Below are 111008 nucleotides of genomic sequence, written 5' to 3' on the forward strand. Positions count from 1 at the left end.
CACTGTTCTGGGCGAGGTTCCAGGCGCTGTTGCGCGAGGAGGGCCTGATGACCTTCGACGCCGCGTTCCAGCAGCTCGGCGAGCGGATGGCCGGCGGGGCCCTGGCGGAAACGGCGCTGGCGCCGTTCACCCATCTGCTGATCGACGAGTTCCAGGATGTCTCGCCGCAGATCGTCCTCTGGCTACAGGCGTTGCACCGTCGCCTGGCAACCCAGGGCACCGCGCCGAGCCTGATGGCCATCGGCGACGACTGGCAATCGATCTACGGCTGGCGCGGCAGTTCGCCGGAGCTGTTCATCGACTTCGACCGGCATTTCCCTTCGCGTGGGCGGGGACGCAAGAGCGCGCTGCTGGTGCTGGAAACCAACTACCGCTCCGTCGAACCGATCATTCGCGACGGCGAGAAGGTGCTGGCCGGGGTGCGTTTCAAGCAGGACAAGACCTGCCGCGCGTTCCGCCCGATCCAGCCGGGCGACCATGGCGTGAAGCTGGTGCAGCGTTTCGACCTGCGTGCGCAACTGCCGAAGCTACTGGCGGAAATCCGCGCCCAGTGCGAGCACGCCGCCGCTCGCGAGAGCAGCGAGCGCACCGCGGTGCTGTTGCTGAGCCGGCGCAACGAGCCGTTGCAGGCGATCCAGGCGGAGTTGGATCGCGCGCTGCCGGTGAAGGGCATGACCATCCATCGCGCCAAGGGCCTCCAGGCCGAAGTGGCGATCGTCGTCGACGACTGCCTGCCGGGCGAGAAGCATCCGTTGCGCAACGCGCTGTACGCGGCTTCGGGTTTCTTCCGCAACAGCTACGACCAGGCCATGGAGGACGAAAGCCTGCGCCTGGCCTACGTGGCGATTACCCGTGGCGTCAGCCGGGTGCTCTGGTACACGCGCAAGGCCCAGGGCGCCACGGCCCTGTTGGCCCGACGCTGAGGACGACCGTCTCGGCGGGCTACGCCTGGCGCTGCATCCAGGCGCTGAATGCGCGCAGGCGCTCGATGAACACCGCCGGGTCGGTGACCTGGCCGTCCAGCACGGCCTTGAAATATTCCAGGGCTGGCGCCTGTCCGGGGTGCCGCGCGCGAAACAGCGCCAGGTAATGCTCCAGGGTCTCCGGCCAGACGCTTTCCGTCTCCCCGCGAAGGATGTCGCTGGAGCGGATCAGCTTCTTCGCCGCTTCTCGTTGCAGGCGGCGCTCCTCCTCCGAGGACGCGCTTTCCAGGCGTCGCGCATAGTCTTCCAGCACCTGCGCATAGTCGCCGTTGAGGGCCAGGGCGATGGCTTTCGCCGGACGCAAGGGCGGCAGGTCGCTGGCCAGGTCTTCGCCCCCACAGGCAGCGGCAGCGGTGCTTGAGCCAATAGCCCCAGCTATCGCGGTTGGCCGGATCGCGGGCCTGGTCCAGGTGGCCGATATCGAAATCGATCTTGCTGACTTCCGGGTGGCGCGCCTGCAATGCCAGGCGCGCGGTTTCCAGTTGCGCGGCCAGTTCGGGGCTGGGCGGGTCGCGCAGGACCAGGGTCAGGTCGAGGTCGGAGCGCCCCGTGATGGCCTCGCCGCGGGCGACGCTGCCGTACAGGTAGATGCTGTGCACGGCCCGCTCGAACGGAGGCCGGGCCAGGGTTCGGCGCAGGTCGTCGAGCAGGGGGCGAAAGGCCGCCTGCGGTTCGACGCGTGGCGGCAGGGGGATGAAGCCATCGGGCATGTCCATGCCGACAGCCTAGCGACACGCCGCCCGCGCGTCGATCAGCCTGCGTTGCGGAACAGCAGCGCCTTGAGGCCCGCCGCGGGGTCGACATCGGGGAACTCCGGCGGATTCTCCAGGCGTTCGACGAAGTGCAGCGACGGCGCCTCGCGGGCGGTTTCCTCGAGGAGGAAGTCGGGGCCGATGGCCGGGTCATTGATACAGGCCAGCAGGGTGCCGCCGGGCACCAGCAGTTCCGGCAGGCGGCGGAGGATCCTGCGGTAGTCCTGGGTCAGGACGAAGCTGCCTTTCTGGAAGCTCGGCGGATCGACGATCACCAGGTCGTACGGGCCGAGCTTGCGCAGCTTGCCCCAGGACTTGAACAGTTCGTGGCCGAGGAAGCTCACCCGGCCGAGGTCGTGGCCGTTCAGGCGGTGATTGTCGCGGCCGCGGTTGAGCGGGCCGCGGGCCATGTCCAGGTTGACCACCTGGCTGGCGCCGCCGGCAATGGCCGCCACCGAGAAGCCGCAGGTGTAGGCGAACAGGTTGAGCACGCGGCGGCCGGCGGCCTGCTCCTGCACCCAGCGGCGGCCCAGGCGCATGTCGAGGAACAGCCCGGTGTTCTGGTTGCGCCCCAGGTCGAGGCGGAAGCGCAGTCCGTTTTCCACGATGTCCCAGGTTTCCAGCGGCTCGCCCGACAGCCATTCGCAGGCGCTGTCTGGGCGGTAGCGGTGCTGCAGGACCAGGTGTCGGCCCTGGCTCGCAGCCCAGGCCGGCGCCGTGGTCAGTTGCCCCAGGGTCCGGCGCAAGGCCTGCAGTTCCTCCGGCTGCGGCTCCTTGAACAGAGTCACCAGCAGGACGCCCTGCAGCCAGTCCGCGGTCAATTGTTCCAGGCCCGGCCAGCAGCGGCCGCGACCATGGAACAGACGGCGGGTCTCCGCCGGCGCCGGGGACAGCGCGGCGAGCAGGTGCTGGAGGAGGGTATCGAGGGCTTCGCGATTCATGGCGGTTCGGCGTTGAAAAAGGGGCGGATTCTACCCGTTGCGTGACGGCCAGTCCGCCCCTTCGCTTCAATCGGGCGTCGCGGGCGCAGGCGCGGCGTTGGCCGGGCCGCCATCCTGGATCATCAGCAGGCTCTGCGGCGAGGACAGCGCGATGCCTTCGCTGCGCAAGCGGTCGAGGATGGTGAAGAGCAGGTCGCTGCGCGCGCCGGCCACCGAACGCGGGCTGTTGACGAAGCCGCTGGCGTTGAGCACCAGGCCGTTGCTGGCGAGATCCTTGAACGTCACCGAGGGCGCCGGTGCGTCGAGGATCGCCGGGTGTTCGGCGAAGGCCTGCAGGAGCAGTTCGCGGACCTTCATCGCGTCGGTGTCCAGCGGCAGGGTCAGGTTCACCCCGACCACCCCGAGGGCATTGCCCATGGTCACGTTGCGCACGGTCTGGGAGATGAACTGCGAGTTCGGCACGATCACCGTGGAGCGGTCGCCCATCTGGATCTCGGTGGCGCGCACGTTGATCCGCCGGATATCGCCCTCCACCCCGCCCAGGCTGACCCAGTCGCCGACCTTCACCGGCCGCTCGGTCAGCAGGATCAGGCCGGAAATGAAGTTCTGCACGATGGCCTGCAGGCCGAAGCCGATGCCTACCGAGAGGGCGCTGACCACCCAGGTCAGGCTGGTCAGGTTGATGCGCAGGGTGGACATCACCAGCATCGCCAGGAGCACGAAGCCGAGGTAGCCGACCAGGGTCACCAGCGAGGCGCGCATGCCGGCGTCCATGTTGGTTTCCGGCAGCAACCGCTCGCTCAGCCAGCGCTTGACGATGCGCAGGGCGAACAGGCCGCCGACGAACAGCAGCAGGGCGACCAGGATGTCCTGCGGGACGATGTTCAGGTTGCCCAGGGTCTTGCTGCTTTCGCCCAGTTGGGCGAAGCCCTGCAGCAGTTCGCTGGGGCTCGAGCCGACCGGAAGGAAGGCCAGCAGCAGCGCGGTGAGCAGCAGCAGGGTGCGGCCGACCCCGGCCAGCACCGTGCTGGCCTGGGCCTGGTGGCGCGGCGACAGGCCGAGCGCATTGGCCAGCGCCAGGCCGCTGGGATGCTTGGGCGAGAGCAGGGTTTCGCAGATGTCGCCGAAGAAAGCGATCAGCAGGTAGGTGGTGGCCGCGATCACGCTGATCCACAGCAGCTTGCCGGTGAGGAAGTAGGCCAGCGAGAGGTAGCCGGTGAACAGGGCGAGGAGGATCGCCGCGATCCATACCGAGGCGACGAAGGGGATCAGCCCGGCGATCCCGCCTGGCCGCTCCAGGTCGTGCTTGCGCCGCACATGGTGGTAGCGCAGCAGGGCGGCGGCGAAGATCAGCGCGGTGACCAGCGCGGTCAGGCCGTTGAGGGCGACGGTCAGGGCCAGGCTGGTGCCGGTGACGCTGTTGATCCGTTCCTCGGTGGCCACCAGCATCAGCGCCACCGCGAGGATCGCCGGGAACGGGCCGAGGGCGCTGGCGATCCTGTCCGGGATCGCCGGCAGCCGCCAGGATGGTCGCGGCAGCATCAGCAGGGCGCGGCCGAGGCCGGCGATGAAGGCGCAGAAGGTCGCCAGGCTCACCAGTTGATCGGTCAGGCTGGCCATGTCGGGGCTCAGGCTGGCGTTGCTTTCCAGGCCCCAGCGCATCAGCGACACCGCGCCGACGATGGTCAGGATGGTCGCCAGCCCGACCGCCAGGGCCAGGGCGCTGCGCCGCAGGCGGCCTTCCGGCAGCCAGCGGATCATCGCCCAGGTAAGCATGCGCTCCAGCAGGCGGCGGCCGAAGCTCCAGACCAGCACGGTGGCCAGCAGGGTTCCGGCGAAGGCCCAGCGGTGTCCGGGCGCGATGGCGCTGTCGAAGGCGACCAGGGCCTCCGCCTTCAGCTTGTCCAGCCGGCGCAGGTCGTCGTCGGTGGGACGGATCAGGGTCGACCAGAAGCTCGGGCTGAACGGTGTCGCCGCGCGGCTGCTGATCTGCGAGTTGAACAGGCTGCGGCGCAGGTTGACGATCTGTGCCGCCAGGTCGCGGGACGACTGGCCGAGCTGGGTGGCCTGGCGTTCGTCATCGAGCAGGGCGTTCTTCTGCCGGGTCAGGGCCTGGCGCTGGGCGGCGAGGCTTTCCGCCTCGTCGGGCTGCGGCGGGCCGATCACTTTCAACTGATCGTCGAGCCGCTCGATGTCGGCCACCCGCAGCGCGAGTAGGGCGTCGGCCTGGCGCTGGACTTGCAGCGCGCTCTGGCGCAACTCGGCGAGGAGGTCGTCGCTGGCGTCGGCGGTAACGCGCTGGCGGATCAGGTCGAGTTGCGCGTTGAGCTGGTCGAGGCTGGCGTCCTCGGCCAGGGCGGGCGGCGCTTCCAGGTCGACGGCCGCCTGCGGAGCCGGCCTGGCGGCCCAGGCCTCGCTGCCCAGGCTCAGGAGCAGGCCCAGGGCCATGGCGAACTGGCAGAGCAACATATGCAGGCTGGCGCGCCTCATCGAATCCCCCTTTCGATCCTGACTGGCTCAAGCAGTATGGACCGGCGCGGGCGCCGAGTAATTCCCCGCGTCGATAATCGCCAGGCGGCGCTAAAGGGACATGGATTCTGGCCATATCGATCCCTTTTTGGCCGCCGCCGCCGTTTTGCCGCGACCGCGCGCTGGGCAGAATCCCTCCACCAAGAACAAGAAACCTGCGAGGTCTCTCCATGCTGAGCGTCTACAGCGACGATCATCGTCTGCACTTCGGCCAGTCGGAACTGGTCGACGGCAAGCTGCAACCCTGTTTCGAAATGCCCAGCCGGGCCGACACCGTGCTGGCCCGGGTGAAGTCGCAGAACCTTGGCGAGGTGATCGCGCCGAAGGATTTCGGCCGCGAGCCGCTGCTGCGCATCCACGACGCCGCCTACCTGGACTTCCTCCAGGGCGCCTGGGCCCGCTGGACCGCCGAAGGCCACAGCGGCGACCTGGTGTCCACCACCTTCCCCGGCCGCCGCCTGCGCCGCGACGGGCCGATCCCCACGGCGCTGATGGGCGAGCTGGGCTACTACAGCTTCGACACCGAGGCGCCGATCACCGCCGGCACCTGGCAGGCCATCTACAGCTCCGCCCAGGTCGCGCTGACCGCCCAGGAGCATATGCGCCAGGGCGCCCGCAGCGCCTTCGCCCTCTGCCGTCCGCCGGGCCATCACGCCGGTGGCGACTTCATGGGCGGCTACTGCTTCCTCAACAATGCCGCCATCGCCACCCAGGCGTTCCTCGACCAGGGTGCCCGGCGCGTGGCGATCCTTGATGTCGACTATCACCATGGCAACGGCACCCAGGACATTTTCTACCGCCGCGACGATGTTCTGTTCGCCTCGATCCATGGCGATCCGCGGGTCGAATACCCGTACTTCCTCGGCTACGCAGACGAGCGCGGCGAAGGCGCCGGCGAGGGCTGCAACCACAACTATCCGCTGGCCCATGGCAGCGGCTGGGACCTCTGGTCGGCGGCGCTCGACGACGCATGCGTGCGGATCGCCGGCTACGCCCCGGATGCCCTGGTGATTTCCCTTGGCGTGGACACCTACAAGGAGGACCCGATCTCCCAGTTCAGGCTGGATTCGCCGGACTACCTGCGGATGGGCGAGCGCATCGCCCGGCTGGGCCTGCCGACCCTGTTCATCATGGAAGGCGGCTATGCGGTGGAAGCCATCGGCATCAACGCGGTCAACGTGCTGCAGGGCTACGAAGGCGCGGCCCGCTGAGGAGCGAAGCATGCAATCGACTCGCAAGCTGCTGGCCGGCCTCGCGCTGGCCGTTTCCGCCGGGCTGGTCCAGGCCGCGCCGGAAGTACGGATCTACAACTGGTTCGACTACATCGCCCCGGACACCCTGAAGAACTTCCAGGCGCAGACCGGCATCGCGCCGAAGTACGACGTCTACGACAGCAACGAGGTGCTGGAGGCCAAGCTGCTGTCCGGGCATTCCGGCTACGACCTGGTGGTGCCCAGCGACAGCTTCCTGCCTAACTACCTGAAGGCCGAGGTGTTCCAGCCGCTGGACAAGAGCAAGCTGCCGAACTGGAAGAACCTCAATCCGGCCCTGCTCAAGGTGCTCGCCGGCAAGGACCCCGGCAACCGCTACGTGATGCCCTACATGTGGGGCACCAACGGCATCGCCTACAACCTCGACAAGGTCCGCGCGGTGCTCGGCGACGATGCGCCGCTGGACTCCTGGGACCTGGTGTTCAAGCCGGAGAACCTGGCGAAGCTGCAACAGTGCGGCGTGGCCTTCCTCGACTCGCCCACCGAGGTGATCCCCGAGGTGCTGCACTATCTCGGCCTGTCGCCCAACAGCCACCAACCGGAAGACTACCGCCGAGCCGAGGAGCACCTGGCGAAGCTGCGCCCGTACATCACCTACTTCAGTTCCTCGAAGTTCGTCAGCGACCTGGCCAACGGCAACGTCTGCGTGGCCATCGCCTGGTCCGGCGGAGCGATGCAGGCGGCCAACCGGGCCAGGGAAGCGAAGAACGGCATACGCATCGAGTACCGCATCCCGAAGGAGGGCGCCGCGGCCTGGTTCGACGTGCTGGCGATCCCGCGCGACGCGAAGAACGTCGAGCAGGCGCACGCCTTCCTCGACTATCTGCTGCGCCCGGAGGTGGTGGCGCCGATCTCCGACTACGTGGCCTACGCCAACCCGAACAAGGCGGCGGACGGCTTGATCTCGGCGGAGTTGCGCGACAACCCGAACGTCTACCCGCCGGAAGAAGTGCAGGCCAGGCTGTATTCGGTGGAGATGCTGCCGCCGAAGCTGGAGCGACTGCGCACGCGGACCTGGAGCAAGATCAAGACCGGCAAATGAGCGGCCGCGGCCAGATGGCGGGTTCGCAGGACGCATAGCGCCACAGGCGCTATGCGTCACGCCCCGCAGGCCAGGCGAGCGGGCCGGAACCGCCGCCCACGGCCCGCTGGAGGTCGCTTCCAGGCTTCGACCGGGCGCGCCGGCTTGTCCATAATGGCGCTGCCCGACGGTCGCCGCTGGCGGCCGCTTCCTTCCATGCCTGCCTGTGAGTCCGCCATGCGTAAGTCCGCCGATGCCTTCGCCTTCCAGACGATGCTGTTGCTCTGCGTGATCTGGGGCATCCAGCAGGTGACCATCAAGTGGGCGGCGACGGACATCGCGCCGGTGATGCAGGCGGCCATCCGTTCCGGCATCGCCGCCGCCCTGGTCGGCCTGCTGATGTGCTGGCGCGGCGGCTGGGAGGGCTTGCGCCAGGGCACCCTGGGCGCCGGCCTGCTGACCGGCACGCTGTTCGCCCTGGAGTTCCTGTTCATCGCCCTCGGCCTGCAATACACCACGGCTTCGCACATGTCGGTGTTCCTCTATACCGCGCCGATCTTCTCTGCCCTCGGGCTGCACTTCCTGCTTCCCAGCGAACGCCTGCGGCCCTTGCAGTGGCTGGGCGTGGCGGTGTGCTTCAGCGGCATCGCGGTGGCCTTCGGCGGAGGCCTGTCGTGGGCGGAAATGGATGGGCGGATGCTGCTCGGTGACGCCTTCGGCCTGCTCGCCGGGATGTCCTGGGGCGCGACCACGGTGGCAGTGCGCGGCACCCGGCTGTCCGAGGCACCGCCAAGCCTGACGCTGTTCTACCAATTGTTCGTGGCATGCGCCGGGTTATTGCTGATCGCTCTTTTCAGCGGCCAGCTCGGCGAGGTCCGCTGGACCCCGGTGAGCACCGCCAGCGTGCTGTTCCAGGGCGTGGTGGTGTCGTTCGCCAGCTACTTCTGCTGGTTCTGGTTGCTGCGTCGCTACCTGGCGAACAACCTGGCGATCTTCTCCTTCATGACCCCCCTGTTCGGCGTCACCTTCGGCGTATTGCTGCTGGGCGAGCCGCTCAGCCTGAACTTCGTCGCCGGCGCGGCGCTGGTCCTCGCCGGCATCACCCTGGTCAGCGGCGAGCAGTGGCTGCGACGCCTGCTGCGACGCTGAGCGAGTGCGGCCGGCGCAACAGCAGGCCGGCGAAGACCAGGCCGAGCCCGGCGAGCGCCAGCGCCGGTTGCAGGCCGCCGGCGAAATGCGTGCTGAGCGCCGCCAGCAGCGGGCCGAGCAACTGGCCGAGGGCGAAACCGGTGGTCAGTTGGCCGGCGTTGCGCTGCGGCGTATGCGGCGCCAGTTCGCGGGCGTATTGCATCACCAGTTGCATGCCGGCGAGGAACGGCAGGCCGGTCAGCACTACCCCCAGGGCCAGCCCGCCGATCCCCGGCAGCAGGCAGGCGAGCACGCCGAGGGCCTGTAGCCAGAGCGCGCCGACCAGCCAGCGGCGGGTGCCGTCCGGGCGCTGCCGGCGCAGGCTGATCAGCACTACCCCGGTGGCCGAGGCCAGGCCGAAGCAGGGCCAGAACAGGTCGGCCTGCCATTGCCCGTGGAAACGCGCCGCGGCCATCTGCGAGAGAAAGGTGGCCGGGATGATGTAGCCGAGGCCGACCAGTCCGTAGGCCCAGGTCAGGCGGCCGAGGCCGGCGTTCTCGCTTGCCGTGGCAGGCGCGTCGTGGCCGGCGCTGCGTGCGGCCGGGCGCGGCAGCAGCGGCAGGAGCATGAGGATCAGGACCAGCGCGAGGTCGGCGAAGAGCTTCCAGATGAACACCGAGTCCTGGCCCAGGGCGTTGCCCAATGCCGCCAGCAGGCCGGTGACCATCACCCCGATGCCGGGGCCGGCGAACACCAGCGCGCCCAGCCGGGCCCGACCGCTTTCCGCGGCGAGGCGCTGGCTGAGGGCGGTGACCATGATCAGTACCCAGGCGCTGGCCACGCCAAGACCGAAGCGCAGCAGCGCGTGCGGCCAGAAGCCCTCGGCCCAGACCGAGGCCAGGGTCAGGCCGAAGCAGGCCCATAGCCCGACCAGCAGGCGTAAGCGCGCCTGCCGCGCTTCGCGGGCGAACAGCGCGTCCAGCGCGCCGACCAGGTAGCCGAGGTAGTTGGCGGCGGCCAGCAGGCCGGCGCCGGTCAGGTCGAGCTGGCCTTCGCGGATCAGGTGCGGCAGTTGCGGGGTCAGGGAGAAGCGCCCGACCCCCATGGCGACCACCAGTGCCAGCAGGCAGGCGAGCAGGCCGACCAGCGGCGAACGAAGAAAATCACGGGACATGTGCGGATTCCTGCCGGGGGATGAATGGCAGCAGGTTAGGTCTTGCGGCAATTCTGTAAAAATGAATAATCGTGAATTACTTGTTCTGTTTTGGAGAATTAGTCGTGGAGTTCGGCCAGTTGAGGATTTTCCAGGCGGTCGCCGAGGAAGGCTCCATCGCCCGCGCCGCCGAACGCCTGCACCGGGTGCCGTCGAACCTGTCGACGCGCCTGCGGCAACTGGAGGAACAGCTTGGCGTCGACCTGTTCCTCCGCGAACGCCAGCGCCTGCAACTGTCGCCGGCCGGCAAGGTCCTGCTGGACTACGCCGCGCGGCTGTTCGCCCTGCAGGAGGAGGCGCGCGCGGCGGTGCAGGGGGGCGAACCGGTGGGCGACTTCGCCCTCGGCTCGATGTACAGCACCGCGGCGATCCACCTGCCGCCGCGCCTGGCGGAATACCACCGGCGCTATCCGGCGGTGAACCTGCAATTGCAGACCGCGCCCAGCGGCGAGCTGGTCGAGTCGCTGCTGGGCGGGCGCCTGGATGCCGTGCTGGTGGACGGCCCGCTGGACTTCGACGGTCTGGAGGGCCTGCCGATGTTCGAGGAGCGCATGGTGCTGGTCACCGAGAATGGCCACCCGCCGGTGCGCGGTCCCGAGGATGTGGCCGGCAGCGCGGTGATCGCCTTCCGCCCGCGCTGCTCCTATCGCCTGCTGCTGGAGTCCTGGTTCGCCAGCGCGCGGGTGAGCATGGGCCGGGTGATGGAGATCGAGTCCTACCACAGCATGCTGGCCTGCGTGGTGGCCGGCGGCGGGGTGGCGCTGATGCCGGTGTCGATGCTGCAAAGCCTGCCGGGGCGGGAGTCGGTGGCGGTGCATGCGCTGGCCGAACCGTTCGCCCGGGCGAATACCTGGCTGGTCTGGCGCAAGGGCATGGTCGGCGCCAACCTGAAGGCCTGGATCGGTCTCCTGCAAGGGCGGGAATCGGCGTTGGCTTGATTCAGGTCAGGGTCCGGGGCCGGTTTCCCGCAGTAAAGTTGTTTCCAAGGACGGAGTGGAACGTGCGGAGAGTGGGACGCCGGTCTACTCTTTCCTAGGGCGACCTGACTTGTCAGGTCGCCCGATTCTCCTTCCCTTGGACAAGGGGCCTGTCATGAAACTCTGGCTGCAAAACCTGGCGTGGCAACTCGGTGTCGCCCTTGGCCTGATCGAGCCCCCGCGCATGCAACCCATCCCGGTGGAAAACGACGAGCAACGCCGGCGCCTCGCCGCGCGGCAACGTCGCTGAGCCGGTTCCCCGACGCTCTGGCCTCCGCCTGCGGCGCTGGCCAGAGTCCCGGTTTTGGTCTATCGATCGTGGTTCCTGAACCAGGCGACGATCATTTCCCTCAAACGCTCCCCGGAAAAGCTCGCGAAATGCCCGCCATGCACGGTGCGCACCGGTAGCTCGCGCAGGCGCGCGAGGCTGGAGGCATAGTCGTCGAGGTTGGAATGATAGGCGTCCTCAACCAGCGGACCGTCGTAGACGATGTCGCCGGAAAACAGCGTCTGTGTCGCCGCTTCCCACAGGCTGATGCCGCCCGGCGAGTGCCCGGGCGTGTGCAGCACCTGCAGCACGCGGTCGCCGAGATCGAGCACGTCGCCTTCGTCGATCAGTCGGGTCGCCGGCGCTGCTCGCACCCGGTATTCGGCGTAGCACAGCGGGCACTCCGGATGCGCCTCGAACATCTCGTCGCCGACATAGGCGCGCGCCAGGGTGTTGTCGCCGTCCGGCGCGGCGAGGATCTCCGCCTCGGCCGGATGCGCCAGGCGCTCGGCGAATTCGTGGTGGCCGGCGATATGGTCGAAGTGGGTGTGGCTGGCCACCGCCAGCAGCGGTCGTTCGGTGAGCCAGGGCAGTTGCTCGCGCAGGCTGACCAGACCGGAGCCGCTGTCCACCAGCACGTCGCGCTCGCGGCCCTGGACATGCCACATGTTGCAGCGATAGAAGGGGCGCACGTAGGGCTCGTGGATCAGGCTGATACCGTTGTAGAAGTGCCGGGTTTCGAACCAGCGGTCGCGGCTGACGATTCTCATCGCGGTCTCTGTCGGTGGAAAGGCTATCCCAGAAGGATAGGCGTTCAGGGTATGACCTTGCCCGGGTTGAACAGCCCGCTGGGGTCGAGCAGTTCCTTGATCTGCGCCATCAGCGCGAGCTTCAGCGGATCGGCGTAGCGTCCCAGGGCTTCCTTCTTCTCCAGGCCGATGCCGTGCTCGGCGGAGATCACGCCAGCGCATTCGCCCAACTCGCCGTAGAGGATTTCCTCCACCGCCTGGTGCAGCGGCAGCAGCGGGACGTCGGCGGCGAGCATGACGTGCAGGTTGCCGTCGAGGAAATGGCCGAAGAGGAAGACCTGCATGCCCTTCACCAGGTCGTCCAGGCGCCGCCGGATGCGCTCGACGTAGCCGGCCAGGGCCGGCACCGGCAGCGATACGTCGAAGGACAGGCTGTCGACGCCGGCGTGGATGGCTGCGTCGGAGTCTTCGCGCAGGCGCCAGATGGCCAGGCGCTGGGTTTCGTTGGCGGCGAGCAGGGCGTCTTCCACCAGCCCGTCCTCGAAGCAGTCTTCCAGCAGGGCGGTGAGCGCCTCGCCGGCATCCAGGTGGCGGTCCTCGGCCAGTTCCACCAGCAGGTAGAGAGGGCAGGGCGCCAGGCTCGGCGCGCTGTCGCCCATGGGTGCGGCGGTGCATTGCAGGTAGTCGTGCCAGAGGATCTCGCAGGCGAACAGGCGTTCGGCGTGCTCGCGGCGCAGGCGCGCGGCGATGGTGATCGCCGCGTCGACGTCGGGCAGGCCGAGCAGGGCGGTGGCGCCGGGACGCTGCAACGGCTCCAGGCGCAGTACCGCACGGGTGACGATGCCGAGGGTGCCTTCGGCGCCGACGAACAACTGCTTGAGGTCGTAGCCGGTGGTGTTCTTCAGCAGCCCGCGCAGGTCGCTGTAGACGCTGCCGTCGGCGAGTACCGCTTCCAGGCCGAGCACGCGCTGGCGCATGGTGCCGAAGCGGAAGGCGCGGATGCCGCCGGCGTTGGTCGCGACCAGCCCGCCGATGCTGGCGCTGCCGCGCGCGGCGAGATCGATGCCGGGGTCGAGTCCGGCCTCGGCGGCCAGCGCCTGGGCCTGTTCGAGGGTGACGCCGGCGTCGAGGTCGAGGGTCTGGCTGGCCGCATCCAGCCGATGTATGCGGTTCAGCCTGCGCAGCGAGAGCAGCACGTCGCCGGCTTGCGCGGCGCCGCCGCCGACCAGGCCGGTGAGTCCGCCCTGGGGTACCAGGGCGCGTCCCGCCTGGCGGCACAGACGCACCACGGCGGCGACCTGGTCGGTGCTTTCCGGCAGGACCAGGAAGCTTCCGGCGAGGTTCTGCGGATGGTAGCCGGGGTCCTGCCCGGCGAGCGCGGCACTGTCGCGCACGCCACGGGCGCCGAGGATCTCGCAGAGGGAGCGGTAGAGTTCGGAATCGTCCATGGCGGGCTCCGGGTCAGGGATGGAAGGGCGCGGCTTGCAGCACCTCGACGATCAGCGGACGGTCCGCCGGGGCGCCGCGCAGCAGTTCGCGCAGGTGTTCGAGATCGCGCGCGCGTTCGGCGGCGCAGCCGAAGCCGCGGGCGATGGCGAGGAAGTCCGGGGTGTAGATATCGACCCCGAGCGGAGTGATCTCGCGCCGCTCCATGTAGCGCTTGATCTCGCCATAGCCGTGGTTGTTCCACAGCAGCACGACGATGCCGACCTTGGCTTCCACCGCGCTGGCCAGTTCCGGCAGGGTGAACTGCAGGCCGCCATCGCCCATCAGGCTGACCACCGGGCGTCCCGGCTCACCGAGCTTGGCGCCGATGGCGGCGGGCAGGCCATAGCCGAGGGTGCCGTAGCCGGTGGAGGCGTTGAACCAGCGGCGCGGCTCGTCGAGATCGACCAGGTGGTTGCCGCTGTAGACGGTCTGGGTCGAGTCGCCGACGAAGCGGGCGTCCGGCCACTCGGCGAGGATCGCGGCGAACAGCTGGCGATAGTGCGACCAGCCGGCGAAGTCTTCGGCCAGGCGCTGGCGCACGGCGGCGGCGCGCCGGGCCCCGGGGCTGTCCGGCGAGGCCTCGCCGCCCGGCAGTTCGGCCAGCAGCACGCGCATGGCCAGCCGGGCGTCGCTGTGGATGGCCAGGCTCGGCGTGTAGTTGCGCATCAGTTGCTGCGGGTCGATGTCGATGCGGATCAACTCGCCATCGAGGGCGAAGCCGCCGTCGAACACCACGTCGTAGTCGGTTTCGCCCAGCTCGGTGCCGATGGCCAGCACCACGTCGGCCTCGGCGGCCAGCTCGCGTACCGGCACGCAGGACTGGTTGCTGCCCAGCAGCAGCGGGTGGTCGGCCGGTAGCAGGCCCTTGGCGTTGATCGTCAGGGCGGTCGGCGCGTCCAGCGCGGCGGCCAGGGCACGCGCTTCGGCGGCGGCCTCGACGCAGCCGCCGCCGAGCAGCAGCAGTGGCTTCTTCGCGTTGCGCAGGCGCGCCGCGGCCTCGCGCAAGGGCGCGAGGGCCGGCGCCGGGCGGCTGGCGACGGTGCGTGGGCGCAGGGCCAGGTGTTCGGCGGGCGCGGTGATGACGTCGAGCGGCAGCTCGATGTGCACCGGCCGCGGCCGCTCGCTGTCGAACACGGCGAAGGCGCGGGCGAGCACCGCCGGCAGCTCCTCGGCGCTCATCAGGGTATGGCTGAAGGCGCAGACGTTGCCTACCAGGTTGCGCTGGTTCGGCAGCTCGTGCAGGTAGCCGTTGCCGTGGGCCAGGCGCGCGCGTTCGTTGACGCTGGAGATCACCAGCATCGGAATCGAGTCGGCGTAGGCCTGGGCCATGGCGGTGAGGATGTTGGTCATCCCCGGGCCGGTGATGATGAAGCACACGCCGGGCTTGCCGGTGACCCGTGCGTAGCCGTCCGCCATGAAGCCGGCGCCCTGCTCGTGGCGCGGGGTGACATGGCGGATACGGCTGCCGGGCAGGCCGCGATAGAGCTCTACGGTATGCACGCCGGGGATGCCGAAGACGGTCTCGACGCCCCAGGCTTCGAGTTGCTTGACGAGGAATTCGCCGCAGGTGGTCATGGCCGTTCCTTTTTCATGTTCTCGGGAATGGAAAAGGCGAGGGAAAGTCCCTCGCCTGTCGGGGTTGTGCCTGGTTCAGGCGGCGCTGGCGACACCCGTCGGGCGCCGCGAGAACAGGCTGACCAGGACGAAGCTGAGCAGGCCGACCGCCAGGCTGTAGTAGATCGGCGTATTGGCGTCGAGGCCGTCCTTGATCATGAACACCAGCACGGTAAGGAAGCCCAGGGTCATGCTGGTGATGGCGCCGGCGGTGGTGGCGCGCTTCCAGTAGATCGCGCCGATCAGCGGGATCAGCATGCCGCCTACCAGCAGGTTGTAGGCCACGGTCAGGGCGCTGATCACGTCGCTGACCACCAGGGCGATGCCGAGCACTACCAGGCCCAGCAGCAGGGTCGCGATGCGGTTCTCGTGCACGTCGCCGTTGTCGGACTGGCCGCGGCCGCGGCGCAGGCGCGGCAGCAGGTCCTGGGTGACGGTGGTGGACGCCGCCAGCAGGCCGGCGCTGGCGGTGGACATCAGCGCCGCCAGGGCGGCGGCGATGACCAGGCCGCGGATGCCGTTCGGCAGGCTGTGCTCGACCACACTGGCGAAGGCGTTGTTGACGTTCTCCAGGTCCGGCAGCAGGACCTTGGCGGCCATCCCGATCAGCGCCCCGGCCATGCCGTAGAGCACGCAGTAGATACCGGCGGCGGAGCCGGCGACCTTGGCCACGGTCTCGCTGCGGGCGGTGAACACCCGCTGCCAGATGTCCTGGCCGATGAAGATGCCGAAGAAGTAGATCAGGAAGTAGGTGACGATGGTGTCCCAGCCGATCGCGGTGAAGTCGAAGTAGCTGGCCGGCAGCTTGGCTACCAGGGCGTCCCAGCCGCCGGCGTCGTTGATCGACAGCGGCATCAGCAGGAACACCAGGCCGACGGTCATGATCAGGAACTGCACGATGTCGGTCAGGGTCAGCGACCACATGCCGCCGATGGTGGAGTAGAGCACCACGACGCCGCCGCCGATCAGGATCGAGACCCAGAACGGCAGGCCGAACAGGACCTGCATGACGGTGCCGATGGCGATGGTCGAGGTGGCGCCGATCATCAGTGCGTAGACCAGCATGATCAGGGCGCTGGCGTGGCGCGCGGCGGGGTTGTAGCGACGCTCCAGGACCTGGGTGACGGTGTAGATCTTCAGCTTCAGCAGCGGCTTGGCCAGGAACAGGCTGAGGCCGACGATGCCGAGGCCGATCGCGCCGCACAGCCAGAAGCCGGAGATGCCATGGACGTAGCCCAGGCGCACGGTGCCGATGGTGGAGGCGCCGCCGAGGACGGTGGCGGCCATGGTTCCCAGGTAGAAGCCGGGGCCGAGGTTGCGGCCGGCCACCAGGTAGTCGTCGCGGGTCTTGGCGCGGCGCATGCCGTACCAGCCCAGCGCGATCATGCCCGCGGCGTAGATCAGAACGACGAATATGTCGAGGGCCATATCAGGTCTCCCAAGTTTCTCATTGTCATTGTTGTATCCGGCGAGGCGCCGGAAGCGCGGGACGCTGGCGTCCCGCCGTGTGTGTCCCCCACCTCAGGCGGTGGCTATCGCCGGTGCCCTCCGCGTGCCGTGCGCGCGCACCCAGCGCGGTCCTCGCGGGCCATAGACGCAAGGCGGTTCCGGGAACAGGCGCAGCAGTGCCAGGTAGAGCAGGGCGGCCAGGCCGAGGGCGACCGGCAGGCTGAGGTCGATGCCGCCGGCCAGTTCGCCGAGCGGACCGACGAATTGCCCCGGCAGGTTGACGAAGGCCAGGCCGGCTGCCGCGCTGGGAATCCAGGCACCCATTCCGCGCCAGTTCCAGCCGTGCTCGAACCAGTAGGCGCCGCCGCGCTGGCCGCGGGTGAACACCTGCAGGTCGTCCGGGCGGTAGAAGCCGCGACGGGTCAGCAGGCCGATCAGCATGATCACCATCCACGGGGTGGTGCAGGTGACGATCAGCACGGCGAAGGTAGAGACGCTCTGCACCAGGTTGAAGGCGAAGCGGCCGACGAAGATGAAGCCGATCGAGGCGACCCCGATCAGCACCGTGGCCTGCACCCGCGAGAGCAGGCGCGGGAACACGCTGGACATGTCCAGCCCGGTGCCGTACAGCGAAGTGGTGCCGGTGGACATGCCGCCGATCACCGCGATCAGGCATACCGGCAGGAAGAACCAGCCGGGAGCGATGGCCAGCAGGCCGCCGACGTAGTTGTTGGCAGCGATGTAGTCCGGCGCGCGGACGGCGACGATGGTCGCGGTGGCGAGGCCGAACAGGAAGGGAACCAGGGTCGCCAGCTGCGCGCCGATCACCGCCAGCATGATCCGTGCCTGCGAGGTCTGGCGCGGGATGTAGCGGGCCCAGTCGCCCAGGAAGGCGCCGAAGGAGATCGGGTTGCTCATGGCCAGCAGGGTGGCGCCGATGAAGGCGGCCCAGAAGCCCGGCTGGCCGAGTTGCACGCTGCCGGCGTAGGCGGCGTCGAAGGGGCCGGCGAAGGCGAACAGGCCGAGCAGGAACAGCAGGCTGGCGGCCCACACGGCGATCCTGTTGACCAGCAGCATGAAGCGGAAGCCGTAGATGCATACGGTCAGCACCAGCACGGCGAACAGGCCGTAGGCCAGGCCCAGGTTCAGTTCGCTCTCTTCCAGGCCGACCAGGCGCCGGGCGCCGCCGACCAGGGCATCGCCGGAACTCCACACCGAGAGCGAGAAGAAGGCGATGGCGGTCAGCAGCGAGAGGAAGGAGCCGACGATGCGCCCGTGCACGCCGAAGTGCGCGCCGGAGGAGACCGCGTTGTTGGTGCCGTTGAGCGGGCCGAACAGGCCCATCGGGGCGAGGATCAGCGCGCCCAGCGTGACGCCCAGCAGGATCGCCCACAGCCCGGCCTGGAAGGACAGCCCGAAGAGCACCGGAAAGCTGCCGAGCACGGCGGTGGCGAAGGTATTGGCGCCGCCGAAGATCATGCGGAACAGATCGACCGGCGTGGCGTTGCGTTCGTGGTCGGGAATCTGTTCGACCCCGAAGGTTTCGATGCGTGTGATTGCGTGTTGGTTATTGTTGTTATCCATGACGTTCTCCCGGGAGAGCTAGCTAGTCGATGGCAGGTACTCCGGCATCGCCGACAAGTGCTCATGGCAGGCCAGCCAACGGCCTTCTTGTTGTTCTAGGCGGAACAGGATGGTTTCCCGTTCCCGGTTCAGGCTTTCCGTTCCCTGGAGGCGCAGCCGGGTGGCGACATCGTGGCTGAAGATCGCCAGGTCGCCTTGCAGGCTGACGCAGGTATTGCTGGATTCGCACGCCAGCACTTCGAAGCCGTCCTCGCGTCGCCAGCGCTCCCACAACTCGCGGTAGGCCGCGCGCGAGCGCAGCGGCTGAGGCCAGTTGTGGAAGATGAAGCTGGCGTCCTCGCTGAAGGCGGCGAAATAGGCCTCGGCATCGTTGCGGGCGAAGGCCGCCACCAGTCGGCGGGCGGCCTCCAGCACCTGTTCGACGCGGTCGTCGGTCATGGTCGCGCTACGGCTCAGCGACGCACCACGCCCGGGAGGACGCAGAGCATTTCATAGAGCAGGTTGGCGCCCAGCAACGAAGTGTTGCCGGTGGTGTCGTAGGGCGGCGAGACTTCGACCAGGTCGCAGCCGATCAGGTCCAGGCCCTGGCAGCCGCGGATGATTTCCATCGCCTGGATGGTGGTCAGGCCGCCGATTTCCGGGGTGCCGGTGCCGGGCGCCCAGGCCGGGTCGATGCCGTCGATGTCGAAGCTCAGGTAGACGGGGCCGCCGCCGACCTTCTCGCGGACCTCGGCCATCAGCGGCTCCAGCGACTTGTGCCAGCACTCCTCGGCCTGCACCACGCGGAAGCCCTGCTTGCGGCTCCAGTTGAAGTCCTCGGCGGTGTAGCCCTGGGCGCGCAGGCCGATCTGCACAACACGGTCGCAATCCAGCAGGTCTTCTTCCACCGCGCGGCGGAAGGTGGTGCCGTGGGCGATCTTCTCGCCGAACATGTGGTCGTTGACGTCGGCGTGGGCGTCGACGTGGACCAGGCCGACCTTGCCGTGCTTCTTCTTGATCGCGCGGAGGATCGGCAGGGTGATGGTGTGGTCGCCGCCGAGGGTCAGCGGGAGGATGCCGTGACCGAGGATGCGGTCGTATTCCTGCTCGATGATGCGCACGGCTTCCAGCAGGTTGAAGGTGTTGATCGCGACGTCGCCGATGTCCGCCACGTTCAGCGAGTCGAAGGGGGCGGCGCCGGTGGCCATGTTGTAGGGACGGATCATCACCGATTCGGCGCGGATCTCGCGGGGGCCGAAGCGGGTACCGGAGCGCAGGGAGGTGCCGATGTCGAGGGGCACGCCGACGAAGGCGGCATCGAGGGCGTCGAGTTCGGCGGGGGACTGGACATGGGGCAGGCGCATCATGGTGGCGATGCCGCCGAAGCGGGGCATTTCATTGCCGCCCAGGGGCTGGTGGAGATTCTTGTCCACGGGGTGGCCTCACGGTCGTTGTGGTTGTTTTAGGGGTCGGATGGATTCTCTTCACAGCCGGTAGCGAGTCAAATCGCTGGCTACAAATAATCAGTTCAGAGATTTCTAAACTAACGGCGAAGCGGCTAGACTTCGCCGCCGAGCCTGGACGGCGGCCTTTGCCTCGGCCCGCAGTCCGAAATCCTCGCCCGCAAACCGGAGTCGCCGTGTCCAACGCCTTGCCCGACCTGCGCCTGTTGCGCATCTTCGCCGCGGTGGTGCGCCACCAGGGCTTCGCCGCCGCCCAGCAGGAGTTGAACCTGTCGACCTCGGCGATCAGCACCTACATGAGCCAACTGGAGAACCAGCTCGGCATCGTGCTCTGCCACCGTGGCCGCGGTGGCTTCAGCCTGACCAGCAAGGGCGAGCTGTTCCACCAAGAAACCTTGCGCATCCTCGGCGAACTGGAAGGCTTCGAACGCTACGCGCTGGCGTTGAAGGGCGAGCTGCGCGGCACCCTGAACCTCGGCGTGCTCGATTCCACGGTGAGCGACCCGGCGCTGCCGCTGGCCGAGGTGATCGGCGCCTTCAGCCGCGAACACCCGGCGGTTCACCTGCACCTGCTGGTGCAGAGCCCCTACGAACTGCAACTGAGCGTGCTGGAGAACCGCCAGGACCTGGCTATCGGCGCCTTTTCCAGTCGCATGAACGGACTGGTCTACCAGCCGCTGTACCGCGAACAGCACTGGCTGTACTGCAGCGACCGGCATCCGCTGTTCGACGGGCGGAGAATTCCCGCCGATCTGATCACCCAGCAACGCATGGTCGGCCGCGGCTACTGGAGCCAGGCCGAGCTGGCCCGGCACGGATTCAAGCACAGCGCGGGAACGGTGGAGAGCATGGAGGCGCAACTGATCCTGATCCTTTCCGGCGGCTACATCGGTTACCTGCCGGAGCACTACGCCCACCCGTGGGTCGAGCAGGGGCGCCTGCGCGCCCTGCTGCCGGCGACCTTCGGCTACCAGGCGCCATTCTCCCTGATCCTCCGTCGCGGCCGCTCGCGCGAGCCGCTGATCCAGGCCTTCCGCGACCAGTTGCGGACGCAGATGAGCCTGGCCTGAGCCCTAGAGATCGGCGTTGAGGGTGCGCGAGAACTGCTGCACCGCTTCTACCACCTTGTGCGTGCTCTCGCGGATGCCGAGGATCGCCGCGCCGGCCTCGTTGGCCAGCTCCACGCCGCGCCGCGCCTGTTCCTGGCTGTGCTGCATGTCGTCGATGACGCTGCGGGTGCCGGTCTGGATGCGACCGATCATGTCGGCGATCTCCTTGGTCGACTTGCTGGTGCGTTCCGCCAGTTGCCGCACCTCGTCGGCCACCACGGCGAAGCCGCGACCCTGGTCGCCGGCGCGGGCGGCCTCGATGGCGGCATTGAGGGCGAGCAGGTTGGTCTGCTCGGCGATCTCGCGGATGGTGTTGACGATCGAGGTGATCTGTTGCGAGTGCTGTGACAGTTCGCCGATGTTCAGCGAGGAAGCATCCAGGGTATTCGCGATCTTGAGCATTTCCTCCACCGCGCTCTGGATGATCAGCGCGCCGTGTTCGGCGACCGTGCGGGTCTCGGTGGACAGGGTATGGGCCTGGTGGGCGTTGTCCGCCTCGGCCTGGTAGCGGCGCATGCGGTCGCTGACATCGCTGGCGAACTTGACCACCTTGTAGAGCTTGCCGTCGGCGTCGTAGACCGGGTTGTAGCTGGCTTCCAGCCAGACCGGCTGGCCGTTGCGGTGGACCCGGCGGAACTGCCCGGTGACGTACTCGCCGCGGTTCAGGCGGCGCCAGAGGTCGGCGTACTGCGGGCCGTCGCGGTAGCCCGGTTCGCAGAACTGACGGTGGTTGGCGCTGGCCAGCTCGGCTCGGCCATAGCCCATGGTGGCGAGGAAGTTGTCGTTGGCCGCGAGGACATTGCCGTCGAGGTCGAACTCGATCATCGCCATCGAGCGGGACAGGGCATCCAGCTTGCTCTGCATCTCGTGTTCCTGGTGGACGATGGCATCGATGTCGCTGGCGTACTTGACCACCTTGAGCAGTCGACCCTGCCCGTCGCGTACGGGGTTGTAGGTGGCTTCCAGCCAGAGTGGCCGGCCCTCGCGGGTAATGCGCTTGCAGCGGCCGGAAAAGTGTTCGCCGCGCCGCAGGCGTTCCCAGAAGCGCCGGTAGTCTTCCGATTGCGCGTAGGCGCCGTCGCAAAGCTGGCGATGCGGTTTGCCGAGGATCTCGTCGCGGCGGTAGCCCAGCAGGGTCAGGAAATTCTCATTGGCATCGGTGATGTTGCCGTCGGGGTCGAACTCCACGCGCGCCATGGAGCGGTCCAGCGCTGCCATGTGCAGGCGCTCGGCGGCGAGTTGCTGTTGCAAGTCGGCGTTCATCTGTCGGTACTTGCGAGTGAACATGAGAAACATCCTTGGATAGAGAGGGGCTCATCCCAGTCTTCGGCGCGGACGGACGGGAGTTGAGAGGGCGGGACGATTGTATTTTTTCATCGAACGACAAAAATTCGTCGTTATTCTTAATGGGTGAAGAAAGTTGCTGCCATTCGTCGGAAATATGACGTTTTTGCGAGCGAGAGAATGCCTCTCCGCCTGTGGCACACTGGGCCCCTTCCAGGAGTCGTCCCATGTCACGTATCCGCTGCGAGCGTTGCGCTCGCCCCGCCAGCCACTGCCTCTGCGCATTGATTCCCTCCTTGCCGTCGCGTACGCGGGTGCTGGTCCTGCAGCACCCCAGCGAGGCCGGGCACGCGCTGAATACCGCAGGGTTGGCCGTGCTCGGCTTGCGCAATGCGGAATTGCGGGTCGGCGAGCGTTTCGCCGAGGAGACCTGGCGAGTGCCGGGCTACCGGGCCTGCCTGCTGTTTCCCGGCGAGCAGGCGCGAGCGCTGGCGGGGATGGCCGCCGAGGCCGCCGGCGAGCCCCTCCTGCTGGTGGTGCCGGACGGCACCTGGCGCAAGGCGCGCAAGCTCCTGCACCTGAACCCGGCCCTGGCGGCCCTGCCGCGGGTGAGCCTGGCCGAAGGCACGGCGTCGCGTTATCGCCTGCGCAAGGCGCCGGGAGAGGGCGCGCTGTCGACCATCGAGGCAATCGCCGCGGCGCTCGACGAACTGGAGGCGCCGCGTACCCACGAAGCCCTGCTGAAGCCATTCGATGCCCTGATCGAGGGGCAGATCGCGGCGATGGGGGAGGATACCTACCGGCGCAACCATCTCAACCAGGAGCGCCGCCGCCGATAGCGGTCGAGCAGTTCCGGGATCGCCGTTTCGCGCCAGAACTCTGGGCTGACCATGCCGCTGGACATGCCGCCGTGGGCGTGGCGCGCGAGGTAGATCAGGGCATCGTATTCCAGCGGATGGCCGCTGAGGCGCTCGAAGGTCTCGCCGAGCAGGCGTTCCAGGGCCGCGGCGGAGGCCGGCCAGGGCGCGTCCGCCAGTTGCCCGGCCATTTCCTGCCAGAGGTAGGGGTCGCCACGGCCGCCCCAGCGCGAGGGTTCCCGTTCGAAGAGTTCGGCGATGCGCAGTCTGGCCATGTCGGTCGGTCGTGTCTGTCGAAAGCGAAAAGTATGCCCGATTGGCGGGACCGCATGGGCGGAGTAGACTGCCGCGGTCTTTCCTTCCTTACGAGGTGTTCGTCCGATGCGCACTTGATGCTGCCGTGTCCGCACGGCCGGTTTTCCGTCCCTGGCCCGAGGGCCCGGGGGAATGCATGGCATCAAGGGGGTATCCATGACGAATACGTCGACCCTGACGCTCGATGGCGTCTCTTTCCAGCTGCCGGACGGCAGCCTTCTGTTTTCCGATCTCGACGAAACCTTCGACACCCGGCACACCGGGCTGGTGGGACGCAACGGCGTCGGCAAGTCGCTGCTCGCGCGCCTGCTCGCCGGACACTTGCAGCCGTCCAGCGGCAGCGTCCGGCGCCAGGGGCGCGTGCGCTACCTGGCGCAGCAGCTCGATCCGGCCGAGTATCCGACCGTCGCCGACCTGGCTGGCGTCCGCCCATGGCTGGAGGCGCTGGCGCGGATCGAGGCGGGTAGCCTCGACGCCGCCGACTACGAATGCCTGGGCGAGCGCTGGGACATCCGCCAACGCCTGGCCGACGCCCTGCTCGGCCATCTCCGCGCGGATACCCCGAGCGAACGCCTGAGCGGCGGCGAATGCATGCGCGTAGCGCTGCTCGGCGCATTCCTCGACGACGCCGACTTTCTCATCCTCGACGAACCGAGCAACCCTCTCGACGGGCCGGCACGCGCTTTGCTGCGGGCGCGCCTGGCGGCATGGGACGGCGGCCTGCTGCTGGTCAGCCATGACCGCGAACTGCTGGAGGGCATGCAGCGGATCGTCGAGCTGTCGACCCTCGGCCTGCGCAGCTATGGCGGCGGCTATTCCTTCTACGCGCAGAGCCGGGAGGAGGCGCGCGAGGCCGCCGAACGTCGCCTGGACCAGCGTCGTCTGGAGCGCAAGCGGCAGACCCTGGCCATGCGCGAACAGCAGCAGCGCCAGGAGCGGCGCCAGGCCAGCGGCCGGCGCGAAGGCAAGACGGCGAACCAGGCGAAGATCCTGCTCGGTGGGTTCAGGGAACGTAGCGAGGTCAGCGCCGGCAAGCTGCGCAACGCCCACCAGGCGGAGCGCGAGCGTCTCGACCGCGAGGTGCGCGAGGCTGCCCGGGAGGTCGAGGAGGCGTCGCCGCTGCTGCTCGATTCGCCCGATGCCGAACTGGCGGCACAGCGCCGGATCGTAGAGTTGAAGGGCGCGGTCCTGCCGCATCTGCGCGGGCCGTTGCGCGAAATCGACCTGCTCCTGAGCGGTCCGCGACGGCTGGCACTGGTCGGCCCGAACGGCAGCGGCAAGTCGACCCTGCTGCGGCTGCTGGCCGGGCAACGGGCGCCGCTGGCGGGGACCTGCGCGGTGACGGTGGGCGCCGCCTATCTCGACCAGCGGCTGAGCGTGCTGGACCACGGGCGAGGCGTGCTGGAGCAGTTGCTGGAGGTCAATCGCAGTCGCGGCGAAAGCTGGCTGCGCACGCGCCTGGCGCAACTCGGTTTGCCGGCTGAACGGCTCGCCCAGCCGTGCGCGACGCTGAGCGGAGGCGAACGCCTGAAGGCGGCCCTGGCCCTGGTGCTCTACGCCGACCGGCCGGCGCAGCTGCTACTGCTCGACGAACCGGACAACCACCTCGACCTGGCTGCGCGGCAGGCCCTGGAAAGCATGCTCGGGCAGTACCGTGGGGCCTTGCTGGTGGTGTCCCACGACCCGGTGTTTCTCCGCCACCTGGCGCTGGACGGCGAACTGCGGGCTACTGCCGCGGGTTGGCGCCTGGAGGACCGATGAGCTGGCCATCCGCCGCGACCTGCAGGAGGCTGACTCCGCCGTGGCTGAAACCGATGGCGAGGAGTTTGTCGCTGACTGCCAGGCACAGCGGTATGGCGTCTGCCGTGCGGTAGCGCCAGCGACATTCGCCGCTGGCGAGGTCGCGTACCTCGACCTGACCATCGACCAGCGCCAGTGCGATCCATTGTCCGCCGGGCAACGGCGCGAAGGCGCTGACCTGGGCGGACAGGGTCGCGCCCCAGAGCGTGCCGCGGCTCTCCAGGTCGTAGCAGGTCAGGCGCTGGGTACCGTAGGCGTGATGCGGCGAGTTGTAGACCTTGGCGTTGAGCAGCAGGCGATTGCCCAGCAGGCAGCCGTGCAGGTTGTTGAAGTGCTCCGGGTGGCGCTCCAGGCGTAGCACTTCGCAGGTCTTGAAGGTCTGCGGGTCGAGGCGGAACAGGCCCTTGTCCTGGTGCTGCTCCGGCGGATTGCCGGCCAGGTAGAAGAAGGCTTCGCCACGGTCGATGCGCAGATGGTGGTTGAACAGGTCGTAGTGTCCGAGACGGCGCCTGTGGATGATCCGGCCGGCCGGGTCGAGCACGAGGTCTTCCAGGTCTTTGCCCTCGAGGGCGATCTGGCGGGCGAGAAAACCGCCTTGGGCGGATTGCGCCAGCAGATGGCGGCAGTCGCTCAGGAGCAGCGGTTGTCCCGGTGTCAGCGGCACCTTGAACAGTCGCTGGGCGGCATACCCGAGTTGCAGATTGACCAGCAGGCTGTCGTCCGTGGCGTTATGGAAGACCTGCAGGCACTGGCCCCGTTCGGCCAGTTCGAAGCTGCGCAGGCTGTCGTCGGCCAGATTCCAGAGCTCGAGCCGGGGGTTGGCGCGGGCGATGGCCAGGCGTTGTCCGTCGAGAAAGCACAGGTCCCACACCGGTGGACGATGCAGGAACCGCCGATCTTTGCCCAGGGCGAGGTTTTCCAGGATCGGCAGCGCTGCTTCGCGTTGTGTCGAGGCAGGGTAGAGGGCCCAGTCGAAGGGCAGGCGGGTGCCGGGCAGGTCGTCCAGCACCAGTGGGGCGTCGACCGGAAAGGCTAGCGAATGGCGCTGGCGGAACAACGGTCGGTCCTCCAGGTCGTCGCTGGGGGCGACGGTGAAGGTCAGGCGCCGGCCGTCGTCCTCGAAGTCGCAGGCGAGCACTTCGCGGTTGTCGGCGAGCAGCGATTGGGTCTTGCCGCTCGCGTAGTCCCAGGCCAGCAGACCGCCTTCGAAGAAGGCGCCGCCGTCGTAGCGTCCGCCGCCGATCACCAGTACGGGCCGGCTCGGGTGCCAGGCGATGGCGTTGAGCGGAAAGCCCAGGTCCGGCAGGACGGCGATGCATTCGAGGTCGCCGCCGCGGTACAGGCGCAGGCTCTGTTCGTAGACGTCGAGCTGTCGGCCCGGGTGTTGCCCATGAAAGGCGCTGGCCACCGCAAGGAGCGCGCCGCCGGGAGCCTGGAACACGGCGTAGGGCTCGCCGATGTCGGCGAAGGCGCAAGCGGGCAGCCTGCGGCCGGAAGGAAGCGGGGAGTTGGGCATGGGCGATACCGGGAAAAAGAGTCGGGCGCAGTGTCGTTCATTCGTCGTTTCGGGAAAAGCATGGGAAGAGCGGCTGTTCCGACCGGTCGTTTTCTTCTAGGATGGCGCTCCCTTCCTCCCTCGTCGCCGCCGCTGTGCACCGTCCATGCGTTGATTCGCGCCACGGGCATCCAGGCGACGAACCTCAGCGTGGCGCCCGGCCTGGCGGTCGCGGCTGCCTTTCGTTCTACCTGGAATCTTTCGGATAAAGGAATCCAGCATGCACATTCGCAAGCGCGTCGACGCCGACAACACGGCATTGGTCGACCTGTGGGAACGTTCCGTCCGCGCGACCCACGACTTTCTCAGTGAAGCGGACATCGTCGAGCTTTACCCACAGGTCCGCGACCTGTACCTGCCGGCCGTCGAGGTCTGGGTGCTGGTCGACGACGACGGCGTGGCCCAGGGCTTCATCGGCCTGAACCAGGCGCATGTCGAGATGCTCTTCGTCGAACCCGGGCTGCGCGGCCGGGGTATCGGCCGACGCCTGCTCGATCATGCGCGGGCGACCTGGCCGCGCCTGAGCGTCGATGTCAACGAGCAGAACCCGCAGGCCTGCGGCTTCTATCGACACTATGGGTTCCGCCAGACCGGCCGCTCCGCGACCGACTCGGCGGGGCGGCCGTTCCCGCTGCTGCACATGAGCCTGTAGGAGGACGCGGCACCTCGCCCTGTGGAGCGAGGTGCCGCGCAACATCCGGAAAAGTTTTCCCCGGCCAGATGCTTTCAACTGCAAGCATCCGTTTGAGACAGGTCAAACGTTGCGGCGCAGGCCTGCCCGATAGTTCTGTTCATCAGAACGAGGCGCAGGAATCCCATGAACGGCATCCCACCCCTGTCTTCCCGCGACGCCCATGCCAGCCCGCCGCAACGGGTGCTGGAACGATTGCACAGCTCCGCCGCCGGCCTGGACGCGGACGAAGCCGCCCGCCGCCTGGCGGCGCACGGCTACAACCGATTGCCCGCGCCGAAACGCCAGGGGCCGCTGCTGCGCTTGCTGCGGCAGTTCCACAACGTCCTGCTGTACATGATGCTGTTCGCCTCGCTGGTCACCGCGCTGCTCGGCTTCTGGGTGGACAGTGCGGTAATCCTCCTGGCGGTGGTGGTCAACGCGCTGATCGGTTTCGTCCAGGAGGGCAAGGCGGCCAACGCGCTGGACGCCATCCGCGACATGCTTTCGCTGCATGCCCTGGTCCTGCGCGACGGCCAGCGCCAGGCGCTGGACGCCGAACGCCTGGTACCGGGCGACGTGGTGCTGCTGGCCTCCGGCGACCGGGTGCCGGCCGACCTGCGGCTGTTCGAAACGAAGAACTTCCATGTCGACGAGTCGGCCCTGACCGGCGAGTCGGTGCCGGTGGAGAAGGGCTGCGTCGCGGTGGCCATCGACGCGCTGCTCGGCGACCGCCGTTGCATGGCCTATTCCGGCACCCTGGTGACCAGCGGCCAGGCGCGCGGAGTGGTGGTCGCCACCGCCGGGGATACCGAACTGGGCCGGATCGGTACGCTGTTGCGCGAAGTCCGCACCCTGGCCACTCCGCTGCTGCGACAGATCGCCAGCTTCAGTCGCTGGCTGGCCCTGGCGATCCTGCTGCTGGCCGGCGCCACTTTCGTCCTCGGCACCCTCTGGCAGGGCCAGCCGATGGTGGACATGTTCATGCTGGTGGTGGCGCTGACCGCCTCGGCGATTCCCGAGGGACTGCCGGCGATCATGACGGTGATCCTCGCCCTCGGCGTACAGCGCATGGCCCGGCGCAACGCCATCGTCAGCCGCCTGCCGGCGGTGGAGACGCTGGGTTCGGTGACGGTGATCTGCTCGGACAAGACCGGCACCCTGACCCGCAACGAGATGACCGTGCAGCGTATCGTCACCGCCGACCAGGTAATCGAGGTCAGCGGCGCCGGTTACGCCCCCCTGGGTGGTTTCAGCCACAACGGCGAAGGCCTCGATCCCGCCGGACGCGACGATCTGCAGGAGATCGGTCGCGCGGCGCTGTTGTGCAACGAGGCGCGCCTGCACCAGGAGGGCGAGGCATGGCAACTGGAGGGCGACCCCACCGAAGGCGCGCTGCTCAGCCTCGGCCTCAAGCTGGGCCTCGATCCGCAGGCGCTGGCGGCGGAACGGCCACGCAGCGATGCGATTCCGTTCGAGTCCGAGCATCGCTTCATGGCCACCCTGCACCACGACCACGCGGGCCAGGCGATGGTCTACCTGAAGGGCGCGCCGGAGCGCATCCTCGACATGTGCGAGGCTGAACGGGTGGGCGACTCGGTGCGGCCGTTGGACCCGGACTACTGGCGGCGCCTGGCCACCGACACCGCCGCTCGCGGCCTGCGCCTGCTGGCCATCGCCCGACGGGCGATGCCGGCGGAGCAGCGCACGCTGGATTTCGCCGACGTGGAACATGGCTTCACCCTGCTGGCCCTGGTGGGCATCATCGACCCTCCGCGCGAGGAAGCCGTGGCCGCGGTCGCCGAATGCCAGGCGGCGGGTATCGCGGTGAAGATGATCACCGGCGACCACGTCGACACCGCGCGGGCGATCGGCGCCATGCTCGGGATCGGCATCGACCGGCCGGCGCTGACCGGCGCGGAGATCGAGTTGCTCGACGACCAGCGCCTGCGCGAAGTGCTGCCGGGCGTCGATGTGTTCGCCCGCGCCAGCCCTGAGCACAAGCTGCGCCTGGTGCAGGCCCTGCAGGCCAGCGGCGAGGTGGTGGCGATGACCGGCGACGGGGTCAACGATGCGCCGGCGCTGAAGCGCGCCGACGTCGGCGTAGCGATGGGCAACAAGGGCACCGAGGCGGCCAAGGAGGCGGCCGAGGTGGTCCTCGCCGACGACAATTTCGCCACCATCGCCAATGCCGTGCGCGAGGGAAGGGCGGTCTACGACAACCTGAAGAAATTCATCCTCTTCATGCTGCCGACCAACGGTGGCGAGGCGCTGATCGTGATCGCCGCGATCCTGTTCCAGTTGACCCTGCCGATGACGCCGGCGCAGATCCTCTGGATCAACATGGTCACCTCCAGCACCCTGGGCCTGGCGCTGGCCTTCGATCCGGCCGAGCGCGGCCTGATGCAGCGTCCGCCGCGTCCGCCGGCGGAGCCCCTGTTGTCGCTGTTCTTCGTCTGGCGGGTGCTGCTGGTCTCGCTGCTGATGATGGCGGGCGCCCTGGGCCTGTTCCTCTGGGAGCTGGAGCATGGCACCGGGCTGGAGAGCGCGCGGACCATGGCGGTGAACAGCGTGGTGGTGTGCGAGATGTTCTACCTGCTCAACAGCCGGCATATCTACGATTCGGTGCTCAGCCGCGAGGGCCTGTTCGGCAACCGCCAGGTCTTGCTGGCGATCGCCGCCTGCGTGGTGCTGCAACTGCTCTATACCTACGCGCCGCCGTTGCAGGCGCTGTTCGGCTCGGTCGGCCTGGCCCTGGGCGAGTGGGCGCGGGTGCTGCTGGCCGGGCTTGGCCTGTTCTGCGTCGCCGAACTGGAAAAGTGGCTATGTCGCCGGGTTCGTGCCCGGCAGGCCTGATGCCGCGAGGTCGCCCCTTTGGCCACGGCGCTGTGCCTTTGCGCGTGCGCCGCGCACCGACGACTGCGCCTCGGATCGCCCGGCCGAGAGCGGTCGCACGCGTGGCGATGGGCCGACAGTGAACCCGGGGACCAGGCGTGACTGGGTATTCAGTTCGCATAAAATGTGATCTAGATCACATTTAAACGTTTGCTTACCCTCTAGGACGGGTATCGTACTAGGTGCATCAAACGCCGCGGTCTATTGTTAAGTGGGACTGAAATGTGCCTTTCCGGCACAACGCCAACTCTATAGAGTGGGCTGACTGGACATCTTCAGGGGTCGTCGGGCACGGGCGCATGCGCCTCGGCAGGAAGCCGGGATTCTCGGACTGCCGTACAACGTGCCGGATATCGGGTGCCGAATCCATATTTGGCTGATTGGTTAATAGTTTAAGAAGAACGTAGCGCTATGGCCTTGGTTGACGGTTTTCTTGAGCTGGAACGCTCAAGTGGAAAATTGGAGTGGAGCGCCATCCTGCAGAAGATGGCGAGCGACCTTGGATTCTCGAAGATCCTCTTCGGCCTGTTGCCTAAGGACAGCCAGGACTACGAGAACGCCTTCATCGTCGGCAACTACCCGGCCGCCTGGCGCGAGCATTACGACCGGGCTGGCTACGCGCGGGTCGACCCGACGGTCAGTCACTGTACCCAGAGCGTACTGCCGATTTTCTGGGAACCGTCCATCTACCAGACGCGAAAGCAGCACGAGTTCTTCGAGGAAGCCTCGGCCGCCGGCCTGGTGTATGGGCTGACCATGCCGCTGCATGGTGCTCGCGGCGAACTCGGCGCGCTGAGCCTCAGCGTGGAAGCGGAAAACCGGGCCGAGGCCAACCGTTTCATGGAGTCGGTCCTGCCGACCCTGTGGATGCTCAAGGACTACGCACTGCAGAGCGGTGCCGGACTGGCCTTCGAACATCCGGTCAGCAAACCGGTGGTTCTGACCAGCCGGGAGAAGGAAGTGTTGCAGTGGTGCGCCATCGGCAAGACCAGTTGGGAGATATCGGTTATCTGCAACTGCTCGGAAGCCAATGTGAACTTCCATATGGGAAATATTCGGCGGAAGTTCGGTGTGACCTCCCGCCGCGTAGCGGCCATTATGGCCGTTAATTTGGGTCTTATTACTCTCTGATCTTGCCTCTCAGGTCGGCGAGCTGGCGATCGGTAATTTGCCCTTCTATATAGAAATGCAAAAGCAGATATATAGGGAAGGGCAGGTTCTCGCCATTCTCGAAACGACTGCCGCAGGATTGGCTTATCCCGAAGCGGCTCCAGAAAGTTTCCTGGCTTTCCCGTCGGGCGGTGCGGGTGGCCTTTGCCCGGAAGGCCATGTTTTGGGGCTGTGTTCTCTCGTGTGAAGCCATTGCTCTGATCTTTTCGGACGTTTCTTCGAGCCTAGCAAGGGTCCGGGTTCACCGAAATCTATCTCATTTGCTAGTTATAAAATTATGAAATTTGCATAAATTCTTCAGCTTCCTATTTGGAGGAAGTGAAGATGATCGTACAAATTGGTCGGCGCGAAGAGTTCGATAAAAAACTGCTGGGCGAGATGCACAAGTTGCGTGCTCAAGTGTTCAAGGAGCGCAAAGGCTGGGACGTTAGTGTCATCGACGAGATGGAAATCGATGGTTATGACGCACTCAGTCCTTATTACATGTTGATCCAGGAAGATACTCCTGAAGCCCAGGTTTTCGGTTGCTGGCGAATTCTCGATACCACTGGCCCCTACATGCTGAAGAACACCTTCCCGGAGCTTCTGCACGGCAAGGAAGCGCCTTGCTCGCCGCACATCTGGGAACTCAGCCGTTTCGCCATCAACTCTGGACAGAAAGGCTCGCTGGGCTTTTCCGACTGTACGCTGGAGGCGATGCGCGCGCTGGCCCGCTACAGCCTGCAGAACGACATCCAGACGCTGGTGACGGTAACCACCGTAGGCGTGGAGAAGATGATGATCCGTGCCGGCCTGGACGTATCGCGCTTCGGTCCGCACCTGAAGATCGGCATCGAGCGCGCGGTGGCCTTGCGCATCGAACTCAATGCCAAGACCCAGATCGCGCTTTACGGGGGAGTGCTGGTGGAACAGCGACTGGCGGTTTCATGACGGGGACCTGTCGGCTCGCGCCGGCGCGTTCTCTGTCGGAGAGGGAGCGCCTGGCGTCGATGCCGAATCCGCTGTAAAGCGAGTCCGACCCGCTCCGGACTCGCTATCAGGCATCCCCGGACCAGGGCGCCGGGCTGCCGAACAGGCGTCCCATGGCGCCACGCAAACCCATTTCCCGCAGTACTTCGAGTTCACCGAGGGTTTCCACCTGTTCCGCGATCAACGGTAGATCGATGCTGTGGGTGGTGCGATAGACCGCTTCGATGAACAACCGCTTGTCGCCTTCCCGGTCGACGGCGTGCAGGTAGCAGCCGTCCAGCTTGAGGTAGGCCAGCCCCAGATGGGTAAGGTTGCCGATCAGGCTGAAGCGGCCGCCGAAATGCTGCAGGCCGAGACCGCAGCCCAGTTCGCGCAGGACCTGGCTGAGGCGTTCCAGTTCGGCCGCGGCTGGCAGGTGCCGCTCGTCCAGTTCCAGGGTCAGCTGGCGCGCCTCCTGCGGATGCGCCTTGAGCAGGGCCAGTAGCGGGGCAAACGTCTGCGCATTGCGGACACTGGCGGCCGACAGGCTCAGCGCCAGCGGCCGTGGATGGCGCCGCAGGTGCTCCAGGCTCTGTTCGAGCATCGCCAGGTCCAGGCGCGCGGCCCAGCCGAAACGTTCTATCCAGGGCAGGAAGCGCCCGGCGGCGATGGCCGTGGCCTGCGGGTCGAGCAGACGCGCGAGGACCTTGTGGTGGAGGACGCGCTGGGTGTCCAGGCAGTCCACCACCGGCTGGAAATAGAGCAGCAGGCAGCGCTCCGTCAGGGCCTGGTCGATCCAGTCGTGCCAGTCCTGGCTATCGTTGAGCGCCGCGAGCGCGGTGCCGTCCTGGCTCGCCCAGGGCTGGGCGGGCTGGCTTTCGGCCTGGGCCAGGGCCTGGTCGGCACGGGCCAGGAGATCCGCGGGCGAGTCGCCTTCGGCGAACGCGCTGATACCGAGATAGGCGACCGGCGTGAGATCGCTGGCACCGGTGCGAGCAAGGTTCTCCAGGCCTTCGCAGAGTTCCTCGGCCAGGCGTTCGGCCTGCTCGCGGGAGCAACCGGGAGCCAGCACGGCGAACTCGCCGCCGCGGCTGCGGGCCAGCAGCCAGTCGGTGCGCCCTTGCTGGCCGCAGGAGTCGACCAGCAAGCGGGCGACCGCCTGGATCAATTCATCCGTGCGTTGCCCGCCGAGACGCTGGTTGAGCCCGTTCAGGTCGTTCAGGCGCAGCAGCAGGAGCTGCCCGGCATGCTCGTGCTCGCCGGCACCCAGCTGTTCGTTGAGGCGGGCGTCGAACAGGCGCCGGTTGGGCAGGCCGGTGAGACTGTCCTGGTAGGCCTGGGCGCGTAGCTTGTCGCTACGCGCAGCCTCCTCGGCGAACAGCGTGCGAAGTTTCTCCACCATCTGGTTCATCGCCTGCACCACGCGGCGCAGCTCCGGCGTGCGCGGCAGCCTGGGCAGGCTGAGGAATTCCCGCCGGCTGATGGCATGGGCCTGGCGCACCATCTGGTCGAGCGGGCGCAGTTGGCGGCGCAGCAGCCAGCCGCCAAGCAGCAGGCTCGCCGCGCCGCAGGCCAGCAACCAGTAGAGGCTGCCCAGGGCGCTGTCCCACAGGCGCGCCAGGGCGAATTGCGGATGGCTGACCACCTCGACCCGCGCCGCCTGTTCCCAGCCGCGCATGATCAGCGCGTCGCCACCCTGGGGCTGGAGATCCACCAGGCGTTCGAACCAGCCGGGCACCGTACGCTCGGCATGCGCCTGCACGCGCTCGACCAGCGGCTTGCCGCTCTTGATGTCGATCACCCGGATGCTGGCGAAGTAGCCGCTGTCGAAGATCGAGCTGACCATCAGTTGCACCATCGCCGGGTCGTCCACGTGTGGCGTCAGGGACAGGCCGAGGGCGGTGGCGGCGTCCTGGGCGTGGGAGCGCAACTGGCCGCGCAACTGCTCGCGGGAGTTCTCCACGCTGCTGACGAAGCTGCCGCTGAAGGCGACGACGAGGAACAGGCAGATGGCGAGGAACAATTGCTTGAGCAGTGACATTCAATCCTCCTTGGGTGCGTCGAGGTCGAGGCCTTCGGCGCGCATCTTGGTCAGCAGGTCCTGCCAGCGCGACAGCTTCTTGCTGTCGCCGGTCCGGCGTCCGCCGTCGGCGCCGGGCAGCCAGAGGCCCTCGGCATTGAAGGCGTACACCGGCAACAGGTCGTCACGTTGCGAAGCGGGGCGGATCTCGCCGATCAGGTTGTCCAGCACCAGTGGGTCGGCGCCCGGGCTGGCGTACCAGGTCAGCACCATGTGCGCCTGGTTCAGGCGCAGGGCCTTGACGTAGGTGATGCGCAGCTTGTCGCTGGCGACGCCGAGGCGACGCAGGGTCACGTACTTGGCGATGGCGTAGTCCTCGCAGTCGGCGGCGCCCTTGACCAGCGCCTCGACCGGAGTCGCCCAATAGTCTTCCTGTTGCCAGATCTCGATGTCGTCGGTGAAACGCAGCGACCGGTTGAAGAAGTCGTTGACCGCGCGCAGCTTGGCCGCTTCGTCGAGCGTGCCGCCCTGTTCGAGCAGGCGGCCCCAGTCGCCCAGGCGTGATTTCGCCGCGCCCAGCTCGCCGTAGCGCTGCTCGGCACGGCTCAGTATCGACTCCAGGTCCCACTGCGCCAGCGCCGCGCCGACTGCCAGCAGCAATGTCGCCGCCAGCGACAGCAGCCAGGGGGCGTAGGCCCTGGGGCAGGGCCGGCGGGCGCCGGGGGTTGGGGACATCGAGCGGGCTCCGGAAGGACTCAGCGAAGTCTACGAGAGCGCCGGGCGGCCTGCCAGCGCGGGGTGTCCGGCGAAACTGACAGGATTGTCATTCAGGGGTCAGGGTGGGGTCCCGCTGCGCTGCTTATAAAGAAGAACGAAGTCGGCCGCGCGAGGCCGGCTACTGGGAAAGGTGGACAGATGCAGGCGTTGCGCAGTGGTGGGGGACGGGTCCTGGTGGGCGTGCTGGCGGCGGGCCTGGTCGCCTTCGGCGGTTGGGCATGGCTCGGCGGCGACGCCGGGGCGAAGGCGGCGCCCGCGCCGGCCAGGGTCCCGGTGAACGTGGCGCGGGTGGAGCGGCGCGACGTCGAGCAACAGGTCAGCGGCATCGGCACGGTGACTTCGTTGCACAACGTGGTGATCCGCACCCAGATCGACGGCCAGTTGACCCGCCTGCTGGTGAGCGAAGGGCAGATGGTCGAGGCGGGCGAGTTGCTGGCGACCATCGATGACCGCGCCGTCGTCGCCGCGCTGGAGCAGGCGCAGGCCTCCAGGGCGAGCAACCAGGCCCAGCTGAAATCCGCCGAGCAGGACCTGCAACGCTACCGCAGCCTGTATGCCGAGCGTGCGGTGTCACGCCAACTGCTGGACCAGCAGCAGGCGACGGTCGACCAGTTGCGCGCGACCCTGAAGGCCAACGATGCCACCATCAACGCCGAGCGGGTGCGCCTGTCCTACACCCGGATCACCTCGCCGGTATCCGGCAAGGTCGGTATCCGCAACGTCGATGTCGGCAACCTGGTGCGGGTCGGCGACAGTCTCGGCCTGTTCAGCGTGACCCAGATCGCACCGATCTCCGTAGTCTTCTCCCTGCAACAGGAACAGTTGCCCCAGTTGCAGGCGCTGCTCGGCGGCGAGGCGGCGGTGCGCGCCTACAGCCGCGACGGCGGGAGCGCGCTGGGCGAGGGCCGGTTGCTGACCATCGACAACCAGATCGACAGTTCCACCGGTACCATCCGCGTGCGCGCCTCCTTCGATAACCGCCAGGCCCGGCTCTGGCCCGGGCAGTTCGTCGCGGTGAGCCTGCACACCGGGGTCCGGCGCGACCAGTTGGTGCTGTCGAGCAAGGCGGTGCGCCGCGGCCTGGAGGGTAATTTCGTCTACCGGGTCGCCGCCGACCGGGTCGAGGCGGTGCCGGTGCGGGTGCTCCAGGACATCGACGGCCTCAGTGTGGTGGAAGGCCTGGCCAGCGGTGACCAGGTGGTGGTGGACGGCCACTCGCGGCTGATGCCCGGCGCCCTGGTCGATATCCAGGAGCCGCGCCCGAGCCTGGCCCAGGCCACGGAGCGGCGGCCGTGACGCCGCGCGCCGGGATTTCCGGCTGGTGCGTACGGCACCCGATCGCCACCGCGCTGCTGACCCTGGCCTCGCTGCTGCTGGGGCTGCTGGCGTTCCTCCGGCTCGGTGTGGCGCCGTTGCCGGAGGCGGACTTCCCGACCATCCAGATCAACGCCTTGCTGCCCGGCGGTAGCCCGGAGACCATGGCCTCGTCGGTGGCCACCCCCTTGGAAGTGCAGTTCAGCGCGATTCCCGGGATCACCGAGATGACTTCCAGCAGCGCCCTGGGCACCACCACCCTGACCCTGCAGTTCAGCCTCGACAAGAGCATCGACGTCGCCGCCCAGGAGGTCCAGGCGGCGATCAACGCCGCGGCCGGGCGGCTGCCGGTGGACATGCCGAACCTGCCGACCTGGCGCAAGGTCAACCCGGCGGACAGCCCGATCATGATCCTGCGGGTCAACTCGGAGATGATGCCGCTGATCGAACTCAGCGATTACGCCGAGACCATCCTCGCCCGCCAGCTCAGCCAGGTGAACGGCGTGGGGCAGATCTTCGTGGTCGGCCAGCAGCGCCCGGCGATCCGCATCCAGGCCCAGCCGGAGAAGCTCGCCGCCTACCAGCTGACCCTGGCCGACCTGCGCCAGTCGTTGCAGTCGGCCAGCGTCAACCTGGCCAAGGGCGCGCTCTACGGCGAGGGGCGGGTGTCGACCCTCGCGGCCAACGACCAGTTGTTCAACGCCAGCGACTATGACGACCTGGTGGTCGCCTACCGCCAGGGCGCGCCGGTGTTCCTCAAGGACGTGGCGCGGATCGTCTCGGCGCCCGAGGACGACTACGTGCAGGCCTGGCCGAACGGCGTGCCCGGGGTGGCGCTGGTGATCCTGCGCCAGCCTGGGGCGAACATCGTCGATACCGCCGACGCGATCCAGGCCGCGCTGCCACGCCTGCGCGAGATGCTCCCGGCGACCATCGAGGTAGACGTGCTCAACGACCGCACCCGGACCATCCGCTCGTCGTTGCACGAGGTCGAACTGACCCTGCTGCTGACCATTGGCCTGGTGGTGCTGGTGATGGGCCTGTTCCTCCGCCAGCTGTCGGCGACCCTGATCGTCGCCACGGTGCTGGCGGTGTCCCTGAGCGCCAGCTTCGCGGCGATGTACGTGCTCGGCTTCACCCTCAACAACCTGACCCTGGTGGCGCTGATCATCGCTGTCGGCTTCATCGTCGACGACGCCATCGTGGTCGTGGAGAACATCCACCGACACCTGGAAGCGGGCGCCTCGAAGGTCGAGGCGGCGCTCAAGGGCGCGGCGGAGATCGGCTTTACCGTGATTTCCATCAGCTTCTCGCTGATCGCCGCGTTCATTCCCCTGCTGTTCATGGGCGGGATCGTCGGCCGGCTGTTCCGCGAATTCGCGGTCAGCGTGACGGTGGCGATCCTGATCTCGGTGGTCGCTTCGCTGACCCTGGCGCCGATGCTGGCTTCGCGCTTCATGCCGGCATTGCGGCATGCCGAAGCGCCGAGAAAGGGCTTCGCCGAATGGCTGACCGGCGGCTACGAACGCGGCCTGCGCTGGGCGCTCGGGCACCAGCGGCTGATGCTGGTCGGCTTCGCCTTTACCGTGCTGGTGGCGGTGGCCGGCTACGTCGGGATTCCCAAGGGTTTCTTCCCCTTGCAGGACACCGCCTTCGTCTTCGGCACGAGCCAGGCTGCCGAGGATATCTCCTACGACGACATGGTCGCCAAGCACCGGCAACTGGCCGAGATCATCGCCAGCGACCCGGCGGTGCAGAGCTACAACCATGCGGTGGGCGTCACCGGCGGTAGCCAGAGCCTGGCCAACGGACGTTTCTGGATCGTCCTCAAGGACCGTGGCGAGCGCGATGTCTCGGTCGGCGAGTTCATCGACCGGCTGCGCCCGCAACTGGCCAAGGTGCCGGGAATCATGCTCTACCTGCGCGCGGCGCAGGACATCAACCTCAGTTCCGGACCCTCGCGGACCCAGTACCAGTACGCCCTGCGCAGCAGCGACAGCACCCAGCTGGCGCTCTGGGCGCAACGCCTCACCGAGCGCCTGAAGCAGGTGCCGGGGCTGATGGATGTGTCCAACGACCTGCAGGTCGGCGCCAGCGTCACCGCGCTGGACATCGACCGGGTGGCCGCGGCGCGTTTCGGCCTCAGCGCCGAGGATGTCAGCCAGACCCTCTACGACGCCTTCGGCCAGCGCCAGGTCGGCGAGTACCAGACCGAGGTCAACCAGTACAAGGTGGTCCTCGAACTCGATGCGCGCCAGCGCGGCCGCGCGGAAAGCCTGGACTGGTTCTACCTGCGCTCGCCGCTGAGCGGCGAGATGGTCCCGCTGTCGGCCATCGCCAAGGTCGCGGCGCCGCGCTCCGGGCCGCTGCAGATCAACCACAACGGCATGTTCCCGGCGGTCAACCTGTCCTTCAACCTGGCTGCCGGGGTGTCCCTCGGCGAGGCGGTGCAGGCGGTGCAGCGCGCCCAGGAGGAGATCGGCATGCCCTCGACCATTATCGGCGTGTTCCAGGGCGCGGCGCAGGCCTTCCAGAGCTCGCTGGCCTCGCAACCGCTGCTGATCCTCGCCGCGCTGATCGCGGTGTACATCATCCTCGGCGTGCTCTACGAGAGTTTCGTACATCCGCTGACGATCCTCTCGACCCTGCCCTCGGCGGGGATCGGCGCGGTGTTCCTGCTCTGGGCCTGGGGCCAGGACTTCTCGATCATGGCGCTGATCGGCATCGTGCTGCTGATCGGCATCGTCAAGAAGAACGGCATCCTCATGGTCGACTTCGCCATCGTCGCCCAGCGCGAGCAGGGCATGAGCGCGGAGCAGGCGATCTACCAGGCCTGCCTGACCCGTTTCCGGCCGATCATGATGACCACCCTGGCCGCGCTGCTGGGCGCGATACCCCTGATGATCGGCTTCGGCACCGGTTCCGAGCTGCGCCAGCCTCTGGGCATCGCGGTGGTCGGCGGGCTGCTGGTGAGCCAGGTGCTGACCCTGTTCAGCACGCCGGTGGTATACCTGGCCCTGGAGCGGCTGTTCCACCGGCGCGGGACGACGACCTCGGACGGCGGAACCGCTGGGGCGACGGCGACATGAGGCGTAACGGACGCGGCTTTCCTGGACTGCGGCGAGTGGCTAGGATGCAGGCAGGCATGCGTCCCGCCCGGGATGCGAAGGCGAACAGAGGATCGGGCGATAGATGCGGGTACTGATTGTCGAGGACGAGGCGAAGACGGCGGACTACCTGAACCGTGGCCTCAGCGAACAGGGGTTCACCGTGGACCTGGCGGACAACGGCATCGACGGTCGCCACCTGGCGCTCCATGGCGAGTACGACGTGATCGTGCTCGACGTGATGCTGCCGGGCGTCGACGGCTACGGCGTTCTGCGGGCGTTGCGCGAGCGGCGGCAGACCCCGGTGATCATGCTCACCGCGCGCGAGCGCGTGGAAGACCGGGTGCGCGGGCTGCGCGAGGGCGCCGACGACTACCTGATCAAGCCGTTCTCCTTCCTCGAACTGGTCGCCCGCCTGCAGGCCCTGACCCGGCGCGGCGGCAACCATGAAAGCCATTCGCAGATGCGCATCGCCGACCTGTCCATCGACCTGCTCAGCCGCAAGGTCTTCCGTGGCAACACCCGTCTGGAGCTGACTGCCAAGGAGTACGCGCTGCTCTGCGTGCTGGCCCAGCGCAGCGGCGAGATCCTGTCGAAGACGGCGATCGCCGAACTGGTCTGGGACATCAACTTCGATACCGACACCAATGTCGTGGAGGTGGCGATCAAGCGCCTGCGCGCCAAGCTCGACGGTCCGTTCGAGAACAAGCTGCTGCATACCATCCGGGGCATGGGCTACGTCCTGGAGAACCGTGCGCTGGCGGAGTCGGGCTGAGGTGGGCATGTCCTTGTCGACCCGCCTGGCGGGAATGTTCGCCGGCGCCGCGGTGGTGATCTTCGCCCTCATCGGCACCATGCTCTATTGCATCCTCGACCGCCAGACCGAGCGCCTGCAGCAGGGCGAGGTGGACGTGCGCTTCAACATGGTCTCGCGGATGCTCGACCATCCCGACCTGGCCGAGCGCTGGCCGCACCTGCAGGGCAAGCTGGACAACCTGAGCCAGGAGTACGAGCTGATCCGTTTCTGGATCGACAGCGACGACCCGCGCTATCACTACGGGCGCTTCAGCGAACCGGTGCAGCGGCTGATCGCCGATGGCGCCGGCCGCTACGAACTGGAGTTGCCGGAGCACCGGTACGCGCTGACTGCGCGGGTCGGCGTGTTGCCGGCGCGCGAGGGGCGGCCGCGGCTGACCTACGTCACCGCCATCGATAGCGCGGCGTTCCATGAGGCGCGGACCTCCACCCTGAAATGGCTGCTCGGCCTGTCCGCCCTCGGTGTGCTGCTGGCCTCGTTGCTTGGCCACTGGATCGCCCGCCTGGGCCTGTGGCCGGTGCATCGGCTGTCCGAGGAGGCCCGGCGGATCAGCCCGCGGCAGTTGTCGCAGCGCTTGCAGCTCTCGCCGCTGCCGGCCGAGCTGCGCGAGCTGGTGGGAGCGTTCAACGGCGCCCTGGACCGCCTGGAGCAGGCCTACGTGCGCCTGGAGTCGTTCAATGCCGACGTCGCCCACGAGCTGCGCACGCCATTGACCAACCTGATCGGCCAGACCCAGGTGGCGTTGTCCCGCGAACGCAGCGGCGAACATTACGAAGAGGTCCTGCAATCCAACCTGGAGGAGCTGGAGCGGCTGCGGGCGATCGTCAACGACATGCTGTTCCTCGCCCGCGCCGACCAGGGACGCCTGGCCTGCGAGCGCGAGGAAACCTCGCTGGCCGGCGAGATCGCCACCACGGTGGATTTCCTCGAGGTGATCTTCGACGAGGCCGGGGTCGGCATCGAGGTGCGTGGCGAGGCTCGCGCGCTGGTCGAGCGCGCCCTGTTCCAGCGGGCGGTGACCAACCTGCTGTACAACGCCGCCCAGCACACCGCCGCCGGCGGCACGCTGCGGGTCGGCGTCGAGCGGCGCGGCGACGAAGTGCGGGTGGCGGTGAGCAACCCCGGCGTGCCGATCGCCGACGAGCACCGCAGGCACCTGTTCGAACGCTTCTATCGGGTCGACGCGGCGCGCAGCAACAGCGAGGCCAACCACGGCCTCGGCCTGTCCATCGTCAAGGCGGTGGCGAGCATGCACGGCGGTTCGGTGTTCGTCGACAGCGCGGACGGCTGGAACACCTTCGGCTTCACCGTGCTGAGCCCCGAGCGGCGCGGGTCCGGCGACCGCTTGCCGCTGGGCGAGGGCGATCCGGCGCTGTCCTGAGCGGGCCATCAGGCGTCGTGCGGCGGGCGGGTCTTCTGGCGGAGGATATAGATGCTGACCAGTACCGCGCTGGTCAGCATGAAGCCCTGGGCCCAGGGGCGTCGGACCAGGTAGCAGGAAAGGGCGATGCTGGCCCACATCAGGCCGATGGCGTAGACCTTGCCCTTGAGCGGGATGCCTTCGCCGTCGAGATAGTCGCGGATCCACGGGCCGAGCCGTGGATGGCCGACCAGCCAGTGGTAGAAGCGCGGCGAGCTGCGCATGAAGCAGGCCGCCGCGAGGAGCAGGAAAGGCGTGGTCGGCAGCACCGGCAGGAAGATGCCGATCACGCCCAGGGCTACGCTTAGGAAACCCACGGCCTGGAGGCTATAGCGCACCCAGGCGCGAGCGCTCGGGCGAATTTCCCGCTGCGCCACCGCGGCGCTCCTTAGTGCGTGCGCGGCTTGAGCAGGGCGGGCTTTTCTTCCGGCGCCTGGCAGAGCAGGAACAGGTTGGTCAGCAGGTCGGGAATCTGCGCGACCATGTCGTCCACCAGGTGGCGGTCGCGGGCGATCTCGTCGAACTCGGGCTGCTCGTCGAACAGGCCGGAGCCGACCATGATAGGCAGCAGCAGCTCGCTGACTTCCTCCTCGGCCTGCTCGAACCAGACTTCCTCGCGAAGGAACACGCCTTCCATGAAGCCGATGCACCAGCCGCGCAGGTCGGAGTCGTCCGGCTCGTCGCCGAGGTCGAGGTCGCAGGGCAGCTCGAGGTCTTCGTCGCTGGCCAGCACGCGGGTGATGTGCGCCTTGAGCTGCTCGAGGGAAGTCTCGATCTCCTGGCGCTCCTCATCGCTGCGGTAGTGCGGCGGTTCGGCGAACAGGGCGTCGATCCACTCCCGCTCCGGCACCTGCTCCGGGCAGATGGAGAGGGCGGTCAGGTAGCCGTGGGTCGCCACGTAGTCCAGCGCTTCTTCGTGCAGGTCATCGGCATCGAGGAAGGCTTGCAGACGGGACAGTTTTTCGGCGAAGGACATCAGGGTACTACCTCGGGAGGGATGCGGCTCTGGATTGTAGTCCAGACGGGACCTGCGGGCAAAGCGAGCGTGCCTGCTGCGGCGCCCTGGCGAGCGTTTCGCGGACGCTCTCGGCGAAGTTGGCCCGGACCTTGCTCCATCCCTTGCGCAAGCCACGATGCAATCCCTTCGCAAATGGAGAATTCCCATGGCCGTCGCCCCTGGTGTGTTGTTGCCGCCGACGCCTGATGTAAAGCCCAAGGCCGCTGCGCCGAAGAGCCAGCAGAAAACGCCTGAGCCCAGTAACGACAAGACTTCCAGCTTCTCCGACATGTATGCCAAGGAGACCGCGAAGAAGCCCGCCGAGCGCGCTGACGGTCCCGCGAAGGGTTCGCGGGACAAGCCACGGGACGCCGGCAAGGACGCCGTCGAAGCGCAGCCGACGGATGCCGCCAGGCAGCCGGCCGTTGCCGAAGACGGCAAGCCTTTGCCGGCCGACGGCCAGGCCAAGGCCGACGGCGAAGATAAAGTCGAAACGCCGGTCGATCCGCTGCAATTGCTCGGCCTCGGCGGTGCCGTACCGTTGCTCGACGAGAATACCCAGGCGACTTTGCTGCCACCGGCCGTGCCGACGGCCAGCAGTGCTCCGGCCAGCCTTACCGAAGCCAGCAGCGACCCGACCCTGGTCAAGCTCAACGGCGTGCCGGCGGTGAACATGGCCCTGGAGCAGGGCGCCCAGGACGCCGCGCAGACGGCGAAAGGCGGGCCGGCGAAGAGCGCCGATCCCCGCCAGGCGAACCTCGGCGATGCCCTTGCCGGCCTGACCTCGGATTCCTTGACCAAGGCCGTCGACGGCAAGGCGCTCGAGGCCCAGTTGCAGCAGACCGCCGAGCCGGCCGTCGCCAGCGCCGCCTCCGAGAGCCTGCTGGAGAGCAAGGCGGAACCCCGCGGTGAACCTTTCGCGGCCAAGCTCAACGGGCTGACTCAGGCCATGGCGCAACAGGCCCTGACCAACCGTCCGGTGAACGGCACGGTGCCCGGCCAGCCGGTGGCGATGCAGCAGAACGGCTGGAGCGAGGCGGTGGTGGACCGGGTGATGTGGATGTCCAGCCAGAACCTGAAGTCGGCGGAGATCCAGCTCGACCCCGCCGAGCTGGGACGCCTGGACGTGCGCATCCACATGACCGCCGACCAGACCCAGGTGACCTTCGCCAGTCCCAACGCCGGCGTTCGCGACGCCCTGGAAAGCCAGATGCACCGGCTGCGCGACATGTTCAGCCAGCAGGGCATGAACCAGCTCGACGTGAACGTCTCCGATCAGTCGCTGGCGCGGGGCTGGCAGGGCCAGCAGCAGGGCGAGGGCGGATCGGCGCGCGGACGCGGCTTGGCCGGCGAGGCCTCGGGCGATGAGGAAACCCTCGCCGGATTCAGCGAGATCCGCAGCCGGCCGGGTGCGTCGGCGGCGCGCGGTCTGGTCGACTACTACGCCTGAGGCGAACGACTGCATTTCCCCTTTGGGCCTCCTGCGGGAGGCCTTTCTTTTTCCGGAGCGGGCAATTTCGCAAAAGACGGGGATGATTTCCTGTGGCCAGGCTGTAATATCCGCGCCGTCTATCATCTCGGACAGCCCTCCGGGGCTGGTCCCAGGAGGCGGGGCGGCGTTGCAGAAATGGCACAACCCTTGCTCTGCCCCTGTGAAACCCTTCATTTGACGCTATAGCGACGGATTTTTGGCATGGCTAAGAAAGAGGCGACACCCGCCGACGCGGGGGCTCCGAGCGGCGGCAAGAGCAAGCTGAAGCTGATCCTGCTGATCGTGGTCGGCCTGCTGCTGGCGATCGGCCTGTCGGTGGGCGGCACCTGGTTCTTCCTCAGCAAGTCGCTGAAGGCCGAGAAGACCGAGGAAGTCGCCAGCGAGGCGGCGAAGCCGGGCAAGCAGCCGGCGCTCTACGAGATCCTGGCGCCGGCCTTCGTCGTCAACTTCAACCAGAACGGCCGGCAGCGCTACATGCAGGTCGGCGTCGCGTTGATGGGGCGCGACAAGGCGCAGATGGACGCATTGCGCGAGCACATGCCGCTGGTTCGCAATAAACTGGTGATGCTGTTCTCGAGTCAGAGTTTCGACTCGCTGGTGACTCCGGTGGGCAAGGAAATGCTCCGCCAGCAGGCGACCGCCGGATTGCAGGAACTGGCCAAGAAGGAAACCGGCCAACTGGCTATCGAACAAGTGTTGTTCACCAATTTCGTGCTGCAGTAGGTATCCCATGGCCGTGCAAGATCTGCTTTCCCAGGATGAAATCGACGCGCTGTTGCACGGCGTCGACGATGGCCTGGTGGAAACCGAAGTCGAGGCGACGCCGGGATCGGTCAAGTCCTATGACCTGACCAGCCAGGACCGCATCGTCCGGGGCCGCATGCCGACCCTGGAGATGATCAACGAGCGTTTCGCCCGCTACACCCGCATCAGCATGTTCAACCTGCTGCGCCGTTCGGCCGACGTCGCGGTCGGCGGCGTGCAGGTGATGAAGTTCGGCGAGTACGTGCACTCGCTGTACGTTCCCACCAGCCTCAACCTGGTGAAGATGAAGCCGCTGCGCGGCACCGCGCTGTTCATCCTCGACGCCAAGCTGGTGTTCAAGCTGGTGGACAACTTCTTCGGCGGCGACGGCCGCCACGCCAAGATCGAGGGCCGCGAGTTCACCCCGACCGAACTGCGGGTGGTGCGGATGGTGCTGGAGCAGGCCTTCGTCGATCTGAAGGAAGCCTGGCAGGCGGTGCTGGAGATGAACTTCGAGTACGTCAACTCGGAGGTCAACCCGGCCATGGCCAACATCGTCAGTCCCAGCGAGGTGGTGGTGGTCTCCACCTTCCACATCGAACTGGACGGCGGTGGCGGCGACCTGCACATCACCATGCCCTATTCGATGATCGAGCCGATCCGCGAGATGCTCGACGCCGGTTTCCAGTCCGACCACGACGACCAGGACGAGCGCTGGATCAAGGCCCTGCGCGAGGACGTGCTGGACGTCCAGGTACCGCTCGGCGCCACCGTGGTCCGCCGCCAGCTCAAGCTGCGCGACATCCTGCACATGCAGCCGGGCGACGTGATCCCGGTGGAGATGCCGGAACACATGGTGATGCGCGCCAACGGCGTGCCCGCCTTCAAGGTCAAGCTGGGCGCCCACAAGGGCAACCTGGCGCTACAGATTCTCGAAGCGGTCGAGCGCTCGCGCTGACCGCTTCCCCCGGAGGAAAGACGAACCATGGCAGACGAAGAAAAAGTGACCACCGAGGAACAGGCACTGGCCGACGAATGGGCGGCGGCGCTGGCCGAGGCGGGCGACGCCAGCCAGGACGACATCGATGCGCTGATGGCCCAGGGCGGCGCGACTCCCGTGGCGGAGTCGAGTACCCCGCGGGCGCCGATGGAAGAGTTCGGCGCTTCGCCGAAGGCACCGACCATTTCCGGCCTGGAGGGGCCCAACCTGGATGTGATCCTGGACATCCCGGTGACCATTTCCATGGAGGTCGGGCATACCGACATCAGCATCCGCAACCTGCTGCAGCTCAACCAGGGGTCGGTGATCGAACTCGATCGCCTGGCCGGCGAGCCGCTGGACGTACTGGTCAACGGCACCCTGATCGCCCACGGCGAGGTGGTGGTAGTGAACGAGAAGTTCGGCATCCGCCTGACCGACGTGATCAGTCCCAGCGAACGCATCAAGAAGCTGCGCTGACATGCGTCGCTACCTGTTCGCCGGCTTCCTGCCGGCACTCGCCTCGCTGAGCGCGCCGCTGTGCGCCGCCGAGGGGACGACGGGTGCCGCCGCGCCGACGGTGGGCGCCGCTTCCGGCGCCGCCGCGCAACTGGCCCAACTGGTGCTCGGCCTGGGCCTGGTGATCGGCCTGATCTTCCTGCTCGCCTGGCTGGTGCGCCGGGTGCAACAGGCCGGTCCGCGCGGCAACCGCTTGATCCGCACCCTTGCCAGCCAGCCGCTGGGTCCGCGCGACCGGCTGGTGCTGGTGCAGGTCGGTGAGGAGCAGATCCTGCTCGGCCTGACGCCCGGCCGGATCACGCCGTTGCACGTGCTCAAGGAGCCGGTACACCTGCCGGACGGCGAGCCGGCCACGCCGGAATTCGCCCAGCGCCTGCTGGAGCTGCTGAACAAGGACCCCAAGGGCAAGCCATGACTCCGCGCATCTCCCTGGCCGGCGCGCTCGCCGCGCTCTGCCTTCTGCTGCTGGCGCCGTGGCCGGCGCTGGCCGCCGACCCGACATCGATCTCGGCGATCACCGTGACCACCAACGGCCAGGGCCAGCAGGAGTATTCGGTCAGCCTGCAGATCCTGCTGATCATGACCGCGCTGAGCTTCATCCCGGCGTTCGTCATGCTGATGACCAGCTTCACCCGGATCATCATCGTCTTCTCCATCCTGCGCCAGGCGCTGGGCCTGCAATCGACGCCGTCGAACCAGGTGCTGGTGGGGCTGGCGCTGTTCCTGACCATGTTCGTCATGGCCCCGGTGTTCGACAAGATCAACAGCCAGGCCCTGCAGCCCTACCTGAACGAGCAGATTCCCGCCCAGGAAGCCCTGCAAAAGGCCGAGGTACCGCTGAAGGCGTTCATGCTGGCGCAGACTCGCACCTCCGACCTGGAGCTGTTCGTCCGCCTGTCCAAGCGCACCGACATCGGCAGCCCGGAGGCGACGCCGCTGACCATCCTGGTCCCGGCCTTCGTCACGTCCGAGCTGAAGACGGCGTTCCAGATCGGCTTCATGATCTTCATCCCGTTCCTGATCATCGACCTGGTGGTGTCCAGCGTGCTGATGGCGATGGGCATGATGATGCTGTCGCCGCTGATCATTTCCCTGCCGTTCAAGATCATGCTGTTCGTCCTGGTGGATGGCTGGGCGCTGATCATCGGGACGCTGGCGGGCAGTTTCGGCACCGTCTAGCGGTGGTGCCGCCGGCTTGACGCGCCGCTGGCGCACTGGAGAGAGACATGACCCCTGAGGTGGCACTCGACCTGTTCCGCGAGGCGTTGTGGCTGACGGCGATGATCGTCGGCGTGCTGGTGGTTCCGAGCCTGCTGGTCGGTCTCGTGGTGGCGATGTTCCAGGCCGCCACCCAGATCAACGAACAGACCCTGAGCTTCCTGCCGCGCCTGATGGTGATCCTGCTCACCCTGATCGTGCTGGGCCCCTGGCTGCTGCGGCAGCTGATGGAATACACCCAGACGCTGATCGGCAACATCCCGCTGCTGATCGGCTGATGCTGGAGCTGACCAACGCGCAGATCGGCGGCTGGATCGCCAGCTTCGTGCTGCCGCTGTTCCGGGTCGCGGCGCTGCTGATGACCATGCCGGTGATCGGCACCCAGCTGGTGCCGGTGCGGGTGCGACTGTACCTGGCGCTGGGCGTCTGCGTGGTGCTGGTGCCGAACCTGCCGTCGATGCCGCAGGTGGACGCGCTGAGCATGAAGGCCATGCTGCTGATCGGCGAGCAGATCCTGGTCGGCGCCTTGCTCGGCTTTTCCCTGCAGTTGTTGTTCCACGCCTTCGTGATCGCCGGGCAGATCATCTCGATGCAGATGGGCCTGGGCTTCGCTTCCATGGTTGACCCGGCCAACGGCGTCTCGGTGCCGGTGCTCGGCCAGTTCTTCACCATGCTGGTGACGCTGCTGTTCCTGGCGATGAACGGACACCTGGTAGTGTTCGAGGTAATCGCCGAGAGCTTCGTCACCCTGCCGGTGGGCGAGGGCCTGAGCGGCAACCATTTCTGGATCATCGCCGGCAAGCTCGGCTGGGTGATGGGCGCGGCACTGCTGCTGGCGCTGCCGGCGATCACCGCGCTGCTGGTGGTGAACCTCGCCTTCGGCGCCATGACCCGCGCGGCGCCGCAACTGAACATCTTCTCCATCGGCTTTCCGTTGACCCTGGTGCTGGGCCTGGTGATCCTCTGGATCGGCACCGCCGACCTGCTCAGCCAGTACCAGGTGCTGGCCGGCGAGGCCCTGCAATTCCTCCGTGAACTGGTGCGGGCGAAATAGCCATGGCCGAGAGCGAGAGCGGGCAGGACAAGACAGAGGAACCCACGGAGAAACGCCGCCGCGAGGCGCGCGAGAAAGGGCAGTTGCCGCGTTCGCGGGAGCTGAACACCCTGGCCATCCTCATGGCCGGCGCCGGCGGCCTGCTGATCTACGGCGCCGACCTGGCGGGCGCCCTGTTGCGCCTGATGCGCAGCAATTTCGAGCTGTCCCGGGAAACCGCGATGAATACCGAGAGCATGCTGCAATTGCTCGGCGCTTCGGCCTACCTGGCTGCCCAGGGGCTCTGGCCGATCCTGCTGATGCTGCTGGTGGCGGCGATCGTCGGGCCGATCGCCCTCGGCGGCTGGCTGTTCTCGATGGACGCCCTGCAACCCAAGTTCAGCCGGCTCAACCCGCTGTCGGGGCTGAAGCGGATGTTTTCCGCCAAGTCGCTGCTCGAACTGAGCAAGGCGCTGATCAAGTTCCTGGTGGTGCTGGCGGTGGCCCTGCTGGTGCTCTCCGCCGACCGCGACGCCCTCCTGGCGCTGGCGCACCAGCCGCTCGAGCAGGCGATCCTGCACAGCGTGCGGGTGGTCGGCTGGAGCGCCTTCTGGATGGCCTGCAGCCTGCTGCTGATCGCCGCGGTGGACGTGCCCTACCAGATCTGGGACAACCGCCAGAAGCTGCTGATGACCAAGCAGGAAGTCCGCGACGAATACAAGGACTCCGAGGGCAAGCCCGAGGTCAAGTCGAAGATCCGCCAGATGCAGCGCGAGATGGCGCAGAGACGGATGATGGCGGCGGTGCCGGAGGCCGACGTGGTGATCACCAACCCGACCCACTTCGCCGTAGCCCTGAAGTACGACCCGGCGGGCGGCGGGGCGCCGCTGCTGCTGGCCAAAGGCAACGATTTCCTGGCCCTGAAGATCCGCGAGGTGGCCCAGGAGCACAAGGTGATGGTCATGGAGTCGCCGGCGCTGGCGCGAGCGGTGTACTACTCCACCGAGCTGGACCAGGAGATTCCCGCCGGGCTCTATCTCGCCGTGGCCCAGGTGCTGGCCTATGTCTACCAGCTCAAGCAGTACCAGGCCGGCAAGGGCAAGCGGCCGAGCCCGTTGAAGGACCTGCCGATCCCGCCGGACCTGCGTCGCGACGAGTGACCTGGCTGGAGCTACGCGCCGCGCTGTGGCAGCCTTGGCCGATACCCGCTTGGGATGAGAGCTTTGCCGTTCATGGATCGAACCTTGTCTGATCGTATTTTCCCGCCTGTCCTCCTGTTGCTCGCCCTGGCCTGGCTGCTGCCCTGGATGCCTGCGCACGCCGAAGTGCCGGCGGAATGGGTCGCCTTGCCCCTGTCGGAGCGGGTGGTGGATGCCACCCACACGCTGGACGAGGCGACGCGCCAACGCCTGGTGGAGAAGCTCGAGGCGCTGGAGCGGCGACGCGGTGCGCAGATCGCGGTGGTGATGCTGCCGACTACCGGTACCCTCGATATCGAAGCCTTCTCCGACAAGTTGTTCCAGGCCTGGAAGCTCGGCCGCAAGGCGGTCGACGACGGTCTGCTGCTGGTGGTGGCCAAGGATGACCGGCGCATGCGCATCGAGGTCGGCTACGGCCTGGAGGGTGCGGTGCCCGATGTGGTCGCCGGACGGATCATTCGCGAGCGGATGGCCCCGGCATTTCGCGAGGGCGACTACGCCGGCGGGATCGAGGCCGCGGTGGACGAGCTGATCCGCCTGGTCGACGGCGAAACGCTGCCGGCGGCCGCGTCGTCGGGTGCGCCGAAAGTCTCGCTGGGGCAATTGCCGGCGGAAGCCTGGGCGCTGCTGGTCGCCTTCATCTACGGATCGTTGGCCGGAGTGCTGTTGAGTGCCCGGGCGCTGCGCTGGCCCTGGCTGCTCGGCGGGGCGCTGCTCTGCTGGCTGTTGGGCACGCTGGCCGGCGCTTCCGGCGAATGGATGAGCGTGCTGCTGGTCGCTCCGCTGTGCATGCTGGTCGGCGGCGCGACCTTCGGCGCGCTGTGGACGGTGCGCCCGGCCTTCTACCTGGTGATCGGCGTACTGGTCTATGTAGCCCTGCTCGGGCTGGCGGCGCATTGGTTCAGCGCGGTGTCCTTCATCTACGGCCTGCTGTGGCCGGCCGGGGTGCTGATGCTGGCGGTTCTCTGCTGGTCGAACTACCGCCTGATGCGCTCGCTGTGGCGCGAGCGGCGGAAAAGTTTCCACCGCCGACTATGGGCGTTGCTGGCGGCCTACCTGCTGCTCGGATTGCTGTCCGGTGGCCTGGACGCACCGCTGGTCTGGCTGGCCCTGCTACCGTTCCAGCTCATGCTCGGGCTGCTGGTGTTCGGCCAGGTACGCCTGAGTGGGGGTGGTGGAGGCTCGTCGGGAAGCTCCGGCGGCGGTTCCTCCTCCTCTTCCTCCTCGTCGTCCGGCGGCTTTTCCGGGGGCGGTGGTTCCAGCGGCGGAGGCGGTGCCTCGGGCAGTTGGTAATGGGTTCCCGTTCATTTCATTCGGAGACAAGGATGTCTGCAATCACGCGTTATCTCGCCATGCTTCGCCTGTTCGGCATGCTGCTCTGCGCCGCCGCGATTCCCTCCGTTGCCACCGCGACGGTGCCGGTCACCGTCGCGGTGGCAGCGTCCGATGTCGAGGAGGAGGCCGTGGAGGCATCGGCGGTCGGCGCCGAGGCCGAGGCAGCGCGCGATGCGGGCTACGAGTCCGCGGAGGTTCCGGCGCTGGCGCGGCGGGTGACCGACCTTACCGCGACCCTCGACGCCGCCGAGCGTGCCCGCCTGGAAGCTTCGCTGGCCGCGCTGGAGGCCCGGAAGGGTGCCCAGGTAGCGATCCTGATGGTGCCCAGCACCTATCCGGACAGCATCGAGGCCTATGCGACGCGGGTCTTCGAGGCGTGGAAGCTGGGGCGCAAGGGGATCGATGACGGCGTCCTGGTGCTGGTGGCGAAGGACGACCGGCGCATGCGCATCGAAGTCGGCTATGGCCTGGAAGGAACGATCACCGACATCGATGCCGGGCGGATCATCCGCGAATACATGACCCCTGCGTTCCGTCAGCAAGACTACGCCGGCGGCCTGGAAGCGGCGGCGCAGCGCCTGGTACGACTGATCGACGGCGAGGCGTTGCCGCCGCCGCCGCGCGACCCGCTGGAGCCCGGCGCGGTACGGCAGACCCTGGCTATCGCATTCCTGCTCGGCGCTCTCGGCGGGGTGGCGCTGCTGGTACGTCCGCGCGCCTGGTACTGGACCCTGGGGGCGGTAGTGGCGCTCGCTGCGGCGCTGGCACTGGGGCGGCACTGGCCGGCAGGGGCGATGGTGGCGCTGGCGGAGATGGTGGCGGTCCTGGGCGTCGGCTTCGGCGCGTTGCTCAAGTATTCGCGCGGTGCCCGCTGGTTCTTCGCCATTCTTGTGCTCTATGCGCTGGGGCTGTTCTGGGCCTACCGCCGTTATGGCCTGCCGGTGCTCCATTACGGATTGGCCGTGCCGCTTTCGCTGGGACTGACCCTGCTGATGCTGGCCGGTGCCTGGCAGGGGCTGCGCAGAGGACGGCGCTGGGCCTACCTGCCGGGCCTGCTCGGCCTGCTGCTGACCCTGGCCCTGGAGTGCCTGCTGTTGCTGGTGGACGACCCGCTGAACAGCATCGAGGCGCTGATCATCCTGCCCGCCGCTTGCCTGCCGCTGCTCATCGGTTGCAATTTCAGCGCCGGCGGCTCGGGGGGAGGGCGTCGACGCGGCGGCGATTACGCTAGCTCATCGGGTTCCTCGTCGTCGAGTTCGTCCAGTTCGTCTTCGGACTCGTTCTCCGGCGGCGGAGGCTCGAGTGGCGGCGGTGGCGCCTCCGGTAGTTGGTGATTGGCGAAAACCCTTTTCAATCAATGAATTGAAAAGTTGGAACGGTTCCTGCAATGACCCGCCCGACGCGCATTCCGGCGTCAAAAGTTTGTTCGGCGCCCACCCACGGGCGCCATACGCAGGGCAGGGGAGTCGAGAGTGGATCGCACGCAACTGATCAGCAATGTGCGCAGCAACCTGGCGGGACTGGGGCGCGGCAGCCTCGGCGTGCCGGTCCTGCTGCTGGCCATGCTGGCGATGATGACCCTGCCGATCCCGCCATTCCTGCTGGACGTGCTGTTCACCTTCAACATCGCCCTGTCCATCGTCGTCCTGCTGGTCTGCGTGTACGCCCTGCGGCCGCTGGACTTCGCCGTGTTCCCGACCATCCTGCTGGTGGCGACCCTGTTGCGCCTGGCGCTGAACGTTGCCTCGACCCGCGTGGTGCTGCTCCACGGCCACGACGGCCATGGCGCCGCAGGCAAGGTGATCCAGGCCTTCGGCGAAGTGGTGATCGGCGGCAACTACGTGGTCGGGGTGGTGGTGTTCGCGATCCTCATGATCATCAACTTCGTGGTGGTGACCAAGGGCGCCGGGCGGATTTCCGAAGTCAGCGCGCGCTTCACCCTGGATGCCATGCCCGGCAAGCAGATGGCCATCGACGCCGACCTCAACGCCGGCCTGATCGAGCAGGAGGAAGCCAAGAAGCGCCGCAGCGAGGTGGCCCAGGAGGCCGACTTCTACGGTTCGATGGACGGTGCCAGCAAGTTCGTCCGCGGCGACGCCATCGCCGGCCTGCTGATTCTCTTCATCAACCTGATCGGCGGCGTCGCCATCGGCATGATCCAGCATTCGATGTCCTTCGGCGATGCCGGCAAGGTCTACGCCCTGCTGACCATCGGTGACGGCCTGGTGGCACAACTGCCGTCGCTGCTGCTGTCGACCGCGGCGGCGATCATGGTGACGCGGGTCTCCAGTTCCGAGGACATGGGCCAGCAGGTCAACCGGCAGATGTTCGCCTCGCCCAAGGCGCTGGCGATTTCCGCGGCGATCCTGATCGCCATGGGCGCCGTGCCGGGCATGCCGCATGTTTCCTTCATCGGCCTCGGCGCCCTGGCCGGCGCTGCCGCCTACTGGATCTGGCACCGGCAGAACAAGGCCAAGCAGGTCGCCGAGCAGGAGGTGCAGCGCCAGCAGGAGCTGCTGCCGGCGCAGCGCGCCCAGGAGGTCAAGGAACTGGGTTGGGACGACGTCACCCCGGTGGACATGGTCGGCCTGGAAGTCGGCTACCGGCTGATCCCGCTGGTCGACCGCAACCAGGGCGGGCAACTGCTGGCGCGGATCAAGGGCGTACGCAAGAAGCTGTCCCAGGAGCTGGGCTTCCTGATGCCCTCGGTGCACATCCGCGACAACCTCGACCTGCTGCCCAACGCCTACCGTCTGACCCTGATGGGGGTCAGCGTGGCCGAAGCGGAGATCTATCCCGATCGCGAGCTGGCGATCAACCCCGGCCAGGTATTCGGCAGCCTCAACGGCATCGCCGGCAAGGACCCGGCCTTCGGCCTGGAGGCGGTATGGATCGAGCCCGGCCAGCGCGACCAGGCGCAGTCGCTGGGCTACACCGTGGTGGATGCGAGCACCGTGGTCGCCACTCACCTGAACCAGGTGCTGCACAAGCACGCCCACGAGCTGCTGGGCCATGAAGAAGTGCAGCAGCTCCTGCAATTGCTCGCGCGCAGCTCGCCGAAGCTGGCGGAAGAGCTGGTGCCGGGGCTGATTTCCCTGTCCACCCTGCTCAAGGTCCTGCAGGCGCTGCTCCAGGAGCAGGTGCCGGTGCGCGACATCCGTACCATCGCCGAGGCCATCGCCAACGTCGCTCCACGGAGTCAAGATCCCGGCGCGATGGTCGCCGCGGTTCGCGTCGCGTTGTCCCGCGCAATCGTGCAAAGCATTGTCGGGCTTGAGCCGGAGCTGCCTGTGATCACGCTCGAGCCGAGGTTGGAACAGATTTTGCTGAACAGCATGCAGAAGGCCGGACAAGGCTCCGAGGACGGCATGTTGCTGGAGCCGGGGATGGCCGAGAAGCTGCAACGCTCGCTGATCGAGAGCGCGCAACGCCAGGAGATGCTCGGTAAGCCGGCGATCCTGCTGGTTGCCGGACCGATCCGCTCGATGATGTCGCGCTTCGCGCGGATGGCGGTGCCCAGCATGCATGTGCTGGCCTACCAGGAAATCCCGGACAACAAGCAAGTCACCATCGTCGCGACAGTGGGACAGAACTGAACGAGGGCTGCGCCGGCTCCAGGGCCGGCACACCGGGCAACCTGAGGTTGCCGGCAAGACTACTGAACTGAGGGGTTCGGGCAATGCAAGTCAAACGCTTCTTCGCCGCCGATATGCGCCAGGCCATGAAACTGGTCCGCGACGAACTGGGTCCGGACGCCGCGATTCTCGGCAACCGCCGGGTCGCCGGCGGCATCGAGCTGACCGCGGCGCTGGATTACCAGGCCCCGCCGGCGCCGAGCAAGCCCAACCCGGCGCTGGAAGTGGAGCTGCGCAAGACCCAGGCGCGGATCGCCGAGGCGCGCGCCGAGTTGACGGCGCGTCCGGCGGAAAACCAGCGCAAGGACCGTCAATTGTTCGCCGAGGAGAAGCCGGCGCGTCCGACCCTGGCCGAGTCCATGACGGCGGCGCAGGCCAAGCCCCAGGCGGGCGGCCAGACCCTCGAGGCAATGCGTTTCGAACTGAACGGCCTGCGCGAGCTGATCGAGGTACAACTGGGTTCCATCGCCTGGGGCCAGTTGCAGCACCAGCGTCCGCAGCAGGCCAATCTCTGGCGGCGCCTGCAGCGCATGGGCTTGCCGGCGGAGCTGAGCAAGCCGTTGCTGGAGCGGGTCGCCGCGGTGGGCGATACGCGCCAGGCCTGGCGCATGCTGTTGGCGCACCTGTCGCGTGCCGTGCAGACCCCCGAGCAGGACCCGCTCGACGCGGGCGGCGTACTGGCCCTGGTCGGCCCGGCAGGCGCCGGCAAGACCACCACCCTGGCGAAGATGGCCGCGCGCTACGTCCTCAAGTACGGCGCCCAGAGCCTGGCGCTGGTGAGCATGGACAGCTACCGGATCGGCGCCCAGGAGCAGATCAAGACCCTCGGTCGGATCCTCAACGTACCGGTGACCCTGGTCGATCCCGGCCAGTCGCTGATCCAGGCCCTGGCGCCGCTGGCGCGCAAGCGCATGGTGCTGATCGATACCGCCGGCCTGCCGGCCAGCGACCCGGCATTGCGCATGCAGCTCGAGGCACTGGCGTCGCCGAGCCTGAACGTGAAGAATTACCTGGTGATGGCCACCACCAGCCAGAGCCAGGTGCTCAAGTCGGCCTACCAGACCTATCGGCACTGCGGGCTGGCGGGTTGCATCCTGACTAAGCTGGACGAGGCGGGCAGCCTCGGTGAATCGATGGCGCTGGCTATCGCCCAGCGTCTCCCGGTAGCCTATCTGGCGGATGGGCCGCGGATTCCGGACGACCTGCAGGTGGCGCGCAGTCACCAACTGGTCAGCCGGGCGGTGAGCCTGCAGGCACCGGAAGAGCCCAGCGAGGACGCCATGGCCGAGATGTTCGCCGGGCTCTACCAGCAACCGGCGCGGCGTGCCGGCTGAGGACGTGGGAAGAACCGCGCGTGGCGCGGGTGACGGAAGCGAAGGTGGCTTCCGCCGGGCCGGGAGCGATGGCGCATCGTTCCCGCCAATACCGGAGAGCGCTGGAAGGGGCGTTCCGGGAAGACGACAACACAAGGTATGAAGCAGATGGGTAGCATGCATCCCGTACAGGTGATCGCAGTAACTGGCGGCAAGGGCGGCGTCGGCAAGACCAATGTGTCGGTGAACCTGGCACTGGCTCTGGCCGATCTCGGCCGTCGCGTCATGCTGCTGGATGCCGACCTCGGCCTGGCCAACGTCGACGTCCTGCTGGGACTCACGCCCAAGCGCACCCTGGCCGACGTGATCGAGGGACGCTGCGAACTGCGCGATGTCCTCCTCCTCGGTCCCGGTGGCGTGCGCATCGTTCCCGCGGCCTCCGGCACGCAGAGCATGGTGCACCTCTCGCCGATGCAGCATGCGGGGCTGATCCAGGCGTTCAGCGATATCAGCGACAACCTCGATGTCCTGGTCGTCGACACTGCCGCCGGGATCGGCGATTCGGTGGTCAGTTTCGTCCGCGCCGCGCAGGAGGTGCTGCTGGTCGTCTGCGACGAGCCGACCTCGATCACCGATGCCTACGCCCTGATCAAACTGCTCAACCGCGACCACGGCATGACCCGCTTCCGGGTCCTGGCCAACATGGCCCACAGCCCGCAGGAAGGACGCAACCTGTTCGCCAAACTGACCAAGGTCACTGACCGTTTCCTCGACGTCGCACTACAGTATGTAGGTGTCATCCCTTACGACGAGTCGGTACGCAAGGCCGTGCAGAAACAGCGAGCCGTATACGAGGCATTCCCCCGCTCGAAGGCGTCCCTGGCCTTCAAGGCGGTCGCGCAGAAGGTCGATAGCTGGCCGCTGCCGGCCAACCCGCGCGGGCACCTGGAGTTCTTCGTCGAACGACTGGTCCAACACCCCGCGACAGGTTCGGCCGTATGACAGCGGCCTCTGGAGTGCGTATGTATAGCAAGGCGCAAGCGCAGAACTCCCAGGAGCAACTGATCCAGCGTTACGCACCACTGGTCAAGCGCATCGCCTATCACCTGCTCGGCCGCCTGCCGGCCAGCGTGCAGGTGGAGGACCTGATGCAGGCCGGCATGATCGGCCTGCTCGAGGCCGCGAAGAAATACGACGCCGGCAAGGGCGCCAGCTTCGAGACCTATGCCGGCATCCGCATCCGCGGGGCCATGCTCGACGAGGTCCGCAAGGGCGACTGGGCGCCGCGTTCGGTGCACCGCAACACGCGCATGGTGACCGACGCGATCCGCGCGATCGAGGCGAGAACCGGGCGCGACGCTAAAGATCACGAAGTTGCTGCCGAACTCCAATTGAGCCTCGAAGATTACTACGGCATCCTCAGCGACACGCAGGGCAGCCGCCTGTACAGCTTCGACGACCTGTTGCAGGACGGCGAACATGGATTGCCGGAAGACACCAGCCTCAGTCACAACGAACCGATCCACGGCCTGCTCGACGAACGTTTCCAGGCGGCCCTGGCGGATGCCATCGCCAAGTTGCCGGAGCGCGAGCGCCTGGTGCTGGCGTTGTATTACGACGAGGAACTCAACCTCAAGGAGATCGGCGAGGTACTGGGCGTCAGCGAATCGCGGGTCAGCCAGTTGCACAGCCAGTGCGCCGCGCGTTTGCGCGCGCGCCTGGCCGATTGGCGGTCGGCCTGAACCGGCCTCGACCGCAGCTTGTAACCGTTAACGCAAAAGAATGTGTGGCGCGTCCCCTGGGGCGCGCTCTGGTCTGTACGGAGGTTTACTTGGACAAGAACATGAAAATTCTCATCGTGGACGACTTTTCCACGATGAGACGCATCATCAAGAACCTCTTGCGGGACTTGGGCTTCACCAATACCGCCGAGGCCGACGACGGCACCACGGCGCTGCCGATGCTGCACAGCGGCAATTTCGACTTTCTCGTCACCGACTGGAACATGCCGGGCATGACCGGCATCGATCTGCTGCGCGCGGTTCGCGCCGACGAGCGCCTCAAGCACCTGCCGGTGCTGATGGTCACCGCCGAGGCCAAGCGCGACCAGATCATCGAAGCGGCCCAGGCCGGGGTTAACGGCTATGTGGTCAAACCCTTCACCGCTCAGGTCCTGAAGGAAAAGATCGAGAAGATTTTCGAGCGGGTCAACGGCTGAAGCCGGCCAAGAGGGTGTCATGGTGCTTGGTAACGATTCCACGGGCGACGAATTCGAATCGACCCTGAAAAAACATGCGCGCGAACTGGTGGACTGTCTCGAACGGGGGCACTTCCAGCAGGCGGTGCAATTGATCCAGGAGCTCAGCCAGGCCAGGGACCGTGGCCTCTACCAGGAAGTGGGCAAGCTGACCCGCGAACTGCACAACGCCATCGTCGATTTCCAGATCGACCCGCATTCCCCCCACGCGCAGGAAATGTCGCAGATCGCCGATGCCACCGATCGTCTTTCCTACGTAGTGGAAATGACCGAGAAGGCCGCCAACCGGACCATGGACCTGGTGGAGCAGAGCGCCCCGCTGGTCAACCAGTTGGGCGACGATTCGCGGGAGCTGCACCAGGAGTGGCAACGCTTCATGCGCCGGGAAATCGACGCTGACGGCTTCCGCGAGCTGGCCAAGCGCATCGAACAGTTCCTCGTGCGCAGCGGCGAGAACGCCGGCCAGTTGTCCTCGCAGCTCAATGACATCCTGCTGGCGCAGGATTACCAGGACCTGACCGGCCAGGTGATCAAGCGTGTCACCAAGCTGGTCACCGAGGTCGAGAGCAACCTCGTGAAGCTGGTCTGGATGGCCGGCCAGGTGGACCGTTACGCCGGAATCGAGCACGACCACGTGAGCATGCGCCACCAGGCCGCGCTGGAGCGTTCGGCCAAGGGCGAGGGGCCGCAGGTCGCCGCGGAAAAACGAGAGGATGTGGTGTCCGGGCAGGATGACGTGGACGATCTGCTGTCCAGCCTGGGTTTCTGACCCGCCCGGCTCAAGACTGCGGCATCGCTGCCGTTAAGTAAGCATTGAACGCTGGCATCCGCGGGCTGCTGGCACAGCCTTCGTCATGCCGGTGATCCCGGCGGGCGGGCTGAAGTCGGTCCGGAAAGCCGGGCCGGTATTTCCGGCAGGACAGCGGTCCTGCCGATCCTTTCGAGTAACACGTCTCTGGGAGCAGCCGAATGAGCTTCGACGCCGATGAAGAAATCCTCCAGGACTTCCTGGTTGAGGCCGGCGAGATTCTCGAGCAATTGTCCGAGCAACTGGTCGAGCTGGAGAGCCGGCCGGACGATATGGACCTGCTCAATGCCATTTTCCGTGGGTTCCATACGGTCAAGGGCGGTGCCGGCTTCCTCCAGCTGAACGCGCTGGTGGAATGCTGCCACATTGCGGAAAACGTCTTCGATATCCTGCGCAAGGGCGAGCGGCGCGTCAGCTCCGAACTGATGGATGTGGTGCTGCAGGCGCTGGATACGGTCAACGCGATGTTCGACCAGGTGCGCGAGCAGTCCGAACCGACCCCGGCGACGCCCGAGCTGCTGGCGGCCCTTGCCCGCCTGGCCGAGCCCGAGGGCGCCGAGCCCGCGGAACCTGTGCAAGCGCCGCCGGCGGCCGTTCCGCCAGCCGAGCCTGCGGCGCCGCCGGAAGCGCCCGCGCAGAGTGCCTCCAGCGATATCACCGACGACGAGTTCGAGCAGTTGCTGGATGCTCTGCAGGGCGACGAAGCGCCGGCCTCCGCCGTTGCAGAAGCGCCCGCGGCTCCCGCTGGCGACGAGATCAGCGACGCCGAGTTCGAGGCGTTGCTCGACCAGTTGCACGGCAAGGGCAAGTTCGTCCCGCCGGCGGTCTCGGCCGAGCCTGCGCAAGTCCCCGCCGAGGCGGTCGAGCCGGCCGCGGCTGCCGCTGGTGACGATATCAGCGACGACGAGTTCGAGGCGCTGCTCGACGAACTGCACGGCAAGGGCAAGTTCGGCGATGTCCCGGAAGCCGCCGGCACACCCGCCGCACCGGCTGCCGCGGCTCCAGCGGCTGCGCCGGCGGAGCAGGGCAAGGCGCCGGCCGCCGCGGGCGGCGATGAGATCAGCGACGACGAGTTCGAGTCGCTGCTCGACGAACTGCACGGCAAGGGCAAGTTCAACGGCGCCTCCGAGGCCGTGGCGGCCGCCGCGGCGGTAGCCAAGAACATCGCGGCGAAGAGTCCCGCGGCGAAACCGGTCGCTCCGGCCAAGGCCGCCGCCGCGCGTCCGGCGGCGCCCGACAGGCCCGCGGCAAGCGAGGCGGAGACCACCGTGCGGGTGGATACGGCGCGTCTCGACGAGATCATGAACATGGTCGGCGAGCTGGTGCTGGTGCGTAACCGCCTGGTGCGCCTGGGCCTGAACAGTGGCGACGAGGCCATGGCCAAGGCCGTGGCCAACCTCGACGTGGTCACCGGCGACCTGCAGATGTCGGTGATGAAGACCCGCATGCAGCCGATCAAGAAGGTCTTCGGCCGCTTCCCGCGCCTGGTTCGCGACCTGGCGCGGAACATGAAGAAAGAGATCAACCTGGAGCTGGTGGGCGAAGAGACCGACCTCGACAAGAACCTGGTCGAGGCCCTCGCCGATCCGCTGGTGCACCTGGTGCGCAACGCCGTCGACCACGGCATCGAGAGTCCGGAGGAGCGCGAGGCCGCCGGCAAGCCGCGGGTCGGCCAGGTGGTGCTGTCAGCGGAGCAGGAGGGTGACCACATCCTCCTGATGATCACCGACGACGGCAAGGGCATGGACGCCGAGGTGCTGCGCAACAAGGCGGTGGAGAAGGGCCTGCTGGAGCGCGATGCGGCGGACCGCCTGACCGACCTGGAGTGCTACAACCTGATTTTCGCCCCGGGTTTCTCGACCAAGACCGAGATTTCCGACGTGTCCGGCCGCGGTGTCGGCATGGACGTGGTGAAGACCAAGATTTCCCAGCTCAACGGCACGGTCAACGTGTTTTCGCAGAAGGGGTCCGGCTCGAAGATCGTCATCAAGGTGCCGCTGACTTTGGCGATCATGCCTACCCTTATGGTGATGCTGGGCAGCCAGGCGTTCGCCTTCCCGCTGGTCAACGTCAACGAAATCTTCCATCTTGACCTGTCGCGCACCAATGTCGTGGATGGCCAGGAAGTGGTGATCGTCCGCGACAAGGCCTTGCCGCTGTTCTATCTCAAGCGCTGGCTGGTGCCGAGTGCGGCCCACGAAGAGCAGGGTGAGGGACACGTGGTGATCCTGTCGGTCGGCACCCAGCGCATCGGTTTCGTCGTCGACCAGTTGGTGGGACAAGAAGAAGTGGTGATCAAGCCACTCGGCAAGATGTTGCAGGGCACCCCCGGCATGGCGGGCGCCACCATCACCGGGGACGGGCGCATCGCCCTGATCCTCGATGTGCCGAGCATGCTCAAGCGTTACGCACGGCGCATCTGACGCCGCGTATGGGTTTCCGGCGGCGCAGGAGCGTCGCCCTCTGAGGAGTAGCTATGGCAGTCAAAGTCCTGGTGGTGGACGATTCGGGGTTCTTCCGCCGCCGTGTCTCGGAGATTCTCTCCGCCGATGGACAGATCCAGGTGGTCGGCACCGCCACCAATGGCCGCGAGGCCATCGAGCAGGCGCTGGCCCTGAGACCCGATGTGATCACCATGGATTACGAGATGCCGCTGATGGACGGCATCACCGCGGTACGCAACATCATGCAGCGTTGCCCGACCCCGGTCCTGATGTTCTCCTCGCTGACCCACGAGGGCGCGCGGGTGACCCTGGATGCACTGGACGCTGGAGCGGTCGACTACCTGCCGAAGAATTTCGAGGACATCTCGCGCAACCCGGACAAGGTCCGCCAGTTGCTCTGCGAGAAGGTCCTGACCATCGCCCGTAGCAATCGTCGCTCGATCAGCCTGCCGCCGCTGCCTTCGGCCACCTCGTCCAGCCATGCGCCGGCGTCGTCCTCCAGCGTCGGCGCGAGCGCGCGTGTTGGTGCCGGCGCGTCGCCGGCCCCGGCGTCGACCTCGGCGGCGCCGAAGCGCAAGGCCTACCGGCTGGTCGCGATCGGTACCTCCACCGGTGGACCGGTTGCCTTGCAGCGGGTGCTGACCCAGTTGCCGGCCAACTTCCCGGCGCCGCTGGTACTGATCCAGCACATGCCGGCGGCCTTCACCAAGGCCTTCGCCGAGCGCCTCGACAAGCTGTGCCGGATCAACGTCAAGGAGGCGGAGGACGGCGACATCCTGCGTCCCGGCCTGGCGCTGCTGGCGCCGGGCGGCAAGCAGATGATGGTCGACGGCCGCGGCACGGTGCGCATCCTCCCCGGCGACGAACGCCTGAACTACAAGCCCTGCGTCGACGTGACCTTCGGCTCGGCGGCCAAGGCCTACAACGACAAGGTCCTGGCGGTGGTCCTCACCGGCATGGGCGCCGACGGGCGCGAGGGTGCGCGCCTGCTCAAGCAGGGCGGCAGCCAAGTGTGGGCGCAGGACGAGGCCAGTTGCGTGATCTACGGGATGCCGATGGCCGTGGTCAAGGCCAACCTGGCGGACGCGGTGTACGGGCTCGACGACATCGGCCGGCACCTGGTCGAGGCGTGCCAGTAAGCGTGCGTGCAGGAATGAGGAGACTGCCTTCGATGGCCACCCACGTGACGAGCTGCGCGCGCCTTCGCCGAGCCGAGGGGACGCGCTGATGGATGTGCTCAGCCTGGTCGGGATCATCCTGGCGTTCGTCGCCATCGTCGGCGGCAACTTTCTCGAGGGCGGCCACGCCGGAGCCCTGCTCAACGGTCCGGCGGCGCTGATCGTGATCGGCGGCACCCTGGCCGCGGCGCTGTTGCAGACCCCGGTGAACGTGCTCAAGCGCGGCCTGGGCATGCTCGGCTGGGTGTTCTTCCCGCCGCGCGAGGATCTTTCCGGGGGAATCGACCGGATCGTCTCCTGGAGCATGACCGCGCGCAAGGAAGGCCTGCTCGGCCTGGAGAGCATCGCCGATGCGGAGCCCGATCCCTATGCGCGCAAGGGCCTGCAACTGCTGGTGGACGGCGCCGAGCCGGAAGTCATCCGCAGCATCCTCGAGGTCGACCTGTTCACCCAGGAAAGTCGCGACCTGCAGGCCGCCAAGGTGTTCGAGAGCATGGGCGGCTATGCGCCGACCATCGGCATCATCGGCGCGGTAATGGGCTTGATCCATGTGATGGGCAACCTGGCCAACCCGGCGCAGCTCGGCAGCGGCATCGCCGTGGCCTTCGTCGCCACCATCTATGGCGTCGGCTTCGCCAACCTGCTCCTGCTGCCGATCGGCAACAAGCTGAAAACCCTGGTACTGCGCCAGTCGCGCTACCGCGAGATGCTCCTGGAGGGCCTGCTGTCCATCGCCGAGGGCGAGAACCCGCGTTCCATCGAGTTGAAGCTGCAAGGCTTCATGGACTGACCGGAGCCGAGCATGCAGCGCCGCCGTCGCCACCAGGAGGAACACGAGAACCACGAACGCTGGCTGGTTTCCTATGCCGACTTCATCACCCTGCTGTTCGCCTTCTTCGTGGTGATGTATTCGATTTCCTCGATCAACGAGGGCAAGTACAAGATCCTCTCGGAGACCCTCACCGGCGTGTTCAACCAGCCCGACCGCTCGTTGAAGCCGATTCCCATCGGCGACGAGCGGCCGCGCACCACCGAGCCGGAGCGCACCAGCGTCGAGGAGCAGCCCAGCGACAACGCGGCCAGCGCCGACTCGCTGGAGCGGATCGCCGACAGCGTGCGCGATGCCTTCGGCGACTTGATCGCCTCCGACCAGTTGAGCGTGCGCGGTAACGAGCTGTGGATCGAGATCACTCTCAATTCCAGCCTGCTGTTTCCCAGCGGCGATGCGCTGCCCAACGATGCCGCCTTCGATATCGTCGAGAAGGTCGCCAAGATCCTGGCGCCCTACAAGAACCCGATCCATGTCGAGGGCTTCACCGACGACGTGCCGATCCATAGCCCGCGCTATCCCACCAACTGGGAACTGTCGGCGGCGCGGGCGGCGAGCATCGTCCGCCTGCTCGGCAACGATGGGGTCGAGCCGTCGCGGATGGCTGCGGTGGGCTATGGTGAATTTCAGCCGGTGGCGGACAATGCCAGCGCCGAGGGGCGGGCGAAGAATCGCCGGGTGGTGCTGGTGATCTCGCGCAACTTGGAGGTGCGACGCAGCGTCAGCGGGGTCGGCAGCGGCAAGGCGCAACCGGATTCGGCGCTCCGCCACGCAGGCTCGGCAGCTGGCACGCAAGCTGCAGATACTGGCGGTACGCCGGCGCCCGCGCCGGCAACCGTCAATTCCCCGTCGCCTTCGCCATGAGCGCGCGAACCATGGTTTGCGTACGGGCGCCGGGGCCGAACTGGCCATTAGCGCGGCCCCAACCGGGTAGACCCATGCCAGGAAGAGTAGAGCAATGAAAGTCTGGGCAGTCGCCAATCAGAAAGGAGGGGTCGGCAAGACCACCTCGTCCATCGCCCTGGCCGGCCTGTTGGCGGATGCCGGCAAGCGCGTGGTCGTGGTCGACCTGGACCCCCACGGCTCGATGACCAGCTATTTCGGCTATGACCCGGACACCCTCGAGCACAGCGCCTTCGACCTGTTCCTGCACCAGGGCAACGTCCCCGAGGGGCTGCCGGCCTCGCTGCTGCGCAGCACCAGCAACGAACGCATTTCCCTGCTGCCGTCGAGTACCGCGCTGGCCACCCTGGAGCGCCAGTCGCCGGGCAAGAGCGGTCTCGGCCTGGTGGTCTCGAAGAGCCTGGCGCAGCTCTGGCAGGATTTCGACCATGCGATCATCGACAGCCCGCCGCTGCTCGGCGTGCTGATGGTCAACGCCCTGGCCGCCAGCCAGCACCTGGTGATCCCGGTGCAGACCGAGTTCCTCGCGGTGAAAGGGCTGGAGCGGATGGTCAACACCCTGGCGATGATCAACCGGTCGCGCAAACAGGCGTTGCCCTATACCATCGTACCTACGCTGTTCGACCGGCGGACCCAGGCTTCGCTGAGCACGCTGCGGATTCTCAACGAGAACTACCCGGACAACCTGTGGCAGGCGTTCATTCCCATCGATACCCGCCTGCGCGATGCCAGCCGGGCCGGGGTCACGCCGTCGCAGCACGACGGCAAGAGTCGCGGGGTGATCGCCTACCGCGCCTTGCTCAAGCATCTGCTGGCGCAGCAGCCGGCCACCCGGGTGGCCTGATGGCGCGCCGGTCGCCGCGCCGACAGGCGCATTCAAGCCGCACCGGAGTGCGGCCGATAACCGTTGTAGACCCCTGTCGCGGAATACCCACATGAGCGCCGCCACCGCCACCCGTTCGCAACTGGCCTTGCAGTCCTACCTGGATGCGTTGCTCCAGGAGGCCACTTTCGAGGACCTGGAACCTCTCGTCGAGACGCCGCCAGCGCCTGCGCCCGCGCCGTTGAAGCCTGTCGCGCTGGCGGTCGCCGAAGTGGCGACACCGGCCCCGGCGCTGGAAACGCTGCCGGTCGACCCCGGGTTCGACGAGTTCGAGGCCGCGGTGCTCGAGGAGCAGGTCCGCGATGCGCGCCTGGTTCCGCCGGCGCCGGCGGCCCTGCTCGACGAACCGACGACGTTGCGCGAGCTGCCGGTCGAGCCACGGCCCCACGAAGTCATCGAGTTGCGCGTGCCGAGCGCCCCGGCGAGCGTCGGCGAGCCGCCGCTGCTCGACCTGCCGCTGCTCGACGACGGTCGTCCGGCCTGGGCGGCGGAGCCCTTCGAGTGCCTGCTGTTCGACGTCGCCGGGCTGACCCTGGCGGTGCCGCTGGTGTGCCTCGGCTCGATCTATCCGCTGGAGAACCAGGAACTGACCCCGTTGTTCGGCCAGCCCGACTGGTTCCTCGGCATCCTGCCGTCGCAGGCGGGCAACCTGAAGGTGTTGGACACCGCACGCTGGGTGATGCCCGAACGCTACCGCGACGACTATCGCGACGGCCTCAAGTACGTGATCTCGGTCCAGGGCTACGAGTGGGGGCTGGCGGTGCACCAGGTGAGCCGCTCGATCCGCCTCGACCCGGCCGAGGTGAAATGGCGCAGCCAGCGTAGCCAGCGGCCCTGGCTGGCCGGCACGGTCATCGAACACATGTGTGCGCTGCTGGATGTGGCGGCGCTCGCCGAACTGATCGCCAGCGGCGCCGTCAAGCGCCTGCACGGCGACCATTGATAGACAGCTTCCGCCACTTGCGGCGGTTTTCGAGAGGTTAGGGGAATGAGCAAAGCCACCGCGCAAAGCGCCGAAGATCCGATCCTGCAGTGGGTCACCTTCCGCCTGGACAACGAGAGCTACGGCATCAATGTGATGCAGGTCCAGGAGGTGCTGCGCTACACCGAGATCGCCCCGGTGCCGGGCGCGCCGAGCTACGTGCTGGGCATCATCAACCTGCGCGGTAACGTGGTCACGGTGATCGACACCCGCCAGCGCTTCGGCCTGGACCCTGCGCCGGTCAGCGACAACACGCGGATCGTCATTATCGAGGCGGACAAGCAGGTGGTCGGCATCCTGGTCGACAGCGTCGCCGAGGTGGTCTACCTGAAGCAGTCGGAAATCGAGACCGCGCCGAACGTCGGCAACGAAGAGTCGGCCAAGTTCATCCAGGGTGTCTGCAACAAGAACGGCGAGCTGCTGATCCTGGTCGAGCTGGACAAGATGATGACCGAGGAAGAATGGTCGGAGCTGGGCAGCATCTGATGCGTTCTACCGACACGAGGGCCTGCTGAGATGGAGGTCGTCGCGCTGGCACTGGCGCTCGCCGCCTGCCTCGGCCTGGCGGCGGCGTGCCTGTGGCTGCGCCGTGAATTGCGCCGCCTGCAAGCTGCGCTGGCGCAGCAGGCGGAGGAGGGCGCCGCGCGCGAGCGCCGGCTCAAGGAGCTGAGCAAGCGCATCGAGTCCTACCAGCAGGTCAACGTGCGCATGGGCGAGGCCTTGCAGGACCTCGGCAAGCAACTCGCGCCGCTTCCCGACCGGGTCGCGCGCCTGGAGCAGCGCGATCCGACCACGCTGTCGTTCAGCCAGGCCGCACGCCTGGTCGGGCTCGGCGCCAGCGCCGAAGACCTGACCCAGGCCTGCGGTCTGTCGCAGGCCGAGGCCGAGCTGGTGGCGCGCCTGCACGAAGCCAAGGGCAAGTGACGGTCGCCGGCCCGGCGCTGGCGCTGGCGCTGGCGCTTTTCAGGCGAGCAGGCGGCTCGCCACTTCTGCCAGTGTCACCTCTCCCCTGAACTCCCCGCAGCTCTGCGCCGGCAGGCGATCCTCGATGGCATGGGCGAAGCGCACCGCCGGGTCCTGCTCCAGCTTCTCCAGGTGTCGATGCAGGCGCGGAAAGTCGTGTTGCAGGTCGAAGTAGCCCAGCTCCCGTCCCCAGCGAGCGGTACCCGCGAGGTAGGCGTCGGCCACGCTCGGCCCTTCGCCGGCCAGCCACTTGCGGTCGCCGAGCAGCTTGTCGATCCGGCCATAGGCTCGCGCCGCGCGCGTCAGCGCCCTTGCCGTCGTGGTTGCGTCGGCGTCCTCCAGATAGAACAGGGCTCCCCAGGCCGAATGGCATTCGGTATGCAGGAGGGCGAGGGCGAAGTTCAGTTCGTCGAACTCGGCGCTGCCCTGCGGATAACCGAGCTTCCTGCACAGGTCGCGCGCCGCCAGGTGCTGGAGAATGGCCAGGCTTTCGCTGAGCGCGCGGCCGTCCTCCAGGAGCAGGGTGGGCGTCTGGCGAGCCGGGTTCAGGCGCACGTAGGTGCGCTCGCCGGTCTCCAGCGGCATCTCGATCCGACACAGGCGATAGGGGCGGCCAAGCCACTCGAGGGCCACGATCGAGCCGAAGGAACAGCCGTGGGGTACGCCATAAAACAGTACAGGTTCCATTTTCCATCTCCGTTCAGGTAACGCACGTTGCGCATCGCAACCGGGCTGAACGCAGGGTAGGGGTGATATAGGCTATATTCGGTCCTGATTTTTTCCGGTGGATCGAAAAATGTCCAAGCCCACGGTGCGCGTGCTCGCCCTGCTCGAACTGCTGCAGAGCAACGGCCAGCTCAGCGGTAGCGAGCTGGCCAGGCGCCTGGAGGTGGATGGACGGACGCTGCGTCGCTATATCGTCGCCCTCGAGGAGCTGGGCATACCCATCTCGGCGGAGCGCGGACGCCATGGCGGTTACCGCCTGGTGGCCGGTTTCAAGCTCCCGCCGCTGATGTTCAGCGCGGAGGAAACCCTGGCCGTGTCCCTCGGCCTGCTGGCGGTGCGCAGTCTCGGCCTGGGCGAAAGCGAGCTGGCCCTGGAAAGTGCGCAGGCCAAGCTGAGCAGGGTGATGCCCGTTGCGCTGCGGCGGCGCCTCGTGGCGCTCCGCGAGACCGCCAGCCTGGACCTGGCCCGCGCCCGGGCGGGAACCAGTGTGGCGGCGCTGGCGACCCTCGCCGAAGCCGCCCAGGTCCGTGCGCGGGTCGAGTTCCGCTATCGCGACCCGCAGGGCGCCGAAACCCTCCGCCAACTCGATCCCTACGGCCTGGTCTATCGCAACGGCTGCTGGTACGTCAGCGGTTTCTGCCACCTGCGCCAGGCGTTGCGCTCGTTCCGTCTCGATCGCCTGGACGCGCCGCGCATGCTGGCGGAGCGCTTCGAGCGACCGGCGGATTTCGATACCCTCCGCCACCTGCGGGAGAGCTTCGCCCGGATGCCGCGCGCCTACCCGGTGGAAATCCTGATGCGGGCTGCGAGGGAGCAGGTGGTCGCGGTGCTCGGCGAGCCCCTCGGTCTGCTCGCTGAGGTCGATGGCGGTACGCTGTTGCGCGCCAGCACCGACGACCTGGACTGGTTCGCCCGGCGCCTGTGCGGCCTGCCGTTCGACTTCGAGGTCAGGCAGCCGCTGGAGTTGCGCGAGCCGTTGAGGCGCCAGGCCGAGCGTGTCCTGCGTAACCTGGGCCAGGAGGAAGCTTCGGATCACAGGTAGGCATTTAGAGGAAAAGTCCTATTAATTGCGCGGCTGCCGCTTTCTAGAATCGGTCCTGGTCAACCCGCACGTTTCCAGGAGGCCACAAGGATGCCTGCAATACCCCTGCGCGCCATGGTGCTGTGCGCCAACCCCGGCCGTCTGCTCAGGTATGGAGCGCTGTTCAACCGCTGCGGCTACTTCCACTTGAGCCTGTGCCTGGACCGACGGGAGCTGCGGCGCTCCCTGGACCAGGGTTACCCGTACGACTATTGCCTCTACGACGGATTCCGCCTGGACCAGGGCTGCAAGGGCACGCTGGCGATGCTGGGACGCAGCGGCAGCATCCGGCGCTTCCTGCTGGTGGGCGAACTCGATTGCCGCGAGAAGCGCCTGTTGTTCGAGTGGAGCAGAGGCCATGGCCTGAGCATCGGCGCGGTGTCCGACCGGCCTTTGGGCCAGGTCGCCCTGGCCGCGTTGATCAAGCGTGATCGCGGCTGCCCCGACCTCCTGCGCGGCATCGCCTGAGGCGGCTTCCGGGAAGATGAGGTAAGGTCGTTTTCCAACCTTCCATGGCGAGACAGCGCATGACCGTCCAGGCCGACATCCTCAAGGCGATCGAAGGCATCGAGCATGGCTTCCAGCAAGCCGGCCAGGCACTCTCCGAGCGGATATTCCATTGCCGGCAGGTGCATGGCGCCGAGATCGTCGACGCGCGCTCGTTGTCGGAATCCGGACGGCATGCCGCCGACGGCGTTTTCAGCGAAGGGCCGCTGGCGGTCGCGGTGGTCACCGCGGACTGCCTGCCGATTCTCATGAGCAGTCGCGACGGTCGGGTGGTGGCCGCCCTGCACGGCGGCTGGCAGGGGCTCGTCGCCGGTATCGTCGGCGCGGCGGTGGCGCGCTTCAATGCGCGCGGCGTCGCCAGCGCGGACATCCGGGTCGCCATCGGTCCCGGGATCAAAGCCTGCTGCTACGAGGTGAGTGCCGGGTTCATCGAGGCGTTGCAGGTCGGCCACGGCCGCCTCTGGGAGGGCGCGGTGCCGCCCTGGAGCCAGCGTCGTCCGCTCCCCGAGCGGCCACCCCGGTTCGCTCCGCCCGAGCCAAGGCAGGCGGAGCAGGGCGCCTGGCTGGACCTGGTGGCCTTCTGTCGCCAGTTGTTCCAGGCCGCCGGCGTCGGGCCGGCGCAGATCGAAGCCAGCGCCGTCTGCACCTACTGTTCCGGCGATGCGTTCGCCAGTCATCGCCGACGCCAGCGCCTGGGCGAGGAGAAGCGTCAGCAGTACGCCTGGATCGCGCGCAAGCCGTGACCGCGTATCGGTATTGTCCGGAAATCCTGGATAGTCATGACGGTTGTCTGCTGTTTATCCGCCAATACCCGGCTTCTAGACTTTCCCTGTCGATGCGTGGCTGTCGCCACGCTCATTCCAGGAGAGTCCCAGCATGCCTGACATCACCCAAGCCGCCATCGTCACCGGCGCCTCCCGCGGCATCGGTCGCGCCATTGCCCGGCGGTTGGCCGCCGACGGTTTCGCGGTCGCGGTCAACTATGCCGGCAACCAGACCATGGCCGACGAGGTCGTGGCCGAAATCGTCGCCGCCGGCGGCACGGCCATCGCCGTGCAGGGCGACGTGGCCAGCCCGGAGGACATGGACAAGCTGTTCGAAGCCACCAGGGGCGCCTTCGGCCGCATCGACGTGGTGGTCAACAGCGCCGGCACGATGCCCTACCTGAAGATCGCCGACGGCGACCTGGAGGGCTTCGACCGGGTGATCCGCACCAACCTGCGCGGCGCCTTCATCGTGCTCGGCCTGGCTGCCCGGCATGTCGAGCGCGGCGGACGGATCATCGCCCTGTCCACCAGCGTGATCGCCCGGGCGCTGCCCAGCTACGGTCCGTACATCGCGTCCAAGTCCGGGGTCGAGGGGCTGGTGCACGTGCTGGCCAACGAGTTGCGCGGCCAGGACATCAGGGTCAACGCGGTGGCGCCCGGCCCGGTGGCCACCGAGCTGTTCTTCAACGGCAAGAGCGCCGAACAGATCGACCAGATCGCCAGGCTGGCGCCGCTGGAGCGTCTCGGCGAGCCGGACGAGATCGCCGCGGCGGTGTCCTTCCTCGCCGGGCCGGACGGGGCCTGGGTCAATTCCCAGGTGCTGCGGGTCAACGGCGGTTTCGCCTGAGCCGTGTGGGCGGGGCACGAAAAAGCCGGCGCGAAGGCCGGCTTTTTCGTGGTCGCCACTGGCGGTCAGCGGTCGTTCTTGGTCGAGGAGCCGATGGCGTTGCTCAAGCCCTTGCTGTTGTGATCGCCGGGGGTGGTGGCGGAGATCGCGCTGGCCTGCGACAGCCCGCGGCTGTCGCGGGAGCTGGCGATGCCGGAGGTGGCTGAACCATGGCCTTTGCTGGAGTGGCCGCCGAGGTTGCCGCCATGGCTGCCGCCCTTGCCGCCGCCATGACCGCCACCGTTGCCGCCGCCATTTCCGCCCTTGGCATAGGCGGAGCCGACAGGAGAAAGCTCGCCAGGCAGCAGGGTGCTGCCCGCGAACAGCAGGCCGAGAGCAGCTACGGCGAACAGGGTATGTTTTTTCATTTGAGGGATGCCTCCGCAGGCATGTGGTGTGCCGTCTAAAGACCGTTGCGCGAACGACAGGTTCTGTGGAAAGCGACGGATGGCGGGCCCTGCCGGTGGTTCCTCCTTCAGCGGTTGCGCCAGTGCTCGGCGAGCAATCCGTAGAGCGCCGAGTCGGAGACTTCTCCGGAAACGATCCAGCGTTGTGCGAGCAGGCCCTCCTGGCGGAAGCCCAGGCGCTCCAGGCTGGCGGCCGAAGGCCGGTTGCGCGGATCGATCTCCGCCTCCAGGCGGTTCAGGTCGATTTCATCGAAAGCGAACGCCAGCAGCCTGCGCAGCGCCTCGCGCATGTAACCCCGGCCCTGGGCTGCACGTGCCAGGCAGTAGCCGAGTTCGGCGCGGCGCGAGCCTTTCTCGAAATGGAAGAGGATACAACTGCCGAGCAATTGGCCGTCTTCTCGACGCTCGATGGCCAGGTTCAGGTATTCGCCGTCGACGAGCGCCTGGCTGTCCCGCAGGATCGCCTCGCGGGCCTGCGCAGGGGTCGTCCACGGCGGTGTGTTCCAGTAACGCATGACTTCCGGGTCGGACATCATGGCGAACAGCGGCGCGGCGTCTTCCTCTCGGAAAGTGCGTAGCCGCAGGCGCGGGGTGTCCAACGGGTGGGGAAAGACGAAGTTCATCGGGCGCTCCTTTGCCGAGGTCGGAGGCTGCGCAGCTTAGCGCGCAGCGGCGAGGTCCTGGAGCTGATGTGCGTGCGGATGTTTCGCCGTGCGGGCTGGCTCAGTCGCCGGGACCGCCGAGTAGCAGCATCTGGTTGCCATCCGCGGCGTCCGGCGCGAATCCCTCGGGACACTTGCCTTTCAGGTGCCAGGCGAAGGCGATGATCTCGGCGATGGTGCGATACAGCGCTTCCGGAATGGCGTCGCCGAGTTCCAGGCGGGCGAGCAGGCGGACCAGCTCGGCGTTCTCGTAGATCGGTACCTCGTAGTCGCGGGCGATGGCCAGGATCGCCTCGGCCAGTTCGGCGTCGCCCTTGGCGGAAAGGGTCGGCGCGGCCTGGCCGTCGTAGCTCAGGGCGATGGCCTGGCGCGGGGCGGGTGACTGCTTTCTGTTCATGCGGTTTCGTCTACCCAGCGTTGTTCGATGGTCGCTCGCGGGCCCTGGGGCGGGCGGCCGCGTTGGCAGGTGATCTCGCCAACGGTCAGGCCGGCGTCGCGCAGGCGTTGGCGCAGGTGGCCGAGTTCATGCTCGACCAGCCGCGCGGTCGCGTCGCGCTCGGCCCAAAGCTGGCTGGACAGGCTGCCGCGTAGCAGGGTCGCCTGGGCGTGCAGCGGTCCCAGCGGCTCCAGGTCGAAGGCCAGTTCGACGCGCCAGAGGCTTTCGCGGGCCTCTTCGCCGGTCTTGCGCTGTTCTTCCTGGAACTTCACCTGCAACGGTACCACCGAGTGCTGATGGCGCATGGGCACCTCCATCTGCCAGGTCGCCAGTTGGGTGCCATCCGGCAGGGTGCTGGTCTGCGCCAGGCTCGACAACTGATGGGTCTGCAGGCGGGAGATCGCTGCGGCGGCAAGGCGCAGCAGCGACTCCAGTTCCATGTCCTCGTCGAACAGTTGGAGAACCTTGCTCGGCAGGGGAAAGTTCAGTGCCTGGGTCTTGTTGGCGCTCTGTCCCAGGTTGCCCAGGGCGTTGCGGACAAAGGCCGGCAGCGCCTGGGCCAGGTTCGCCGTGTTGCCGGCGAACATGCCCGGCGCCTGGGCGCCGGTCGGCGGCAGCGGCGACAGCTGGGCGAACAGGCGCAACAGGTTGGCCTTCAGGTCCTGGCCGAGATGATCGGTGGCGCCCTGCATCAGGCGCGCCTCGAGGAACAGGCCGCTCTGCTGCAGGGCCTGGCCGAGCAGCTTGGAATCGCCCATCTTCTGCGCCTCCGGCAGGCCGGCGAAGAGGCGCTCCACGGCCTGGCGCAGGCTGTCCGGCAGGTCGTTGCGGCCGTTCAGCCCCTGCAGGGCGGCGAACAGGCCTTCCAGGGAAGCCTGGCGGGCGCTCTGCCCGGCCAGTTGCTGGCCCAGCGCAAGCTGGTCGAGGCGTCCGCTGAGCGGCAGGAAGTCGATCTGCTGGCTGTTTTTAACCAGCGCCGTGAGCAGGCTGCCGACCGGTAGCGCCTGGGGCGAGTCGAGGCTCAGCTTGCTGCCGGCGAGCGGCGTGTTGAGCAGGTTCAGCAGGACCCGGTAGACCACCTGCTGGGCCTTGTCCGCCGGCAGCGCGGTGCTGGACAGGACCTTGCCCTGGAGCAGGGTGCCGGGCGGCAGTTGCTCCAGGTCGAGGCTGCTCAGCGGGCCAGCGCCGGCCATGCTGTCGAGCAGGGTGGCAACCACGCTGGTGTTGCTGGTGGCGCTGACGTTGAGCAGGTTGCCCGGCACCAGCGGCCGATTGCTCTGCACTTCCACCAGGCTCTGCCCGCTGTTCGCCAGGGTCAGCTTGAGCAGGACCTGGAAATTGTTCGCCAGGCCTTCCTTGACCGCCAGCACCTCGGCCTTGCCCGACTCGCCTTCGCCCAGCAGGCCGGCCAGGGTCTGCACCAGCTTCAGGGTCATCTCGGCGTCGGCCTGGGCGTTGCCCTGCGATTGCGCCGGCGGCAGCGGGCGTGGGGCGGAGACCGGGGGTAGTGGCGGGGAAGCGCCTATCTCGGCTGGCATGGGTAACAACCTGTCTTAAACGACCCTGCGGAGGCTGGGGAAGGGCGTGTATAATGCCGCGCCTGTCAAACAGGCTGGCCGCGTCGTCACCAGTATAGCGGCCGTGTTTATCCCGACTTTAGGGTCTGTTCCGTGAAGGCCTCCGGCGCCGCGACGAGGAGAGACGCTTGGCGATGTTGTTCGATGTCCGATCCTGCTGAAGTCCCCACAGCCAGCCCCTTGCTGGAAACCGTCGGGCTCGCCTGCGAGCGCGACTGGCGCATGCTGTTCGAGCGCCTCGACCTGCGCCTGGCCGCCGGTGAGATGTTGCAGGTGGTGGGTCCCAACGGCAGCGGCAAGACCAGCCTGCTGCGCCTGCTGTCCGGACTGATGCAGCCGACCGCCGGGGAAGTCCGCCTGAACGGCCGGCCGCTCGCCGAACAGCGCGGCGAACTGGCCCGCAGCCTGCTGTGGATCGGCCACGCCGCGGGAATCAAGGGCCTGCTCAGCGCCGAGGAGAACCTCACCTGGCTCTGCGCGCTGCACCAGCCGGCCAGCCGCGAGGCGATCTGGCAGGCCCTGGCCGACGTCGGCCTGCGTGGCTTCGAGGACGTTCCCTGCCACACCCTTTCCGCCGGCCAGCAACGCCGCGTGGCGCTGGCCCGCCTGTACCTGGACGCACCGCCCTTGTGGATCCTCGATGAACCCTTCACCGCCCTCGACAAACAGGGGGTGGCGCAACTGGAAACGCACCTGGCCGGGCATTGCCAGCGCGGCGGGATGGTGGTGCTGACCACCCACCACAGCCTGCAGCAGATGCCCGCCGGCTACCGCGAGCTGGACCTCGGTGCGCTCAAGGCGGCCAGCGGCGCGACGGTCGAGCCGGCGCTGGGCGACCCGGCATGAGCAACGTCTTCAGCCTGCTCCTGGCGCGCGAGGCGCGCCTGCTGTTCCGCCGACCGGCGGAGCTGGCCAATCCGCTGGTGTTCTTCGCCATCGTCATCGCCCTGTTCCCCCTGGCGGTCGGGCCGGAGAGCCAATTGCTACAAACCTTGTCGCCCGGCCTGGTCTGGGTGGCGGCGCTATTGGCCGTGCTGCTCTCGCTGGAAGGGCTGTTCCGCAGCGATTTCGAGGACGGTTCTCTGGAGCAGTGGGTCCTTTCGCCGCACCCCCTGGCTCTTCTGGTGCTGGCCAAGGTGCTGGCACACTGGCTGTTTTCCGGGCTGGCCCTGGTCCTGATGTCGCCGCTGTTCGCGCTGATGCTGGGCCTGCCGGCCCGTTGCATACCGGTGCTGCTGCTTTCCCTGTTGCTCGGTACGCCGGTGCTGAGCCTGCTCGGCGCCGTCGGCGCGGCCTTGACCGTGGGCCTCAAGCGCGGCGGCCTGTTGCTGGCGCTGCTGATCCTGCCGCTGTACATCCCGGTGCTGATTCTCGGTAGCGGGGCGCTGCAGGCTTCGCTGCAGGGACTGCCCAGCAGCGGACATTTATTGTGGCTGGCGAGCCTGACGGCGCTAGCATTGACACTCACGCCATTCGCCATCGCTGCCGGCCTGAAGATCAGCGTAGGCGAGTGAGTCCGCCCGCCGAAGGCATCGGCGGGCGTGCGGTACCGGGCGGCTGTGCCGCCCACGCTTGACCCGGGCTGGCAGCGGAAGGTCTGCCCGGTATTTCCAAAGAGCCCTGTAAACAGAGCCTGATGATGAATTGGACATGGTTTCACAAGCTTGGGTCGCCCAAGTGGTTCTACGAGATCAGCGGCCGCTGGCTGCCCTGGTTCGCCGTGGCGGCGGCGCTGCTGATCGTCACCGGCTGCGTCTGGGGGCTGGCCTTCGCGCCGCCGGACTACCAGCAGGGCAATAGCTTCCGCATCATCTATATCCATGTGCCGGCGGCCTTCCTCGCCCAGTCCTGCTACGTCATGCTGGCCGTGGCCGGTGCCGTCGGGCTGATCTGGAAGATGAAGATCGCCGACGTGGCGGTGCAGTGCGCCGCTCCCATCGGCGCCTGGATGACCTTCGTCGCGCTGCTTACCGGGGCCGTATGGGGCAAGCCGACCTGGGGCGCCTGGTGGGTCTGGGACGCGCGCCTGACGGCGATGCTGATCCTGCTTTTCCTCTATTTCGGCATCATCGCCCTCGGCCAGGCGATCAGTAACCGCGACAGCGCGGCCAAGGCCTGTGCCGTACTGGCCATCGTCGGCGTGGTGAACATCCCGATCATCAAGTACTCGGTGGAGTGGTGGAACACCCTGCACCAGCCGGCCACCTTCACCATCACCGAGAAACCGGCGATGCCGGTGGAGATGTGGTTGCCGTTGCTGATCATGGTCCTCGGCTTCTATTGCTTCTTCGCGGCCATGCTGCTGGTGCGCATGCGCCTGGAAGTGCTCAAGCGCGAGTCCCGCACCGCCTGGGCGAAAGCCGAGGTGAAGGCCCTGGTGGAGAAGGCACGATGAGCTTCGAATCGTTCGGCGACTTCCTCGCCATGGGCCATCACGGCCCCTACGTCTGGTCGGCCTACGGCATCAGCCTGCTGGTGCTGGCGATCAATGTCGCCGAGCCGCTGCTGGCCCGGCGCCGCTACCTGCAAGAAGAGGCGCGTCGTCTGCGCCGGGAGGCCCAGCAGTGAATCCGGTCCGCAAGAAACGTCTGATCATCGTCCTCGCCATCGTGGTGGGCGTCGGCGCCGCGGTGGGCCTGGCGCTGTCGGCCCTGCAACAGAACATCAACCTGTTCTACACCCCGACCCAGATCGCCAACGGCGAAGCGCCGACCGACACCCGCATACGCGCCGGCGGCCTGGTGGAAAAGGGTTCTCTGCAACGCAGCGAGGATTCGCTGAACGTGCGTTTCGTGGTCACCGACGGCGCCAAGGAAGTGACCATCGCCTACCATGGCATCCTTCCCGACCTGTTCCGCGAGGGGCAGGGCATCGTCGCCCTCGGCAAGCTGGGCGGCGACGGCGTGCTGGTGGCCGATGAAGTGCTGGCCAAGCACGACGAGAACTACATGCCGCCGGAAGTCACCAAGGCGCTCAAGGACAGCGGCCAACTGAAGCACTACGAGAACGGCAAGGCCGCCGGCGAGACCTCGTACAACCAGGAGGGCAAGTAGATGATCCCCGAACTCGGCCACCTGGCCCTGATCCTCGCCCTCTGCCTGGCCCTGGTGCAGTCGAGCCTGCCGCTGGTCGGCGCCTGGCGCGGCGACCGCCAGTGGATGAGCCTGGCGCGCCCGGCGGCCTGGGGGCAGTTCGCCTTCCTCGCCTTCGCCTTCGGTTGCCTGACCTGGGCCTTCCTGCGCGACGACTTCTCGGTGGCCTACGTGGCCGGCAACTCCAACAGCGCGCTGCCCTGGTACTACAAGTTCAGCGCCGTCTGGGGCGCCCACGAAGGTTCGCTGCTGCTCTGGGCGCTGATCCTCGGTGGCTGGACCTTCGCCGTGTCGATCTTCTCCCGGCAACTGCCGGAGGTCATGCTGGCCCGCGTGCTGGCGGTGATGGGCATGATCAGCACCGGCTTCCTGCTGTTCCTGATCATCACCTCCAACCCGTTCAGCCGCCTGCTGCCGCAGACCCCGATGGACGGCAACGACCTCAACCCTCTGTTGCAGGACGTCGGCCTGATCGTCCACCCGCCGATGCTCTACATGGGTTACGTCGGATTCTCGGTGGCCTTCGCCTTCGCCATCGCCGCACTGCTCGGCGGCCGCCTGGACGCCGCCTGGGCGCGCTGGTCGCGGCCCTGGACCCTGGTAGCCTGGGCCTTCCTCGGTATCGGCATCGTGCTCGGCTCCTGGTGGGCCTACTACGAGCTGGGCTGGGGGGGCTGGTGGTTCTGGGATCCGGTGGAAAACGCCTCCTTCATGCCCTGGCTGGTCGGCACTGCACTGATCCACTCGCTGGCGGTGACCGAGAAGCGCGGCGTGTTCAAGAGCTGGACCGTGCTTCTGGCGATCGCCGCTTTCTCCCTGAGCCTGCTGGGCACCTTCCTGGTCCGCTCCGGCGTGCTCACCTCGGTGCACGCCTTCGCCTCCGACCCGGAGCGCGGGGTGTTCATCCTCGCCTTCCTGCTGCTGGTGGTCGGCGGCTCGCTGACCCTGTTCGCCCTGCGCGCGCCGGTGGTCAAGAGCCAGGTCGGCTTCGCCCTGTGGTCGCGCGAGACCCTGCTGCTGCTGAACAACCTGGTGCTGGTGGTGGCGGCCTCGATGATCCTCCTCGGGACCCTCTACCCGCTGCTGCTCGATGCCCTCAGCGGCGCCAAGCTGTCGGTCGGCCCGCCGTACTTCAACGCCATGTTCCTGCCGCTGATGGCGGCGCTGATGGCGGCCCTGGCGGTCGGCGTGCTGGTGCGCTGGAAGGACACCCCGAGCCGCTGGCTGCTCGGCATGCTGACCCCGGTGCTGGTGGCCAGCGCGGTCCTGGCGGCGGCCGGTTCGATGTACTTCGGCGATTTCAACTGGGCGGTGCTGGCGGTGTTCCTGCTGTCCGCCTGGGTGGTCCTGGCCGGTTTCCGCGACTTCCTCGACAAGACCCGGCACAAGGGCGTGCTGGCCGGCGCCCGCAGCCTGACCCGCAGCTACTGGGGCATGCAACTGGCGCACCTGGGCATCGCCGTGTGCGCCATCGGCATCGTCCTCAGCAGCCAGTACAGCGCCCAGCGTGACCTGCGCATGTCGCCCGGCGACACCGTCGAACTGGGCGGCTACCACTTCCTCTTCGACGGCGCGAAGCACCACGAAGGGCCGAACTACACCTCGGACAAGGGCAGCATCCACGTCAGCCGCGACGGCAAGGAGATCGCCACCCTGCATCCGGAGAAGCGCCTGTACACCGTGCAGAGTTCGATGATGACCGAGGCAGGGATCGATGCCGGCTTTACCCGCGACCTCTACGTGGCGCTCGGCGAGCCGCTGGAGAACGGTGCCTGGGCGGTGCGCGTGCACGTCAAGCCGTTCGTCCGCTGGATCTGGTTCGGTGGCCTGCTGATGGGCCTCGGCGGCGCCCTGGCGGCGCTCGACCGGCGCTACCGGGTGAAGGTGAAAACACGTGTGCGCGAGGCCCTGGGCCTCGCCGGTCAGGGAGCCTGAGTCTTGAAACGAGCGATTCTGCTGCTGCCGCTGGGGATCTTCCTGATCGTCGCGGTGTTCCTCTTCCGCGGCCTCTGGCTGGACCCCAGCGAGCTGCCCTCGGCGCTGATCGGCAAGCCGTTCCCGGCCTTCGACCTGCCCAGCGTGCAGGACCCGGCCCGGCGCCTGACCGAGGCCGACCTCAAGGGCAAGCCGGCGTTGGTCAACGTCTGGGGCACCTGGTGCCCGTCGTGCCGGGTCGAGCACCCGGAACTGACCCGACTGGCCGAGCAGGGCGTGGTGATCTACGGGATCAACTACAAGGACGACAACGCCGCCGCCATCAAGTGGCTGAACGAGCTGCACAATCCCTACCTGCTGAGCATCAGCGACGCCGACGGCACCCTGGGCCTGGACCTGGGCGTGTACGGTGCGCCGGAAACCTACCTGATCGACAAACAGGGCATCATCCGCCACAAGATCGTCGGGGTGGTCGACCAGAAAGTCTGGCGCGAGCAACTGGCGCCGCTGTACCAGCAACTGCTGGACGAGCCGGAGGCCCGATGAAGCGTTTCCTCGTCACCGCGCTGCTCGGTCTCGCCCTCTGCGGCGTGGCCCGGGCCGCCATCGACACCTACGAGTTCGCCAGCGACGCCGAGCGCGAACGCTTCCGCAACCTGACCCAGGAACTGCGCTGCCCGAAGTGCCAGAACCAGGACATCGCCGACTCCAACGCACCGATCGCCGCCGACCTGCGCAAGCAGATCTACGGCCAGTTGCAGCAGGGCAAGAGCGACGGCGAGATCGTCGACTACATGGTTGCCCGCTACGGTGATTTCGTTCGCTACAAGCCGCCGGTCAACGAGCGTACCTGGCTGCTCTGGTTCGGTCCGGGCGCCTTGCTGCTGTTCGGCGTGCTGGTGATCGGCGTGATCGTCCTGCGCCGCCGGCGCACCGCTGCCAAGGTGCAAACCACCCTGTCCGCCGAGGAGCAAGCGCGCCTCGCCAACCTGTTGAAGAACGACAAATGATCGATTTCTGGCTCGCTGCCAGCCTGCTGCTGCTGGCGGCCCTGGCATTCCTGCTGATTCCGCTGCTGCGTGGCCGTCGCGCCCAGGCCGAGGAAGACCGTACCGCCCTGAACGTCGCGCTTTATCAGGAGCGGATCGCCGAGCTGGCCGGCCAGCAGGCCGCCGGCACGCTGACCGCCGAGCAACTGGAGAATGGCCGCGCCGAGGCTGCCCGCGAACTGCTCGCCGACACCGAGGGCAGCGGCGAAGAGCGTAGCTCGCGCCTGGGCCGGGCGGTCCCGCTGGTCGCGGCGCTGCTGGTGCCGTTGGTCGCGCTCGGCCTGTACCTGCATTGGGGCGCCAGCGACAAGGTCGAGCTGGCTCGCGAATTCGCCCAGGCGCCGCACTCCATGGAAGAGATGACTGCGCGCCTGGAGCGCGCGGTACAGGCTCAGCCGGATTCCGCCCAGGGCTGGTACTTCCTCGGTCGCACCTACATGACCCAGGAACGCGGCGCCGATGCAGCGCGGGCCTTCGAACGCGCCGCCGAACTCAGCGGGCGGCAGCCGGAAGTGCTCGGCCAGTGGGCGCAGGCACTGTATTTCTCCGGTGGCAAGAAAATGACCGCGCAGATCAAGGCCCTGGCCGACGAGGCGCTGAAGGGCGACCCGGCCGAAGTGACCACCCTTGGCCTGCTCGGCATCGCCGCCTTCGAAGAGCAGCGCTACGCCGACGCCATCGGCTTCTGGGAGCGCCTGGTGTCGGTGTTGCCGAACGAGGACCCGGCACGCTCGGCGATCCAGGGCGGCATCCAGCGCGCCCGCGAGCGCATGACCGAGGCCGGGCAGACTCCGCCGGCGCCGGCCGCGCCCGCTGCCGCCGGGGTGACCCTGACGGTGAAGGTGGATATCAGCGACGCGGTGAAGGGCCAGGTCAAGGCCGACGACAGCGTGTTCGTCTTCGCCCGCGCCGTCGGCGGCCCGCCGATGCCGTTGGCAGTGAAGCGCCTGACCGTCGCCGACCTGCCGGCCGAGGTCAGCCTGAGCGATGCCGACGCCATGATGCCGCAGCTCAAGCTCAGCGGTTTCCCGCAGGTCGAGCTGGTGGCACGGGTATCCCGCGCCGGCAACGCCATCTCCGGCGAGTGGATCGGACGCGGCAAACCGTTGTCTACTGCCCAGTCGTCGGCGCAAGCGCTGACCATCGACGGCCCGGACCAGCCCCAGGCGGCCCGGCCATAACGACAATCGGTTGGGGAGGTGCGGCGGTGAAGGCGAAGTATCTGGGTCTGGCGATTCTCCTGGGCGGTCTCGGCGGGTGCGTGGTGCATCCGCCGCAGACCAGCGAACCGCCGGCCTCGCTGCCGCCGCAGAGCCAGCCGCAGCCCGGTCCGTCCAGCGCGCCCGGCGCCACCCCGCCGCGCATCACCCCGCAACCGCAGACTCCGGCGCAGCCCAGCCGCTCGCGTCCGCAGTTCGCCCCGCCGCCAGGCGGCAAGGGCGTCTGGGACGGCAGCCTGGGGGTCTACGTGATCCGTGGCGAGCGCGATCTCTACTACCGCCAGCGCACCTACTACCGCTGGGACGGCGGCTGGTTCTGGTCCACCAGCCCGCAGGGTCCATGGACCGAGACCGACGCTCGCGGCATCCCGCCCGGTCTCAGCCGGCGCTACGCCAATCCATGATCCCTAGGGGTTCTCCGGGTCGTGCCCGAGCGACTGGATGAACAGCGAGAACAGCTCCGGTTGCGAGGAAATGTCCAGCTTGGCGTACAGGTGGCGCCGATGGACCTTGATCGTCTCCGGCGAGATCGCCAGGCGCTCGGCCATGGCCTTCGACGAGTAGCCGCGAAGGATCAGGCGGGCGATCTCCAGTTCCCGTTCCGATAGCACGCTGGCGCCGAAGTGGCTGAGGGCGTCGCGTATCTGCGTGGCCATCTCTTCCTGCGGTGCAGCCGGCAACAGGCGCTGGCTGCGTTGCTGCCAGTGCTGCTGCATCAGCGCCAGGACCCAGCTCGAGAGCAAGCCGAGCATCCCGCATTCCTCGTCGGCGAACATCCTCTGCATGCCCAGCGACAGCGACAGCGCGCCCTGGCCGGGCACCTGTAGGATGAACTGCACCTCGTCCTCCAGAACGTTGTCGTGGAAGTAGCTGAGGTAGTACTCGCTCTGCCGGAAATGGTCCGGGGCGATCTCCTCGAGGCGGTACAGGCCGCTGGCCAGGCCTTCCCGGCAAGCCTGGTAGAAGGGGTCGAGCAGGTACAGCCCGTTCAGGTAGGCGAGCATCGAGGCCGGCCCGGCGTGCGGTTCGGCGTCGTATTCCTCCAGGGCCACCGGCACGCCGTTGGCGGGGTAGAAGATCGCCAGGGCGTTGTCGAACGGCAGGTGCTGGCGCAGCAGCAGGATCAATTGCTTCCAGAAACGGTTGCCGCCGATCTGTTCGATGGCGCGGCCCAGGCTGGCGTGCATGCCGATGTCCCGGAACAGGGTGTGCATCCGTATTCGCTCCACGGTGGGTTTTCGCAGGCTCCGGTTTGCGGCTTTTCCACCCGCCGCGTCAAGGGGCGTAACCCCAAAGGGTGATTGGCCCGCCGGTTCCGCGCTCCTAGAGTCGGCGCATAACCAGCGCCCCGGCAAGGGGCCGCCGCGAGTCTCCGTTACTGCCTCAACTTCAATAACAATCAGAGGACAACGACATGAGCTCTTCCCCCGCGCCCGAAAGTGCGCTGAAACCCACGCTGGGCGTGTTCGACGTGGTCGCCATCACCGTTTCCGCAGTCACTCCCGCCAGTTCCGTCTTCGTCATCGCCCCCTTCGCCATCCAGCAGGCCGGCACCGGCGCTTTCTGGGCCTTCGCCCTGGCCGGGGTGCTGGCGCTGATGTTCGCCTGGTGCTATGCCGAGCTGGGCAGGGCGCACAGCACCGCCGGCGGCGAGTATGTCTACGCCAAGCGGGTGTTCGGCGGCTTGGCCGGCTACGCCACCTTCCTCACGGTGCTGGCGATGCTGCTGTTCATCCCGCCGGTGCTCGCCACCGGCGCGGCGACTTACCTGAACGCTGCCCTCGGCACCCACTTCGATGCGCAGACCGTGGCCCTGGCGATCGTTGCCTTCAGCTACCTGCTGGGCATCCTCAACATCCGCGTCAACGCCTGGGTCACGGGTACCTGCCTGCTGCTGGAAGTGGCGGCGCTGCTGGTGATCGTCGGCCTCGGTTTCGGCCATGCACAGCAACCGGCGAGCGTCCTGCTGCAGCCGCAGGTAGTCGGCGACGGCGGGCTGCTGGCGATCGCACCCTGGGCATTGGTGATCGGAGCGGTCGGTACCGCGCTGTTCTCCTACAACGGTTTCGGCGGCGCGGTGCTGCTCGCCGAGGACATGAAGGACGGCGGTCACAGCGTGCATCGCGCGGTGCTCTGGTCGCTGGCGCTGGTAGTACTGATCGAGATCGTCCCGCTCGCCGCGCTGCTGATCGGCGCGCCGTCGCTCCCGGCGATGCTTGCCAGCCCCGACCCGATCGGCTACCTGTTGAACAGCCATGGCAACGAGACGCTGTCGCGCCTGGTCAGCGCCGGGATCTTCCTCTCGGTGTTCAACGCCATCGTCGCCATCGTCATCCAGAGCGCCCGGGTGATCTTCAGCAGCGGTCGCGACGCGCTCTGGATGCCGGCGTTGAACCGTGCCTTCACCCGTATCCATCCGCGCTGGGAATCGCCCTGGCTGGCCACGCTGTTCCTCGCCATTCCCTCGGCGGCGCTGAGCTTCAGCTCCAACCTGGCCGAACTGACCTCGTTCACCGTGTTGCTGATCGTCATGGTCTACCTGATCGTCGCCCTCTGCGCGCTGTTCAGCCGGGTGCTGCGGCGCGACCGCGAGCATCCCTACCGGATGCCGCTGTGGCCGCTGCCGGCGCTGCTGGCGGTGAGCGGGGCGGGATACCTGCTGCTCAACCTGTTCCTGGCGGCCTCGGCCAGGGACGTGATGATCATTGTCGGACTGCTGGCGGTGTCGGTGATTCTCTACTGTACCTACGGCAAGCTCAGTCCGGCGTTCCAGAAGCTTTGAAACAGGAGTCCGCATGCGCGCTCGACAACTTGGCATCACCCTCGGCCTGGGCACTCCCGGCCCGTTCAACGCGATCACCGACGTTCCCGGCGTGCGCGTCGGCCACAGCACCCTGAACCAGCGGATCGACGGCAGGCAGGTTCGCACCGGCGTCACCCTGGTCCAGCCGCGCGCCGGTGCGGCGCGCCTGCAACCCTGCTTCGCCGGCTGCCATGTGCTCAACGGCAACGGCGACGCCACGGGCCTGGAGTGGATCCGCGAAGCCGGCCTGCTGACCACCCCGATCGCCATCACCAATACCCACAGCGTCGGCGCGGTGCGCGACGCGCTGATCGCCGAGGAGCGCGCCGAACTCGGCGACAGCGGGCTGTACTGGTGCATGCCGGTGGTGATGGAGACCTTCGACGGCCTGCTCAACGATATCTGGGGCCAGCACGTCGGCGCCCGCCAGGTCGGCGAGGCGCTGGCCTGCGCCGAGTCCGGACCGGTCCGCGAAGGTTCGGTGGGCGGCGGTACCGGGATGATCTGTCACGAGTTCAAGGGTGGCATCGGTAGCGCATCGCGGCGGCTTCCGGCGGAGCAGGGCGGCTGGACGGTGGGCGCGCTGGTCCAGGCCAACCACGGCCAGCGCCGCGAGCTGCGGGTCGACGGCTATCCGGTCGGCCGCCGGTTGGGCGACATCCCCTCGCCGTTCAGCGAGGAAGGCACCCCGGGTATGGGCTCCATCGTGGTGATCCTGGCCACCGATGCGCCGCTGTTGCCGCACCAGTGCCAGCGCCTGGCGCAGCGCGCCTCGATCGGCATCGCTCGCACCGGCGGTGGCACCGAGGACTCCAGCGGCGACGTGTTCCTCGCCTTCGCCACCGGCAACCAGGACCTGCCGCCAGCCGACTATGCGCGCAAGGACCTGCCGCAGAGCACGCCGCTGCGGATGCTCAACAACGACCACATCTCGCCGTTGTTCGCCGCGGCGGCGGAGGCGGTGGAAGAAGCCATCGTCAACGTGCTGCTGGCCGGCGAGGACATGCGCACCGAGGACGGCCGGCTGGTGCCCGCGCTGAAGGGGGAGAGGCTCCTGGCGGCGCTGCGCGAGACCGGCTGGCCGGGACGCTGAAAGCGGCTCAGCGCCAGCCGCGGGTGCGCGCCACCGCTTCGCTGAAACGCACCTGCCAGCGCCGGGCGGTGCCGGCGTCGACCCGCGGCTGGAACTCCGTGCGGGTATTGCGCGGCTCCGCCAGCTCGTAGCCGAGGCCACGCGCGGCAAGGGCGGCGCAACCGAAGGCGGTGAGTTCGTCGAAGCGCTGGGTGACGATGCGCCGTTGCAGGCTGTCGGCGAGGAACTGGGCGAAGTAGGGGCTGCGCGCCAGGCCGCCGTCGATGGACAGGCGGTCGGTGACCTTCAGGTAGCCGTCCATCGCCTGGATCACCTCGGCGCTGCGCAGCACCACGCCTTCGAGCAGGGCCTGGCAGAGGTCCTCGCGGCGGGTGCCGGCGTCCATTCCCAGCCACATCGCGCCGGCGCTGCGGTCCCAGTGCGGGCATGCGAGTCCCGACAGGGCCGGGACGAAGGCCAGGCCGCGCTCGATGGCCGGCGGCCGGTCGAAGCCGGCCAGTTCCGAGAAGTCGCTGAACAGGCCGAGACGCCCGGCCCACTCGACCGCGGCGCTGGCGTCGTAGACCCCGCCGTCCATGGCGTACACCGGTTTGCCATCGATCTGCCAGGCGATGGTGGCGAGCAGGCCTGTCTCCGGCGAGCGGATGATCCGCTCGCCGCTGAGAGTCAGGGCGAAGGCGCCGGTGCCGAAGGTGATCTTCGCATCACCGGGCTGGCGGCAGCCGTGACCGTAGAGCGAGGCCTGCTGGTCGACCACCGAGGCCGTCAGCGGGGTGTTGCCGATCACCCCGAAATGGCCGACGGTATCGCGGATTTCCGGCAGGCACTCGATCGGCACGCCGAACAGGGCGCACAGGTCGGGGTCCCAGCGGCCCTCGGCGAGGTTCATCAATGCGGTACGCGAGGCGGTGGTGACGTCGGTGGCGAAGGTTCCGCACAAGCGGTCGAGAAACCAGGCATCGCTGGTTCCCAGGCGCAGGCGGCCTGCCTTCAAAGCCCTGCGAGCGGCCGGAAGGTGCTCGACGATCCAGCCCAGCTTGCTGGCCGAGAAATAGGCGTCGAGCGGCAGGCCGCTGCGTTCCAGGACCAGAGCCTCGGCGCCGCTGGCGCGTAGACGCTCGATGTGCGGGGTGGTGCGGTTGTCCTGCCAGACGATCAGCGGCGACAACGGCTCGCCGCTGCGGGCGTCCCAGGCCATGCAGCTTTCGCCCTGGTTGGCGAGGCCGATGGCGTCGACCCGGCCGCTGGCCTCCAGGCAGCGTTGCAGGTTGGCCAGCAGTTCCAGCGGATCGTGCTCGACCCAGCCGGACTGCGGATGGTGTTGCTGGTGACGCAGCGCCAACTGAATATCGGCGCTGCCGTCCTGGCTGGCGACCAGCACGCGGGTACTGGTGGTTCCCTGGTCGAGGGCGGCGATTCGCATGGTCGGTTCTCTTCGCGGGTTCAGTGGCCGGAGGTGAGGAAGGCGACTTCCAGGCGCCGGGTGTCCGGCGGCAGGCGCAGGGCGGCCAGCGGCACCAGCAGGCGGCGCTCCGGCAGGCAGGACAGGGCACGCTCCCACACCGGGCGACCATCGGCCAGGATCCGCAGGCGGCCGCTGGCGGCCTCGCTTACGCGTAGCTGCAGATGCGCCAGGCCGGGTGTCGGGTCGGCCAGCAGCCGCTGCGGCACGCACAGCTTGAGCGGACCACTGCAATCGATGGCTATGCCAGGTGCGGCACTCGGCAGTTCGGCCCGCAGGTCGGCGGCCAGCAGGCCGGCGATCCTTCGTCCCTCGCGGAACGACCAGCCGGCGGTCTCGATCGGCCGGAGCAGGTTGCCGGCGGCGAAATAGGCGGGGTCGGAGCAGCGGCCGAACTGATCGATGCGCGGGCCGCCGCTGGCCGGGTCCAGTTCCAGGTGGCTGAGGCGGACCAGGCTCGATTCGGGAACGAAGCGTCCGCTGAGAAGGATGCCGTCGCAGGCGATCCGTTCGACGCGCCCGTCGCCCAGGCGTACCCGCGCCGCCTCGACCCGGCCGCGGCCTTCGATCTCCAGCAGCTCGCTGGAGAAGTGCATCGGTACTCCGCACAGCCTGGGAAACAACGATAGCGGCCAACGCGCGGTGGCCCGTGCGTTGCGTTCGAGCATGGCCACCGGGCGGATGCCGGCACGCCGGCAACTCATCACGGCGGACAGGCTGACCAGCTCGGTGCCGACGATCAGCGGCCGTTCGAACGGCTTCAGGCCTTGCAGATAGAGATAGGCTTGCAGCGCGCCGGTATTGATCACGCCCAGTGGCCGGTCGCCGCCCAGCAGGCGCGCCGAGCGCGGCGTCTCGCGTGCGCCGGTGGCCAGCAGCACGCGTGTCGCGCGCAGACTGCGCGGGCCTTCGGGGGTGGCCAGTTGCAGCAGGCCGGCGGCGGCGAGAGCAACCACGCTATGGCGCAGGCGGATATCCACCCCGGCCCGTTCAGCCTGTTCGACGTTACGCAGCGCGTAGGCCGGGCCGGTCAACAGGCGGCCGTGCTCGCGCAGGCCGAACGGCGGATGCGCGCAATGCCGGGGTATACCGCCGGCCTCGCCGTCGCGCTCCAGCACGCAGACCCGGGCGACGCCCTGGCGGCGTAGTTCGATGGCGGCTGCCAATCCGGCGGGACCGCTGCCGACGATGGCGACGTCGACCTGTTCAGTGATGCTCATGGCAACTCCCGGTGGCGAGGGGCTGGGCGAGGCGGCCGGCGCTCAGCTCGGCGACCCGCGCGTTGCAGTAGAAACCCTGGCAGCGTCCCATGCAGGCGCGAGTGCGACGCTTCAGGCCGCCGAAGTCGCCGGCTGGCAGCGGGCCTTCCAGGGCGGCGAGGATTTCCCGGCGGGTGACCATCTCGCAGTGGCAGACGATCTCGTCGTAGCCGGGACGCTGCCAGTCGCGCGGCAGGTGTTCGGCGAGGTTCGGTACCTGTGGCCAGAGCGGCTCGCGAACCGCTTCGTGGAAGCGCTCGCCCTGGTAGAGACGATAGACGTGGCGTGCGATGCCCAGCGCCGCGGTGAGACCGGTGGAACGGATGCCGCCGACACTGATCCAGTTGTGTCCGTCGACCTGGCGGATGCGGTATTCCTTCTTTTCGCTGGCCGGTCGCAATCCTGCGTAGGTGGCGGTGACCGGCATGCCGCGCAGGCCGGGGATCCGCTCGACGGCGGCGTCGATCAGTCGCTGCAGGGTGTCGCTGTCGACCCGTGCCTGTTCGCGGTCGTCCTGTTCCTCGGCGGTGGGGCCGGCGAGCAGGTTGCCGAAGACAGTACGGGTGAATACCACCCCCTTGGTCCGCTCGTTGGGTACCGGTAGCAGGATGTGCCGCAGCAGCGCCGCGGCGGCCTTGTCGAAGACCACGAACTGGCCCTTGCGCGGATGGATGGCGAAGCTCGCCGCGCCGAGCAGGCGCTGTTCCAGTTGGTCACCGAAGAGTCCGGCGCAGTTGATTACCTGGCGCGCGTGCAGATCGCCGCGGCGGGTATGCAACAGCCATTCGCCGCCGTCGAAGGCGCCGTCCAGCACTTCGACGTCGAAACAGGCCTCGGCGCCATGGGCCAGCGCCTGTTGCAGATAGGCGAGCGGCGCGGACCAAGGGTCGACCAGATGTTCCCCGGGGACCCGCACCGCGCCGAGCACGTTGCCGGCCAACTGCGGCTCCAGCGCCAGGACCTCGTCGCGACCGACCTGGCGGACGTCATCGACACCGTTGCCGTGGGCCTGCTCGACGATAGCCGGCAGGCGCGCCAGATCCTCGTCGCTCCATGCCGCCACCAGGGCGCCGGTTTCCAGCAGCGGCAGGTTGAGGCGCGCATGGATGTCGCGGTATTCGCGATAGCCCTCCTGCATGCAGGCCAGTTCGATGCTGCCGGGCGGCGCGTCGAAACCGGTATGGAGGATCGCGCTGTTGCCCTTGCTGGCACCGGAGAGGATGTCGGTGCTTTTTTCCAGCAGGACCACCCGCGCACCTTCCAGGGCGAAGCGGCGGGCCATGGCGCAACCCACCACGCCAGCGCCGATCACTGCAACGTCGAAGATCGCGGTCTTTGTCGCAAGCGGCTCAGTCATCGTTTCTGCCTGTTTCTTTTGGTATCAGTTTGTTTTTTGACCGTAACACTGATTTTTCACACAGAATTTTATGTGAAATTTGTTGTTTTAATGTGGCAACTGAAAGAGAAACAGTCAATCGATTAATCGACGGGCAGCCACCGGCACAGCCCCGGCCTGTCTCCGGGGCTGCGCGCGAGGGGAGTCAGGCCTGCGGGGTGCGCAGGGGGGCTTCGTGGACTTCCACCCGCGCCTGTTGCAGGGCTTCCCAGAGTTCCCCGGTAGGCTTGCGGTCGACCACCAGGCGGTTGATCCGGCTCAGCGGGAAGACCTGGAACAGGGCGCGCCGGCCGAGCTTCGAGGAGTCGGCGATAACCGTCAGTTGGCGGGCCTGGGCGATCATGGCACGGGCGATCTCGGCTTCCTCGATGGAAAAATCCATGGCGCCATCGCCGTTCAGCGCGCCGACGGTGATCACCGCATGCTCGGCGTTGAACCGGGCGATCTGCTCGATGGCCAGGGCGCCGACGTTCTGTTCGGATTCCGGGCGGTACTCGCCGCCGATCATGAATGCACGGTTGCCGGAGGCGCCGACGCTGCCGGCGATCAACAGCGAGTTGGTGATCACCGTCAGATGGCTCTGGCGCGCCAGTTCGCGGGCGAACAGCAGGGTGGTGGTGCCGGTGTCGATGAAGATGCTGTCACCGGGCCCGAACAGGCCGGCGGCGTAGCGGGCGACTGCGCGTTTTTCCTGGGCGTGCTCGTTCATTCGCGTCTGGAAGGCGTTCTCGTGCTCGCCGCTGGGCGGCAGGGCGGCCCCTCCGTGGAATTTGCTGACCAGGCCTTGTTCGGCCAGCGCGGCGAGGTCGCGGCGAATGGTTTCCTGAGAGGTGGAAAGGGTCCGCGCCAGTTCGTCCACCGAGATCCGCTCGCGCTGGCGCAGCAATTCGAGAATGTGGCGGCGGCGTTCCTCGGGGCGCATCGTGTTCTCCCATGGGCCGCATCCTGGTGCGGCGATTGTTACCGTGAATCGCCCGGTAGCGCCTGGCGGCGCTGGGCGGAAGGGGGCGGGGCGAGGCTTTGCGCAGGCCCGGCGGAAAATCCCACAGGTCCGTAAGGCAGGTACGCTCTTGGATTGGCCGCCTACTTGACCGTATGGGTGACCAATTTAGGTAAAACGAACCTTCAAATCAACACGAAAACCAAATTGTGGCACGCGAAATGCGAGTGTTCGCTTCGGCGGAGCGACCGGCGTGGCCGGCCTCCCGACCAGACAACCAGAAGAACGCATCCCGCTACGGGAGCCTGCCGAGGGGAGAACGACGCAGATGGCCGAGTTCGGAAACTATGTGATTTACCTGATCATGCTGGGTGCGGTACTTGGCGCGCTGGCTTCCATCCTGCGCCCGGAAAGCGGTCTGGGCCGCGAGTTCGTCAACGGCATCCACGCCATCGGTCCGGTGTTCCTCGCCCAGGCCGGCATCATGGTAGCCATTCCCTATCTGTCGAAGGCGATTTCCCATGCCCTCGGCCCGTTCTTCCAGACCCTCGGTTCCGACGTATCCATCGCCGCGCTGTCGATCATCGCGGTGGACATGGGCGGCTACCAGTTGGCCGATGCCCTGACCGCCAACCGCGACATGTGGATTACCGCCATGCTGGTGGGCTACACCTCCGGCGCGACCATCGTCTACCTGATCCCGGTCGGCCTGACCATGCTCGAGCGCAAGGACCACAAGTACCTGGCGCTGGGGGCGATGGCCGGGTTGATCAGCATTCCGTTCGCGGTGCTGGCGGCGTTGCTGCTGATTACCCTCAACCACATCCCGGTGCGCGAACTGGTATCGACCGGTTCGCCGGCCCTGCACTACCTGTCGCTGGACTTCCTCGACATGCTTCGGCTGCTGGCGCCGCTGTTCGTCTTCTGCTTCCTGCTGGCCGCCGGCCTGAAGTACCGGGCGACGGCGATGGTCACCGGGTTCCTGGTATTCGGCAAGGTGATGGACGCGTTCATCAAGATGGCCCTGGCGCTTTCCATCGTCCAGCACTTCACCGGAGTCTTCACCAAGGTCTTCGGCGGCTGGGGCTTCGACCCGATGTTCGCCGACGAGAAAGAGTTGTTCCGCGCCATCGAGATCGCTGGCTACATCGGCATCATGCTGGCCGGGACCTTCCCCATCTGCTACCTGTTCCAGCGCTACTGCAAGCGCCCGATGGCGGTCCTCGGCCGTTACCTGGGGCTGTCCCAGCCGGGCGCCACCGCCTTTGTCATGGTGCTGGCGAACATCATCGCCACCTACCACCTGTTCAAATACATGAATGCTCGCGACAAGGTGCTTTGCGTGGCCCTGGGCGTCTGCGCCCAGGCCACCATCGGCGATCACCTGGCATTCACCGCCAACTTCCAGCCGACGCTGATCCTGCCGATCCTGCTCGGCAAATTGTTCGGCGGCCTGCTGGCGGTATTCATCGCCATCCGCATCTCGGTGCCTGCCGCCGAGCGCTATGCGCGGCAGGAGCAGGAGCATGACGAGGCGGAAAAAAGCGCCCTGCACGCAGCCTGAAACATCCCCCGACGAGCGCCGCGAGCCATCGCGGCGTCGCTTTCCGCAACGAGGTAACCATGCGCAAGATATTCCTAGCCTGTCCCTACAGCCATGCCGACGCCGAGGTGGTCGAGCAGCGCTTCCGTGCCTGCAACGAGGTCGCGGCGACCATCGTCCGCGCCGGCCACGTGGTATTCAGCCAGGTCTCCATGTCCCACCCGATCAACCTGTGCCTGGCCGAGCTCGACCGCGCGGCGATCGGCAGGTTGTGGGCGCCGGTGGACGCCTTCTACATGGATCACCTGGAAGAGCTGATCGTCCTCGACCTGCCGGGCTGGCGAGACAGCGCCGGCATCCGCCGCGAGATGGAGTTCTTCGAGGCCGGCGGACAGCGGGTCAGCCTCTGGTCCGAGGTGGAGCACGAGTTTCGCTGAGGCGGCAGTGGCTGAACTGCAAGCCGAATGAAAAAGCCGGAAGCGCGAGCGCTTCCGGCTTTTTCGTCAAGCGGCGAGGGATCAGTTGGGGCTGTAGATCTGGTCGAATACGCCGCCGTCGATGAAGTGGGTCTTCTGCACGCTGCGCCAGTCGCCGAAGGTCTTCTCCACCGAGAAGAAGTCGACTTTCGGGAAGCGGTCGGCGAACTTGGCGAGGATCTCCGGGTTGCGCGGGCGCAGGTAGTTGTTGGCGGCGATGGTCTGGCCCTCGTCCGACCACAGGTACTTCAGGTAGGCCTCGGCCTGGGCGCGGCTGCCTTTCTTCTCGACCACCTTGTCGACCACCGCCACGGGGGGCTCGGCCTCGGCGGACACGCTCGGGTAGACCACCTCGAAGCCGCCTCGGCCGAATTCGCGGGCGATCATCTCGGCTTCGTTCTCGAAGGTCACCAGTACGTCGCCGATCTGGTTCTGCATGAAGGTAGTGGTGGCGGCGCGGCCGCCGGTGTCGAGCACCGGTACCTGCTTGAACAGCTTGCCGACGAATTCCTTGGCCTTGTTCTCGTCACCGCCGTTCTTCAGCACGTAGCCCCAGGCGGAGAGATAGGTGTAGCGGCCATTGCCGGAGGTCTTGGGGTTCGGCACCACTACCTGGACGCCGTCCTTGAGCAGGTCCGGCCAGTCCTTCAGGGCCTTGGGGTTGCCCTTGCGAACGATGAACACGGTGGCCGAGGTGAACGGCGCGCTGTTGTTCGGCAGGCGGGTCGCCCAGTCCTTCGGCACCAGGCCGCCGTTGTCGGCGAGGGCGTCGATGTCGGTGGCCTGGTTCATGGTGATGACGTCGGCGGGCAGACCGTCGATCACCGAGCGCGCCTGCTTGCTGGAACCGCCATGGGACATCTGGATGGTGATGTTCTCGCCTTTCTCCGCTTTCCAGTATTTCTGGAAGGCCGGGTTGTATTCCTTGTAGAAGTCGCGCATCACGTCGTAGGAGACGTTGAGCAGGGGCTGGGCGGCGTGAGCGGCGCCGCCGAGCGCCAGGCCGGCGGCCAGCAGGGAGGCGCTGAACAGTCGTTTCACAGGGCAGTTCCTTTGAGCATGTTGTAGTGGCTCGACTATAACGTCGGGTTATATGCAGGGTAAATATCAAAAACTGCTTTGCTTATTACCCGCTCGAGCCTATGCCGCGGCCGGCGCTTTGGCCAGCGCTAGTCGAGGCCGCTGACCGCCAGGTCCTTGGGATACTCCACGCTGAACTTCAGGGTGGCGCTGCGTTTCTCGCCGGGTTGCAGGGTCCAGTCCCACTTCAGCTTGCCGTCGTCCTCGCGCTTGACTTCCTGCGCCTTGGGTTCCAGCAAGGTGACCTGGATCTGCTCGTTGCGCGAGACCGGCAACTGGTCCTCGAACTGCACGCGTTCGGCGTTCTTGTGGTTGTTGCGCACGTCGATGCGGAATTCGTAGTTGACCCGCGTGCGGTTGCCGATCAGGCCGCTGCTGTCGGTATAGCGCTTGACCAGCTTGCGTTCGATGCCGATGCCCTCGTCGGCGCCCAGTGCCAGTTCGAAGCTCTCGCCGGGCATCACCCCGCGCAGATGGCCGCTGGCGACGAAGCTGTTGCCGAGAAAGGTATTCAGGGTGCCGGGGAGCAGCGGGTAGTCGCTGTCGTTGCGGGTCTCCGCCTCCAGGTAGGCGGTTTCGCGCAGGGCCGGGGCCGCCAGATAGCGCAGCTTGGCCGGCATTTCCAGGCGGGCGATGGTGACCTTCTGCGCGCTGCCGTCGCTGTTCAGGGTCGCCGGCACGGGGATGTGGAAAGAGGCGCTGGCGGCGCCGCTGCTGACCTCCGCGGTGGCGAGCCGCGCCTCGGCCAGCTTCGGCGCCGGGGCCGGCATGGCCATCTTCGCCGAGGTCCTGGCGATGGGAGCGGCTTGCGGCATGGGCGCCGGAACGTCCTGCATGGCCATCTCGGCACCGTAGTAGGCGTTGGGCGCGTCGATGTCGACGATCCAGGGATTCAGCCGCGGTACGTTGCCGCCCAGGGCCGGACGGGCGGTGGAGAGGGTCAGGTCGACGTCGGTCCAGTCTTCGCCGCTGCTCTGCCGGACCAGGCCCTGGTAGGTCAGTTCGATGGTCTTCGCGCCGTCGCGCAGGCGTGCGTCGTAGGTCGGCTGCCAGGAGGCGTCGCGCAGGGTGTAGTCGAGCTTCACCTCGACCTGTGCCGGTTGCTCCAGGGCGACCCGCAGGACCGCGCGCTTGAAGCGCTTGCCGTCGCCGTTGAGGGTGCCGCGCTGCTCCTGCAACTGCTGCTTGCGCTGTTCCAGTTCGGCGGCGCGGTCGTCCAGCTGGCGCTGCTCGGCGAGCAGGCGTTCGAGGTTGCCTTCGGTCAGTTGCAGCAGGCTTTTCAGCTCGTCGATGCCGGGCATGGGGCGATCCTTGCCGGGCTGGGTGCTGCCGCTCTGGATGTTGGCGAGGAACTTCTTCTGTGCTTCGAGCACGCTGCCGCGGTCATGGATTTCCCGCAGTTGCCGGTCTATCTCGCGCAGTTGCTGGTCGAGCTGCTGCACACGATTGTCGTCCGGGCGCTCGACCCGTTGCGCGGCGCTGCTGACGTCGAGCAGGGTGGCGGCGGCGCTGGCGCCGAGGGACGCGCGCAGGCTGGTGTCGTCGAGCTGGAAGGGCAGTTGCTCCAGGGCGATCTCATGCTGGCCCTTGGGCAATTGCAGGCGGGCGGTGCGGGTGACCACGGCACGGTCGGCGTAGACGGTGACCGCGCTGATGCGGCTGTCGACCGCTTGTGGCGCGGCCAGCAACGGAGCGCTGGCGAACAGGCCGGCGAACAGGAGCGGAGAGGCGGCGAGTCGATTCACGATATCTCTTCCTTGGGCGGATGGAGGGGCGAGGAACCCGTGCGTGCGGTCCCTTCCTGCTGCCTAAGACGCAAGTGCGGCGAAAGACGGGTTAAGCGGCGCGAAGAAATTTTCCCGTGCGGCTCAGGCCGGCTGTTCCAGGCGCTCCAGGGCACCGCGCAGGTTGGCGCGGGCGGCGGCCTCCCAGCGTTGCCGCAGCGGTTCGCAGTGGTACAGCGCCGGTTGCTCCAGCAACTGGCGCAGCAACTTGCCGCGCCCGGCGCGGAACAGCGGTTCCGGCACCCAGGCGTATTCGGCGCGGACGTCCGCCTCGTAGCGCGCGTAGACCGGCGCCGGCGCGGCGAGGATGGCGAGGTCGATATCCACCACCAGGGCTGCGTCGGCGTCTCCCGGCGGCGCCTGGTGACAGGTGGCCATGATCAGTTCGCGCAGGGCCGGCCGCAGCGCCGCCAGCCCGGCCTGGTCGAGCCAGTGCTCGGTGCTGGCGGCGCTGGCGGCCTCGTTGTCCTGGCGCTGGGTGTCGTAGACCAGGTCGTGGGTCCACAACGCCAGCTCCACCAGGTCCGGCCGCAGCGCCAGTTGGCGCCAGCGGTCGAAGTGCTCCAGGCAGGCGAGGATGTGGCGATCGCTGTGGTAGTGCCGGTCGGCCCCGCCATAGGCCGCCAGCAGCGCGTCGAAGGCATCCGCCGGCGGGTTGCCGCCGAGTCGCTGCCAGAGGGCGTCCCAGCGCTGCCGGTCAAGACTTCCCATGGCTGCCTTCCTCGCGAGGGAACAACGGGTTGCCGCAGCGGCAGCAGAATGCCGCCTGCACTTCGTGGGTCGCCTTGCGGCACACCAGGCAATCCCGCTGCAGCAGGTTGGCCGGGTCCTGGCGCATCGCGGTGGCGAGTTCGGCGGTGAAGATCCCGGTGGGCACCGCGATGATCGAGTAGCCGGTGAGCATCACCAGGCTGGCGATGGCCTGGCCGAGCGGGGTCTTCGGGGTGATGTCGCCGAAGCCGACCGTGGTCAGGGTGACGATCGCCCAGTAGATGCCGCGGGGGATGCTGGTGAAACCGTGCTCCGGGCCTTCGACCACGTACATCAGCGCGCCGAACACGGTGACCAGGGTCATCACGGTGAGGAAGAACACGATGATCTTCTGCTTGCTGCCGCGCAGGGCGGTGAGCAGGAAATTGGCCTGGCTCAGGTACTGGCGCAGCTTGAGCACGCGGAAGATCCGCAGCATGCGTATCACCCGGACGATCAGCAGGTACTGGGCGTCGGGGTAGAGCAGGGCGAGGAAGCCGGGGAGGATCGCCAGCAGGTCGACCAGGCCGTAGAAGCTGAAGGCATAGCGCAGCGGCTTGGGCGAGCAGTACAGGCGCAGCAGGTATTCCACCAGGAAGATGCCGGTGAAGCCCCATTCGATGTAGGCCAGCAGGTCGCCGTAGTCCTGGTGGATTTCGTCGATGCTGTCGATCATCACTACCAGCAGGCTGGCCAGGATCACCAGCAGCAGCGCGCTGTCGAAGCGCCGGCCGTCGCGGGTGTCGGTCTGGAAGATGACGATGTAGAGGCGTTCGCGCCAGCTGTCGGGTGCGCTCATCGTGGCTCCTGATGATGGATGCGGCACCTTACCAGACTAGCCCGCCGGCGCCAGCGTTCCCCCGCTCAGGAGCGTCGCCGGCCGAGGCGCGGACCGAGGCTGCCGGCCAGGCGCAGGTACAGGCGCTCGCCGCCGATGCAGAGCAGGCAGGCGAGGATGAACGGTGCGGTCAGCGCCGGCAGGCCGAGCAGGCCGAACAGCGGTTGCAGCGTCACCGCCAGGCCCATGCCGAGCAGTGGCGGCCAGGCGCTGCGGTAGCGCAAGGCCAGGGCCAGCCCGGCAAGGGCGGCGTTCAGGCCGTAGAGCCCGGCGAGCGCGCTCGCCCAGTCGTAGCCCAGCAGCCAGGCCAGCGGCAGGCTGGCCGCGGCGCCGGCGAGGGCCCAGGCGGCCGAGGGACGCGAGACCAGCAGCAGGCCGAGCCAGACCAGCAGCCCTGCCAGCGGTTCACCGAGGAAGATGATCTCGCCGATCCCCTGCGCTAGCGCCGCCAGCTCCGCCGTGCCGCTCCAGGCGCAGCTGAAGCAGCCGCCATGGGTCGCCGGGGCCAGGCCTAGCCAGGCGCCGAGGGGCACCAGCCACCAGCCGTTGAGGACGAAGCCCAGGGTATAGGGCGGAAGCCAGCGGCGTCGGCGCAGCCCATGCAGGAACAGGCGCTGCAACGCCACGCTGGCCAGGCAGCCGAGCGCTACCAGCGACACCAGCCCCGGCGACCAGGCGAAGCGGAATGCCAGCAGCATGCCTATCAGCACGGCGTTGTAGCCGTACAGCCCGGCCTCGATGTCGCTGTCGGCGCAGTGCAACAGGCGCGCCAGCAACGGGCCGAGGGCGCCGCCAAGGAGGGCGCCGGCGAGCAGCGGCGGCGCGCCGACGGCGATCGCCAGCAGACAGGCCAGGCCCAGGCGTGGGTCGCCCTGGAGGAACACCTGGCTGATGCCGCGCAGGAGGATTCGGGATGCATTGAGGAGAGATTGCAGGGGCATGGCGGTCAGTGCGGCAAGGGCCGCTCGGCAGGCACGGAGATGCCAGGCCTGCGCGAGGGGCGGGGGCGGTCATTGTAGGGTCTGGCGCGGAGGCGACGCACCCCGGACGAGAAGGCCAGGCGAGGGTCATGCATGCAGGGCGTTCCAAGAAGAAAAAAAGACCTCCGGCAGGAGTTGAACCGGAGGCCTTGAATGTCCATGGCCTGCATGGGAGTGCGCGAGGGAGGCCATGGTCCGACAAGAAGGTCTTTCCCGGATGGATGGAGACGCGGCCCCGTATTTCCGGCCCCATCCATCCGAGAGAGACAAGGGTGGCCCGACCCGCATGCCCGGGGGGACGGCGCGAGCCGGACCGAACTCGTTGCTTCAGATATCTCCCAGCGGCGGCGCCACGGTCTCGATGCGCAGCATGTTGGTCGAGCCGGGGCGACCGAACGGCACGCCGGCGGTGACCACCACGGTGTCGCCGCGGCGCGCCATGCGCTGGGCCAGGGCGATGTCGAGGGCGGTCGAGCAGATCTCGTCGACGTGCGCCAGTTGCTCGTTGACCACCGAATACACGCCCCAGGCCACGGTCAGTCGCCGCGCGGTACGCAGGTTCGGGGTCAGGCTGAGGATCGGCGCCTTGGGCCGCTCGCGGGCGGCGCGCAGGGTCGAGTTGCCCGACTCGGTGTAGTTCACCAGCACCGCCACCGGGAGGATCCGGCTGACCCGGCGGATCGCGCAGCTGATCGCATCGGAGACGGTAGCGTCGGGCTGCGGACGGTTGGCCTCGAGCTGGACGTGGTAGTCCGGCTCGGCCTCCACCTGGCGGACGATCTTCGCCATCATCTCTACCGCCTCGCGAGGGTATTGTCCGGAAGCGGTTTCCGCCGAGAGCATCACCGCGTCGGCGCCGGCGCCCACCGCGGTGGCTACGTCGGTCACCTCGGCGCGGGTCGGGGCGGGGGAGAAGCGCATCGACTCGAGCATCTGGGTGGCCACCACCACCGGCTTGCCGAGCTGGCGGCAGACCTGGACGATGCGTTTCTGGATGCCCGGCACGCTCTCCGCCGGCACCTCTACGCCGAGGTCGCCGCGCGCCACCATGATCGCGTCGGCGCGCTCGGCGATCGCCTCGATGGCGCTCACCGCGCTGGGCTTCTCGATCTTGGCCATGAGGAAGGCCTTGTCGCCGATCAGCCCACGGGCCTCGTCGATGTCCTCCGGGCGTTGCACGAAGGACAGCGCCACCCAGTCGACCCCCAGTTCCAGGCCGAAGGCCAGGTCGCGGCGGTCCTTGTCGGTCAGCGGGCTGAGTTGCAGCACCGCTTCCGGCACGTTGACGCCCTTGCGATCGGACAGCTCGCCACCCACCGCCACGCGGGTCTCGATGGCGTCGCTGTGGCAGTTGACCACTTCCAGGCGGATCTTGCCGTCGTCCAGCAGCAGGCTCATGCCCGGTTCCAGGGCATGGATGATCTCCGGATGCGGCAGGTTGACCCGCCGCTCGTCGCCGGGGGCGTCGCTGAGGTCGAGGGTGAAGGTCTGCCCACGCTGCAATTGCACGGCACCGGCGGCGAAGCGGCCGACCCGCAGCTTCGGACCCTGCAGGTCCATGAGCACGCCGATCGGGTAGTTCAGCTCCGCTTCCACCTCGCGCACCCAGGCGAAGCGCTGCGCGTGATCGGCGTAGTCGCCGTGGCTGAAGTTCAGGCGGAACAGGTTGGCGCCGGCCTCCACCAGGGCACGGATATCGTCGCGGCTGCGGGTGGCCGGGCCGAGGGTGGCGAGGATCTTGGCTTTCTTGTCGGCTGTCATGTCAGGACTCGAGGATGAGAATGGCGCGGAAGTCGTTCACGTTGGTGCGGGTCGGTCCGGTCACCAGCAGGTCGCCGAGGGCCTGGAAATAGCCGTAGCCGTTGTTGTCGTCGAGCTCGTCGCGGATCTTCAGCCCGGCCTTTTCGCCGCGCGCATGGGAGCAGGGCGTCATCAGCGCGCCGGCGTTATCTTCCGAGCCGTCGATGCCGTCGGTGTCGCCGGCCAGGGCCCAGATGTTCGGTTCGCCCTTGAGCTCGGCGGTGAGGCTGAGGAGGAACTCGGCGTTGCGTCCGCCGCGACCGTTGCCGCGCACGGTGACGGTGGTCTCGCCGCCGGAGAGGATCACGCAGGGCGCCGCCAGCGGCTGGCCGTGCTTGCGGATCTGCCGGGCGATGCCGGCGTGGACCTTGGCGACTTCCCGCGCCTCGCCCTCCAGGTCGCCGAGGATCAGCGTCGAGAAGCCGGCCGCGCGGCACTTCACCGCTGCTGCGTCGAGGGCGTTCTGTGGCGTGGCGATCAACTGGAAGTGGCTGCGCGCCAGGCACGGGTCGTCGGGCTTGACGGTTTCCGAGCGCGGGTCGGCGAGCCAGTCGAGGACGTTCTGCGGCACGTCGATGGCGTAGCGCCTGAGGATCGCCAGGGCATCGGCGGAGGTGGACGGGTCGCCGACGCTGGGGCCGGAGGCGATCACCGTGGCCTCGTCGCCGGGAACGTCGGAAATCGCGTAGGTATAGACGCTGGCCGGCCAGCAGGCCTTGGCCAGGCGACCGCCCTTGATCGCCGAGAGGTGCTTGCGCACGCAGTTCATCTCGCCGATGGCGGCGCCGGACTTGAGCAGCGCCTTGTTCACCGCCTGCTTGTCCGCCAGGCCAATGCCTTCGGCAGGCAGCGAAAGCAGTGCGGAGCCGCCGCCGGAGAGAAGGAAGATCACCCGGTCGCTCTCGTTCAGGCCGCTGATCAGTTCCAGCACGCGACGGGCGACGCGCTCGCCGGCGTCGTCGGGCACCGGATGGGAGGCTTCCACCACCTCGATGCGACTGCATTGCGCGCCGTAGCGGTAAGGCGCCACTACCAGGCCCTGGATCTCGCCCTGCCAGTGCTTCTCCACCACTTCGGCCATGGCTCCGGCGGCCTTGCCGGCACCGATGACGATGGTGCGCCCGCTGCGATCTTCCGGCAGGTGGTCGGCCAGCACCTGGTAGGGATGGCCGGCTGCCACCGCGGTATTGAACAGCTCGGTGAGAAAGGCGCGTGGATCGGTACTCATGACAGGCTCCGAATTTCTTGTTGTCGTGCCGCCGGTCGGACCGGCGGTCGCAGCGTCGTCGACGCTTCCATTCCGCAGCACCCGCGCCGGCGGGAACTGGGGAATGGAAGCGAGGCGCCCGGACGCAGAGGCCGTGAATCTCCCGGCCGGGCGTTCGCTTCCTTTACCCCGCCTTGTGGGTGGGGAAGGAAGAGGGCGGCGGCGAACACCGGAGTTCGCCGACCGTTCCTCTCCCCGAGCCCTTCGAAAAGGGGTTCGTCGCTCCGCGCGGGGTGACGGCCCGCGCGGACTGCGGATCACTCGTCGCGGATCGAGAAGTTGGCCATGTGCTCCAGGCCCTTGATCAGCGCCGAGTGGTCCCAGTTACTGCCGCCGATGGCCGCGCAGGTGCTGAACACCTGCTGGGCGTTGGCGGTGTTGGGCAGGTTCAGGTTCAGCTCGCGGGCGCCGGCCAGGGCCAGGTTTAGGTCCTTCTGGTGCAGGCTGATGCGGAAGCCCGGGTCGAAGGTGCCCTTGACCATGCGTTCGCCGTGTACCTCGAGGATCCGCGAGGAGGCGAAGCCACCCATCAGCGCCTCGCGCACCTTGGCCGGATCGGCGCCGTTGCGGGCGGCGAACAGCAGGGCCTCGGCGACCGCCTGGATGTTCAGCGCGACGATGATCTGGTTGGCCACCTTGGCGGTCTGGCCGTCGCCGTTGCCGCCGACGCGGGTGATGTTCTTGCCCATCGCCTGGAACAGCGGCAGGGCGCGTTCGAAGGTGTTCGGGCAGCCGCCGACCATGATGCTCAGGGTCGCCGCCTTGGCGCCGACCTCGCCGCCGGAGACCGGGGCGTCCAGGTACTGCGCGCCGGTAGCCTTGATCTTCTCGGCGAAGCCCTTGGTGGCGGTGGGGGAGATCGAACTCATGTCGATCACCACCTTGTTCGGGCCGACGCCCTCGGCGATACCGTCCTTGCGGAACAGCACATCCTCGACCTGCGGGGTGTCCGGCACCATGACGATGATGAACTCGGCTTCCTGGGCCACTTCCTTCGGGTTGGCCAGGGCAATGGCGCCGGCCTCCAGCAGGTCGGCCGGAGCGGCGTCGTGGTGGGTGGAAAGGAACAGGCTGTGGCCGGCCTTCTGCAGGTTCTGCGCCATGGGCTTGCCCATGATTCCGGTGCCGATGAATCCGATCTTGGCCATGAGAGTGTCTCCTGGTTCTGTCTGTCGAGTGGCTCCGCGCAGGGAGGCGGGAGCGTCTTGTTCGTGGGTGCGGATCAGACGACGTTGTGCGTCTTCATCCAGCCGAGGCCGGCTTCGGTGGTGGTGGCCGGCTTGTACTCGCAGCCGATCCAGCCCTGGTAGCCGATGCGGTCCAGGTGCTCGAAGAGGAAGCGGTAGTTGATCTCGCCGGTGCCCGGTTCGTGGCGGCCGGGGTTGTCGGCGAGTTGCACGTGGTTGATCGCCGCCAACTGGTTTTCCAGGGTGCGGGCCAGGTCGCCTTCCATGATCTGCATGTGATAGATGTCGTATTGCAGGAACAGGTTGGCGCTGCCGACCTTGTCGCGGATCTCCAGGGCCTGGCGGGTGTTCTGCAGGTAGAAGCCGGGGATGTCGAGGGTGTTGATCATCTCCATGACCAGGCGGATGCCTGCGGCTTCCAGCTTGTCGGCGGCGTAGCGCAGGTTGTCGACGAAGGTCTTCTCGACGCTGGCGCAGTCGTGCCCCTGCGGCCGGATCCCGGCGAGGCAGTTCACCTGGCGGTTGCCCAGCACCCTGGCGTAGGCGATGGCCTTGTCGACCCCCTCGCGGAACTCCTGGACCCGATCCGGGTGGCAGGCGATGCCGCGCTCGCCCTTGGCCCAGTCGCCGGCCGGCAGGTTGAACAGCACCTGCTCCAGGCCGTTGGCTTCCAGGCGGGCCTTGATCGCCTCGGCCTCGACGTCATAGGGGAAGAGGTACTCGACGCCGGCGAAGCCAGCCTTGGCGGCGGCGTCGAAGCGTTCGAGGAAATCCACCTCGGTGAACAGCATGGACAGGTTGGCGCAGAAACGGGGCATGTCTTGCTCCTATCGTTCGGTCAAACGTTCGGGAGGCCTTTCGCCGGGGGCGGGGTGCCGCACGCACCGTCCGCGCCTCCGGGAAAGGCCGGCGATCAGTCGAGCAGCGAGATGGCGGTCGGCGCGTCGGCGCCTTTCTCGGCTAGTTCCTCGAACTCGTTGATGGCGTTGATCTCGGTACCCATGGAGATGTTGGTGACGCGCTCCAGGATCACCTCGACCACCACCGGCACCTGGTGCTGTTGCATCAGTTCGCGGGCCTTGGCCAGGGCGGCGCCGATCTCGTTCGGGTCGAACACCCGGATCGCCTTGCAGCCCAGGCCCTCGACCACCGCGACGTGGTCGACGCCGTAGCCTTCCAGCTCGGGGGCGTTGATGTTGTCGAAGGCCAGCTGCACGCAATAGTCCATGTCGAAGCCGCGCTGCGCCTGGCGGATCAGGCCCAGGTAGGAGTTGTTCACCAGTACGTGGATATAGGGCAGCTTGAACTGCGCGCCGACCGCCAGTTCCTCGATCATGAACTGGAAGTCGTAGTCGCCGGAGAGCGCCACCACCTGGCGGCTCGGGTCGGCCTTGACCACCCCCAGCGCGGCGGGAATGGTCCAGCCCAGCGGGCCGGCCTGGCCGCAGTTGATCCAGTGGCGCGGCTGGTAGACATGGAGGAACTGTGCGCCGGCGATCTGCGACAGGCCGATGGTGCTGACGTAGCAGGCATCCTTGCCGAAGAACTCGTTCATCTCTTCGTAGACGCGCTGCGGTTTCACCGGCACGTTGTCGAAGTGGGTCTTGCGCTGCAGCGTGCGTTTGCGCTGCTGGCAGCTTTCCAGCCAGGCGGCGCGCGACTTCAGCTTGCCGGCGGCCTTCCATTCGCGGGCCACTTCGAGGAATGCGTCGAGGGCGGCGCCGGCGTCGGAGACGATGCCCAGGTCGGGCATGAACACCCGGCCGATCTGGGTCGGTTCGATGTCGACATGGATGAAGCGGCGACCTTCGGTATAGACCTCGACGCTGCCGGTGTGGCGGTTGGCCCAGCGGTTGCCGATGCCGAGCACCAGGTCGGATTCCAGCAGGGTGGCGTTGCCGTAGCGGTGCGAGGTCTGCAGGCCGACCATGCCGGCCATCTGCGGGTGGTCGTCGGGGATTACGCCCCAGCCCATCAGGGTCGGGATCACCGGGATGCCGGTCAGCTCGGCGAATTCGCGGAAGCGCTCGGCGGCGTCGGCGTTGAAGATGCCGCCGCCGGCCACCAGCAGCGGGCGCTCGGCTTCGTCGAGCATGGCCAGGACCTTCTCGGCCTGGACCCGGGTGGCCTTCGGCTTGCTCACCGGGAGGGGCTCGTAGGCGTCGATGTCGAACTCGATCTCGGCCATCTGTACGTCGAACGGCAGGTCGATCAGTACCGGGCCGGGCCGGTCGCTGCGCATCAGCTGGAAGGCCTTCTGGAATACATAGGGGACCTGGGCCGGTTCCAGCACGGTGGTCGCCCACTTGGCCACCGGCGCGGCGATGCTGGAGATGTCGACCGCCTGGAAGTCTTCCTTGTGCAGGCGCGCGCGCGGTGCCTGGCCGGTAATGCAGAGAATCGGGATGGAGTCGGCGGAGGCGGAGTAGAGGCCGGTGATCATGTCGGTGCCGGCAGGGCCGGAGGTGCCGATGCAGACGCCGATGTTGCCGGCCTTGGTACGGGTGTAGCCCTCGGCCATGTGCGAGGCGCCTTCGACGTGACGGGCCAGGACATGGTCGATGCCGCCGATCTTCTTCAGCGCGGCGTACATGGGGTTGATCGCGGCACCGGGGACGCCGAACGCGGTATCCACGCCTTCGCGGCGCATCACCAGTACGGCGGCTTCGATTGCTCTCATTCTGGCCATCGTTTTGTTCCTCGTTCTTATACTAATTGTGTACAAAAGTTGGAACGATTCTAGGCAGAGGGGGAGCGCAAGGTCAAGATGGGTTGTATACGCTGGAAAAAGTCGCTGAAATCAATTTTTACATAATAAAAACAATGAATTACAATTTTTGTTAGCTGGCTTATAAAACCAGCGTTTGAAAAAATGTATACAAAATTATGTTCATATTGTTCTGGAATGTTGCTTTCGTAGGGCCGGTCGGCTACTAGATTGGGTACAAATTTTCGAACGCGCCCGCATAGCGGGTGGTTTCCCGATTTCTAGCCTTAACAACTCGAGAGGAACGACCATGACCACCATCAGTCTGGAAACCGCGCTGGGCATTACCCGCCAGGCGCTGGCGGTGGGGCGCGAGCTGTCCACCGCGCCCCTGACCATCGCGGTGCTCGATGCTGGCGGCCACCTGGTGGCGCTGCAGCGCGAGGACGGCGCCAGCATGCTGCGACCGCAGATCGCCATCGGCAAGGCCTGGGGCGCCGTGGCCCTGGGCAAGTCGTCGCGGCTGCTGGCGGCGGATGCACAGCAGCGGCCTTCGTTCATTTCCGCGGTGAACACCCTGGCCCATGGCAATCTGGTTCCGGCGCCGGGCGGGGTGTTGATTCGCAACGACAAGGCAGAGGTGGTCGGCGCGGTCGGTATCAGCGGCGATACGTCGGATATCGACGAGCAATGCGCGATCCAGGGCGTGCTGGCGGTCGGGCTGGTGCCCGACGCCGGTTGAGCTTGCGGCCTGCTCACCAGGACCGGGCCTTCGCTCCCTTCTTCAGGTGGCGTACGCCGCCATCCACCAGGCTCTCCGTGCCATACCTGCAGCGGGGCTCGTTCGAGGCCAGGAATAGCGCGGCACTGGCGATCTCCAGCGGCTCCCCCAGGCGTCCCGGCCAATCTTCTCCCTCAGCGCCTGGGTGGCCTCGACATCGGTAGCGGCTTTGTCCAGCGCTGGCGTCCGGGTCGGCCCCGGGTTCAGGGCGTTGACCCGGATACCGCGCTCGAGCAACTCCGCCGATAGCGTCCAGGCGAGGTGTATGCGGAGCTGCCGCCGCGGGTCGAATACCGCGTCACGCCGCTCGGTGCGAAGCCGGCGCTGGGGCGGGGGCGGCACGTGATTGAGCGCGCCGCGGCGGGTCAGAGCGGCAGCGGCCGAAGCCGGCCGGTGCTCTTGCCGGATTGCCCGTCGGGCGTGCAGCCTTTCAGGACCAGGCGGGTGATGGTTTCCACCGCAGCGTCGTAGTCGGCGTCGCTGAGCTGTTCCTTGCCGGTGACGATGGAAATCTGCCAATCGAAGTCGGCATAGGTCTGGGTCGCCGCCCAGATGGCGAAGAGCAGGTGATGCGGGTCCACCGGGGCGAGCTGGCCACGGTCGATCCAGGTCTGCAGGCAGGTGACGTTGCGCTGGGCCTGGGCGTTCAGTTCGTCGAGGTATTCCTTCGGCAGGTGCGGCGCGCCGTGCATGATCTCGCTGGCGAAGACCTTGGAGGCATGCGGCAGCTCGCGGGAGATGCGGATCTTCGAGCGGATGTAGGCGGGCAGGGCGAGCAGCGGGTCGTCTTCCACGCGGAACGGTGCCGACGCTTGCAGCAGCGGCTCGACGATGCTTTCCAGCACGCAGCGATAGAGGTTTTCCTTGGACTGGAAGTAGTAGTAGACGTTGGGCTTGGGCAGGCCGGCGCGGGCGGCGATGTCGCTGGTCTTGGTCGCCGCGAAGCCCTTGTCGGCGAATTCCTCGCTGGCGGCGCGGAGGATCAGGCGCTTGTTGCGCTCGCGGATGCTGGTCATCAGTCCTTGTTCTTCATTGCTGCAACGGCGGCAGGAAGCCGAGGATGGTAGCACCCGCCCGGAGCGCCCCTCAAGCAAGGTGCGAGCGAGGCGGAGGCCCGGGAAATCCTGACCCGCCGGTTCATTTGCCCTATACATTTTCCGGTATTTGGAGTATTCGTTAGGGGTATCGAGTCGCCCGCTCGCACTCACCCACCGAGCGCCGGGCGAGCCCCCGGAACAGAACGAGTCACTATGTCCGATTCCCGTCTGGTCGATCCCTTCGGCCGTCGCATCACCTACCTGCGCCTGTCGGTGACGGATCGCTGCGACTTCCGCTGCACCTACTGCATGAGCGAAGACATGCAGTTCCTTCCCCGCGACCAGGTCCTCAGCCTGGAAGAACTGTACGCGGTGGCCGACGCCTTCATCGGCCTCGGCGTGCGGCGCATTCGTATCACCGGCGGCGAGCCGCTGGTGCGCAAGGGCATCACCGGCCTGCTGGCACGCCTGGGGCAGCGTGCGGAACTGGAAGACCTGGCGATCACCACCAACGGTTCGCAACTGCGCGAGCGCGCCGCCGAGCTGAAGGCCGCCGGCGTCCGCCGCCTCAACGTCAGCCTCGACTCGCTGCAGCGCGAACGCTTCGCCGCCTTCACCCGTAGCGATCGCCTGGAGCAGGTGCTGGACGGCATCCAGGCGGCGCGCGAAGCCGGTTTCGAGCGGATCAAGCTGAACTGCGTGGTACAGAAGGGCCGCAACGACGACGAGATCCTCGACCTGGTCGAGTACGCCCTGGCCAACCAGTTGGACATCAGTTTCATCGAGGAAATGCCGCTGGGCAGCATCACCAGCCACCGTCGCGAACTGACCCTCTGCACCAGCGACGAAGTCCGCGCGATCATCGAGCGCAGCTGGCCGCTGACCCCGAGCCTGGCGCGCAGCGGCGGGCCGTCGCGGTATTACCAGATCGGCGACGAGCCCAGCCGGATCGGCTTCATCTCACCTCACAGCAATAATTTCTGCGGCGACTGCAACCGCGTGCGCGTCACCGCCGAGGGCAAGCTGGTGCTCTGCCTCGGCCACGAGGGGGCGCTCGACCTGCGCGAACTGCTGCGCAGCCATCCCGGCGACCGCGAGCGCCTGAGCGCGGCACTGGTGGCGGCGCTGAACCTGAAGCCGGAGCGGCATCACTTCGACGCCCAGGAGCAGGTCCAGGTGCTGCGTTTCATGAGCATGACCGGCGGCTGACGGTATCCTCCTGGGGCGATGGCACCAACGGCGCCATCCGCCGCTTCCTCTCCCATGCCACCCGGGCGACCGTGTTCCGGCACGCACCGCTCGCTGCCCCGTCCCGGGAAAAGCGACGCGGCGCAACGCCGAAACGCGGCGAAGACGTCATGCTGCCTGCCGCGCCAGCAAAGGAAAGCCTCCCATGCACCGGGTCCTGTTCATCTGCAGCCGCAACCGCCTGCGTAGTCCCAGCGCCGAACGGCTGTTCGCCGACTGGCCGGGCGTCGAGACCGATTCCGCCGGGCTGGCGGCGGACGCCGAGACGCCCCTGGAGCGCGAGCAACTGGAGTGGGCGACGCTGGTCGTCGTCATGGAGCGCCGCCACCGGCAGGCTCTGCTGCGCCGGCACGCCGCGGCGATGAAAGGCAAGCGCCTGGTCTGCCTGGATATCCCGGACGACTACGCCTACATGCAGGCGGAATTGCTGCATCTGCTGGAGCGCAAGGCGGGGCCTTTCCTTCGGCGGGACTGAGTGGTGCGGACCGCGAGCGGAAAAAAAGAAGCCGGACGAAGTCCGGCCCGAGGGGAGGGCGGACCGGGAGTGTCGCCGGTCCGCCAGGGAGTCAGGAGTGCTTGGGCGCCGGCGCGTGGCTGCCGCACAAGTGGCTGCGGTCGTTGCGGCTGAGGATGTTGAACAGCAGGTTTAGCACCACCGCCCAGATCGCGGTCATGGCGATGCCGCTATGGGTGATTGGCTCCATCCAGACCGGCAGGCGGGCGAAGAAGTCCGGGCGCACCACCGGCACCATGCCCATGCCGATGCTTACCGCCACCAGCAACTGGTTGCGGCGGTCGGTGATGTTGGCCTCGTGGAGGATCTGGATGCCGCTGGCGGCGACCATGCCGAACATGGCGATGCCGGCGCCGCCGAGTACCGCCGGCGGGATCGAGGCGACCAGGAAGGCGGCCTTGGGCAGCATGCTGAGGAGGATCAGGAAACCGGCGGCGGCCACCGTGACGTAGCGGCTGCGCACCCCGGTCATCTGCACCAGGCCGATGTTCTGGGCGAACGAGGAATGGGTGAAGGTGTTCAGGAAACCGGCGAAGAACGAGGCGCCGGCGTCGCAGAGCAGGCCGCGGCGCAGTTCGGTCGGGGTGATCTCGCGGCCGGTGATCTTGCCCAGGGCGAGGAACATGCCGGTGGACTCGACGAAGATGATCACTACCACCAGGCACATCGACAGGATCGGCGCCAGGTCGAAGGTCGGCGCGCCGAAGTGCAGCGGGGTGACGATGTCGAACCAGGGGCGCTCGGCCAGACCACCGAGGTCGACCATGCCCATGCCGCCGGCGATCGCGTAGCCCAGGCCCATGCCCATCAGCACCGAGATGTTGACCCAGAAACCGCGCATGAAGCGGTTGATCAGGAGGATGGTGCAGAGCACCAGGCTGGAGAGGAACAGGAAGTGCAGGGAGCCGAAGTCTTCCGCGCCCTTGCCGCCGCCGGCCCAGTTGATCGCCACCGGGAACAGGCACATGCCGATCGAGGTGATCACCGTGCCGGTCACCAGCGGTGGGAAGAAACGCACGATGCGCGACATGAAGGGGGCGATGAGCATGCCGAAGAAACCGGCGGCGATGGTCGCGCCGAAGATCCCGGTGATGCCCACGCCGGGCATCCCGGCCATCGCCACCATGCTGCCGACGGCGGCGAAGCTGGCGCCCATCATCACCGGCATGCGGATGCCCATCGGGCCGATGCCCAGCGACTGGACCAGGGTGGCGATGCCGGCGACCAGCAGGTCGGCGTTGATCAGGAAGGCGATTTCCTCGCGCGAGAGGCCGGCCGCCTGGCCGACGATCAGAGGCACGGCGACGGCGCCACCGTACATCAGCAGCACATGCTGGAAGCCCACCAGCAGCAGCTGCGTCAGCGGCAGGCGCTGGTCTACGGGCGAGTCGGGGATGCGGCGATCAGTTACCACGGACATGCAACACCTCAGGCGTTTTTATTGTTGTCAGTCGCAGGCGGACACCGGAAAAGGCAGGTTCCGGCGGCCGGGTATTTCTGGCCGAACATCCACCCCAGGCTTCAGGGCGATGCGGTGGGGTGTTTTATATCCCCGTTGTGTGCTCGATTCAATCGATTTTTTGTATACAAAGTAATTTTTTGTAGTTGACCAATCGGTCTACTACAGGCTTTCCAGAGCTGCTTCCACTGTATCCATAGAACTGGCGCCGGCTACCCCCGGGATGCCCGGCGGTGTACGACATTGGTCGAATAGCCGACGTGCTCTAGCCGCTGGGAGTTTTCAGCGACCCCTACCTCAGTGGGCACAAGCCCGGTGCAGCAAGGCCTTGAACCCTGTCGCCCGGGATCAGCCATGGGTCTTTGCGGAACGCCTGCTTGCATTGGCGACTACAAGCAGCGACGTGCGCGAGAGCAACCGGCTATCTGAGCGCCAGTAGATCCTGGCGGCAATGGAGACGCTCAACGAGCAAAGAGAATGCCGCCAGCGCTTGCTGGAGTGCACAACGGCAGACTGGCCAAGGTGCCAAGGCTCTGGGCAGGTCATGCTGGACAAGAAGCCGGCGGAGTTTTCCTGAGCGTTCTACAGGAGAGGCACGAAGGAGGTCGCCGAAGTCGTTCGGCATATCGAACGTCCCCCTTTTTCAGTTTTCGGCAGCGCCCAACGGGCCACTGGCAATCAGGCTGGCACCACAAGCTGTTTTCATCCCATGTAGCGCGACCGGGACCCCATTCACATCCAGCAGGGCGCTACCTTCGGTAATGGGGAAGGTTCCCTTGCACAAGGGGCAAACCACTTGGTGGCCTACACCGGCCATCGGCTTGCCGTTGAGGTCGGTCTGGCCGAACGCCTCAATCACCGTGCCTCCATGGCTGGTGGTGTCGCCAAGGCGAATGATGTCCATCGCGGGTTGCTCCTATAGGTCGTCCAGCCAGCTGTCTTTTGGCTTCAGGCTGGAGAGGAATTCCTCATAGACATAGTGATCACCGAGCGTTTGGCCGCCAGGCGTAGCGGGTTTCGGAGCAGGGGAAGGACCGGCATTTCCGCCACGTGGCGATGAAGACGTCGGGCGCACGCGAAT

Annotated in this window: 105 protein-coding genes and 1 pseudogene (2 of these 106 only partly in view); 63 read left to right on the plus strand and 43 right to left on the minus strand. The window is 67.4% G+C overall.

Annotated features, from left to right (window positions below):
• Positions 1–923: the final stretch of a UvrD-helicase domain-containing protein gene (locus HMPREF1224_RS37735; RefSeq protein ID WP_010793979.1), read on the plus strand. Its footprint begins 1033 nt before the window's first position; 923 of the gene's 1956 nt are visible here — the last part of the coding sequence; the start codon falls outside the window, past its left edge; the stop codon is at positions 921–923.
• 19 nt (positions 924–942) lie between these two features.
• On the opposite strand, the pseudogene HMPREF1224_RS0112450 reads toward HMPREF1224_RS37735, so the two are convergent.
• The 3 genes and pseudogenes from HMPREF1224_RS0112450 to HMPREF1224_RS37745 form a co-directional block, all read right to left on the minus strand.
• Positions 943–1699 (minus strand): annotated as a pseudogene (locus tag HMPREF1224_RS0112450) (nucleotidyltransferase domain-containing protein).
• Between the two features lie 35 nt (positions 1700–1734).
• On the minus strand, positions 1735–2676 hold the full coding sequence (locus HMPREF1224_RS37740; protein WP_003082935.1) for a class I SAM-dependent methyltransferase: 942 nt from the start codon (positions 2674–2676) through the stop codon (positions 1735–1737).
• 66 nt (positions 2677–2742) lie between these two features.
• A complete protein-coding gene (locus HMPREF1224_RS37745) occupies positions 2743–5166 on the minus strand; it encodes a DUF3772 domain-containing protein (RefSeq protein WP_003162347.1) in 2424 nt (807 codons plus the stop codon).
• 209 nt (positions 5167–5375) lie between these two features.
• Here HMPREF1224_RS37745 and aphA point away from each other — a divergent pair, with 209 nt between their 5' ends.
• From aphA to HMPREF1224_RS37760, 3 genes are all read left to right on the plus strand, one after another.
• Positions 5376–6416 carry an acetylpolyamine amidohydrolase AphA gene (gene aphA, locus HMPREF1224_RS37750; RefSeq protein WP_003105417.1) on the plus strand — a complete coding sequence of 347 codons (1041 nt, stop codon included), beginning with the start codon at positions 5376–5378 and terminating at the stop codon, positions 6414–6416.
• Positions 6417–6426: 10 nt separating this feature from the next.
• Positions 6427–7518 (plus strand): extracellular solute-binding protein, encoded by a 1092-nt coding sequence (locus HMPREF1224_RS37755; protein WP_003082943.1) that lies wholly within the window; start codon positions 6427–6429, stop codon positions 7516–7518.
• A 216-nt stretch (positions 7519–7734) separates the two neighbouring features.
• On the plus strand, positions 7735–8646 hold the full coding sequence (locus HMPREF1224_RS37760; protein WP_003105419.1) for a DMT family transporter: 912 nt from the start codon (positions 7735–7737) through the stop codon (positions 8644–8646).
• Here HMPREF1224_RS37760 and HMPREF1224_RS37765 read toward each other — a convergent pair.
• Positions 8606–9799 carry an MFS transporter gene (locus HMPREF1224_RS37765; RefSeq protein WP_003105421.1) on the minus strand — a complete coding sequence of 398 codons (1194 nt, stop codon included), beginning with the start codon at positions 9797–9799 and terminating at the stop codon, positions 8606–8608. The genes HMPREF1224_RS37760 and HMPREF1224_RS37765 overlap by 41 nt on opposite strands.
• Before the next feature lie 104 nt (positions 9800–9903).
• On the opposite strand from HMPREF1224_RS37765, the gene HMPREF1224_RS37770 reads away from it, so the two are divergent.
• Entirely contained in the window at positions 9904–10776 is an 873-nt protein-coding gene (locus HMPREF1224_RS37770; RefSeq protein ID WP_003082949.1) for a putrescine utilization regulator PtrR, read from the plus strand.
• Between the two features lie 154 nt (positions 10777–10930).
• On the plus strand, positions 10931–11065 hold the full coding sequence (locus HMPREF1224_RS46005; RefSeq protein ID WP_003087006.1) for a PA1414 family protein: 135 nt from the start codon (positions 10931–10933) through the stop codon (positions 11063–11065).
• Positions 11066–11124: 59 nt separating this feature from the next.
• Here the strand turns inward: HMPREF1224_RS46005 and HMPREF1224_RS37775 are convergent, their stop codons facing one another.
• The 7 genes from HMPREF1224_RS37775 to speB all read right to left on the minus strand — a co-directional run bounded on the left by HMPREF1224_RS37775 (position 11125) and on the right by speB (position 19379).
• Positions 11125–11853, minus strand: a complete 729-nt coding sequence (locus tag HMPREF1224_RS37775) for an MBL fold metallo-hydrolase (RefSeq protein ID WP_003118669.1) — start codon at positions 11851–11853, stop codon at positions 11125–11127.
• 44 nt (positions 11854–11897) lie between these two features.
• Positions 11898–13280: an FAD-binding oxidoreductase gene (locus HMPREF1224_RS37780; RefSeq protein WP_003082956.1), complete on the minus strand. Its 1383-nt coding sequence runs from the start codon at positions 13278–13280 to the stop codon at positions 11898–11900.
• A 13-nt stretch (positions 13281–13293) separates the two neighbouring features.
• On the minus strand, positions 13294–14895 hold the full coding sequence (locus HMPREF1224_RS37785; protein ID WP_003122953.1) for a 5-guanidino-2-oxopentanoate decarboxylase: 1602 nt from the start codon (positions 14893–14895) through the stop codon (positions 13294–13296).
• Between the two features lie 75 nt (positions 14896–14970).
• Positions 14971–16362 carry a sodium:solute symporter family protein gene (locus tag HMPREF1224_RS37790; RefSeq protein WP_003100479.1) on the minus strand — a complete coding sequence of 464 codons (1392 nt, stop codon included), beginning with the start codon at positions 16360–16362 and terminating at the stop codon, positions 14971–14973.
• A gap of 93 nt (positions 16363–16455) precedes the next feature.
• Positions 16456–17967: a purine-cytosine permease family protein gene (locus HMPREF1224_RS37795; protein ID WP_003112429.1), complete on the minus strand. Its 1512-nt coding sequence runs from the start codon at positions 17965–17967 to the stop codon at positions 16456–16458.
• 18 nt (positions 17968–17985) lie between these two features.
• The gene (locus tag HMPREF1224_RS37800) at positions 17986–18405 is read right to left on the minus strand and encodes a YybH family protein (protein WP_003109911.1); all 420 of its coding nucleotides are present in this window, start codon (positions 18403–18405) and stop codon (positions 17986–17988) included.
• 14 nt (positions 18406–18419) lie between these two features.
• Positions 18420–19379, minus strand: a complete 960-nt coding sequence (gene speB / locus HMPREF1224_RS37805; RefSeq protein WP_003082966.1) for an agmatinase — start codon at positions 19377–19379, stop codon at positions 18420–18422.
• Between the two features lie 206 nt (positions 19380–19585).
• Here speB and HMPREF1224_RS37810 point away from each other — a divergent pair, with 206 nt between their 5' ends.
• On the plus strand, positions 19586–20479 hold the full coding sequence (locus HMPREF1224_RS37810) for a LysR family transcriptional regulator (protein ID WP_003082969.1): 894 nt from the start codon (positions 19586–19588) through the stop codon (positions 20477–20479).
• Between the two features lie 3 nt (positions 20480–20482).
• On the opposite strand, the gene bdlA is transcribed toward HMPREF1224_RS37810, so the two are convergent.
• The gene (gene bdlA, locus HMPREF1224_RS37815; protein WP_003082971.1) at positions 20483–21736 is read right to left on the minus strand and encodes a biofilm dispersion protein BdlA; all 1254 of its coding nucleotides are present in this window, start codon (positions 21734–21736) and stop codon (positions 20483–20485) included.
• A 293-nt stretch (positions 21737–22029) separates the two neighbouring features.
• Between bdlA and HMPREF1224_RS37820 the strand changes: the two genes are divergently transcribed.
• The gene (locus HMPREF1224_RS37820; RefSeq protein ID WP_010793981.1) at positions 22030–22641 is read left to right on the plus strand and encodes a tRNA-uridine aminocarboxypropyltransferase; all 612 of its coding nucleotides are present in this window, start codon (positions 22030–22032) and stop codon (positions 22639–22641) included.
• Here HMPREF1224_RS37820 and HMPREF1224_RS37825 read toward each other — a convergent pair.
• Positions 22599–22934, minus strand: a complete 336-nt coding sequence (locus tag HMPREF1224_RS37825) for a hypothetical protein (protein WP_003087031.1) — start codon at positions 22932–22934, stop codon at positions 22599–22601. The genes HMPREF1224_RS37820 and HMPREF1224_RS37825 overlap by 43 nt on opposite strands.
• A 196-nt stretch (positions 22935–23130) precedes the next feature.
• On the opposite strand from HMPREF1224_RS37825, the gene HMPREF1224_RS37830 reads away from it, so the two are divergent.
• Entirely contained in the window at positions 23131–24735 is a 1605-nt protein-coding gene (locus tag HMPREF1224_RS37830; protein ID WP_074198720.1) for an ATP-binding cassette domain-containing protein, read from the plus strand.
• Here the strand turns inward: HMPREF1224_RS37830 and HMPREF1224_RS37835 are convergent.
• Positions 24701–26290, minus strand: coding sequence for a hypothetical protein (locus tag HMPREF1224_RS37835; RefSeq protein WP_010793983.1), 1590 nt, complete (start codon positions 26288–26290; stop codon positions 24701–24703). The two genes, HMPREF1224_RS37830 and HMPREF1224_RS37835, sit on opposite strands and share 35 nt — an antisense overlap.
• Positions 26291–26549: 259 nt before the next feature.
• On the opposite strand from HMPREF1224_RS37835, the gene HMPREF1224_RS37840 reads away from it, so the two are divergent.
• From HMPREF1224_RS37840 to lasR, 3 genes are all read left to right on the plus strand, one after another.
• Positions 26550–26981 carry an acetyltransferase gene (locus HMPREF1224_RS37840; RefSeq protein WP_003082981.1) on the plus strand — a complete coding sequence of 144 codons (432 nt, stop codon included), beginning with the start codon at positions 26550–26552 and terminating at the stop codon, positions 26979–26981.
• Positions 26982–27146: 165 nt separating this feature from the next.
• Positions 27147–29855: a cation-transporting P-type ATPase gene (locus HMPREF1224_RS37845; protein WP_010793984.1), complete on the plus strand. Its 2709-nt coding sequence runs from the start codon at positions 27147–27149 to the stop codon at positions 29853–29855.
• Between the two features lie 450 nt (positions 29856–30305).
• Positions 30306–31025, plus strand: a complete 720-nt coding sequence (gene lasR, locus HMPREF1224_RS37850) for a transcriptional regulator LasR (protein ID WP_003082999.1) — start codon at positions 30306–30308, stop codon at positions 31023–31025.
• On the opposite strand, the gene rsaL is transcribed toward lasR, so the two are convergent.
• Positions 31015–31257 carry a quorum-sensing transcriptional regulator RsaL gene (gene rsaL / locus HMPREF1224_RS46010; RefSeq protein ID WP_003083010.1) on the minus strand — a complete coding sequence of 81 codons (243 nt, stop codon included), beginning with the start codon at positions 31255–31257 and terminating at the stop codon, positions 31015–31017. The genes lasR and rsaL overlap by 11 nt on opposite strands.
• Before the next feature lie 131 nt (positions 31258–31388).
• Here rsaL and lasI point away from each other — a divergent pair, with 131 nt between their 5' ends.
• Entirely contained in the window at positions 31389–31994 is a 606-nt protein-coding gene (gene lasI / locus HMPREF1224_RS37860; RefSeq protein ID WP_003083017.1) for an acyl-homoserine-lactone synthase LasI, read from the plus strand.
• A gap of 106 nt (positions 31995–32100) precedes the next feature.
• On the opposite strand, the gene lapD is transcribed toward lasI, so the two are convergent.
• Positions 32101–34053: a cyclic di-GMP receptor LapD gene (lapD, locus tag HMPREF1224_RS37865; RefSeq protein ID WP_010793985.1), complete on the minus strand. Its 1953-nt coding sequence runs from the start codon at positions 34051–34053 to the stop codon at positions 32101–32103.
• The gene (gene lapG / locus HMPREF1224_RS37870) at positions 34054–34767 is read right to left on the minus strand and encodes a cysteine protease LapG (RefSeq protein WP_003083022.1); all 714 of its coding nucleotides are present in this window, start codon (positions 34765–34767) and stop codon (positions 34054–34056) included.
• A 180-nt stretch (positions 34768–34947) separates the two neighbouring features.
• On the opposite strand from lapG, the gene mexM reads away from it, so the two are divergent.
• The 4 genes from mexM (at position 34948) to HMPREF1224_RS37890 (ending at position 41428) form a co-directional block, all read left to right on the plus strand.
• Positions 34948–36105, plus strand: coding sequence for a multidrug efflux RND transporter periplasmic adaptor subunit MexM (mexM, locus tag HMPREF1224_RS37875; RefSeq protein WP_003140285.1), 1158 nt, complete (start codon positions 34948–34950; stop codon positions 36103–36105).
• Entirely contained in the window at positions 36102–39212 is a 3111-nt protein-coding gene (mexN, locus tag HMPREF1224_RS37880; RefSeq protein ID WP_003147398.1) for a multidrug efflux RND transporter permease subunit MexN, read from the plus strand. The genes mexM and mexN overlap by 4 nt, the downstream gene beginning before the upstream one ends.
• A 103-nt stretch (positions 39213–39315) precedes the next feature.
• The gene (locus HMPREF1224_RS37885) at positions 39316–40005 is read left to right on the plus strand and encodes a heavy metal response regulator transcription factor (protein ID WP_003083028.1); all 690 of its coding nucleotides are present in this window, start codon (positions 39316–39318) and stop codon (positions 40003–40005) included.
• Positions 39983–41428 carry a sensor histidine kinase gene (locus HMPREF1224_RS37890; RefSeq protein ID WP_003122945.1) on the plus strand — a complete coding sequence of 482 codons (1446 nt, stop codon included), beginning with the start codon at positions 39983–39985 and terminating at the stop codon, positions 41426–41428. The genes HMPREF1224_RS37885 and HMPREF1224_RS37890 overlap by 23 nt, the downstream gene beginning before the upstream one ends.
• Before the next feature lie 8 nt (positions 41429–41436).
• Here the strand turns inward: HMPREF1224_RS37890 and HMPREF1224_RS37895 are convergent, their stop codons facing one another.
• Together HMPREF1224_RS37895 and HMPREF1224_RS37900 are read right to left on the minus strand one after the other, a co-directional pair.
• A complete protein-coding gene (locus HMPREF1224_RS37895; protein ID WP_003087079.1) occupies positions 41437–41844 on the minus strand; it encodes a YbaN family protein in 408 nt (135 codons plus the stop codon).
• An 11-nt stretch (positions 41845–41855) separates the two neighbouring features.
• Complete coding sequence (locus tag HMPREF1224_RS37900) at positions 41856–42443, minus strand: UPF0149 family protein (RefSeq protein ID WP_003083037.1); 588 nt, start codon at positions 42441–42443, stop codon at positions 41856–41858.
• Positions 42444–42630: 187 nt separating this feature from the next.
• On the opposite strand from HMPREF1224_RS37900, the gene HMPREF1224_RS37905 reads away from it, so the two are divergent.
• The 25 genes from HMPREF1224_RS37905 to HMPREF1224_RS38025 all read left to right on the plus strand — a co-directional run bounded on the left by HMPREF1224_RS37905 (position 42631) and on the right by HMPREF1224_RS38025 (position 67139).
• On the plus strand, positions 42631–43914 hold the full coding sequence (locus HMPREF1224_RS37905; RefSeq protein WP_010793986.1) for a flagellar hook-length control protein FliK: 1284 nt from the start codon (positions 42631–42633) through the stop codon (positions 43912–43914).
• A 243-nt stretch (positions 43915–44157) separates the two neighbouring features.
• Positions 44158–44679, plus strand: coding sequence for a flagellar basal body-associated protein FliL (gene fliL / locus HMPREF1224_RS37910; RefSeq protein ID WP_003083042.1), 522 nt, complete (start codon positions 44158–44160; stop codon positions 44677–44679).
• Positions 44680–44686: 7 nt separating this feature from the next.
• Positions 44687–45658 (plus strand): flagellar motor switch protein FliM, encoded by a 972-nt coding sequence (fliM, locus tag HMPREF1224_RS37915; RefSeq protein ID WP_003083045.1) that lies wholly within the window; start codon positions 44687–44689, stop codon positions 45656–45658.
• Between the two features lie 27 nt (positions 45659–45685).
• A complete protein-coding gene (gene fliN / locus HMPREF1224_RS37920; RefSeq protein WP_003118680.1) occupies positions 45686–46159 on the plus strand; it encodes a flagellar motor switch protein FliN in 474 nt (157 codons plus the stop codon).
• Position 46160: 1 nt separating this feature from the next.
• Complete coding sequence (gene fliO / locus HMPREF1224_RS37925) at positions 46161–46613, plus strand: flagellar biosynthetic protein FliO (protein WP_003083051.1); 453 nt, start codon at positions 46161–46163, stop codon at positions 46611–46613.
• The gene (gene fliP / locus HMPREF1224_RS37930; RefSeq protein ID WP_003083052.1) at positions 46610–47377 is read left to right on the plus strand and encodes a flagellar type III secretion system pore protein FliP; all 768 of its coding nucleotides are present in this window, start codon (positions 46610–46612) and stop codon (positions 47375–47377) included. Before fliO ends, fliP begins: the two co-directional genes overlap by 4 nt.
• Positions 47378–47424: 47 nt before the next feature.
• Positions 47425–47694, plus strand: a complete 270-nt coding sequence (gene fliQ / locus HMPREF1224_RS37935; RefSeq protein ID WP_003083053.1) for a flagellar biosynthesis protein FliQ — start codon at positions 47425–47427, stop codon at positions 47692–47694.
• Positions 47694–48470: a flagellar biosynthetic protein FliR gene (gene fliR, locus HMPREF1224_RS37940; RefSeq protein WP_003114278.1), complete on the plus strand. Its 777-nt coding sequence runs from the start codon at positions 47694–47696 to the stop codon at positions 48468–48470. Before fliQ ends, fliR begins: the two co-directional genes overlap by 1 nt.
• Positions 48471–48472: 2 nt before the next feature.
• Complete coding sequence (flhB, locus tag HMPREF1224_RS37945) at positions 48473–49609, plus strand: flagellar biosynthesis protein FlhB (RefSeq protein ID WP_003083056.1); 1137 nt, start codon at positions 48473–48475, stop codon at positions 49607–49609.
• A 72-nt stretch (positions 49610–49681) separates the two neighbouring features.
• Positions 49682–50941: a TPM domain-containing protein gene (locus HMPREF1224_RS37950; protein ID WP_010793987.1), complete on the plus strand. Its 1260-nt coding sequence runs from the start codon at positions 49682–49684 to the stop codon at positions 50939–50941.
• 32 nt (positions 50942–50973) lie between these two features.
• On the plus strand, positions 50974–52317 hold the full coding sequence (locus HMPREF1224_RS37955; protein WP_010793988.1) for a TPM domain-containing protein: 1344 nt from the start codon (positions 50974–50976) through the stop codon (positions 52315–52317).
• 138 nt (positions 52318–52455) lie between these two features.
• On the plus strand, positions 52456–54579 hold the full coding sequence (gene flhA / locus HMPREF1224_RS37960) for a flagellar biosynthesis protein FlhA (protein ID WP_003083059.1): 2124 nt from the start codon (positions 52456–52458) through the stop codon (positions 54577–54579).
• A gap of 83 nt (positions 54580–54662) precedes the next feature.
• Complete coding sequence (flhF, locus tag HMPREF1224_RS37965; RefSeq protein WP_003117138.1) at positions 54663–55952, plus strand: flagellar biosynthesis GTPase FlhF; 1290 nt, start codon at positions 54663–54665, stop codon at positions 55950–55952.
• A 138-nt stretch (positions 55953–56090) separates the two neighbouring features.
• A complete protein-coding gene (gene fleN / locus HMPREF1224_RS37970; RefSeq protein WP_003083064.1) occupies positions 56091–56933 on the plus strand; it encodes a flagellar synthesis regulator FleN in 843 nt (280 codons plus the stop codon).
• Positions 56930–57673, plus strand: coding sequence for an RNA polymerase sigma factor FliA (fliA, locus tag HMPREF1224_RS37975; RefSeq protein WP_003083070.1), 744 nt, complete (start codon positions 56930–56932; stop codon positions 57671–57673). Before fleN ends, fliA begins: the two co-directional genes overlap by 4 nt.
• A gap of 101 nt (positions 57674–57774) precedes the next feature.
• Positions 57775–58149 carry a chemotaxis response regulator CheY gene (locus HMPREF1224_RS37980; RefSeq protein WP_003083073.1) on the plus strand — a complete coding sequence of 125 codons (375 nt, stop codon included), beginning with the start codon at positions 57775–57777 and terminating at the stop codon, positions 58147–58149.
• A gap of 19 nt (positions 58150–58168) precedes the next feature.
• The gene (locus HMPREF1224_RS37985; protein WP_003083075.1) at positions 58169–58957 is read left to right on the plus strand and encodes a protein phosphatase CheZ; all 789 of its coding nucleotides are present in this window, start codon (positions 58169–58171) and stop codon (positions 58955–58957) included.
• 200 nt (positions 58958–59157) lie between these two features.
• Positions 59158–61419, plus strand: a complete 2262-nt coding sequence (locus HMPREF1224_RS37990) for a chemotaxis protein CheA (RefSeq protein ID WP_003114282.1) — start codon at positions 59158–59160, stop codon at positions 61417–61419.
• A gap of 53 nt (positions 61420–61472) precedes the next feature.
• Complete coding sequence (locus HMPREF1224_RS37995; RefSeq protein ID WP_003083085.1) at positions 61473–62579, plus strand: protein-glutamate methylesterase/protein-glutamine glutaminase; 1107 nt, start codon at positions 61473–61475, stop codon at positions 62577–62579.
• A gap of 88 nt (positions 62580–62667) precedes the next feature.
• Complete coding sequence (locus tag HMPREF1224_RS38000) at positions 62668–63408, plus strand: flagellar motor protein (protein WP_003083089.1); 741 nt, start codon at positions 62668–62670, stop codon at positions 63406–63408.
• Between the two features lie 12 nt (positions 63409–63420).
• Positions 63421–64311 (plus strand): flagellar motor protein MotD, encoded by an 891-nt coding sequence (motD, locus tag HMPREF1224_RS38005; RefSeq protein WP_003083090.1) that lies wholly within the window; start codon positions 63421–63423, stop codon positions 64309–64311.
• Between the two features lie 94 nt (positions 64312–64405).
• Entirely contained in the window at positions 64406–65194 is a 789-nt protein-coding gene (locus HMPREF1224_RS38010; RefSeq protein ID WP_003083092.1) for a ParA family protein, read from the plus strand.
• Positions 65195–65285: 91 nt separating this feature from the next.
• On the plus strand, positions 65286–66176 hold the full coding sequence (locus HMPREF1224_RS38015; RefSeq protein WP_010793989.1) for a CheW domain-containing protein: 891 nt from the start codon (positions 65286–65288) through the stop codon (positions 66174–66176).
• Between the two features lie 45 nt (positions 66177–66221).
• Complete coding sequence (locus HMPREF1224_RS38020; protein WP_003083098.1) at positions 66222–66701, plus strand: chemotaxis protein CheW; 480 nt, start codon at positions 66222–66224, stop codon at positions 66699–66701.
• Between the two features lie 30 nt (positions 66702–66731).
• Complete coding sequence (locus HMPREF1224_RS38025; protein WP_003083101.1) at positions 66732–67139, plus strand: DUF2802 domain-containing protein; 408 nt, start codon at positions 66732–66734, stop codon at positions 67137–67139.
• A gap of 39 nt (positions 67140–67178) precedes the next feature.
• Here the strand turns inward: HMPREF1224_RS38025 and HMPREF1224_RS38030 are convergent, their stop codons facing one another.
• A complete protein-coding gene (locus tag HMPREF1224_RS38030) occupies positions 67179–67865 on the minus strand; it encodes a glutathione S-transferase family protein (RefSeq protein WP_003083103.1) in 687 nt (228 codons plus the stop codon).
• 109 nt (positions 67866–67974) lie between these two features.
• On the opposite strand from HMPREF1224_RS38030, the gene HMPREF1224_RS38035 reads away from it, so the two are divergent.
• The 4 genes from HMPREF1224_RS38035 (at position 67975) to HMPREF1224_RS38050 (ending at position 71106) form a co-directional block, all read left to right on the plus strand.
• Complete coding sequence (locus tag HMPREF1224_RS38035; RefSeq protein ID WP_003106375.1) at positions 67975–68946, plus strand: helix-turn-helix transcriptional regulator; 972 nt, start codon at positions 67975–67977, stop codon at positions 68944–68946.
• A gap of 90 nt (positions 68947–69036) precedes the next feature.
• Positions 69037–69453: a hypothetical protein gene (locus HMPREF1224_RS38040; RefSeq protein ID WP_003083108.1), complete on the plus strand. Its 417-nt coding sequence runs from the start codon at positions 69037–69039 to the stop codon at positions 69451–69453.
• 59 nt (positions 69454–69512) lie between these two features.
• Positions 69513–70235 (plus strand): purine nucleoside phosphorylase YfiH/LACC1 family protein, encoded by a 723-nt coding sequence (locus tag HMPREF1224_RS38045; RefSeq protein ID WP_003083110.1) that lies wholly within the window; start codon positions 69513–69515, stop codon positions 70233–70235.
• A 133-nt stretch (positions 70236–70368) separates the two neighbouring features.
• Positions 70369–71106 (plus strand): SDR family oxidoreductase, encoded by a 738-nt coding sequence (locus HMPREF1224_RS38050; protein ID WP_003083112.1) that lies wholly within the window; start codon positions 70369–70371, stop codon positions 71104–71106.
• Between the two features lie 65 nt (positions 71107–71171).
• On the opposite strand, the gene HMPREF1224_RS38055 is transcribed toward HMPREF1224_RS38050, so the two are convergent.
• The 4 genes from HMPREF1224_RS38055 to HMPREF1224_RS38070 form a co-directional block, all read right to left on the minus strand.
• A complete protein-coding gene (locus HMPREF1224_RS38055) occupies positions 71172–71513 on the minus strand; it encodes a hypothetical protein (protein ID WP_003117799.1) in 342 nt (113 codons plus the stop codon).
• A 107-nt stretch (positions 71514–71620) separates the two neighbouring features.
• On the minus strand, positions 71621–72175 hold the full coding sequence (locus tag HMPREF1224_RS38060; protein WP_003145121.1) for a GNAT family N-acetyltransferase: 555 nt from the start codon (positions 72173–72175) through the stop codon (positions 71621–71623).
• A 100-nt stretch (positions 72176–72275) separates the two neighbouring features.
• A complete protein-coding gene (locus HMPREF1224_RS38065) occupies positions 72276–72611 on the minus strand; it encodes an EscU/YscU/HrcU family type III secretion system export apparatus switch protein (RefSeq protein ID WP_003083121.1) in 336 nt (111 codons plus the stop codon).
• The gene (locus HMPREF1224_RS38070) at positions 72608–74086 is read right to left on the minus strand and encodes a flagellar hook-length control protein FliK (RefSeq protein ID WP_003083123.1); all 1479 of its coding nucleotides are present in this window, start codon (positions 74084–74086) and stop codon (positions 72608–72610) included. The genes HMPREF1224_RS38065 and HMPREF1224_RS38070 overlap by 4 nt, the downstream gene beginning before the upstream one ends.
• Before the next feature lie 285 nt (positions 74087–74371).
• Here HMPREF1224_RS38070 and ccmA point away from each other — a divergent pair, with 285 nt between their 5' ends.
• The 10 genes from ccmA (at position 74372) to HMPREF1224_RS38120 (ending at position 81927) form a co-directional block, all read left to right on the plus strand.
• Complete coding sequence (gene ccmA, locus HMPREF1224_RS38075) at positions 74372–75073, plus strand: cytochrome c biogenesis heme-transporting ATPase CcmA (protein WP_003083126.1); 702 nt, start codon at positions 74372–74374, stop codon at positions 75071–75073.
• The gene (gene ccmB / locus HMPREF1224_RS38080) at positions 75070–75741 is read left to right on the plus strand and encodes a heme exporter protein CcmB (protein ID WP_003083130.1); all 672 of its coding nucleotides are present in this window, start codon (positions 75070–75072) and stop codon (positions 75739–75741) included. The genes ccmA and ccmB overlap by 4 nt, the downstream gene beginning before the upstream one ends.
• Before the next feature lie 122 nt (positions 75742–75863).
• On the plus strand, positions 75864–76622 hold the full coding sequence (locus tag HMPREF1224_RS38085; protein ID WP_003083135.1) for a heme ABC transporter permease: 759 nt from the start codon (positions 75864–75866) through the stop codon (positions 76620–76622).
• Complete coding sequence (ccmD, locus tag HMPREF1224_RS38090) at positions 76619–76795, plus strand: heme exporter protein CcmD (RefSeq protein WP_003083136.1); 177 nt, start codon at positions 76619–76621, stop codon at positions 76793–76795. The genes HMPREF1224_RS38085 and ccmD overlap by 4 nt, the downstream gene beginning before the upstream one ends.
• On the plus strand, positions 76792–77280 hold the full coding sequence (gene ccmE, locus HMPREF1224_RS38095; protein ID WP_003083137.1) for a cytochrome c maturation protein CcmE: 489 nt from the start codon (positions 76792–76794) through the stop codon (positions 77278–77280). The genes ccmD and ccmE overlap by 4 nt, the downstream gene beginning before the upstream one ends.
• Positions 77281–79254, plus strand: coding sequence for a heme lyase CcmF/NrfE family subunit (locus HMPREF1224_RS38100; RefSeq protein WP_003107324.1), 1974 nt, complete (start codon positions 77281–77283; stop codon positions 79252–79254). It begins immediately after the preceding gene.
• 3 nt (positions 79255–79257) lie between these two features.
• On the plus strand, positions 79258–79800 hold the full coding sequence (gene dsbE / locus HMPREF1224_RS38105) for a thiol:disulfide interchange protein DsbE (RefSeq protein WP_003083138.1): 543 nt from the start codon (positions 79258–79260) through the stop codon (positions 79798–79800).
• Positions 79797–80264, plus strand: a complete 468-nt coding sequence (ccmH, locus tag HMPREF1224_RS38110) for a cytochrome c maturation protein CcmH (protein WP_003087150.1) — start codon at positions 79797–79799, stop codon at positions 80262–80264. The genes dsbE and ccmH overlap by 4 nt, the downstream gene beginning before the upstream one ends.
• Complete coding sequence (ccmI, locus tag HMPREF1224_RS38115) at positions 80261–81484, plus strand: c-type cytochrome biogenesis protein CcmI (protein WP_003158276.1); 1224 nt, start codon at positions 80261–80263, stop codon at positions 81482–81484. Before ccmH ends, ccmI begins: the two co-directional genes overlap by 4 nt.
• A 26-nt stretch (positions 81485–81510) precedes the next feature.
• Complete coding sequence (locus tag HMPREF1224_RS38120) at positions 81511–81927, plus strand: hypothetical protein (RefSeq protein ID WP_003087156.1); 417 nt, start codon at positions 81511–81513, stop codon at positions 81925–81927.
• A 3-nt stretch (positions 81928–81930) separates the two neighbouring features.
• On the opposite strand, the gene HMPREF1224_RS38125 is transcribed toward HMPREF1224_RS38120, so the two are convergent.
• Positions 81931–82737, minus strand: coding sequence for a helix-turn-helix transcriptional regulator (locus tag HMPREF1224_RS38125; RefSeq protein ID WP_003083150.1), 807 nt, complete (start codon positions 82735–82737; stop codon positions 81931–81933).
• Positions 82738–82937: 200 nt separating this feature from the next.
• Between HMPREF1224_RS38125 and HMPREF1224_RS38130 the strand changes: the two genes are divergently transcribed.
• Together HMPREF1224_RS38130 and HMPREF1224_RS38135 are read left to right on the plus strand one after the other, a co-directional pair.
• The gene (locus HMPREF1224_RS38130; RefSeq protein ID WP_003110692.1) at positions 82938–84305 is read left to right on the plus strand and encodes an APC family permease; all 1368 of its coding nucleotides are present in this window, start codon (positions 82938–82940) and stop codon (positions 84303–84305) included.
• Between the two features lie 13 nt (positions 84306–84318).
• Complete coding sequence (locus HMPREF1224_RS38135; protein ID WP_003083160.1) at positions 84319–85419, plus strand: DmpA family aminopeptidase; 1101 nt, start codon at positions 84319–84321, stop codon at positions 85417–85419.
• A 7-nt stretch (positions 85420–85426) separates the two neighbouring features.
• Here the strand turns inward: HMPREF1224_RS38135 and HMPREF1224_RS38140 are convergent, their stop codons facing one another.
• The 4 genes from HMPREF1224_RS38140 to HMPREF1224_RS38155 all read right to left on the minus strand — a co-directional run bounded on the left by HMPREF1224_RS38140 (position 85427) and on the right by HMPREF1224_RS38155 (position 90458).
• Positions 85427–86842, minus strand: coding sequence for a glycerol kinase (locus HMPREF1224_RS38140; RefSeq protein WP_003083163.1), 1416 nt, complete (start codon positions 86840–86842; stop codon positions 85427–85429).
• Between the two features lie 20 nt (positions 86843–86862).
• Positions 86863–88101, minus strand: a complete 1239-nt coding sequence (locus HMPREF1224_RS38145; protein ID WP_010793990.1) for an NAD(P)/FAD-dependent oxidoreductase — start codon at positions 88099–88101, stop codon at positions 86863–86865.
• Positions 88088–89497 (minus strand): NAD(P)/FAD-dependent oxidoreductase, encoded by a 1410-nt coding sequence (locus HMPREF1224_RS38150; protein WP_010793991.1) that lies wholly within the window; start codon positions 89495–89497, stop codon positions 88088–88090. Before HMPREF1224_RS38150 ends, HMPREF1224_RS38145 begins: the two co-directional genes overlap by 14 nt.
• A 184-nt stretch (positions 89498–89681) precedes the next feature.
• Positions 89682–90458 (minus strand): DeoR/GlpR family DNA-binding transcription regulator, encoded by a 777-nt coding sequence (locus tag HMPREF1224_RS38155; protein ID WP_003083169.1) that lies wholly within the window; start codon positions 90456–90458, stop codon positions 89682–89684.
• Positions 90459–90804: 346 nt separating this feature from the next.
• Here HMPREF1224_RS38155 and eutH point away from each other — a divergent pair, with 346 nt between their 5' ends.
• The gene (gene eutH, locus HMPREF1224_RS38160) at positions 90805–92040 is read left to right on the plus strand and encodes an ethanolamine utilization protein EutH (RefSeq protein WP_003083171.1); all 1236 of its coding nucleotides are present in this window, start codon (positions 90805–90807) and stop codon (positions 92038–92040) included.
• A 59-nt stretch (positions 92041–92099) separates the two neighbouring features.
• Positions 92100–92456 (plus strand): DUF1937 family protein, encoded by a 357-nt coding sequence (locus tag HMPREF1224_RS38165; protein WP_003083172.1) that lies wholly within the window; start codon positions 92100–92102, stop codon positions 92454–92456.
• Between the two features lie 81 nt (positions 92457–92537).
• On the opposite strand, the gene HMPREF1224_RS38170 is transcribed toward HMPREF1224_RS38165, so the two are convergent.
• The 10 genes from HMPREF1224_RS38170 to gcl form a co-directional block, all read right to left on the minus strand.
• Entirely contained in the window at positions 92538–93536 is a 999-nt protein-coding gene (locus tag HMPREF1224_RS38170) for a sulfate ABC transporter substrate-binding protein (RefSeq protein ID WP_003087175.1), read from the minus strand.
• A gap of 128 nt (positions 93537–93664) precedes the next feature.
• Complete coding sequence (gene muiA / locus HMPREF1224_RS38175) at positions 93665–95320, minus strand: mucoidy inhibitor MuiA (RefSeq protein WP_010793992.1); 1656 nt, start codon at positions 95318–95320, stop codon at positions 93665–93667.
• A gap of 123 nt (positions 95321–95443) precedes the next feature.
• A complete protein-coding gene (locus HMPREF1224_RS38180) occupies positions 95444–96070 on the minus strand; it encodes an HD domain-containing protein (protein ID WP_003122930.1) in 627 nt (208 codons plus the stop codon).
• Positions 96057–96908: an ion transporter gene (locus HMPREF1224_RS38185; RefSeq protein ID WP_010793993.1), complete on the minus strand. Its 852-nt coding sequence runs from the start codon at positions 96906–96908 to the stop codon at positions 96057–96059. Before HMPREF1224_RS38185 ends, HMPREF1224_RS38180 begins: the two co-directional genes overlap by 14 nt.
• Positions 96909–96973: 65 nt before the next feature.
• Positions 96974–97888, minus strand: coding sequence for an urea transporter (locus tag HMPREF1224_RS38190; RefSeq protein WP_003145016.1), 915 nt, complete (start codon positions 97886–97888; stop codon positions 96974–96976).
• Positions 97889–98254: 366 nt separating this feature from the next.
• Complete coding sequence (gene pyk, locus HMPREF1224_RS38195; protein WP_010793994.1) at positions 98255–99688, minus strand: pyruvate kinase; 1434 nt, start codon at positions 99686–99688, stop codon at positions 98255–98257.
• Position 99689: 1 nt separating this feature from the next.
• Positions 99690–100955 carry a glycerate kinase type-2 family protein gene (locus HMPREF1224_RS38200; RefSeq protein WP_010793995.1) on the minus strand — a complete coding sequence of 422 codons (1266 nt, stop codon included), beginning with the start codon at positions 100953–100955 and terminating at the stop codon, positions 99690–99692.
• 296 nt (positions 100956–101251) lie between these two features.
• A complete protein-coding gene (locus HMPREF1224_RS38205; RefSeq protein WP_003087180.1) occupies positions 101252–102142 on the minus strand; it encodes a 2-hydroxy-3-oxopropionate reductase in 891 nt (296 codons plus the stop codon).
• Positions 102143–102216: 74 nt separating this feature from the next.
• Positions 102217–102999: a hydroxypyruvate isomerase gene (gene hyi / locus HMPREF1224_RS38210; RefSeq protein WP_003087181.1), complete on the minus strand. Its 783-nt coding sequence runs from the start codon at positions 102997–102999 to the stop codon at positions 102217–102219.
• Between the two features lie 95 nt (positions 103000–103094).
• Positions 103095–104870, minus strand: coding sequence for a glyoxylate carboligase (gene gcl / locus HMPREF1224_RS38215; RefSeq protein ID WP_003087182.1), 1776 nt, complete (start codon positions 104868–104870; stop codon positions 103095–103097).
• Between the two features lie 328 nt (positions 104871–105198).
• Here gcl and HMPREF1224_RS38220 point away from each other — a divergent pair, with 328 nt between their 5' ends.
• The gene (locus tag HMPREF1224_RS38220; protein WP_003083199.1) at positions 105199–105630 is read left to right on the plus strand and encodes a GlcG/HbpS family heme-binding protein; all 432 of its coding nucleotides are present in this window, start codon (positions 105199–105201) and stop codon (positions 105628–105630) included.
• Positions 105631–106034: 404 nt separating this feature from the next.
• On the opposite strand, the gene HMPREF1224_RS38225 is transcribed toward HMPREF1224_RS38220, so the two are convergent.
• The gene (locus HMPREF1224_RS38225) at positions 106035–106685 is read right to left on the minus strand and encodes a TetR/AcrR family transcriptional regulator (protein ID WP_003083201.1); all 651 of its coding nucleotides are present in this window, start codon (positions 106683–106685) and stop codon (positions 106035–106037) included.
• Between the two features lie 234 nt (positions 106686–106919).
• Between HMPREF1224_RS38225 and moaA the strand changes: the two genes are divergently transcribed.
• Both moaA and HMPREF1224_RS38235 read left to right on the plus strand, forming a co-directional pair.
• The gene (gene moaA, locus HMPREF1224_RS38230; RefSeq protein WP_010793996.1) at positions 106920–107915 is read left to right on the plus strand and encodes a GTP 3',8-cyclase MoaA; all 996 of its coding nucleotides are present in this window, start codon (positions 106920–106922) and stop codon (positions 107913–107915) included.
• A 184-nt stretch (positions 107916–108099) separates the two neighbouring features.
• On the plus strand, positions 108100–108429 hold the full coding sequence (locus HMPREF1224_RS38235; RefSeq protein ID WP_003087185.1) for a low molecular weight protein tyrosine phosphatase family protein: 330 nt from the start codon (positions 108100–108102) through the stop codon (positions 108427–108429).
• Positions 108430–108520: 91 nt separating this feature from the next.
• Here the strand turns inward: HMPREF1224_RS38235 and HMPREF1224_RS38240 are convergent, their stop codons facing one another.
• The 3 genes from HMPREF1224_RS38240 to HMPREF1224_RS38250 all read right to left on the minus strand — a co-directional run.
• The gene (locus HMPREF1224_RS38240; RefSeq protein ID WP_003083208.1) at positions 108521–109888 is read right to left on the minus strand and encodes a nucleobase:cation symporter-2 family protein; all 1368 of its coding nucleotides are present in this window, start codon (positions 109886–109888) and stop codon (positions 108521–108523) included.
• A gap of 682 nt (positions 109889–110570) precedes the next feature.
• Positions 110571–110831 carry a PAAR domain-containing protein gene (locus HMPREF1224_RS38245; protein ID WP_003083211.1) on the minus strand — a complete coding sequence of 87 codons (261 nt, stop codon included), beginning with the start codon at positions 110829–110831 and terminating at the stop codon, positions 110571–110573.
• Between the two features lie 12 nt (positions 110832–110843).
• Positions 110844–111008: the 3' end of a T6SS immunity protein Tli4 family protein gene (locus tag HMPREF1224_RS38250; RefSeq protein ID WP_010895573.1), read on the minus strand. Its footprint extends 978 nt past the window's final position; 165 of the gene's 1143 nt are visible here — the last part of the coding sequence; the start codon falls outside the window, past its right edge; it ends in the stop codon at positions 110844–110846.

The sequence above is a fragment of the Pseudomonas sp. P179 genome (assembly GCF_000478485.2).
Taxonomy (GTDB): domain Bacteria; phylum Pseudomonadota; class Gammaproteobacteria; order Pseudomonadales; family Pseudomonadaceae; genus Pseudomonas; species Pseudomonas aeruginosa.

What these genes read in the sequence shown, in the direction of transcription:
- HMPREF1224_RS37740 (WP_003082935.1), bottom strand. Translation starts at nt 2,676, where the DNA reads ATGAATCGCGAAGCCCTCGATACCCTCCTCCAGCACCTGCTCGCCGCG.
- HMPREF1224_RS37745 (WP_003162347.1), bottom strand. Translation starts at nt 5,166, where the DNA reads ATGAGGCGCGCCAGCCTGCATATGTTGCTCTGCCAGTTCGCCATGGCC.
- aphA (WP_003105417.1), top strand. Translation starts at nt 5,376, where the DNA reads ATGCTGAGCGTCTACAGCGACGATCATCGTCTGCACTTCGGCCAGTCG.
- HMPREF1224_RS37755 (WP_003082943.1), top strand. Translation starts at nt 6,427, where the DNA reads ATGCAATCGACTCGCAAGCTGCTGGCCGGCCTCGCGCTGGCCGTTTCC.
- HMPREF1224_RS37760 (WP_003105419.1), top strand. Translation starts at nt 7,735, where the DNA reads ATGCGTAAGTCCGCCGATGCCTTCGCCTTCCAGACGATGCTGTTGCTC.
- HMPREF1224_RS37765 (WP_003105421.1), bottom strand. Translation starts at nt 9,799, where the DNA reads ATGTCCCGTGATTTTCTTCGTTCGCCGCTGGTCGGCCTGCTCGCCTGC.
- HMPREF1224_RS46005 (WP_003087006.1), top strand. Translation starts at nt 10,931, where the DNA reads ATGAAACTCTGGCTGCAAAACCTGGCGTGGCAACTCGGTGTCGCCCTT.
- HMPREF1224_RS37775 (WP_003118669.1), bottom strand. Translation starts at nt 11,853, where the DNA reads ATGAGAATCGTCAGCCGCGACCGCTGGTTCGAAACCCGGCACTTCTAC.
- HMPREF1224_RS37780 (WP_003082956.1), bottom strand. Translation starts at nt 13,280, where the DNA reads ATGGACGATTCCGAACTCTACCGCTCCCTCTGCGAGATCCTCGGCGCC.
- HMPREF1224_RS37785 (WP_003122953.1), bottom strand. Translation starts at nt 14,895, where the DNA reads ATGACCACCTGCGGCGAATTCCTCGTCAAGCAACTCGAAGCCTGGGGC.
- HMPREF1224_RS37790 (WP_003100479.1), bottom strand. Translation starts at nt 16,362, where the DNA reads ATGGCCCTCGACATATTCGTCGTTCTGATCTACGCCGCGGGCATGATC.
- HMPREF1224_RS37795 (WP_003112429.1), bottom strand. Translation starts at nt 17,967, where the DNA reads ATGGATAACAACAATAACCAACACGCAATCACACGCATCGAAACCTTC.
- HMPREF1224_RS37800 (WP_003109911.1), bottom strand. Translation starts at nt 18,405, where the DNA reads ATGACCGACGACCGCGTCGAACAGGTGCTGGAGGCCGCCCGCCGACTG.
- bdlA (WP_003082971.1), bottom strand. Translation starts at nt 21,736, where the DNA reads ATGGCAGCGCTGGACCGCTCCATGGCGCGCGTGGAGTTCGACCCCGAC.
- HMPREF1224_RS37820 (WP_010793981.1), top strand. Translation starts at nt 22,030, where the DNA reads ATGTCACGTATCCGCTGCGAGCGTTGCGCTCGCCCCGCCAGCCACTGC.
- HMPREF1224_RS37825 (WP_003087031.1), bottom strand. Translation starts at nt 22,934, where the DNA reads ATGGCCAGACTGCGCATCGCCGAACTCTTCGAACGGGAACCCTCGCGC.
- HMPREF1224_RS37830 (WP_074198720.1), top strand. Translation starts at nt 23,131, where the DNA reads ATGACGAATACGTCGACCCTGACGCTCGATGGCGTCTCTTTCCAGCTG.
- HMPREF1224_RS37835 (WP_010793983.1), bottom strand. Translation starts at nt 26,290, where the DNA reads ATGCCCAACTCCCCGCTTCCTTCCGGCCGCAGGCTGCCCGCTTGCGCC.
- HMPREF1224_RS37840 (WP_003082981.1), top strand. Translation starts at nt 26,550, where the DNA reads ATGCACATTCGCAAGCGCGTCGACGCCGACAACACGGCATTGGTCGAC.
- HMPREF1224_RS37845 (WP_010793984.1), top strand. Translation starts at nt 27,147, where the DNA reads ATGAACGGCATCCCACCCCTGTCTTCCCGCGACGCCCATGCCAGCCCG.
- lasR (WP_003082999.1), top strand. Translation starts at nt 30,306, where the DNA reads ATGGCCTTGGTTGACGGTTTTCTTGAGCTGGAACGCTCAAGTGGAAAA.
- rsaL (WP_003083010.1), bottom strand. Translation starts at nt 31,257, where the DNA reads ATGGCTTCACACGAGAGAACACAGCCCCAAAACATGGCCTTCCGGGCA.
- lasI (WP_003083017.1), top strand. Translation starts at nt 31,389, where the DNA reads ATGATCGTACAAATTGGTCGGCGCGAAGAGTTCGATAAAAAACTGCTG.
- lapD (WP_010793985.1), bottom strand. Translation starts at nt 34,053, where the DNA reads ATGTCACTGCTCAAGCAATTGTTCCTCGCCATCTGCCTGTTCCTCGTC.
- lapG (WP_003083022.1), bottom strand. Translation starts at nt 34,767, where the DNA reads ATGTCCCCAACCCCCGGCGCCCGCCGGCCCTGCCCCAGGGCCTACGCC.
- mexM (WP_003140285.1), top strand. Translation starts at nt 34,948, where the DNA reads ATGCAGGCGTTGCGCAGTGGTGGGGGACGGGTCCTGGTGGGCGTGCTG.
- HMPREF1224_RS37885 (WP_003083028.1), top strand. Translation starts at nt 39,316, where the DNA reads ATGCGGGTACTGATTGTCGAGGACGAGGCGAAGACGGCGGACTACCTG.
- HMPREF1224_RS37900 (WP_003083037.1), bottom strand. Translation starts at nt 42,443, where the DNA reads ATGTCCTTCGCCGAAAAACTGTCCCGTCTGCAAGCCTTCCTCGATGCC.
- HMPREF1224_RS37905 (WP_010793986.1), top strand. Translation starts at nt 42,631, where the DNA reads ATGGCCGTCGCCCCTGGTGTGTTGTTGCCGCCGACGCCTGATGTAAAG.
- fliL (WP_003083042.1), top strand. Translation starts at nt 44,158, where the DNA reads ATGGCTAAGAAAGAGGCGACACCCGCCGACGCGGGGGCTCCGAGCGGC.
- fliM (WP_003083045.1), top strand. Translation starts at nt 44,687, where the DNA reads ATGGCCGTGCAAGATCTGCTTTCCCAGGATGAAATCGACGCGCTGTTG.
- fliN (WP_003118680.1), top strand. Translation starts at nt 45,686, where the DNA reads ATGGCAGACGAAGAAAAAGTGACCACCGAGGAACAGGCACTGGCCGAC.
- fliO (WP_003083051.1), top strand. Translation starts at nt 46,161, where the DNA reads ATGCGTCGCTACCTGTTCGCCGGCTTCCTGCCGGCACTCGCCTCGCTG.
- fliP (WP_003083052.1), top strand. Translation starts at nt 46,610, where the DNA reads ATGACTCCGCGCATCTCCCTGGCCGGCGCGCTCGCCGCGCTCTGCCTT.
- fliQ (WP_003083053.1), top strand. Translation starts at nt 47,425, where the DNA reads ATGACCCCTGAGGTGGCACTCGACCTGTTCCGCGAGGCGTTGTGGCTG.
- fliR (WP_003114278.1), top strand. Translation starts at nt 47,694, where the DNA reads ATGCTGGAGCTGACCAACGCGCAGATCGGCGGCTGGATCGCCAGCTTC.
- flhB (WP_003083056.1), top strand. Translation starts at nt 48,473, where the DNA reads ATGGCCGAGAGCGAGAGCGGGCAGGACAAGACAGAGGAACCCACGGAG.
- HMPREF1224_RS37950 (WP_010793987.1), top strand. Translation starts at nt 49,682, where the DNA reads ATGGATCGAACCTTGTCTGATCGTATTTTCCCGCCTGTCCTCCTGTTG.
- HMPREF1224_RS37955 (WP_010793988.1), top strand. Translation starts at nt 50,974, where the DNA reads ATGTCTGCAATCACGCGTTATCTCGCCATGCTTCGCCTGTTCGGCATG.
- flhF (WP_003117138.1), top strand. Translation starts at nt 54,663, where the DNA reads ATGCAAGTCAAACGCTTCTTCGCCGCCGATATGCGCCAGGCCATGAAA.
- fleN (WP_003083064.1), top strand. Translation starts at nt 56,091, where the DNA reads ATGAAGCAGATGGGTAGCATGCATCCCGTACAGGTGATCGCAGTAACT.
- fliA (WP_003083070.1), top strand. Translation starts at nt 56,930, where the DNA reads ATGACAGCGGCCTCTGGAGTGCGTATGTATAGCAAGGCGCAAGCGCAG.
- HMPREF1224_RS37980 (WP_003083073.1), top strand. Translation starts at nt 57,775, where the DNA reads ATGAAAATTCTCATCGTGGACGACTTTTCCACGATGAGACGCATCATC.
- HMPREF1224_RS37985 (WP_003083075.1), top strand. Translation starts at nt 58,169, where the DNA reads ATGGTGCTTGGTAACGATTCCACGGGCGACGAATTCGAATCGACCCTG.
- HMPREF1224_RS37990 (WP_003114282.1), top strand. Translation starts at nt 59,158, where the DNA reads ATGAGCTTCGACGCCGATGAAGAAATCCTCCAGGACTTCCTGGTTGAG.
- HMPREF1224_RS37995 (WP_003083085.1), top strand. Translation starts at nt 61,473, where the DNA reads ATGGCAGTCAAAGTCCTGGTGGTGGACGATTCGGGGTTCTTCCGCCGC.
- HMPREF1224_RS38000 (WP_003083089.1), top strand. Translation starts at nt 62,668, where the DNA reads ATGGATGTGCTCAGCCTGGTCGGGATCATCCTGGCGTTCGTCGCCATC.
- motD (WP_003083090.1), top strand. Translation starts at nt 63,421, where the DNA reads ATGCAGCGCCGCCGTCGCCACCAGGAGGAACACGAGAACCACGAACGC.
- HMPREF1224_RS38010 (WP_003083092.1), top strand. Translation starts at nt 64,406, where the DNA reads ATGAAAGTCTGGGCAGTCGCCAATCAGAAAGGAGGGGTCGGCAAGACC.
- HMPREF1224_RS38015 (WP_010793989.1), top strand. Translation starts at nt 65,286, where the DNA reads ATGAGCGCCGCCACCGCCACCCGTTCGCAACTGGCCTTGCAGTCCTAC.
- HMPREF1224_RS38020 (WP_003083098.1), top strand. Translation starts at nt 66,222, where the DNA reads ATGAGCAAAGCCACCGCGCAAAGCGCCGAAGATCCGATCCTGCAGTGG.
- HMPREF1224_RS38025 (WP_003083101.1), top strand. Translation starts at nt 66,732, where the DNA reads ATGGAGGTCGTCGCGCTGGCACTGGCGCTCGCCGCCTGCCTCGGCCTG.
- HMPREF1224_RS38030 (WP_003083103.1), bottom strand. Translation starts at nt 67,865, where the DNA reads ATGGAACCTGTACTGTTTTATGGCGTACCCCACGGCTGTTCCTTCGGC.
- HMPREF1224_RS38035 (WP_003106375.1), top strand. Translation starts at nt 67,975, where the DNA reads ATGTCCAAGCCCACGGTGCGCGTGCTCGCCCTGCTCGAACTGCTGCAG.
- HMPREF1224_RS38040 (WP_003083108.1), top strand. Translation starts at nt 69,037, where the DNA reads ATGCCTGCAATACCCCTGCGCGCCATGGTGCTGTGCGCCAACCCCGGC.
- HMPREF1224_RS38045 (WP_003083110.1), top strand. Translation starts at nt 69,513, where the DNA reads ATGACCGTCCAGGCCGACATCCTCAAGGCGATCGAAGGCATCGAGCAT.
- HMPREF1224_RS38050 (WP_003083112.1), top strand. Translation starts at nt 70,369, where the DNA reads ATGCCTGACATCACCCAAGCCGCCATCGTCACCGGCGCCTCCCGCGGC.
- HMPREF1224_RS38055 (WP_003117799.1), bottom strand. Translation starts at nt 71,513, where the DNA reads ATGAAAAAACATACCCTGTTCGCCGTAGCTGCTCTCGGCCTGCTGTTC.
- HMPREF1224_RS38060 (WP_003145121.1), bottom strand. Translation starts at nt 72,175, where the DNA reads ATGAACTTCGTCTTTCCCCACCCGTTGGACACCCCGCGCCTGCGGCTA.
- HMPREF1224_RS38065 (WP_003083121.1), bottom strand. Translation starts at nt 72,611, where the DNA reads ATGAACAGAAAGCAGTCACCCGCCCCGCGCCAGGCCATCGCCCTGAGC.
- HMPREF1224_RS38070 (WP_003083123.1), bottom strand. Translation starts at nt 74,086, where the DNA reads ATGACCCTGAAGCTGGTGCAGACCCTGGCCGGCCTGCTGGGCGAAGGC.
- ccmA (WP_003083126.1), top strand. Translation starts at nt 74,372, where the DNA reads ATGTCCGATCCTGCTGAAGTCCCCACAGCCAGCCCCTTGCTGGAAACC.
- ccmB (WP_003083130.1), top strand. Translation starts at nt 75,070, where the DNA reads ATGAGCAACGTCTTCAGCCTGCTCCTGGCGCGCGAGGCGCGCCTGCTG.
- HMPREF1224_RS38085 (WP_003083135.1), top strand. Translation starts at nt 75,864, where the DNA reads ATGATGAATTGGACATGGTTTCACAAGCTTGGGTCGCCCAAGTGGTTC.
- ccmD (WP_003083136.1), top strand. Translation starts at nt 76,619, where the DNA reads ATGAGCTTCGAATCGTTCGGCGACTTCCTCGCCATGGGCCATCACGGC.
- HMPREF1224_RS38100 (WP_003107324.1), top strand. Translation starts at nt 77,281, where the DNA reads ATGATCCCCGAACTCGGCCACCTGGCCCTGATCCTCGCCCTCTGCCTG.
- ccmH (WP_003087150.1), top strand. Translation starts at nt 79,797, where the DNA reads ATGAAGCGTTTCCTCGTCACCGCGCTGCTCGGTCTCGCCCTCTGCGGC.
- ccmI (WP_003158276.1), top strand. Translation starts at nt 80,261, where the DNA reads ATGATCGATTTCTGGCTCGCTGCCAGCCTGCTGCTGCTGGCGGCCCTG.
- HMPREF1224_RS38125 (WP_003083150.1), bottom strand. Translation starts at nt 82,737, where the DNA reads ATGCACACCCTGTTCCGGGACATCGGCATGCACGCCAGCCTGGGCCGC.
- HMPREF1224_RS38130 (WP_003110692.1), top strand. Translation starts at nt 82,938, where the DNA reads ATGAGCTCTTCCCCCGCGCCCGAAAGTGCGCTGAAACCCACGCTGGGC.
- HMPREF1224_RS38135 (WP_003083160.1), top strand. Translation starts at nt 84,319, where the DNA reads ATGCGCGCTCGACAACTTGGCATCACCCTCGGCCTGGGCACTCCCGGC.
- HMPREF1224_RS38140 (WP_003083163.1), bottom strand. Translation starts at nt 86,842, where the DNA reads ATGCGAATCGCCGCCCTCGACCAGGGAACCACCAGTACCCGCGTGCTG.
- HMPREF1224_RS38145 (WP_010793990.1), bottom strand. Translation starts at nt 88,101, where the DNA reads ATGAGCATCACTGAACAGGTCGACGTCGCCATCGTCGGCAGCGGTCCC.
- HMPREF1224_RS38150 (WP_010793991.1), bottom strand. Translation starts at nt 89,497, where the DNA reads ATGACTGAGCCGCTTGCGACAAAGACCGCGATCTTCGACGTTGCAGTG.
- HMPREF1224_RS38155 (WP_003083169.1), bottom strand. Translation starts at nt 90,458, where the DNA reads ATGCGCCCCGAGGAACGCCGCCGCCACATTCTCGAATTGCTGCGCCAG.
- eutH (WP_003083171.1), top strand. Translation starts at nt 90,805, where the DNA reads ATGGCCGAGTTCGGAAACTATGTGATTTACCTGATCATGCTGGGTGCG.
- HMPREF1224_RS38165 (WP_003083172.1), top strand. Translation starts at nt 92,100, where the DNA reads ATGCGCAAGATATTCCTAGCCTGTCCCTACAGCCATGCCGACGCCGAG.
- HMPREF1224_RS38180 (WP_003122930.1), bottom strand. Translation starts at nt 96,070, where the DNA reads ATGGGAAGTCTTGACCGGCAGCGCTGGGACGCCCTCTGGCAGCGACTC.
- HMPREF1224_RS38185 (WP_010793993.1), bottom strand. Translation starts at nt 96,908, where the DNA reads ATGAGCGCACCCGACAGCTGGCGCGAACGCCTCTACATCGTCATCTTC.
- HMPREF1224_RS38190 (WP_003145016.1), bottom strand. Translation starts at nt 97,888, where the DNA reads ATGCCCCTGCAATCTCTCCTCAATGCATCCCGAATCCTCCTGCGCGGC.
- pyk (WP_010793994.1), bottom strand. Translation starts at nt 99,688, where the DNA reads ATGACAGCCGACAAGAAAGCCAAGATCCTCGCCACCCTCGGCCCGGCC.
- HMPREF1224_RS38200 (WP_010793995.1), bottom strand. Translation starts at nt 100,955, where the DNA reads ATGAGTACCGATCCACGCGCCTTTCTCACCGAGCTGTTCAATACCGCG.
- HMPREF1224_RS38205 (WP_003087180.1), bottom strand. Translation starts at nt 102,142, where the DNA reads ATGGCCAAGATCGGATTCATCGGCACCGGAATCATGGGCAAGCCCATG.
- hyi (WP_003087181.1), bottom strand. Translation starts at nt 102,999, where the DNA reads ATGCCCCGTTTCTGCGCCAACCTGTCCATGCTGTTCACCGAGGTGGAT.
- gcl (WP_003087182.1), bottom strand. Translation starts at nt 104,870, where the DNA reads ATGGCCAGAATGAGAGCAATCGAAGCCGCCGTACTGGTGATGCGCCGC.
- HMPREF1224_RS38220 (WP_003083199.1), top strand. Translation starts at nt 105,199, where the DNA reads ATGACCACCATCAGTCTGGAAACCGCGCTGGGCATTACCCGCCAGGCG.
- HMPREF1224_RS38225 (WP_003083201.1), bottom strand. Translation starts at nt 106,685, where the DNA reads ATGACCAGCATCCGCGAGCGCAACAAGCGCCTGATCCTCCGCGCCGCC.
- moaA (WP_010793996.1), top strand. Translation starts at nt 106,920, where the DNA reads ATGTCCGATTCCCGTCTGGTCGATCCCTTCGGCCGTCGCATCACCTAC.
- HMPREF1224_RS38235 (WP_003087185.1), top strand. Translation starts at nt 108,100, where the DNA reads ATGCACCGGGTCCTGTTCATCTGCAGCCGCAACCGCCTGCGTAGTCCC.
- HMPREF1224_RS38240 (WP_003083208.1), bottom strand. Translation starts at nt 109,888, where the DNA reads ATGTCCGTGGTAACTGATCGCCGCATCCCCGACTCGCCCGTAGACCAG.
- HMPREF1224_RS38245 (WP_003083211.1), bottom strand. Translation starts at nt 110,831, where the DNA reads ATGGACATCATTCGCCTTGGCGACACCACCAGCCATGGAGGCACGGTG.